The sequence below is a fragment of the Luteibacter sp. SG786 genome (assembly GCF_011759605.1).
In the GTDB taxonomy this organism is placed as follows: domain Bacteria; phylum Pseudomonadota; class Gammaproteobacteria; order Xanthomonadales; family Rhodanobacteraceae; genus Luteibacter.
Map to the genome: position 1 here is coordinate 2138036 of NZ_JAAOYX010000001.1, position 115343 is coordinate 2253378.

Below are 115343 nucleotides of genomic sequence, written 5' to 3' on the forward strand. Positions count from 1 at the left end.
CACGACCTCTTCAATGCGTTCGTGTGGCTGCGTTACGGCGCGATCAAGCAGACCCTGAATGCGCGGCAGATGGCGGAGATCGCCATCATGGGCCCGCGCGAGCGCTCGCGCCCGCAGTACGCGCTCACCCACTTCGACGAAGCCGGCGTCATCGTGACGCTGACGGACAGCCGCATGCTCGACGCGTGGGGCGCACACGACTGGCATCGCCTGTTCTGGACCTTCCGCGACGCGTGGCTCGGTGGCGAGGCGCGCGTGGATGTGTTCGGCCACGCGCTGCTGGAGCATGCGCTGACGCCCGGCAAATTGCTGGTCGGCAAGGCGCTGGTCGTCACGGGCGGAAATGACGCCGCCCGTCGTTGCGCGGAAGCGATCGCTTCCGGTGCGGTGCTGGTCGATCCGCTGGAATTACGGCCACTGCCGGTATCCGGCGTGCCGGGGTGGCATGCGGATACGAACGCCGAATCGTTTTACACGGATGCCCCGTGTTTCCAGCCTCTGCGCGCCGGCCGCGTTTATCCTGCGCCGCTGTCGTAGGAGCGTGCTTACACCAGCCCGTGATCGCGAACGTAGTCGAGAAGCAGGCCATCGTGGTGCACACCCAGCTTGCGCATTGCGTCGCGCTTCTGCCGGCTGATGGTCTTTACCGATTTGCCTTCGCGGTCCGCGATCTGCTGCAGCGACATGCCGGCGACGAAGGCCTTGATCACCTCCGTTTCGCGTGGCGACAGTGGCGCGCCGGGCATGGCATCGGATACTTCGTCCGTCTCGTTCAGGATCTCCAGGAGCGTTTCGCTGAGATAGGTTTCGCCACTTGCCACCGCCCGCGCGGCGACCGGCAATTCGTCCATGGGCGCGCGCTTGTCGACGATGCCCAGCACGCCGCGGTTGAGCATGGACATCAGCGCCGCGGGTCGATTGATCATGGTGAGAACCACCACCGCAACCTGCGGATGCTCCTTCACGATCCTTTCGATCAGGGGGAAACCGTCGTCCTGCCGGTCGCTCGGCATGAGAAAATCCGTAATCACGACGTCACATGCGCGGTCGCCGAGCATGGACAGTAGCTCGTCCGCGGACTGAGCTTCACCCACCACGTCGATATGCGCGGTCCTCAGCGCCAAGGCGCCACCAGCGAGAACCAGGGGGTGGTCGTCTGCCAGAATGACCTTGAGTGACATGCCTCGTGTTCTCCTTACTGCATTGCGGTACTGCCGACTTCGGACCGATTATGCCCACGAACGCCCCCGCAACGAACCCCGCCAAGTGATTCGACGCCTGCTCCTGTTAATCCTGGTCGTGCTTGCCCTGACGGCGAACGCATCTGCCGATGCGCCATCGTCGCGCCAGGACGCGGAATGGCTGCGGCACCACCCGGTGCTTACGGTGGGCGCCTACCAGGAGGGTTATCCGCCATTCGAGGAATTGCGGGACGGCGAATTGGAGGGCCTGGGGCCCGACTACCTTCGCCAGATTGCGAAGGAACTGGGCGTCACGCTGCAGACGCGGATCTTTTCCAGCTGGCCGGAATTGCTCGGTGCGCTGGCACGGGGGGAAATCGATGTCGCCACCTCGGTCACCCCGGTGGAAAAAGGCATGCCGGGCATTCGCATCGGTGCCACCTATTTCGAATCGCTGCCCGCGCTGGTCGAGCGCGCGGACGCCCCCGTCGTCCATCGCCCGGGCGACCTGCGTGGGAAGCGGCTCGCCGTGCACACGGGCTATTTCGACCTGGCGGCGCTGCGCCGCGAACTTCCCGAAACCACGCTCGTGGAAACCAAGTCCACGGCCGAGGCGCTGGCGCTCGTGCGCTCCGGCGAGGTAACCGCCTATCTCGACAATCCCTATTCCGCACGGGAATTCGTCTCCCGCCTGGGGCTGGAGTCGCAACTCCGTGTGGGCGCGCCGCTGGCGCTGCCGATCAGTGCGCTCGCCTTCGCGGTACCGGCCGACCGCGCGCCCCTGGGCCGGGCCATCGACGACGCGTTGGCCGAGCTCACGGCCGCCGACCATGGACGCCTGCGCGCCCGGTGGATCGGCAGGGACATCGCGCCCCGGCCGCAGCAGGCCGGCATTCCGCTCAGCGCGAAGGAGAAGGCGTGGCTGAAGGCCCTGCCGGCGCTTCGCCTGGGGGTGGACCCGAGCTATGCGCCTTTCAGCCTTCTCTCGGGAAGAGGCGAGGCAGAAGGGCTCGCGCTGGACTATGTGCGCGAGGTCGCCGCGGAGCTGGGCATCCGGCTCACCCAGGTGCCTAGCGAGAACTGGGCGGATACCGTACAGAAGGTGCGCAACGGCGAAGTGGACCTGGTCGCGGCGATCAATCCGCAGAGCGCCACGTTCCCGCACCTGGAACCCAGCGTGCCGTACCTGGATTTTCCCATCATGATCGTCACGCGCGAGGGCTCGCCTACGATTGCCGGGGTGGAAGACCTCGCAGGAAAACGGGTGCTGGGCAACGTCACGCGCGATCCCATCCGCCGTCTGCTCAAAGGCATTCCCAACGTGCAGGCGATGCCGGTGGACACCGAGCGGGAAGGCATGCGCCGCCTCGCCGCAGGGGAGGGCGATGCCTTCGTCGGCAACCTCGCTTCCGTCGATTACCACATCCGCGATGCGTTCCTCGGGCAGTTGAAGGTCGCCGCGCCCACCGGCGACAGCGAGGCCATCGCGATCGGCGTCAGTCGCGACCTTGCACCGCTGCTGCCGCTGGTCAACCGCGCGCTCGTGAACCTGCCCGTGCATCGACAGCAGGAGATCCGCAACACGTGGTTCGCCTCGCATTACATCGTCGGCCCCACGTGGCACGAGATCGCCAGCCGCGTGTTGCCGTTCGTCGCGGTCCTGCTGGTTTCACTGGTCGCGATCAGCTACGCGTACCTCAACCTGCGCCGCGAAACACGGCGGCGCGAGCGCACGGAGCGCCGTCTCGCCGAAGTGACAGCGCACGTGCCGGCGGTGGTTTACGAAGCCGTGCGCGGTACGGACGGAACCTACGCCATGACCTATGTCGGCGGCGATCCGCAGAGCATCCTCGGCATGGAACCCGCCGAACTGCTCGCCGGCGAGGCGACGATGCTCGCCGGCATCCCGGACGAGGACCGCGAGAAGCTGCGCGCGGCGTTCGAGCGTTCCGCGCGCGAGCTCCAGCCGTTGCACGTCACCGTACGGGCGCAGGTGGACGGGCGCATGCGTTATCTGAGTTCCGATGCCGTGCCGTTGGCGGCGGCCGACGGCACCGTGCGCTGGAACGGCTATTGGGTGGACGTGACCGCGCAGGAACTGGCGGCCAAGGGCGTGGCGCGCGCACGCGACGAGGCGGAGGCCGCCACGCGTGCCAAGAGCGACTTCCTCGCCACCATCAGTCACGAAATCCGCACGCCCATGAACGGGGTCATCGGTCTGCTCGACGTGCTGGAGCGGACGCGCCTCGACGCATCCCAGCGCAGCATGGTCTCCACCATCGAGCACTCGGCCGAAGCGTTGCTGCACATCCTCGACGACGTGCTCGACTTCTCCAAGATCGAGGCAGGGCACCTCGACCTCGATCCACGGCCGGCAGACGTGCGGGCCATCGTCGAGGGCGCCATCGCCATCCTCGCCGCGCAGGCGGAGGCCAAGGGGCTCCTGCTGCGTTCCACCATCGACGATACGCTGGCGCCGTATCTCGTGGTGGACGACGGCCGGCTTCGCCAGGTGCTGCTCAACCTCCTCGGCAACGCCATCAAGTTCACGGAACGCGGCGAAGTGCGCGTGGAAGTACGTGCGGACGGCCAGCAAGGTGCGCGGCAGGGGGTGCGTATCGTCGTGACGGACACGGGCATCGGCATCCACGCGGCGAAACTGCGCCATGTCTTCGCACCTTTCAGTCAGGCCGACTCGTCCACCAACCGTCGTTTCGGCGGCACGGGCCTGGGATTGAGCATCTCGCGACGGCTGATCGAACGCATGGGCGGGCATATCGCCATCGAGAGCGAGCCTGCGCGCGGCACCACGGTTACCGTGACCCTGGCATTGCCGGTGGCGAAGGCGCCCCCGCCGCCGGCCGACGCATCCACCGTCCCGGCGCCCGCGATGGCTTCCGCGCGGCGCGAAGCGCGCATCCTGCTGGCCGAGGACCATCCCGTGAACCAGGAACTGGTTCGCGTGCAACTCGCGATGCGTGGCCATGTCTGCGATGTGGTGGAAGACGGCGTCGCGGCGCTGGCCGCACTGGATGCCGCGCCGTACGACCTGTTGCTGGTGGACTGCCACATGCCGCGCATGGACGGCTACGAGCTGGCGCGGGAAGTCCGCCGGCGCGAGGAAGGCTCCGGACGACACCTGCCCATTGTCGCGATGACGGCCGACGCGCGTTCCGACCAGCGCGAGCGTTGTCTCGCCGCGGGCATGGACGACCTGCTGCGCAAACCCATCAGGCTCGATACCTTCCATGCCGCCATCGAGCGATGGCTTGCGCCGCCTGCCGAGACATCGCCCGAACTCGACATGGCGCGCATGCGGCGTGTGTTCGGCACCGACGACAAGGTGGCGACGGTGCTCCGTGCCGGTGTCGCCACCACCCGCGATGCCCTTCGCCGTTTGCCGTCCTTGCTGGAGCGTGGCGATACGGAGGAGGTGGCGGGCTGGCTGCACCACGTGCTGGGCGGCGTGAACGTCTTCGGGAATTTCGCAGTGGGCGATCGGGGCGAGCAGATGGAGCTCGCCCTGCGCGAAGGCGGCGAGGTCGACCCGGTGGCCCTCGATGCCTTCGCGGCCGACGTGGCGCGCTTCGCCGACGGATTGGAGCGGTGCGCCGAATCCCTGTCCGCGAACGGCGGTCAGTCGTAGGCGACGGAGAGCACGGCGAAACGCGTGCGGCCGCCGGGTAGCTCGGCGTCGAATTCGTCGTCGATGCGCTTCTTCAGCACGGCGCGCGCCAGCGGCGAATCCACGCTGATCCAACCCTTGCGCGCGTCGGTCTCGTCGGGCCCCACGATGCGATAGCGCACCGTTTCCCCGGTTTCCACGTTTTCCAGTTCCATCGTGGCGCCGAAGAACACCGCGTCGCGTTGCGTGGGCGATGCCTCCACGACCTTCAGCACGGGTATGCGCTTGCTGAGGTAACGGGCACGCCGATCGATCTCGCCGAGCTGCTTCTTGCGATAGGTGTATTCCGCGTTCTCAGAGCGATCGCCTTCGGCCGCGGCAGCGGCGAGCGCCTTCACCACCTCGGGGCGCACGGTGTGCCATAGATGGTCGAGTTCGGCTTTCAACCGCTCGAAGCCATCGCGCGTGATGATCGCCGTGGACGAGGGGGAGGGTGGACGCCAGCGGCTCATGTGTGCGCCTTTCGCGTCAGGGCAAGGGATGCCAGCAACGCTTCGATATCGGCGGCCAACGGGTGCTCCGGATGTTCCGCGAGAAGGCGACGGCCCAACGCCGCCGCTTCCGCCACCTGTCCCAACCGTTCGTGCATGCGCAGGGCGAGCAGCCCGTAATGGGGCGCCCCCATGTCCGCGGGCCACGTGCGCAGGTAGCTGAGCGAGAGATGCAGCGCGAGCCGGGTCATGCCGCCATGTGCCGCGGTGTCGGCGAGCGGGCCGCAGGTGAGCGTGTCGTCCGGCAGGAACGAGGGGTCCACGTCGAGGCAGTCCTGTACCACGCCAAGCGCGCGCCGCTGTTCCCTGCCTGCCACGAGGGCCGCGATCCATATCTGGCCGTGCACCAGCAGTTCCGGCAGGCGACCCTGCGCACGCAACAGTTCCCGATAGCGCCCGTGCAGCGCCGCGGGGGCCAGCCCTTCGCGCAGCCGTTCGGTGAGGATGTCCGTGGCGGCGGGCACGTCCTCGCGTGCGATGAGGTTCACATGCGCAAGCAGCGCCATGTCGTCGTCAGGCTCGATGGCTTCGGCGATCGTCTCCGATTCCGGCCGATAGCCCAGCGCCTCGTGCCGATGGTGGATGAGGGCGCCCATGAGATGGAAGTTGTACACAGTGAGGTAGTTCGCGACGAGGTAGTAACCCATGGTGCCGAAGAACGTGGGGCCGTGATCCTTCATGGCGTATTGCGCGGCCGCTTGCAGCAGGCTGCTGGCGAGCATTACGGCGAACAGCACCAGATAGGCGCCGCCGAAACGAGCGATCGCGGCCACCCATGTCGCCGGGTTCAGCGCTGCGCCCACGCCGTCGAAGGTCAGGGACATCGTCATCACGGGCAATACGAAAGCGAATGCCAGCGAGACGAGCAGGCCCGGCACGCCCAGGAAGATCGGCGCCAGCACGCCGATGGCGTTGCCGGTGAGCTGGATGAGGATGAGCGCAACGCTCGTCTTGTCCTCGGCATGGACCGCTATCTCCGGCGGATCGGCATAGCCGTCGGCACTTCGGCGCAGGCACTCGAAGGCATACGTGTAGATGGCGATCCACCCCAGCACCACCACCAGCAGCCGGAACCCCGTGATGGGGAGGAAGGCCAGCGATTCGAACAGCGTGACGGCGCCGATCGTGATCGGCGCGGCGCCCCGCATGGGATAGCGCCACCCGGTGCGGGCACGCTCGGCGAAGGGGGTGCTCGCGTCGGCCAGCTCATGACGCTGCATGGTCAGCGGCGCCCGCCGAAGATGCTGCCGAGGATGCCGCGCACGATCTGCTGCCCGGCACGCGAACCGGCGGTGCGCACCATCGACTTCGCCATGGTCTCGATCATTCCCTGGCGGCGTTTCGTGCCGAACACGGCGTCGCGAACCGCATCGCCCCAGGTGGAATCGCCGTCGTCTTCCTTCTGTGTTTTCACCGGCGGCGCGTCGGCGGCGTTCTTCTCGCCGGCGCGGGCGGCGAGACGTTCCTGCGCGGATTCGCGGTTCACCGGCGTGTCGTACTTGGCGCCTACCGGCGACCGCGAACGCACCGCTGCCCGTTCTTCCGGGGTGATGGCGCCGATGCGGCATTCCGGCGTGGAGACCAGCACCTTCTGCACGGGCGAGGGCACACCGCCGTCGCCCAGCATGGAGGCGAGTGCTTCGCCCGTGCCGAGCGTGCCGATCGTTTCCACGACGTCGAGCTTCGGATTGCGCGCAAAGGTTTCCGCAGCCGCTTTCACGGCTTTCTGGTCGCGCGGCGTGAACGCGCGCAGCGCATGCTGCACGCGGTTGCCCAACTGCCCGAGTATCTCGCCAGGCACGTCGTCCGGGTTCTGCGAACAGAAATACACGCCCACGCCCTTGGAACGGATGAGGCGAACCACTTGCTCCACGCGCTGGCGCAGCGCGGCGGGCGCGTCATCGAACAGCAGATGCGCCTCGTCGAAGAAGAACACGAGCTTCGGCTGGTCCAGGTCGCCCACTTCCGGCAACTGTTCGAACAGTTCCGACAGCAGCCAGAGCAGGAACGTGGAATAGAGCCGGGGCTTCAGGATCAGTGTGTCGGCGGCGAGCACGCTGATGACGCCGCGGCCGCTCATGTCCTGGCGCATCAGGTCGGACAGCTCCAGCGCGGGCTCGCCGAAGAACGCATCCGCGCCATCCTGTTCGAGCTTCAGCAGGGCGCGCTGGATGGCGGCCACGCTCTGCGCGCTTATCAATCCGTAGCGGGCCGAGATGTCCTTCGCGTTTTCGGCCGCGAAGCCGAGCATCGCCCGCAGGTCGGCGAGATCGAGCAAGAGCAGGCCTTCGTCGTCGGCGACCCGGAAGATCACCTCCATCACGCCTTCCTGGGTGTCGTTGAGTTCCAGGATGCGCGAAAGCAGGGTGGGGCCCATTTCCGACACCGTGGCTCGCACGGGATGCCCGGATTTGCCGTAGATGTCCCAAAACACCACGGGATTGGCCTGCGGCTTCCAGTCCGCAACGCTGAGTTTCTGCAGCCTCGCGGTCAGCTTCTCTGTGGGCGCCCCGGCGGCTTGCGCCAATCCGGCCAGGTCGCCCTTGGCATCGGCGAGGAAGCAGGGCACGCCCATGCGCGAAAAGCCCTCCGCCAGGAGCATCAGGCTCACCGATTTGCCGGTGCCCGTGGCCCCCGCGATCATGCCGTGGCGATTGCCGTAGCGGGAATCGAGGGACACCGAGCCCTCGTCGCCGCGGCCAATGAGGATCGTCGTCATGGTTCGTCCTTCTTAAGCGTGACCTGAGCAAGTTTACGCAACGGCGCGTGTTTACGGCGATTTTTCGGCCCTTGGTGCTTGAGTCTCGCGGCCCCCGGGGGTAACGTTGCCGGCAATGCCTTACCCCCGAGCCTGTGCATGTCCGTCCGTATCCCGCGACCTTTCCTCATCCTGCCGCTTGCGATCCTTGCCGGCTGCGCATCGAGCGGCGCCCCACGTTCCTCCGGCAAGGCCACTCCCGAGGTCAATGCCTTGTACGACCGGATGAACCAGGCGAGCAAGGGGTATGAGGCGTCGATCGACCAGGCCCGCCGCGGCGACACCCCGGAAGCCGCCCGCACGCGCAAGCAGTCGCTCGACCAGCTGAAGGACGCCTCGGCGCGTTGTGCCCTCACGGCCGGCTGCGACCAGCAACGTTTCGCCGCCGTGTTCGACCGGCTGCTGCGGCTCAAGGACGGCAGCTTCATCGAGGGCGAGGACGCCGACGACACCGAGCAGGAAGCCGAAGTGGGCGCCCAGCCGGGCGATGCCTCGAAGTCGCTCGTGGTCGGCGCGCTGCCGCAGGCGCAGCGCAGCGTTACGATGCTCAAGGGCCAGCAGTTTTCCGACCTCATGGTGATGAACGGGCCGGTAAAGGCGGCGCTGGAAATGTGGCTGACCCAGCTGCGTCCGAACCTGATGGACGCCTACGTCAACTACCAGATGCTCCGCTACAAGATGTGGCCGGCATACAAGAAAGCCGACCTTCCCGAGGCGCTGCTCTTCGGCATCATGGCCAAGGAATCCGGAGGCAAGGTGCACGCCGTGTCGCGCTCCGGGGCATCGGGGCCGCTCCAGTTCATGTATGCCACCGGCCTGCGCTTTGGCCTTTCCAACACCGACGGCTTCGACCAGCGCTTCGATCCCACCATGGCGGCGCAGGCCAATGCCGAATACATCGACGAGCAGTTGGGTGTATTCAACAACAACCTCGAACTGACGCTTGCGGCGTACAACGCCGGCGAGGGGCGCATGCGCCGCCTTGCCGCGGCGAATCCGGGCGCGGGCTTCTACGATCCGCAGATCTATGGGCAGATGTCGGCCGAGACGCGCGATTACGTTCCGATGGTGCTGGCCGCCGCCTGGCTGTTCCTGCACCCCGACAGCTACCACCTGAACTGGCCGAAGATCGACGGCGAGCCGGGGCAACTCGTCTTGAAGCGCCCGGCGTCGCTAGCCGAACTCACCGTCTGCCTCGGCTCCGCGCAGGGCATGTCGGAGGGCTGGTTCCGCACGTTGCGAAACCTCAATCCGCGTCTCGATCCGCAGATGAGCCAACCGGTCGGGACACGGCTCGAAGTGCCCAAGCAACTCGAGAAAGCGTATGCCGCCACCTGCACCGACGGTCCCTGGCCGATCCTCGCCAGCGACCTGCACAACGCGGTGAAGATCGTGGCACCTCCGCCGCCGGCGGCCACGTCGGCCGCGCTGGCGAACGGCCCGTCGCCGTCCGCCGCGAAGTCGCCGTCCCGCGGGTCAAGGCAATACACCGTGCGCCGTGGCGACACGCTCGTGGGCATCGCGCGCAAGAGCAGCTGCGCCGATGTGGAAGACATAGCGCGCTTGAACGGGCTGAAGGGGCACCACTTGACGGTGGGGCAGGCGATTCGCGTGCCGGTTTGCCGCTGAGATTTACGCCACCGCTTGCGGGCCGCTCATCCAGCTCGCGGTGGGCTCACGTCGTTCCGACGCGGACAACTCCTTGATCTGGCGCATCAGGCGCAGGATCTGCCGATGGAGTTCTTCCATGCCCGGGCGGCGCGAATCGAGGGTCTCGTGGTAGACGGCGGCAATCCACAGGGCGACGCCACGCGTGGCGATCAACGGATTTTCCGAGCGCGCCTTGCCAAGGCCGATATCCGGTCCATGGCCGTAAGTGCTGTAGCGTTCTTCCGGCGGCGTGCCGTACAGGTGGGGGAAATCGCAAGCCGCGGCCTGTTCCATCTCGCGCCTTACCAGTTGCTGGAGGTCGGCATGCGCGCGCACCGGCAGGGCGAGTACCACGCGTTCGATATCGGCGAGCTGCCGGCGAAGACGAATTTCGCGATTGACAGCGATGAGATGGGTGACCAGACGCATGGACGACTTCCCCTAGTACGGATGCTTCTTGCGGTCCCGTGCCTCTCCCCCGATGGAGGCAGCGGTCCGGGGAGAATACCCCGGCCATGCGTCAAATGTAAGACGTTTTCGTCACATTGTGACGCGGTTCGTCATGCGTTCCCGGTGGCGGCTCCGGACCAGCGCCCCAGCCGCTGTCCGACGATAACCTGTTGTTGCGGCTTGAGATCGTCGAGCACATAGCCCTCGGGCAACAGCAGGATGACCGTGGAGCCCATATTGAAGCGGGCCATTTCGGCGAAGCGCTCCAGCTTCACATGCCGGTCGCGGCAATCGTGGTGACGGATATCGGACGCATACGGCGGAATGGCCAGGCCGTCCCATACGGTGGCAACGCTGGACACGAGGATCGCCCCGACCATCACCGACACGAAGGGGCCGTGCACGCCCTGGAAATGACACACCAGCCGCTCGTTACGGGCGAAGACGCGGGGAATGGCTTCCACCGCGAACGGCGCCACGCTGAAGATGCGGCCAGGCACGTGCGTGGTACCCGTGAGTTCGCCTTCCAGCGGCATGTGCACCCGGTGGTAGTCCCGCGGCGAGAGGTAGATCGTCACGAAGCTTCCGTTACGGAACGGCGCTGCCGCGGTTTCGTCGCCCAGCAGTTCGACGGCCGTGTATTCCTGCCCCTTGGCCTGGAAGATGCGGCCGTCGCGGATGCGCCCGGACTGGCTGATGCGACCGTCCGCGGGGGACACGATCGTGCCTGGATCGGGGTCGGCCCGGCGTGCATCGGCCTTCAGCTTGCGGGTGAAGAACGCATTGAAGTGCTGGTACGCGAACGGATCGGGCTGCGCCGCCTGGCTCATGTCCACGTCGTAGCGCTTCACGATCTCCCGGATCAGGAAGTTCTTCCACGGGGTCCACTCCCACCGGGTTGCCCAGTAGACGATGCGCGAGAGGAAGCGGTGCGGGAGGATGTACTGCAGCAGGACGTTGGGCTTCATGCGCGGGAGTATAGGGGACGGGACGGAAAGCACCCACCCGCCCGGGTGACCCCCGGCGCGGGCCTTCACGGCGTCGCAGCCACGCGGGCAGTAAGGAAATCGATGAAGGCACGCACGCGCGGCGGCACGAAACGGCTGTGCGGATAGAGAAGGTTGTAGGGGCGGGACCGGCCGCCGAAGTCGGCGAGCACTTCGACCAGCGAGCCGCTTTCCAGATACTCCTGCACCACGAACCGGTACGCCTGGAACAGGCCGGCGCCGGCCCGCGCGAGCGTGACGCCGCCGAGCACGTCTTCCGAGACCGTGTAGCTGCTCTCGGCCTCGAACTCCACGTCCGCGCCGTCCTGACGGAAGAGCCAGGGAATGCGCCGGCCACTGCTGGGTAGATCGAACTGAATGCATTCGTGCCGGGCGAGGTCGGCGAGCGTGCGAGGGACGCCGTGCGCAGCGAGGTACGTGGGCGCGGCAACCACGACAAGTGCGCTGTCCTCTAGGTGACGCACGATCAGGGACGAATCGACGGGTGCGCGAACGCGAATCGCGAGGTCGAAGGCTTCGTCGGCGAAGCCGATGTTGCGATTGCTGATGTGCAGGTCCAGATGGATGCCGGGGTGTTCGCGATGGAACGCGGGCAGGGCGGGCAGCAGACGGTAGTGCGCGTACGTGGTGGGTGCGCTGATCCTCAGGCGTCCCGACAGTTGCGCCTCCTGTCCGCTGGCCATGCGCTCCGCATCGGCGAATTGCGCCAACGCCTGGCGGCACTGCTCCATGTAGACGCGCCCCGCGTCGGTAAGGCGGATCTGGCGTGTGCTGCGTACGAACAGCCGTACACCCAGCCGGGCCTCGAGTCTCGCCACCGACCGGCTGACCGCCGCCGGAGTCACGCCGGCGGCGCTGGCCGCCGCAGTGAAGCCGCCCAGCTCGCCGGCCAGGCAGAACAGCTCGATGCTGCCGAGCATCAGGTCGTCGAACTGGCGATGCATGAGTTACACCATGTAATAGGTTATTTGCTTCGGATCATATTTATTGCCACCCGGCGCATCAATAGATTGTGCGTCAGGCCCGGCCACGCGCCGGCATCCATCCCTATCCGGAGCAACCCATGAGCACCCGCAACACCGTTATCGTCACCGGCGCCTCCAGCGGCCTCGGCTTTGCCGTCGCGAAGGCATTCCTCGACCTCGGCTACAACGTCGTGGGCAACGGTCGCAGCCAGGCTCGCCTGGACGAGGCGGCCAAGGTCCTCGGCAACAGCGACCGCTTCCTCACCGTCGCAGGCGACATCGCGCTGCCCGAAACGGCCGAGCGTCTGTTCGACCACGCCATCGAGGCGTTCGGTTCGGTGGACGTGCTGGTCAACAATGCCGGCATCTTCATTGCCAAGCCGTTCGCCGATTACACCGTGCAGGACATCGACGCGATGATCGACACCAACCTGCGCGGCGTCGTCTACCCGTCCCAGGTCGCCGCGCGGCACATGGCGGCGCGCAAGTCGGGCCATATCGTCAACATCACCGCGAACCTGGGCCTCCAGCCGGATCGCAACGTCACCGCGGCCATGGCCGTGCTGATCAAGGGCGGTCTGAACGATGTCACCCGTGCGCTGGCGCTCGAGCTGTCGCCGCATAACGTGCGCGTGAGCGCGGTCGCCCCGGGTATCATCGACACGCCGATGCACTCGCCGGAGACCCATGCATTCCTCAGCGGTCTGAATCCGATGAATCGGCTGGGCCGTCCGGAAGACATCGCGGAGGCGGTGGTCTATCTGGTGCGCAGTTCCTTCACCAACGGTGTGGTGTTGCCGGTCGACGGCGGCGCGAGCACCGGTCGCTGGTAACGCCGTCATGCCCTTCGTCAATGTTCGTATCACGCGTGAAGGCAACACACCTGCGCAGAAGGCGCAGGTGATCGCCGAAATTACCGAAACGCTGGAGCGGGTGCTCGGGAAGTCGCCTGAGCTGACACACGTGGTGATCGAGGAGGTCGCCATGGAGGACTGGGGTTACCGCGGTGTTCCGACATCGCAACTGCGAGGGCCGGATCCCGGGCCAAGCGGCGGCGTGAAGCGTTGAGGCAGGCCGTTTCGGCAAGGTCGCGCATTCTGTACGGTTTCTTCACGTGCATGAGCCGATGTCTGTCGCCATGCGCACGCACCTTGCCGGAATGTTCCTCTTCTTCTGTGTTCTTGCTTCGGCGAGAGCACAGGAGGTCATGTCGCCCGGCGCCGCACAGGCGATCGGTTTCGATAGCCTTCCCAGCGGAGGCATCGCCACGCCGTTCCAGGATCCCGGGGGCCTGTTCAGCATTGCCGCTTCGAAACGCGGCCCGTTTCTTTATGGCGAGCGAGCGGAGGCAGGCATGCGTCCGCTCGCCGGCCGCTATCTCGCGATACGCCCGGGCGTGGGCAAGAGCGCGAACCTGACCAGCATCGTGCTGGCACCTGGACTTCGCGGCAGCGACGCGTCCTTCGATTACTGGATCCAGACGCCGGGCGAACAGGCCGTGCAGCTTGGCTGCGTCTTCAGCAGCGGCCCGGAAACCGCGTCGTGGTCCGGCGCCACCGTTCACGCCGGCAACTACAGTTGTCATGCGCCGCCCGGCGCGACGATCCGCGAGATACACCTGAACACGACCTTTGAAGGCGGCATCCTGCGCATCGACAACCTCGTGATCCACATGGGCAGCGCGTTGGCGAAGGATTGAGCGAGCAGGCACCCGGCCATCCGGAAGCGGCCGACCACCCGGCCGGCCGGTTTCGATTACCGCACTTGCAGGCTCACCCGTCGCACGCCGCCGATGCCGTTCGGAATCACCATGTATTCGAAGTTGCCGCCGTCGCGGCCGCTGGCGTCCCATGTGCGGCGGTAGCCGACGACGGTGCCGCGGCCATTGCAGGGAAGGGCGCGGCCCCGGACGTTGCATAGAGGGACCGTCCGGATCTCACGCAAGGAGAAGCCAAGCAAACGTGCTTGCGGATTGTTGCCGTACCCGATTTCCTCTGTGGTGATGTGCATCCTGGCGCCGCCGTGATCCCGCGAGGTGGAAGAGTTCCCTGACGACACACGCTCTGTGCCGCCCTGAGACGATTCGACTGAATAGACGGCTACGCGAGTAAGGTTATTGGCTTGCGCTGTACCGGCGATCAGGCATGCAGCGAGCGCAATTGTTAAGGTGGTGGCGTATTTCATGATGATTCCTCCACGGTCGACATGACCGTGGAACATCTTTAGTGAGCACAGGCCCTGTTTCGGTAGGGATTTGACGATATTAATGGGCGGCCACATGCCCGATCCAGGGTGCGATCAATCGTCTCGCTCCTTCTGCGTAGGGGAAGCCGCGAAGTCAAGGAGGAATACGTCGCTTTGGATGTGGTCCTTGTTCTTCCACAAAGCAAAGTTTGCTCTTGTAGATAACCTTCATCAGGAGCACGAAGAATGCATATCACGCCCGCTCGCCTGAGTCATATTGGGACTGCAAGTGCGCAAGTTGCACTATCGCAGCCTCCCAGAAAAAACGAGGCGCTGCAAATCGAACGTCCGCCTTCCGTGGCTCGGGTAGATTTCTCTCGAATCACCCCGCGCCAGCTTCAAGCCTATTGCGACGAACTGATCTTTACTGGTGGTGATGCTGAATTCGAAGACGCGAGCGCTCTCTTTACTTCACTTCCGTCAGGGATATTTGAGAGCGACCCGGACAAGCCTATCGACCTTGCGGGCCACATCGAAGGCATGATCGAGTTCGACCGGAACAACGGCTTCGACGCCCTGGCTGTCTTCTATGCCGGGCTGCTGGAGCGAATGAAACTCATGGAAGCGAAGTCCGTTCACCTTTCGGTAGTCGCCTAGGTGCGTTGGCTGTAGGAGCCGCCATGGCGGCTCCTACAGGCGTGGCGTCATTTCGTTATGGGGAGTTCCAGGTAGGTACCGTTCTGACCGTCGCGCAGCACGCGTTGCGTTGCCTTGCGGTAGTCGCCGGCCTTCGCGTTGAAGATGTTCGGCACGAAGGTCTGCGGGTTGCGGTCGTACAGCGGGAACCAGCTGGACTGGATCTGCACCATCACGCGGTGGCCGGGCTGGAAGACGTGGTTTACCGTGGGCAAAGGGAAACGGTATTCGAGCGGCTTGTCAGGCACGAGCGCCTTGGGTGTGTCGTAGCCTTCGCGGTAGCGGCCACGGAATATTTCCATGGCGATGGGCAACTGGTAGCCGCCCATCGAGGGTTGCTCTTCCACCTCGTCGGGGTACACATCGATCAGCTTCACCACCCAGTCGCTATCCGTGCCGCTGGTGGAAGCCAGCAGGTGCACCAGCGGTTCGCCGGCCACGTTCATGGGTTGATCGAGCACGGGCGAGACGTAGGTGAGCACGTCGGTGCGCGTGGCGAACTGGCGCTGGTCGTCCACCAGCCATTCCGGCCAGCTGTCGACCTGATCGGGCACGCCATGCGACCACGGCTGGATCGGACGGACACGATATGGCACCGGCTTGGCCGGGTCCGACACATATTCGTCGGCGCCGCTTGCCGGCACGGCCTCGCCGAAGCCACCGTCGGCTTCCACGTACCAGCGCCGCATCGTGGGGGTGCATCCTTCCCGGCAGGCGGACGGCCAGTTGTCTAGTTTGCGCCAGACGTTCTCGCCGGTGACGAACGCATTCACCGGTGCGATGTCCGCCTGCGGTGCGCCATCCTTCAGGTACTGCGCCAGGAAGGGGCGGAGGATCTGCTGCCGGAACGTGGTGCCGGTGTCGCTTTCGAGTTTGATCGGACCGATGCTTTCGCCTCGCTCCCAGGTCTTCGCATGACGCCAGGGGCCGAGGACGAGCCACAGCTTCCTGTGTTCAGGGTCGCGCGGGGCGAGGGCGCGGTACACGGCCATGTCGCCGTAGTTGTCTTCCTGGTCCCACAGGCTGTGCACCAGCATCGTAGGTACCGTCATGGGTTCCTTCGCGGCGATGCGGTCCAGGGCCTGTTCCGACCAGAAGTTGTCGTAGGCGGGATGGGCCAGGAGCTTTTGCCAGAAGCCGAGCGCTTCCATGCCGTAGGCGCGGCCGACGTCGCCAGCGGAACCGTAGTGAAGGTAAAGGTCGTAGTCGTCGCGGTAGCCGCTGGTCCAGCCGATGTCGCTGCGGCGGGAATTCACCATGCCGTAGATGTAAGGAATCATCTGCTGGCGGAAGGCGCCGCGATGGAACCAGTCGTCGCCCATCCATCCGTCGATCATGGGATTGATGGGCACGGCCACCTTGAGGGCAGGGTGCGGGCGGATGGTGGCGACCATCGCCTCGAAGCCATCGTAGGAAATACCGATGATCCCGACCTTCCCGTTGGACTCCGGCACGTGCTTCACCAGCCAGTCGACGGTGTCGTAGATGTCGGACGATTCGTCCACGGCGGTGGGATTGCCATGGCCGATCGGCGGGCGGTTCATGACGAAGTCGCCTTCGGAACCGTGCTTCCCGCGGATGTCCTGGATCACCCGGATGTAGCCGTCCTGCACGACGATGTCGGCCGGATTGTCGTAGCCACGCAAGGTTGGCCCGAGGTGCGGGCTGTCCCCACGGTGGCCCATGCCGTCGGCACCATAAGGCGTGCGGGTAAGCAGAATGCCCGCGTGCGTCGCGCCTTTGGGAACGAGGATCACGGTGTGCAGTTTCACCCCGTCGCGCATCGGGATGTCGACGGTGCGCCGTTCGAAATCGAAGCCGGCCTCCGTCCGTGCGAAATGCGCGGGAATCTCGCTAGGAAGCTCTTTATAGGTGCGTTCGCCACCTGCCGCCGGAGTAGCGAGGACTCCGGCGGCGAGTGCGACGAAACCCAGTCGCAGCAGTGTGTGCATGACGTCTCCGTCAGAAGTCGTAGGTGACGCCGAGGCGTGCGTAACGAGGTGTCGTGTAGCTGTTGACCTGGCCGTAACCGTCGTTCACGGATCCGCTGCTGCCTGACACGGGGTTGGTCGATTCCGCCCGCTGCTGGTTCAGCAGGTTGAACACCGATACGTTGAAGGCCAGCTTGCGATCGGCCCACAACGGACGGTATTCGACGTTCACGTCGAGCAGTTCTTCCCACGGCTGGCGACCCTTCGCGCCGTATGCCGAGGGCTGGCCGAAGCAGAAGTGGTAGTAGCTGCCGTAACCGGACGGGTCGCTTTCGTCCGCGCCGTAGCGGCCCAGGCAGGACTTCGGCAAGCCCGATTGCACCGTGAGGTTGGCCGACACCATCCACTCGGCCGCGATCTGATAAGAGCCATAGAGCTTCAGCTGGTGCTTGCGGTCATTGGCGAGGTAGCCGTTGGCGTAGTCCATCAGCGTGGCGTAATCCCAGTCGCGCGAGGCCGCGACCGAACCCTGGTTCACGTCGGAACGCACCTGGCCCTCGGTGTTGCCGTAGCTGCGCGAGAACAGGTAGTCCACCTTGCCCGACCACTTGCCGTCGAACGGGTGCGAGAGGTAGAGATCCAGGCCGTAGTAGTTGCGCTTCAGATGGCTGAAGCCGAAGTCGTCGTTGGTGACGGTGACATTGTAGTAGCCGCCGCCGTCCTTCTTCAGCTGGTAGACATTGGCGCGGCCCGGGTTGGACAGGTAGCAGCTGCCGATGGTGAGCGTGTCGATGTCGGCGCCCTGCGCCGCGGCCGCGCGGCTGATGGCGCCGTTGTCGCACACGTCGTCCAGCGCGTTGCGCAGCTTGCGCACCGTGGCCTTGGCGCCCCACACCCAGTCTGCGTTCAACTGCTGGTCCATGCCGAGGATGAACTCGTCCTGGTATTCCGACTTGATGTTCTTCGAGCTGACGGTGCGGGGATCGGGTGCCTGGCCGTACTCGCCGTTCGGCGACACGCCGCCGCCGGTCTGGGAGGCGATGTAGGTGATACCGGTGGGCAGGCCGTGCGAGTCGATGCCGGTATAGGTGAAATACTGGTTTACCGCGAGCGAACCGGCGGAGGTGCGCAAGGCCACGGAAGCCGGCATGGCGAGGAAGTAGCGGCCCGCGTTGCCGTAGATCTTCATCGTCGAATCGCCGTTCACATCCCAGCTGAAGCCGAGACGCGGCGCCCATTGCGGCTTGGTGAGCTTGAGGTACGGCTTGCCTTCGGGGTTGTAGTTCGTGAACTGGTCGTTGCGCAGGCCGAGGGAAAGCAGCAGGCGATCGGTGACCTGCCAGTCGTCCATCACGTATTGGGCGCGCTGCTTCACGCGAACGGAGGCCAGCGTGTTGTAGTGGCGGTAGTAGGCGTAGTAGCCGTTCTCGCCACCGGGGTAGTCGCCCGGCTTGCCCACGAACGGGTTGTCGCTGATGTTGAGGTTGGGGTCCTGCTTGCCGTACCAGAGTTCGTAACCGTCGCCGCCGATGGTGGTGCCGTCGTCGATGTCGTGGGAATCCTGGTTGTCGATGCCGGCGGTGATCGAGTGGTTGCCGATCTTGTAGTTCAGGTCGACGCGAAGGTTGCGGTTGGTGGACTCGTGGTCGGGGTTGTCCACGGTGTCCAGCGTCTGCCCGTTGGTGATCGGCGAACCGCCGTTCAGGGCCGGGTTCTGCTGGTTCACGCCGCCGATGAAGGGGCCGGTGACGCCGGTACCCGGCGGCTCGTTGTAATACGTGAGCTTCGACTTGCCGTAGAGGGCCGTCAGGGTGAGGTCGTCGGTGATGTAGCTGGTGTACTTGGCGACATACATCATCGCCTTGGTCTTGTATGTGTAATCGGTGCCGGCATAGTCGCCGATGGTGTTGTCGTCGTAGTCGTAGGCGTACTTGTTGCCGTTGCTACGATGCGTCTGGTTGACGCCGGTCAGTTCGAGGATGTTGCTGTCGTTGATGTTCCAGTCGAGCTTGCCGTACCACTTCGGGTCCTTGTACGTGTAGCGCGTGTCGTACGCGTGGTTCACGTCGCCGATGGTGTTGCCCTCGCTGCGCTCCATCTCCACGGCGGCGAAGGCATAGAGCTTGTCCTTGATCAGCGGGCCACCTGCGTAAGCGCTGATGGTGCTGCTGTGCTCGTGATTGTCGTCGTTGCGGAGGAAGACGGAACCCGGCGGATTGGGATTGTTGTGCCCGTACTTGATGTTCCGCGCGCTGGCACGTGCGAAGTCGGGTTCCCACAGCACCTGCGCGCCGAAGTGCCATTCGTTGCTGCCGCGCTTGCCCACCTGGCTGATCACGCCGCCGTCGGAGCGGCCGTACATGGCGGAATAGCCGCCGCTCAACACTTCCTGCTGGTCCACCGCGCCATAGGGCAGCGTGATGCCACCGAAGCCGCTGAGCGGATCGGTGGTGTTCATGCCGTTGATGTAATACGCGTTCTCGGTGACCGACGAGCCGGCGAAGCTCACCAGCCGGTTGCCGAAGGCACCCTTGAAGCCGCGCGCACCCGGCGAGGCGCCCGGTGCGAGCAGGGCCACGGCTTCGGCGGTGCGTGCCAGCGGAAGGCGAGCCATGTCCTGCGCGGTGATCACGGTGCTCGAAGCGACCGTGGCCACGTCGATCTTGGGCAGGCTGGTGGCCGACACCGTCACGCCTTCGAGCTGCTGGGCGTCGGTCGCGCCGCCGGCGGTATCGAACGAGACGTCGGTGGCGGCGCCGACCCGAAGCGTAACGTTGTCGCGGGTGTCCACGACCTGACCGTTCGCCTTGAGCGACACCTTGTACGTGGCCAGGGGCAGGGCCTCGACCGAGTAGCGACCGCGAGCGTCCACGGGCACTTCGCGCACGAGGCCATTGCTGCCCTCCACGAGCACGGTTTCACCGGCCGTTGCCGGAGCCTGGCCGGCGATGCGGCCGGTGGTGGCCTGGCCAAACGCCACGCCGGACAGGGAGGCCGCGACGGCGGCGCACAAGAGGGTACGTCGAAGGTTGGGGCGGGAATGCATGTGAGTGCTCCGGGAAGACATGTGGTGTGTGGCTGGAATGTTTTCTATCGATTGAAACGGCGGTGGCAGTGGCCTTCCTGGCGCGGGTTGTTTCAGGCGTAGGCAACCTCGCCCACGGCCTTACGAAGGGCGTCGATCGCACGCGAGCGCTCCGCACGACGGTCGGTTACGAGGACGTCGATGCGGTCGGCGGGACACCAGGCGACGCGGCTGCGCACGCCGATCTTGGAATGGTCGGCCGCGATCACGATGCGCCGTGCGTTCGCACACATCGCCCTTGCGACTTCGGCCTCTTCCATTTCGAAACTGCTGGCACCGGATTTCGCATCGATCCCCACGGGGGACACGATGGCGAGGTGCGGCTGGTAGCGGGCGATCTCCGCCACGGTAGCCGCGCCCTGCGTGCATCCGATCTGCGCGTTGAAGCGGCCGCCCAGGAGGTGCACCTCGTTGCCGGGGCGCGCGGCAAAGCGCGAGGCCACGTCCACCGCATTGGTCACGATGGTCAGCCCGCTGCGCGCGGCAAGCGCCTCGGCGACGAGGTTCATGGTGCTGCCCGCGTCCATGAAGATGGTCTGTCCGCTTTCCACGAGTGCGGCCACCTTCTTCGCGATGGCGCGCTTTTCGCGCACGCGGGTGGCATGGCGCACGTCGATCGGGGGTTCGTCGCCGGTGAGCACGGCACCGCCGTGCACGCGGCGAATCTCGCCACGCTCGGCCAGCTCCACAAGATCGCGGCGGATCGTCTCGCGGGACACGCCCAGTTCCGTGACGATGCGTTCCACCGACACCTGGCCGCTGGCGCGGAGCAGATCGCGAATACGGGAATGTCGTTCTTCATGCCACATGGCGTCGTTCCTTGAGGACGTGGAGGATGAGGCGCATCGCGCCGAGCGCCAGCGCGCCGGCCAGCACAACGCACATCGCGTAGGCGGCCGCTTGCGCCAGGAAACCGTTCTCGTCCAGGCGCATCACCGTGACCGAGGCGAGGCCGAGATCGGGGGTGACCAGGAAGATCACGCCCGACAGCGTCACCATGGAGCGCATGAACAGGTAGAAGAAGGTGGAAATCGCCGCGGGCGCGACGAAAGGCATGACGGCATCGCGCAGCACATGTCCGGTACCGCCGCCGCATACGGCGACGGCGTCGTCGAGGGCGTCGGGCACCTGGCGCATGCCGGTCTGCATCGCGAGGAAGGCCTGAGCGTGGTAGTGGTAGAGGCTGCAGAACGCCACGATGGCGATCCCCCCATAGAACCACCCGGACAGCACGCCACGGTCGAAGGCCAGCACGTAGCCCAGCCCCAGCACCATGCCCGGCACGGCGGCCGGCAGCGAAGCGAGGAACTGCATGGGCCGCGCGACGCCGCGCGGAGCGCGGCGCAGGCCGGCGGCGAGCGCGAACACAAGGACCGAACCGGCGCATGCGGCCAGGAAGGACATGCCGAGCGACGTCGCTACGGGTCCGTACCCGTCCGGCATGCCGCTCGTATAGTTCGCGAGAGTCAGGGTGCGGTCGTACGGCCAGAGCTTGACGACGCTGACGTAGGCCACCGTGGCCACCACCGCGACCATCGGAAGCAAGGCCACGAGGCTCAATGCGCCAAGGGCCGCATCGCGCCACGCATGCTTTGCCGGCAGCAGCATGCGCCCGGGCATCGCGTCACCGCTGTCCTGGCGTCGACGCGCGATGCGTGCGAGCCATACCGAAAGCAGGGCGGGCGCGAGCAGCACCACGCCCAGTGTCGCGCCCATGCCGAAATCGAGCTGGCCCACCACTTCGCTGTAGATCTCCATGGCCAGCACGCGATAGTTCCCACCCACGACCACGGCGCTGCCGAAATCGGTGAGCGTTTCGGTGAAAACGAGGAAGGCGGCGGCGAGCAGGGCAAAGCGCAGGCGCGGCAGGGTGACGTCTAGGAACTGCCGCCACGGCGTGGCCCCCATGGACGCGGCAGCGTCGTAATGCCGTGCGGGTGTGCGGGCCAATGCGGCTGACACGATGATGACAACCTGTGGCAGCCCGTACAGCGTGTTGGCGATCAGCAGGCCCCAGAAACCGTAGATGTCCGTCGTTGCGCCGGTGAGGCGATGGACGAGGCCATTGCGCCCCAGAAGGCACACGAGACCGAGGCCGAGCACGAGCGAAGGCGCCAGCATCGGCAGAAGCAGGGCGCCACGGATGAACGCCTTGCCCGGAAGACGCGAGCGGTGCAGCGCCATGGCCAACGCCAGGCCGAGGGGCACGCAGCATGCGGTCGTGGCGATACCGATGGCGAGGCTGCGCAGCGCGGCGCGCGGCAGTCCCGGATCGTCGAATAGTCGGAGGTAATTGCCCGCGGTAAAGGCACCCTGGGCATCGGTCACGCTGCGCCAGAGCACCGTCGCCAGCGGGTGCAGGAAAAACAGGGCCAAGCCCAGCGCGGGCAATACCAGCAGCCAGAGCGCGGGTGCGCGGGCGCTCGTCATGCGCATACCCATGCGCCGCGCAATGCGTCCACCGATACCGCTTCGCCGCGGGCCAGGGTGCTGTTTCCCCGCAGTTCGGCCAGCAGCCGCCGGCCACGCCAAGCTACCGTCACACGCGCCAGATTGCCGAGGAAGACGAAATCCTCGACCACCGCTTCGCCGTGTGCGTCGCTTTGGACCAGCACATCTTCCGGACGAAGGCAGAACTCGTAGGTAGCCTCGCCGCCGGGTGGGCGGCGTTCGAGAAAGCCAGGCATGGTGTCGCGCACGAACGCCGTCGACAGCAGGTTCGCGCGCCCCACGAACTCGGCGACGAAGCGCGAGCGCGGGCGCTCGTACAGATCGCGCGGCGTGCCGATCTGCTCGATGCGGCCATGGTTCATGCACACGATGGTGTCGGCCATCGCCAGCGCTTCTTCCTGGTCGTGCGTCACCATGATGGTGGGAATGCCCAGGGTGCGCTGAAGCAGGCGGATCTCGCTGCGCAACTGCCCGCGAATGGCGGGATCGAGCGCGCTCAGTGGCTCGTCGAGCAGCAGCATCGCGGGTTCGGTGGCGAGCGCCCGGGCCAGCGCCACACGTTGCTGCTGCCCGCCGGACAATTCGTCCGGAAAGCGGGAGCCGAGCCCACCCAGGCCGACCCGTTCGAGCAGTTCGCTGCAACGGGCCGCGATCTTCGCCGGTGGTTCGCGTCGCAGGCGCATCGGATAACCGATATTGGCGGCGGCCGTCATGTCGGGAAAGAGCGAGTACGCCTGGAACACGAGGCCCATGCGCCGCTCGCGGGCGGGAAGGGTAGTGATGTCACGGCCGGCCAGCGTGATGCGGCCGGCGTCGGGCGCGGTCAGTCCGGCAACGATGCGCAGGAGCGTGGTCTTGCCGCAGCCGCTTGGGCCGAGCAGGCACACGAATTCGTTTTCGCGCGCGGCGAAGGACACGGCGTCGAGCACCGTGTGCCCGTCCCATGACTTCGCGATGTCGTCGATCCGCAGATGCATCCCCTTCAGTTCCCCCGTCGGTCGCGCTAGCGCGTCAACCGCTTGTATCTGGCGATAAGCGCCGCGCGTTCCCGTGCGGCCATGTCGAAGTCGCGCACGGGCAGCGTGGCGACAAGGTCGGCGGGCAGTCCTTCCCGTTGCTGTTCCGCGCTCGGCACGCTGCCGGGCGCGGCGACGATCTCCTTGTAGCCGCGGTACAGCGCTGCGGCTTCCGGCGACGCGGTCCAGTCGAGGAAGCGTCGGGCGTCTTCGTTGCGTGCCGCCTGCTTCATGAGTGCGGACGCCTCCAACTCGTACCCTTTCACGCCTTCCGGGATCACCATCGTTACCGGATAGCCCTGGCGGATTGCCTGCATGGCCGAGAACGCGAAGGAAATGCCGATGGGGAATTCCCCGATACGCGCGAGCTTGCACGGCGCCGAGCCGGACAATGTCACCTGGCCCACATTGCGTGCGATGCCGAGCGTAAGTGCCATGCCAGCCGGGTCGCGCCCGGCGTCGGATAGCGAAGAGATGAGCATGTAACCCGTGCCGGACGACGACGGATCGGGCATGGCGATCTGCCCCCGGTAGGCGGGCGAGGCCAGGTCGTTCCAGCTGCGTGGCATCGGCAGGCCCTGGTCCGCCAGCGCTTCGCGGTTCACGCACAAGGCGGCAAGGAACCCGGTCGGGGCGAACCACCGTGCGTCGCGGTCGCGAAACGCGGCCGGCATGCTGTCGATATGCGTGCCGTGCACCGGGGCGAGCAGGGCGGCGATGCGGGGGTCCAGCATGTCGGTGACCGCCATGCCCCAGATGACGTCGTTGCGTGGGCGCTGCGATTCGGCCAGCAGGCGCGCGGCCAGATCGCCGCTGGACAGGCGCAGCACGTGGATATCGATGTCGGGCAGCGCTTTCTTCGCTGCATCCAGATAGGTGGCGATCTCGTCGCTTTCCAGGGCGGAATAGACGGTGACGCTGCCCGCGTGCGCCACGCCGACGGCCAGCATCAGGATCACGCTTGCGATGTGGCGGTGTGGACGCACGGTTGTCTCCGAAGCCACATCTTGTGTGGCGTTTTGGGTATATTTGCAAATATGTGGCGCACCCGTCCACCGGAATATTTTCGTTTTTGTCATCACCCCGAAACGTGCCGTGGCTAGCCGCCGCGCATGTTTGCGAACCAGGAGCGCCTTGATGGAATCGTTGTCCGCCGCAGAGCGGAAGCAGTTCGAAGCCTTCGCCACGAGCATTGCCGACAACGCGCGCGCGTTGTCGTTGCCGCGATTCCGGCGGCCCGTCGATGTCACGCTCAAGGGCGACATGAGCCCGGTCACGGCCGTGGATCGCGGTGTGGAGTCGATGCTGCGCGAGCGGATCGAACTGGCCTGGCCGGAGCACGGACTGCTGGGCGAGGAATACGGCGCCACGCGTGTGGACGCGGAATTCGTCTGGTCCATCGACCCGATCGACGGCACGCGCAGCTTCATCTCCGGCTGGCCCTTGTGGGGCACCCTTATCGCCCTGCTGCATCGCGGCCGCCCCGTGCTTGGGGTGCTCGACATGCCGGCGCTCGACGAACGCTGGATCGGCCACGTGGCGGCCGGCACGACGATGAACGGCCGGCCGTGCCGCACGAGCGCCTGCGAGCGCCTGGCCTCGGCGACCATCTACACCACCACGCCCGACATGTTCACGCCGGATGAATGGCGGCGCTTCGATCGAACCAGCCGCGAGGCCTATACGCGCCGGTTCGGTGGCGACTGCTATGGTTACGGCATGCTGGCTTCCGGCCACATCGACGCCGTGATCGAGGCCAACCTCATGCCTTACGACTATCTGGCCATCGCCCCCGTGGTTCAGGCCGCCGGCGGCGTGGTGACCGATTGGGAAGGCCGGCCGCTGGGTCTGAACAGCGGCGCGCGCGTCGTGGCCGCCGCCACCCCGGCGCTGCATGCGGCGCTGATCGAATCGCTCGCGAAGGACTGATCGGCATGTTTTCCCGCGATCGCCGCCGATTCCTCCACGCCGCCGGGGCCACCGTGGCGGCCTCGCTGGTCGCACAAGGGTTCCCCGCCGCGATCGCAAAGGCATTGGCGACGCCGCCCGATCGCCGCACCGGCACCATCGCCGACGTGGAGCACGTGGTGGTGCTCATGCAGGAGAACCGTTCCTTCGACCATTACTTCGGAAGCCTGCGCGGCGTGCGCGGTTTCGGCGACCCGCGCGTGCTGGAACTCGGCAACGGCGACCCGGTGTGGCGGCAGCCGCTTGGCGACGCCCGCACGAAGTTCTGGAAGTCGCGTGGCGTCGGCGACGATGTGGCATGGGTGTATCCCTTCCACCTGGACACGCACGCCTCGGGAGATCACCACGAAGGCACCGACCACGGCTGGAGCAGTGGGCACGGCGCCTGGAACCTCGGCCGCAACAACCGCTGGATCGAGCAGAAGCAGGACGTGCTCACCATGGCATTCCTGCGGCGTGACGATGCCGCGTTCCACTACGCGCTGGCCGATGCCTTCACCATCTGCGACGCCTATCACGCGTCCGCGCTGGCCGATACCGCGATTAACCGCATCTACCTGTGGAGCGGCACGTCCGACCCCTCCGGGCGCCTCGGGAGCAAGGACAACGGGCCCGGTACCGAAGAGCGTCCGGAGACCAATGGCTACACGTGGACGACCTACCCGGAACGGCTGGAGAAGGCAGGTATCAGCTGGCGCGTCTACCAGGGCGGCACCGGCGAGCCCGGTTCCCCGACCGACAACTACACCGACAACTCGCTGGAATTCTTCGCGCGGTACCAGGTGAAGGAAGGCGCCGATCCGGCCGGCCCGCTCGTACGCAACGGCGTTTCCACGCATACCCTGCGCGACCTGCGCAACGACGTGCTGCACGACCGCCTGCCCCAGGTCACATGGATCGTCGCGCCGTACAAGTACAGCGAACATCCCAACGCGTCGCCGGTTGACGGCGCCCATTACATTCGCAAGGTGATCGAAGCCCTCACGGCCAATGCGAAGGTCTGGAGCCGCACTGTCCTCTTCCTGAACTACGACGAGAACGACGGCTTCTTCGACCACGTGGTGCCGCCTGCGCCGCCATTGTCGAGTGGGGAAGACGGCGAGGGCATGGTGTCGAGGGAACTCGTTGCCAGCCTGCGCGACGAAATCATGGACCTCGACCGCCATCCGCGGATCGCGGCACCCGTCGTACCCGGCAGCGATCCCGGCGGCCTGCAACCCGTCGGGCTCGGAAACCGGGTGCCCATGATCGTCGTATCGCCCTGGACGCGCGGCGGCTGGGTCTGTTCGGAAACCTTCGACCATACCTCCGTGCTGCGCTTCCTCGAAAAGCGCTTCGGTGTCGAGGAGCCGAACATCAGCGGCTGGCGCCGCGCCGTCTGCGGCGACCTCACCAGCGCGTTCGATTTCGCCGGCACGAGCGACAGCGCCATGCCGAAGCTGGGCGTTCCTGCCGGCTCGAACGCGAAGGCGCCGATCCTGGTTCCGGCCCGACAGGCGATGCCGACGCAGGAACCCGGCTCGCGTCCGGCGCGACCGCTCGCCTATGCGTGGTCCCTTCGTCACCGCCTGGACGGCGGCGCCAGTCACATCGCCTTCGACAACCACGGCCGGCTCGGCGCGGCCTTTCTCGTGTACGACGGCCTCCGTCGCGACGCTCCGCCCCGCCGCTACACCGTCGCGGCAGGCGATCGCATCGAGGACCGCTGGCAGCTCGCGAAGGCCGGCGATGCGTACGATCGCCGCATCCACGGCCCGAACGGCTATTTCTGCGCGCTGCGCGGCTTCGCCGACGATCCCGTCGAAGCGGAGGTTCGCGGCGTGCCACGCGAACGACGTATCGAGGTCGTGCTCTCCAATCGCGGTTCGCAACCGGCCGCCTGTCGTGTCGCGAACGCCTATGACGGTGTACCGGCGCAAACGGTGGAGGTGCCCGCGGGCGGGAGCAAGACACTGGCATTCGATCTCAGCGCAAGCGCGGGCTGGTACGACGTGGCCGTCGCGGTGCCGGCCACGCCGCGATATCTGAGACGTTACGCAGGGCACCACGAGGACGGTCGTGCCGCCACGAGCGACCCGGGGCCGAAGCGCTGAAGGCCACCCGGACGGCTATACTCACGGACCAGCCCCATCGAAATCCCCCCACGTGACCAGCGAACTGTCCTCCATCATCGATTTCATCCGCTATGGCGCCAGCCGCTTCTCGGCCGCCGGGCTCACCTTCGGGCACAGTCACGACAATCCGATCGACGAGGCCACCCACCTCGTCCTGTCCGCGCTGCACCTGCCGCCGGACCTGCCGCCCGCCTATGGCGCAGGCAAGCTCGTGGCCGCCGAGCGCGAGGCCGTGCTGGCCCTCATCGAGCGGCGCATCGTCGAGCGGGTGCCCGTGGCCTACCTCGTGGGCGAAACCTGGTTCGCCGGGCTCAAATTCAAGAGCGACCGCCGCGCCCTCGTGCCGCGGTCGCCCATTGCCGAACTCATCGAAAGCCGCTTCACGCCCTGGCTGGACGATCGCCACGTCGAGCGCGCGCTCGACCTCTGCACCGGGTCCGGCTGCATCGGCATCGCCATGGCCGAGTACAACCCCGACTGGCAGGTGGACCTCGTCGATGTCAGCGACGATGCCTTGTCCCTCGCCAACGAGAACATCGTGTACCAGCACGTGGAAGGCCGCGTGCGCGCGATCAAGTCCGACCTCTTCGCCGGCCTGCAAGGCGAGGTGTACGACCTCATCGTGTCCAACCCGCCCTACGTCACCAACGACGAATACGCCGCCATGCCGGCCGAATACAGCCATGAACCGGTCCTTGGCCTGACATCCGGGGATGATGGACTGGACATCACGTTGCGCATCCTCGACGAGGCCGCTCACCACCTCAGCGAGGACGGGCTGCTCATCGTGGAAGTGGGCGACAGCGAGCACGCGCTCGTCGAGCTGCTTCCGCGCGTGCCCTTCGTCTGGCTGGAGTTCAAGGTCGGGCCGATGGGCATCTTCGCGCTGGAACGGCGCGACCTCGTCGAGCACGCCGCGGACATCGCCGCGGTGCGCGCCGCAAGACACTGACCTTCGGAAACCCCGTGTCCTCCAATACGTTCGGCAAGCTCCTTTCCGTCACCACGTTCGGCGAAAGCCACGGCCCGGCGATCGGCTGCGTGGTGGATGGTTGCCCGCCGGGCCTCGCGCTCGACGCCGCGGAATTCCGCGCCGACCTCGAGCGCCGTGCCACCGGCAAGTCGCGGCATACCTCGCAACGCCGCGAGGCCGATGACGTGGAAATCCTCTCCGGCGTCTACGAGGGAGTGACCACGGGCACGCCGATCGCTTTGCTCATCCGCAATACCGACGCCCGCTCCAAGGATTACGGCAACATCCTCGATACCTTCCGCCCCGGCCACGCCGACTACACCTACTGGCAGAAGTACGGCGTGCGCGATCCGCGCGGCGGTGGCCGCTCTTCGGCGCGCGAGACCACCATGCGGGTCGCCGCCGGCGTCATCGCCAAGAAGTGGCTGGCCGAGCGCCACGGCGTCACCGTGCACGGGTACGTGGCACAGATCGGAGAGATCGTTCCGCGCGGGTTCGATGCCACGGTCGTGGAAACGAATCCCTTCTTCTGGCCGCACGCGGACCAGGTGCCGGAACTGGAGTCCTACATGGACGCCCTGCGCAAGTCCGGCGATTCGGTGGGCGCGAAAGTCACCGTCGTGGCCGACGGCGTGCCGGCGGGGTGGGGCGAGCCCATCTACGGCAAGCTGGACGGCGAACTGGCGGCGGCGATGATGTCGATCAACGCGGTGAAAGGCGTGGAGATCGGCGACGGGTTCGCTGCCGTTGCCCAGCGCGGCACGCAGCACCGCGACGAAATGACCGGGGCGGGTTTCCTCTCCAATCACGCCGGCGGCATCCTCGGCGGCATCGCCTCGGGGCAGCCCGTGGTGGTATCGATGGCGTTCAAGCCCACCTCCAGCATTCTCGTTCCTGGCCGCAGCATCGACCGGGCCGGTGAGCCCACCGAAGTGGTGACCAAGGGACGGCACGACCCTTGCGTCGGCATCCGCGCCGTTCCCATCGCCGAGGCGATGATGGCGCTCGTGCTCATGGACCAGGCACTGCGTCACCGCGCTCAGTGCGGCGACGTGGGCGTGGTGCCGCCGCGAATTCCAGGAACCTTCGAAGGCTGAAGCCATGAACAAGCCGAAGGTCTGGGTGTCCCGTCCGATATTTCCGGACATCGTCGACCGCCTGCGTCCTCACTTCGAGGTGCGGGCCGAAAGCGAGGAGCACGCGTTCACGCCGGCCGACCGGGCGGCCCGCCTGGCGGACGCCGATGCCGCGATCGTCGGCCTTACGGAGCGGATCGACGCGCAGACGATTGCGGCCGCACCGCGCCTGCGGTTTGTCGCCAACCTGGGCGTGGGGCACAACAACCTCGACCTGGACGCCCTGACCGCGGCGGGCATCGGCGCCTCGAACACGCCCGACGTGCTCACCGAAACCGTGGCGGACTACGCCTGGGCCCTCCTGCTCGCGGCGGCCCGCCGGGTGGGCGAGGCCGAGCGCTGGCTGCGCCAGGGTCATTGGCAGGGCTTCCGCTTCGATCGCTGGCTGGGCGCCGACGTTCATGGCAAGACCTTGGGCATCCTGGGCATGGGCCGCATTGGCCAAGCCATCGCGCGCCGCGCTGCCGGTTTTCGCAGCCGGGTGATCTACCACAATCGTTCGCGGCTGGATCCCGGGCTGGAGCAGGACTGTGGCGCCACGTACGTCGACAAGGCCACCTTGCTCGCGGAGTCCGACCACCTCGTTCTGGTGCTGCCGCTCACACCACAGACCCGGCACGCCATCGGTGCGGCGGAGCTGGCGGCGATGAAGACGACGGCCACGCTGGTGAACATCGCGCGGGGCGGCATCGTCGACGACGCGGCCCTGGCAAGGGCACTGGCCGACGGCACCATCGCCTCGGCGGCCCTGGACGTGTTCGAGGGCGAGCCGTCGGTGCATCCCGGCCTGCTGCAACTCGAAAATATCGTGCTGAGTCCGCACATCGCCAGCGCAAGCCGCGACACACGTCGCGATATGGCGGCGCTGGCTGTGGACAATGTGCTGGCGGCGTTCGGGCATGGTCCTCACGCCGGCCGGCCACCCTCGATCCTCAACCCGGGTGTGCTGGCCGACGCCAGCCGACCCCTTATCCCCAACGCCTGACGAAGCGAAGCATGAGCAAGAAGACGAGTTACAAGGTGGCCATGGTGGGTGCGACCGGCGCGGTCGGCGAAACCCTGCTGTCGATCCTCGCCGAACGGGATTTCCCGGTCAGCGAACTGGTGCCCCTGGCGAGCGAGCGCTCGGCGGGTGGTACGGTCGACTTCAACGGGAAACCTTACGTCGTCCAGGACCTCGCCAAATACGACTTCGACGGCGTCGACATCGCCTTCTTCTCCGCGGGCGGATCGGTGAGCCGGGAGCACGCCCCCCGGGCGGCCGCCGCCGGCGCGGTGGTGATCGACAACACCTCCGAGTTCCGCTACCAGGACGACATTCCGCTGGTGGTCTCCGAGGTGAATCCACACGCCATCGCCGATTACACCGTGCGCGGCATCATCGCCAACCCGAACTGCTCCACGATGCAGATGCTCGTGGCCCTCGCGCCCATCCATCGCGAGGCCGGGATCGAGCGCATCAACGTCGCCACCTACCAGTCGGTGTCGGGCGCCGGCCGCAGCGGCATGGAGGAACTGGGCAAGCAGACCGCCCAGATGCTGAACTTCCAGGAAGTCGAAACCGCGAAGTTTCCGAAGCAGATCGCGTTCAACGTGATCCCGCACATCGACGAATTCCAGGCGAACGGCTACACCAAGGAAGAAATGAAGATGGTCTGGGAGACCCGGAAGATCCTCGAGGATCCTTCCATCCAGGTGAACCCGACCGCGGTTCGCGTGCCCGTGTTCTACGGCCACGCCGAGGCGGTGCACATCGAAACCCGCGACAAGATCACCGCCGAGCGCGCCAGGGAACTTCTCGAGGAGGCGCCGGGCGTCGTGGTGCAGGACGAGCGCAAGGCGGGGGGATACCCCACGCCCGTGGGCGACGCGGCCGGCAAGGACCCGGTGTTCGTGGGCCGCATTCGCGAGGACATCTCGCACGAGCGCGGCCTCGACCTGTGGATCGTCGCCGACAACATCCGCAAGGGCGCGGCGCTCAACGCGGTGCAGATCGCCGAGATTCTGGTCGAGGACTACCTCTGATGCGTTGCCGCGTCGCCGCCTGGGTGCTGTTCGCCTGCGCGCCGCTCGCGGCGGCGGGCGAACGGCCACAGGCGACCCCGTCGCCCGCGGCCGAGCAGGCGAAGCTGGACAAGCTTCGTGCTCATGAGAAGAACGAAGGCACCCGGGTGGAGCAGCTCCGGAAGCAGGTGGACTCGCTCGAATCCAATTCGCAGGCCACCAGCCGCGAAATCGAGGAGCGCGACCGGAAGATCGCGGAACTGCGCCGTCAGCTGGAGGCCAGCCAGGGGAAGTAGGGCGCTGCATGGGAAGCGTGTACGAGTCTCGCGAACGCCTCAACGTTGTCGCGTAACTAGCCGTACCCGCTATTGTTAGTTGTTGCTGGGGTGCACTACAGTGGCGCCTTCGCGGCCGAACGCCCGAAAGAGGCGCGCCGTCGGCATGGGTTTTGTTCGGGGGAAAGTGATGAACCGTACGTTGAAGCTTTCGATCATGCTGGCGCTGGTCTCCTGGGGTAGCCAGGCGCTGGCCCAGAACCTGGGGCCGGTCCAACTCCATTCCACGATGGACCAGCCGCTCGTGGCGGAGATCCCGCTGAGCGGGGTGTCGGGCAATCTCGACAACGTCCACGTGGCCCTCGCGTCCGAGGAGGCGTTCTCGCGCGCCGGACTCAACCGCGCCGGTCTGCCCGTGTCCTTGAGCTTCGCCGTAGCGAAGAATGCCGCGGGCGTCCCCGTGATACGCGTCACCAGCGCCGCTCCGGTTCGCGACACGTATCTCGATTTCCTCGTCGAGGTGTCGTCGGGCGGCAACAAGGCCATTCGCGAAGTCACCATGCTGCTCGACCCGCCGGGCACGCCGCTGAACGGCGCGGCCGCTTCGTCCGCGCCGTCGCAGGCGCCCGCCGCGGCTCCGTCCAGGACCAGCGACGTCCCGGCGCGTGTGCCCGCCCAGTCCGCTGCCCGGCCTGCGCGCACCCAGCCCGCCGCACGGCCCGCCGCGGCATCCGCCGGCGGCACGTATGGCCCGGTGCAGCGCGGGCAGACGCTTTCCTCGATCGCCCGCGACCATGCCGGCGGCGCGGACATGAACCAGATGCTCGTGGCGCTGCAGAAGGCCAACCCCGACGCCTTCTACCGCGACAACATGAATGCCCTGAAGACGGGCGCGATCCTTCGCATCCCTTCGGCCGACGAGGTGCAGGCGCAGTCCAGCAACGAAGCACTGGCCGAAGTTCGGCGCCAGAATGAAAGCTGGCGCGCCGGTACCGCCCGCGCGCCCTCGGTCGTCGCCGACGCGGCATCCACCAGCGCCGGGCAAGGCGAAGCCAAGCCGAGGCAGTCCGCCAGCGATCGTCTGGCCATCGTGCCCTCGAAGGAGGGTGGCGATGCCGCCTCCACTCGTGCCGGCAGCAAGGGCGGCACGGGCGACGCGCAGGTCGCGGGATTGCGCCAGGAGCTGGCCACCTCGCAGGAAAACGTGGCCTCGCTGAAGCAGCAGGGTGCCGAACTCAAGTCGCGTATCGGCGAACTAGAGGACATCAACTCGAAGAACCAGCGCCTGCTGAGCCTCAAGGATTCCGAAATCGCCGAACTCCAGCGGAAGCTGGCCGAAGCGCAGAAGAGTGGCGGCACGGCCGCGGCGAACACGCCGGCGGTCGCGCCGGGCGCCCCGGCGGCGGCCCCTGTCGCACCGGCGGCCAGCGCACCCGCAAAGGCGGGCACGGCGGCTTCCGCGCCGTCGACCCCCGTGGCTGCGACGCCCGCACCGGTCGCGGGTTCGACGGTGACCACCGCGCCGTTGAAGGAGCCCGCCGCCGCAGCCGCGGCCGTTCCGCCGCCCGCGTCGAAGCCGGCCGCGAAACCGGCCGCCAAGCCGGCGGTCGTGGTGCCGAAGCCGGTCGAGGAAGATCCCTGGTACATGCAGCCATGGGCCTGGGGCGGCGGTGCGATCGTCATCCTCCTGCTGCTCGTGGCCGCCGTGTTCGGGCGCAAGAAACCGAAGGCGGCGGCACCTGTCGCCGCAGGCTCGCTCGCCGACCGCTTCGGCGAGGAACCGGCGTTCGATTTCGGCCAGCCGGGCGAGGCGATGGACCAGGACCAGCGCGAGATCCTCGACGCGCTGGCCGAGCATCCCGACGACATCGGCCTGCACCTCGAACTGGTGAGCCTGTATTACGGCCGTCGCGACGTCGATCATTTCGAAGCCGCCGCCGAAGCCATGTTTGCCCACGTGGCCGACCCGGACCAGCCGGAGTGGCGCGAGGTGGTGATGATGGGCGAAGACCTCGCGCCGACCCATCCGCTCTTCGGCGGCACGCCGATGGACGAGATCGACGAGCCGTACGAACACGATGGCTCGCTCGCCGGGTCGCATGCCGACACGGCCGCGGCCCTGGAGGAATTCGATCTCGGCAACTACGTCACCGGGCCCGAGGAAGAGGCGCACAGCCAGACTCCGACGCCGCAGAAGCACAGCGAATACCATTTCAATTTCGATCTGACGCCGGTGCAGCGCGCCGAGGCGGACCGCCGCCCGAACGCACCCGATGTGTTTGACGTGGATGCCCCCGAATCGCCCTACCTCGAAACGCCGACCGAAACGTCGCATGCGAGCTTCGGCGACATCCTCGATGGGGAAAAGCACGAAGCGACCGAAGAGCGCTCCACCTGGGCCTTCGAGGAAGAACACGATGTGGCCGCCACGTCGTCGACCGGCCTGCCGCGCTTCGACGAGCCGACATTCCCGGACGAGGAGCCCATCGCGGACCACAATCCGGAGAGCTTCAGCGACGACCCGGTCGACACCAAGCTCGACCTCGCCCGGGCCTACCTCGACATGGGGGACGCCGAGGGCGCTCGCCTGATGCTCGACGAGGTGCTGGCCGAGGGCTCGCAGATGCAGAAAGACACGGCAAGGCGGATCCTCGACGACATCGCCTGATTCCGTAACGCTTCCCAACGCGCAAGGAGTGTGAGATGTCTCAGCGATTGTTTGCGGAGTTCTTCGGCACTTTCTGGCTTGTTCTCGGTGGTTGCGGTAGTGCGGTGCTGGCTGCGGCCTTTCCGGGCCTCGGCATCGGTTTCGTCGGCGTTTCGCTGGCTTTTGGCCTCACCGTGCTGACGATGGCCTATGCCGTGGGCAACATCTCCGGAGCGCATTTCAATCCGGCGGTAACCATCGGCTGCTACACGGGCGGACGCATGCCGGGCAGGGAAGTGCTGCCCTACATCGTCAGCCAGGTGGTCGGCGCGATCGTGGCCGGTGGCGTGCTTTACCTCATCGCCAGTGGAAGGCCTGGCTTCGACGTCACGGCGGGATTCGCCACCAACGGTTACGGCGAGCACTCGCCCGGTGGCTATTCGTTCCTCGCCGCGGTGGTGGCCGAGTTCGTGCTGACCATGTTCTTCCTGCTGGTGATCCTCGGGGTGACGCACAAGCGTGCGCCAGTCGGTTTCGCGCCGCTCGCGATTGGCCTGGCCCTGACGTTGATCCACCTCATCAGCATCCCGGTCACCAACACCTCGGTAAACCCCGCGCGCAGCACGGGCGTGGCCGTGTTCCAGGGCGGCTGGGCATTGGCCCAGCTGTGGGTGTTCTGGGTGGTGCCGCTGCTCGGCGGTGCCGTCGGCGGTTGGGTCCACCGGGCGCTGCTCGAGAACGACCCGCCCGCCCACGGCGTACCGTAACGACGAACGGCCGTTGCCCGGGCCGACCCGGGCAACGGCCGGGCGGTGGTAACCTTGACGGTTTCCACCGCCCCACGACCCGCCCATGCGCATCGCCCTTGGCGTCGAATACGACGGCACCGACTTCCTCGGCTGGCAGAGGCTCAGCCATGCGAAGACCGTACAGGGTGCGCTCGAGGAGGCACTGAGCTACGTCGCGCACACGCCGATCGAGGTGACCGCCGCCGGCCGCACCGATGCCGGTGTGCACGGCCGGTGCCAGGTGGTGCATTTCGACACCGAGGTCGTGCGCGACATGCGCGGCTGGATCCTCGGTGCCTGCTCGAACCTGCCGCACAGCGTGGCGGTCACATGGGCCCAGCCGGTTGCCGACGACTTCCATGCCCGTTTCTCCGCACGGGCACGGCGCTATCGCTACCGCATCCTGCCGCGTTTCGTTCGCCCCGCGCTGGACGCGCGCTTTGTCGCCTGGGAGCGCCGTCAGCTCGATGCCGACGCGATGCACGAAGCCGCGCAGGCGATCGTCGGCGAGCACGATTTCTCGGCATTCCGCGCCATTTCCTGCCAGGCGGCGCACGCGCGGCGCAACGTGCGCTCCATTCGCGTGTTCCGCGACGATATCCACGTGGTGGTGGAGATCGAGGCGAATGCCTTCCTTCATCACATGGTTCGCAACATCGTGGGCTCGCTGCTGCCGATCGGCCGTGGCGAACGCCCCGTGTCCTGGATGGCCGAGCTGCTCGAGGGTCGGGATCGCGAGGTGGCCGGCGCCACCGCGCCCGCGGAGGGCCTTACCTTCCTCGGGCCCTTGTACGAGGCACATTGGAACTTGCCACAGGAGGTGACGCTATGACCCGGATCAAGTGCTGCGGGCTTACCCGCATCGACGACGTGCGGCGGGCCGCGCAACTGGGCGCCGACGCGATCGGTTTCGTGATGACCCGCAAAAGCAAGCGGTTCGTCGAGCCAGCGCAGGCCGCCCGCCTGCGCGATGCGGTGCCGCCCTTCGTAACGACGGTGGCGCTGGTGATGGATGACGAGCCCGCTTTCATCGAGGAAGTGCTGCGTGTGCTGCGTCCGGACATGCTGCAGTTCCACGGCGCCGAGAGCGACGACGAATGCTCGGCCTACGGTGTGCGCTATCTCAAGGCCATCGCCATGGGCGAGGGCGCGCCCGCCCTGGCCCGCCTGCGCGACTATCCGCGCGCCGCCGGGCTGCTGCTCGACGGTCACGGACTGGGCGAACAGGGCGGCAGCGGGCAACGCTTCGACTGGTCGCTGATGCCGAAAGATCTTGCCCAACCCCTGCTGCTCGCCGGTGGACTCACCGCGGAGAACGTGGCCGAAGCCATCCGGATCGCCCGTCCCTGGGCGGTGGACGTCTCCAGCGGCATCGAGTCGTCGCCGGGCATCAAGGATAGCGATAAGATGGAACGCTTCATTTCCGCCGTGCGCGCCGTCCCCAGCGCGTGACACGGCCTGGTGTCCCAAAGACGAGATGGCAATGACCGAGATCGCTGATTTCCACGCCTGGCCCGACGCGCAGGGGCGCTTCGGCGAGTACGGCGGCATCTATGTGGCCGAAACGCTGATGGAGCCGCTGGCGGAACTCACCGCCGCATACGAGAAGCTGCGCAACGATCCGGCGTTCATCGCGGAACTCGACCGCGACCTGAAGTACTACGTGGGCCGCCCCAGCCCCGTGTACCACGCCGAGCGCCTGTCGAAGCACGTGGGCGGCGCGCGCATCGTGTTAAAGCGGGAAGACCTGAACCACACGGGCGCGCACAAGATCAACAACACGGTGGGCCAGGCGCTGGTTGCCCGGCACATGGGCAAGACCCGCATCATCGCGGAAACCGGCGCGGGCCAGCATGGCGTGGCCAGTGCCACGGTCGCCGCCCGGCTCGGCCTGAAGTGCGTGGTCTACATGGGTGCCGTGGACATCGAGCGGCAGAAGATCAACGTGTACCGCATGCGCCTGCTCGGCGCGGAAGTGGTGCCGGTCACCTCGGGCTCGAAAACCCTGAAAGACGCGCTCAACGAAGCGATGCGCGACTGGGTCACCAACGTCACCGACACCTTCTACATCATCGGTACGGTCGCGGGTCCGCACCCGTATCCGCAGATGGTGCGCGACTTCAACGCCATTGTCGGCCGCGAGGCGCGCGAGCAGGTGCTGGAGCAGTTCGGGCGCCTGCCCGACGTGATCACGGCCTGCGTCGGCGGCGGGTCGAACGCCATCGGCCTGTTCCACGCCTTCCTCAACGATCGCGACGTGCGCATCGTGGGTGCCGAGGCCGCGGGCGAGGGCATCGCCACGGGCCACCACGCGGCGTCGCTTGCCGCCGGCAAGCCGGGCGTGCTCCACGGCAACCGCACCTATGTGCTGTCGGACGCGAACGGCCAGATCGTCGAGACGCATTCGGTGTCCGCCGGCCTCGATTACCCGGGCGTGGGCCCGGAACATGCCTTCCTGAAGGACGCCGGCCGCGCCGAATACGTCGGCATCACCGACGACGAGGCCCTCGAAGCCTTCCACCTCCTTGCGCGCACCGAGGGCATCCTCGCCGCGCTGGAATCGAGCCATGCCATCGCCCAGGCGATCAAGCTGGCCCGCGAACTGCCGAAGGACGGACTGGTCCTCGCCAACCTCTCCGGGCGTGGCGACAAGGACGTGCACACGATCGCCGCGCGCGAAGGAATCGAACTCTGATGAGCCGCATCGAACGCCGCTTCGCGGCGCTGAAGTCCGCTGGGCGTACCGGCCTCGTTCCGTTCGTCACCGCCGGCGATCCCTCGCCCGATGGCATGGTGGCATTGCTCCATGGTCTCGTGGCCGCGGGGGCCGACCTCATCGAACTGGGTGTGCCGTTCTCCGATCCCATGGCGGACGGTCCCGTCATCCAGCACGCCAGCGAACGCGCCATCGCGAAGGGCGTCGGCCTTGCCAACGTGTTGGCCTGGGTCGCCGCGTTCCGTGAGACCGACGCGGAAACGCCCATCGTGCTCATGGGTTACCTCAACCCCGTCGAGATGTACGGTTACGCGGCGTTCGCCGAAGATGCCGTCGAAGCCGGTGTCGATGGCGTCCTGATGGTGGACTGCCCGCTGGAGGAATCGCACGTGCTCGAACCGCTCCGGCAGGCGGGGCTGGCGCAGATCCTCCTGGCATCGCCGACCACCGCCGAGGGGCGCCTGGCGCGCCTGTGCGAGGCGGCAGCGGGCTTCCTGTACTATGTGTCGTTCGCCGGCATCACCGGCGCGGCTCAGCTGAGCACCGGCGACATCGCCGAGCGCGTCGCCGGGATCCGCGCGCGGTCGAAGGCACCGGTGGCTGTCGGCTTCGGTGTCCGCGACGCCGCCAGCGCCCGGGCCATCGGCGAATTCGCCGACGCCGTGGTCATCGGCAGCGCCCTGGTCGATCGCCTCTCCGGCGCGGCCTCGGCCGAGGATGCCGTCGGCAGGGCACGCGATTTCCTGGCACCGATCCGCGCCGCGCTCGACGCGCGCTAAAGAGATATTCGGAGAAACACGATGAACTGGCTGCAGAAGATCATGACGCCGAAGACCCGCGCCCCCGGCGCGGCCGGCGGCAAGGGCAAGGTGCCCGAGGGCGTGTGGGAGAAGTGCGCCGGCTGCGGCACCGTGCTCTACAAGCCCGAGCTCGAAAAGTCGCTGATGGTGTGCCCGAAGTGCGGACACCACCATGCCATTTCCGCTCGCGCGCGCCTGGCCGCTTTCTTCGACGAAGGCAGCACCACCGAATTGTGGCCGAAGATGGAAGCGGTCGACGCGCTGAAGTTCAAGGACCAGAAGAAGTACAAGGACCGCGTTGCGGCCGCGCAGAAGAACACGGGCGAGAAGGACGCGCTGATCGCGATGTCCGGCCGCCTGCTCGATCGTCCACTGGTTTCCGTGGCTTTCGAGTTCTCCTTCATGGGTGGATCGATGGGTTCGGTGGTGGGCGAGAAATTCGCGCGCGCCGCGGAGAAAGCCCTGGCCGAGAAGAGCGCCCTGGTGTGCTTCTCCGCCACGGGCGGCGCACGCATGCAGGAAGGCCTGTTCTCGCTGATGCAGATGGCGAAGACCTCGGCGGCGCTCGCGCGCATGCGCGATGCCGGCGTGCCCTACATCTCGGTGCTCACGCATCCGACCACCGGCGGCGTGTCCGCCAGCCTGGGCATGCTGGGCGACGTCAACGTGGCGGAACCGAAGGCCCTGATCGGCTTCGCCGGTCCCCGCGTCATCGAGCAGACCGTGCGCGAAACGCTGCCGGAAGGCTTCCAGCGTTCGGAGTTCCTCGTCGACCACGGTGCGGTGGACGTCATCGTCGACCGTCGCGAAATGCGCGACAAGCTCGGTGCCATGCTCGGTATCCTGCAGAAGGCACCGCGCGCCGCGGCCTGACGGCGGGGAAGGGCTTTGTGAGAGCCGGCGTAGCCGGCTGTGGGAGCCGGCTATGCCGGCGATCCCGCGGCAGCGGGCAACCTTGCCGCAAGCAACCGTCGCCGCTGAAGCGGCTCCCACACGGTCGTTTCCTCAGAGCAGCACGCGCTCCGCCCACAACGACAGCGTGCCAAGTCCGCCGCCAATAGCTGCGGCGGCCAACACGTCGCTGGGATAGTGCAACCCCAGCACGACGCGCGACGCGCCGACGAGCGCTGCGAAGCCGATCAGGAACGGCGCCAGCACCGGGTAATGCGCCACGGCCACCACCGTGAACGACACGGCCTGGAGCGTATGGCCGGACGGGAAGCTGAATTCGTCCAGCGGCGGTACGTGCGCGATCACGCCGGGGCAGGTACGGAACGGGCGCGGGCGGCGCGTCCACCGTTTCAGCACGCGGTAGAGCATGAGTGCGGTCAGGCCGGTGACGGCCATCTGCAGTGCGACGGCCACGCCGCGCCAGCCGCCCACGACTGCGATCACGGTCATCAGCGAATACCAGAACACGCCATCGCCCAGGCGGCTGATGGCGCCAAAGAAGATGCCTATGGCGCGCCGGGCGCCCCAGCGATTGGCGGCGACGCACATGCGCCGATCGAGGTTCGCCCTACGCGGCGACGGCAGTGCTGCGTTCATGGACGTGTTCCTCGGCGAGGGATTGCATGATCGATTCGAAGTCCGCGACGACCGATTCGGACGACAGCCCCGCGACCGACGCGCGTGCCGCGGTTCCCATCGCCATGCGCGCATGGATGTCTGCGCCGAGCACGGCGGCGCGCTCCACCAGTCCGCCCTCGTTGCCCGGCGCCACGCGAATGCCGTTCTGGCCGTTGCGGATGAACTCGCGCGCCGCCGCCTCGGCGTATGCGACCACCGGGACACCCGAAGCCATGGCCTCGAGCACGACGTTGCCGAAGGTCTCGGTGAGGCTGGGAAAGACGAAGATGTCCGCGCTGGCATAGTGCGCGGCCAGGTCGTCGCCGCTTCGCGTGCCCGCGAAGATGACATCCGGATGCGCGGCTTCGAGCGCCGGGCGGCCGGGGCCGTCGCCGACGATTACACAGCGGGCCTGCGGCACCCGCCGGGCGAGGGCGCGATACGCGTCGATCGCCACATCCAGGTTCTTTTCCGGCGCCACGCGCCCGACGCAGAGCACTACGGGCGTGTCGCTGTCGGCTCCCCACGACGCGCGCAGGTTGTCGTCGCGGCGGTCGGGATGGAAGCGTTGCGTGTCCACGCCGCGGCGAAGCACCCGCACGTCGTGTACACCGAGGTCGTTCAATTCGCCGGCAAGCTGACCGGTCGGCACCAGCGTCGCCTGCGCGCGCTTGTGGAACCGGGTGAGGTAGTGCCGAACGAGCGGTGTGAGCGCGCCGAACCCGTAATGGCCGACGTAGAAGTCGAAGCGCGTATGGAATCCGGTGGCGACCGGGATGCCGAGCCGGCGGGCAGCGCTTACGGCACTCCAGCCCAGGGGGCCTTCCGTGGCCACATAGACGGCATCCGGCCGGTCGGCGCGCCAGCGGCGCTCGATGCGGAAGCGGGAGGGAAGGCCGAAGCGGAGCCCTGCGTAGCGGGGCACCGCGGCGCCTTCGACGGCCAGGACGTCCATGCCCGCGTCCGCCAGGGGCGGCGTGGACGGGTGGACCGGCCGGATCAGGTCGACGGCGTGGCCGCGGCGAACCATGCCGCGGGCAAGCGACTGGATAGTGAGGGCGACGCCGTTCACGTCCGGTGCGTAGGTCTCGGTGACGATGCCGATTCGCATGACGATGCCCTGTGGCCTGGCTTGCCGCATGGTCCCTTGGGGGCATGTCGTGGCGGTTATGGGCGTATGACCATTGTGTGACCGGGCGCCTGTGGAGCCGGCCGCGCCGGTCTGTGGGAGCCGGCTATGCCGGCGATCCCGCGGCAGCGGGCAAGGTTGCCGCGAGCGCCGAATCGCCGCTGAAGCGGCTCCCACATAAAAGCCGGTAAAATGATTCGCTTGTCCGCCCAATGAATACCACGATGACCGTTCGCACCCGCTTCGCCCCCAGCCCCACCGGTTACCTGCACATCGGCGGCGCGCGCACCGCGCTGTACTGCTGGCTCGAAGCTCGCAGGCGTGGCGGTGCGTTCATCCTGCGCATCGAGGACACCGATCGCGAGCGTTCCACGCAGGAAGCCGTGCAGGCCATCCTCGACGGCATGGCGTGGCTCGGCCTGGTGCACGACGAAGGCCCGTACTACCAGACCCTGCGCATGGACCGGTACCGCGAAGTGGCCGACCAGTTGCTGCGTGAAGGCAAGGCGTACTACGCCTACGAAACGAAGGAAGAGATCGAGGCCATGCGCAACGCGGCCATGGCCGCGGGCGTGAAGCCGCGCTACAACGGCTATTACCGTGACCGCAACGAGCCGTATCGCGACGACCCCAACCGCGTCATCCGCTTCAAGAACCCGACCACGGGTTCGGTCGTGTTCGACGACAAGGTGAAGGGCCGCATCGAGTGGTCCAACGAAGAGCTCGACGATCTCGTCATCTTCCGTTCCGACGGTTTTCCCACGTACAACTTCGCCGTGGTGGTCGACGACATCGACATGGGCATCACTGAGGTCATCCGCGGCGACGACCACGTGAACAATACCCCGCGCCAGATCAACATCTACAAGGCGCTGGGCGCGCCGGTGCCGGAATTCGCGCACCTGCCGATGATCCTCGGTCCGGACGGGCAGAAGCTTTCCAAACGCCATGGCGCGGTAAGCGTCATGCAGTACCGCGACGACGGCTTCCTGCCGCACGCGCTGCTCAATTACCTCGTGCGTCTGGGCTGGTCGCACGGCGATCAGGAAATCTTCTCGCTGGAGGAGATGACGGCACTGTTCGACATCGGCGACGTCAACAAGGCGGCCTCGCGTTTCGACCTCACCAAGCTGTCCTGGCTGAACCAGCATTACCTGAAGACGGACGAACCGGCGACGCTCGGCCCCGAACTCGCGTGGCATCTCGAAAAGATCGGCATCGATCCCGCAAAGGGCCCGAATCCCGCCGACGTGGTCGTGGCGCTGCGCGATCGGGTCCAGACCTTCAAGGAAATGGCCGAGCGCGCGAAGATCTGGTACGGCCCCATCGTGGAATGGGACGACAAGGCGATCGAGAAGCACCTGCGCAACGACACCGCGCCGAAAGCGCTCCAGACCGCCAAGGCCGAACTCGCCGCGCTGCCGGAGTGGACACCGGAAGCCGTGCATGGCGCGGTGGAACGTGTTGCCGCCACGCTGGAGCTGGGCATGGGCAAGGTGGCCGCGCCTCTGCGTGTCGCCATGACCGGCACGCAGGTGTCGCCTTCGATCGAACACACCATCTACCTGGCGGGGCGCGAAGGCGCGCTGGCACGCATCGACGACGCGCTGGCCCGTGCGGCGGCCTGACGCACGTCGCTAAATCGTGGATGAGCTGCTTGCGAAAGCCATGCGGGGGGTCGATCCGACCCAATCCGGCGCGTTCGTCCACATCTTCACGAATCTCATGGCTTTGGTGCCATGGGGCGAGCTGGTCCTGTGGCAGATTCTCTTCATTGTGGTCGGAGCGCTGCTGGGCTGGTGGCGCGGCAGGTTCAAGGCCGCGGTGATCGCCTCGCTCGTCCTCGGCCCGTTCGGCTGGGTCGTGCCGTTTTTGCCCCGGCGCACGCCGCCACCCCTGCCTGCTGCCCGGCCGCTCGCCGGCCGCGAAGGTCCGCCGCCGCTTCCCGGGTCGAAAAAGCGCTGAGCGGCCCGCATGTTAGGATGACGAGCACGAGGATATCGATGTGAACACCGCCGCCCACCGACACAACCACCACCACGACGATGCGGATAGCTTCGTGGCCGCCGTGGCACAGGCGTCGTCCGAGCGCGGACTGCGCCTTACGCCGTTACGCCGTGAGGTGCTGGAACTGGTGGCCGGTGCCGGCAAGCCGGTGAAGGCGTACGACCTCCTGGACCGCCTGCGCGAGAAGCACGGCAACGCGGCGCCTCCCACGGTCTATCGCGCGCTCGATTTCCTGCTAGAGAACGGCTTCATCCACAAGCTGGAATCGATCAACGCCTATGTGTCCTGCCACCACCCGGAACAGGCGCACCAGGTGCCGTTCCTCATCTGCGACACCTGCCATGGTGCGCAGGAGGTCTGCGACGAACGCGTGGCGGAACTGATCGAGGCGCAGGCGAAGGCGCTCGGCTTCCGCCCGCAGGCGCAGACGCTCGAAGTGCACGGCACCTGCAAGAACTGCCGAGAATCCTGATACTCGCAAAAAAACATGGGGCGCCCCGAGGGGCGCCCCACTTCGTTCCGGCCACCCCGGGGAGGGAGGAGGGGCAAGGTGGCCGGGAACTCAGAAGTAGGCGCGCAGGCCTACCGAAATGTTGCGGCCCGGAAGCGGCGCCACATCCTTGAACAGTGACGTGGCCGGTCGGGCCGTCTGGTTCGTGAGGTTGTTGCCGTCCACGAAGGCTTCCCACTGGCTGCGGTCGTCATTGACGAACGTCCAGGCGAAGTGCGCGTTGACGAGCGTATAGCCGGCCGTGTCGGTTTCGTACGCGGCCACCTTGTCCTGCTTCATGTAGCGCACCGCGCCGACGCTGGCGCGCAGGCTGTCGGCGTTCCAACTGAGCGTCGAACCGATGCGTCCCGCCGGGATGCGCGGAACGTTGCCGCCGCCGTCGGACAGTGTGGCGCGCACGGTGTCGCCGAACACGCGAAGATCCCAGTTGCCCGACGTGCCCTTCGCGAGGTGGAAGGTCGCCTCGGCCTCGGCACCGCGGAACGTGGCATCGTTCTGCGACCAGACACGCACGGGGAGATCGTCTTCGACTTCACCGGTATCGGCGAGGTAGATGAAGTTCCTGTACTTGTTGTAATACACGGCCACCTTGCCCTCGACCGCATCGCCGTGGAAGTGCAGGCCGAGTTCCGCCTGGTTGGACTTTTCCTTTTCCAGGTCGCTGCCGATCTCGAAGGTGTTCGACGCCGCGTGCGGACCGTTCGCGAACAGTTCTTCCTCCGATGGCGCCCGTTCGGCGTGGTCGAGGTTGAGCGACAGGTGCCACTGCTCCGCGAACCGCCATGCGGCACCGGCAGAGAAGCTGTTCGGCGCGAAATCGCGCTTCAGGCCATTGTCGGGATCCACGCTCTGCTTGTCGTGGCGCGCGCCCAGTTCCAGTTTCACCGGACCGAACTCGCGTTGCTCGGTGACGAACACGCCCACGCCGTTCGTCACGGTGGCCGGCACGAAGGTTTCCTCGCCCACCGCGGAGAACTGCCGATGCTGGGTCTGCACGCCGAAAGCGCCGTCCCAGCCGACAAGCGGTTCATGGGTGATCACCAGGCGCCCCTGGTTGCTGTCGGTGGAGAACGTGGTGCCCGGCGTGTCGCCTTCGAACTCCACGTGCTGGTAGGCGCCGTGCCCAAGGCTGAAGTCGATCTTGTCGATGCCGTCGAACGGCTTCACCAGGCCACCCTTCAGCGTGTAGTTGGTCTGCGCCATCTTGATGTGCACCGGGTCTTCGCCCTCGGCGGGGTCGCCCGGTTCCGCGGGGCTGCCGTAGAGGTCGAGGAAGCGGGACACCGAAAGGCCGAGGTAGCCCCACGTGCCGAGGAGCGAGGCACCCACCGAGCCGGAACTGGTCTTCACGGCGCTGTTGGCCAGCGTGCCACCCGGGATGTCGTAATCGTCGTTGTCGCGGTGCATGCCGTCGACATGGATGGCGAAGCGGTCGTTGCCGGCGTCGAGGCGGAGGAGGCCGGTCCTGCCGTCGGACACGGAGTCATGGCGAACTTCCGCGCGACCGGCGAAACCGTTCTCGGGCGCCTTCTCGGGCACGCGGCCATCCACCACGTTCACGACGCCGCCGATGGCGCCGGAACCGTAGAGCAGGGTGGCCGGGCCCTTCAGCACCTCGATCTGGTCGGCGAGGAAGGGCTCGAGGGTGACCGCGTGATCCTGGCTCACATTGGACACGTCCTGCGACGAAAGTCCGTTCTCCAGCACGGCCACGCGAGGGCCGTCGAGGCCGCGGATCACGGGACGGCCGACGGCGGTACCGAGTGCCGAGGTCTGCACGCCGGGAATCGAGGACACCGTTTCGCCGAGCGACACGCCCTTGGCGTCGTCGAGGGCCGAGCCGGCGAGCACCGCCACCGGCGCCACGATCTGGTCGGCGCTCTGGCCCAGCGGCACCGCATTGACCACGATCGCGTCGAGTTTTTCCGCCTGCTTGCGGCCCTTGCCCTGGGAGGCCTTCGTGTCCCTTCCCGGGCTGCCGTCCTGGGGAAGATCGTCGGCTGCCGCCGGCAGGGTGGCACCGAAGCTGGTGGCGAGGGCCAGGGCGATAAGGGTTCTGCGCATCGGGGTGAAACTCCGTCTTGGGTTTTGCAATGTTATAAAGTATCATTACTTGCCTCGACCTGTGCAACAAGTCACGCTATGTCATCCATGACCGATCCGTCCGCAGAGCAGGAAACGCCTCGCCGTTGGTGGCATGCCGCCGACCGCCTGGGTGCCACCGCCTCGTTCCTTTGCGCCATCCATTGCGCCGCGTTGCCGTTCGTCATCGCGCTGTTGCCCCTGCTCGGCCTGTCGTTCCTGGCCGATCACCGCTTCGAGGCAGGCTTCGTCGCTTTTGCGTCGGTGCTTGCCAGCTTTGCGTTGATTTCCGGATACCGGCGACATCGCCGGCGCCTGCCCTTGCTGTTCGCCATTCCCGGCCTGCTTCTGCTGATGCTGGGCGTCACGTTCCTGCATGCGCATTCGCTGGTGGTGCACAGCGTGTTGGTCACCTGCGGCGGCCTGCTCGTCGCCACGGCCCACTTCGTGAACCTGCGCGTCGACCGCAGCGAGCACGCCGGCCATATCCATGGTCCGTCCTGCGCGCATCCGTGATTGTGTAACCGCGCCGCTATTTCCTAGCCTTCGCCCATGGCACACGACCACACCCATCCGCACGCGAACGTGCACGCCCACGCCCATGTGCACGATCACGGTCACGATCATGCCCATGCCGCGGGAAGGAGCGAAGGCAAGCTGCTGTTCGCGTTCGTCCTGACCCTGCTGATGCTGCTGCTGGAAGCGGCGGGCGGCATCGTGTCCGGTTCGCTGGCGCTTCTCGCGGACGCCGGTCACATGCTGGTCGACGCACTGGCGCTGCTGCTGGCGTTCCTTGGGGCGCGATTCGCGGCACGGCCCGCCGATGCCCGGCGCACCTATGGCTACGGGCGCATCGAGGTACTGGCGGGCTTCGTGAACGCCCTCACGCAGTTCGCCCTGGTCGCCTTCATCGTGTATGAGGCGGTGCAACGCCTTTTCTCGCCGCAGCCCATCCTCTCGGGGGTGATGCTGGTGGTCGCGGCGCTTGGACTGGTCGCCAACGTGGTGGTGTTGCGCGTCCTGCACGGCCACGACCCCGACGACGTGAACGTGGCGGGCGCCAGCCTGCACGTGCTGGGCGACTTGCTCGGCTCGGTGGCCGCCGTGCTCGCGGCGCTGGCCGTGCGCTGGATGGGCTGGAACTGGGCCGATCCGGTTCTGTCCATCCTGGTGTCGCTCCTGATCCTGCGCAGCGCCTGGTCATTGGTGCGCCGATCCGGCCACATCCTGCTGGAAGGCACGCCGGAGGGCGTCGACCTGGCCGTGGTCCGGCAGGAGCTGCACGGCGCGGACGCCGGCATCGTGAGCATCCACCACGTGCACGTGTGGCAGGTCACGGCGGGCTCGCGCATGGCTACCCTGCATGCGGAGCTGGCGCCCGGGGCGCAACGCGCCGATCAGGCCCGCGTGCTGACGGCCATCAAGCGCATGCTCAGCGAGCGTTGGCGGGTGGACCATGCCACCGTCCAGTTCGATCCCGGCCCCTGCCCGGACGAGCAACTGGGCTGCGGCAAGGGTCAGCGCCACGTACATTGAACGGCTCCACTTGCGCTTTGCGTGGCCGCTGATACGATGGCCGGCCGTTCCTCTCCATCATTACGAATCAAGGAGTTTCCCATGGGCAAGGGCGACCGCCGCACCCGTCGCGGCAAGATCTACCGTTCCAGCTACGGCAATGCCCGTCCGCACATCGACGTCGTCACCGGCGCCGCCGTTGCGAAGCCGGCCACGGCCAAGCCTGCCGCCAAGAAGGCCGCGCCGCGCAAGAAGGCGTAAGTCTTCCTACTGCGTGAGACGAAAAGCCCCGCTTCGAGCGGGGCTTTTTGTTGGTGCCAGGGCGTCAGTTGTCGTGCTTCTTGTGATCGTCGTGGTGCTGCGGCGGCGCCGGGTGCGCTTGCTCGTGGTGTTCTTGTGGCTGCGGACGTTGTGGTTGCGGGCGAGGTGCCTCGGGGCGCGGTTGGGGCATGTTGTGCGCCATCTCGCGGGGCGGCTCGAAGCGCTGCGGCTGCGGCCGCGGCGCTGCAAACTGCCTCTCGGGCTGGACCTGGGGCTGCGGACGGGGTGGCTGGAAATGCTGTTCCCGTGGCGGCTGCGGCCGTTCCGCTTCCTGATGGGGTCGTGCTTGCTGCTCGAACCTTGGAACGTCATTGCGCGGCATCGGCGGCGCATGCTGTACGAACTGCGGCTGCGCGCGGGGTGGAGGCATCTGCCCGCGCGGCTCCTGCGGCGCGTGAGCGACCGGACGCGGCTGGCCTAGTGCTGCCGGAGTGGCCGCAGCCTGTTGCGCCTGCGGCGGCAGATGGCCGCCACCACGTTCGCGATCGGCGAAGCGGCCCGGCTGGACCGGCTGCTGGCCGGGCTGCCCCGGTGCGCCCGGGAACGGTCGACCGCCCTGAGCGACATTCGGTGCGTTCGGTCGGGGTGGCGGCAGGGCCGGGTGCGCGTTGGGGGCGGTGGCATGCAACGCGCTGGGCGCGAAGCTCGGGCGTTGCATGTGCGCGTAGTCTGGCTGGACCGGCCGCGACGGGCCACCGGCACCCTGCGGGCCGAACGCGGGGCGCGGTCCCGGGACCGGACCCTGCCCAGGAGCCGGCAGACCGGGGCGGTTATAGGTGTTGCCGAAGTCATGCCGGTTGTCGATGTGCACCGAGCGATCGACGTAGCGGTTGTTCACCACGGTGCGGTTCACGACATAGGGATGATTGTCGTACACCACGGTCGGCCGGCCGCCATCGCGGTAGCCGCCCCATGACGTGTGCCAGCTATCCCAGCCCCACGTCCTGTCCCGGTGTTCGTGGTGGGCAAAGAGCTCGCCGACCAGAATGCCAGTGCCGAAACCGATGACGCCTGCGACGACGGCGTCGTGGTAATCGGGGCCGCGTTCGACATAGCGAGTCTCGTACACGCGGGAGTACACCGGCTCGCCATAAACCACATCGGGATCGTAGTCGGGCACGTACACCACGTCTGGGTCCGCAGGTTCGATCTCGATGGTCTGCGTGGGCGGACCGACGATCTCGTCCGTTTCGAACACCTGGGTCTGCGAGACGGGCGCCTCGCGCTCCACCACCCGCACCTTCTGTTGCGCCGTGCTCTTCAGATTGCCTTTCGCCTGTGCGCGCGAGCGCATCACCTGGATCGCATTCATCACGTCGGACGGCTCGTTGGCGTAAGCCTGGCCGAGGGCATCGGTCCAGTCGCCATTGTTCGCCATCTGGTCGAGCACAGCGGGGAAGGCCACGAGCGACTTCACGCTGGGATCCCACGGTTGGCCATCGGCGGCATCGATCAGCGCTGCACCGGTGAGATCGCGATGATCCTGGATGAATTGCCGTGCATCGCCGACCTGATCCGGATGCGTCGAAGCGGCGAGCGTCTGCGCCACGAGGTTATCGGGGAAGAGGGCGATGGGCGCGACGAGGGCGTAGAGCTGATCGGCCGTCGGGCGCTGGTACGGCGTGGCCTGCACCGGCGCGGCCGTGCTTTCGGTGGGTGGCGGCACATCGGCGGCTTGCGTGGGCGGCTCACGGTTGCAGGCGGCCAGTGTTGTGATGGTGGCGGCCAGCAGAGTCTTCAGGGAAACATCGAGGAATGCTCGCGACATCGGGGATGCCTTTCCTTGGTGGTGTAGGCCCAGCTTCTCGCGCCTTGGCTTACTACGGCCTGTCTGCGCCAAGGGTCGGCCAGAGTGCGTTTACCTGCGCGTTGGACTTCGCAAAAGCCTGCGATGCGCTGGCGCCTAGAGTTCCAACCGCTCGGCGAATTCGAACCGGCTGTCGGCCGGGGCGGCGATGACATTCTGCTGGACCATGCCGGGGAAGATGTTCGTTTCCACGCCGGCGTGGTTGTCGTTGTTGAACAGGTAGGGCACGTGCGACCACGCGCGGTAGCCGAGCGCCTTGATGGCATCCACTTCGGCCTGGGCCGTGTCGAGGCCGGAGAGGCGGGCGTAGATCAGAGGACGGTGCGTGCGAAGTGTTTCGGTTGCACCGGCGAGCATGTCTGCCAGTGCATGCGGCTGGTTCACCTTGAGCAGGTGGAGCGCGTCGAGTCGAAGGCTGTCGACCGTGACGATACGAATCTTTTCGTCGGCGCCCGCGCCGTCGGTCCGTGTCATCGTGTTCAGGGCGGCGCTGCTTTTGCCGCGTCCGAGCCATACCGGGTGAGTGAACACGTTGTCGAGTCCGTTGATGGCCACGTTTGCGCAGGCCTGCTGAAAGCGGATGCGGCGCGGTTCGGCGATATGCACCTCGCCGTTCGGACCGACGACGTGGGACATCCACAAAGCGTGCGCGGCGAAGTCGCCGCCGAACTCGAGTACGGTGTGGCCTTCCTCGATGAGTCCACTGAGCAGGATGGTTTCGTGTTCGGCCCATTCGCCGTAGAGCTGCAGGGAGCGGGTCACGGGATCGTCGGCCGCCACGGCGGCGGCGATGCCATAGCGCGTGGGCCAGAAAGGCGAGGTGGTGCTGGTAAGAGGGGACATGGCTGCGCTCGGTGGGATTACAGGGTGGATCGGGCGATGGCGAGCAGGCGGAGGGAGCGCGCAAGCGCGGCCCGGTCGTGGCCTTCGATGCCGCTCCAGCGGTGGCAGGCGTCGCGCCAGAGGTTCAGCAGCCGCGGTTGGGCGCCGCCGTCGTTCCAGATCGATTCGCACAAGCCTGCGGCTTTCGCAGGGTCGCCTTCGCGCAGGCAGGCTTCGGCGAGTGCCAGTCGCGCGGTCGGTGCGAGCGGGCCCGCCGCTTCCAGGTCGCGTCCGAGGGACGCGGTTACACCGGCGTGACCGTGATCGTCCACGGCGAGCGCGGCATAAACCAACTGGATGTCGAGCCGGCAGGCCAGGGCTTCGGCGCGGCAGCCGGTTTCCTGTTCGGCGAGGAAGGCATGGATGAGTGCATGCGCGCATGCGTCCGCTGCATCCGCCGGCGATAGCGAGCGAGCCCGGTGCAACGCGGTTCGCGCTACGAGCAGCGCCGTTTCCGCATCCGGCAACAGCGCATGTGCCTTGTCGAAGCAGGCCTGTGCTCGCTCCATATCGGCGAGCGCTTGCCGCCCCCGTACGAGTTCGGCTCGCTGCAGGAATATCTGGCCCTCTCGTCGTAACGCGAGCGCGGTGCATCGAGCATCGTCGCCGCGCAGCATGGCGCACAGGCGCTCCGCTTCGGCGAGCCGCGAAGCGGCGGCATCTCCCCGCACCCAGGATGCCCACGCCAGTTGCGCCTCGATGCGCGCATCGATCGCGACGGGATCGGCCGCGGCCGGATCGCCTTCGATGGCTGCGACGAGTTCGCGCATCGCGAACAGGCGCGTGGCGCCGGAAAACCGTTCGATACGAGCGAGGCGAACCCGTGTCCACTGTGCAAGCAGCGCGGGACGCGCGCGGTCGTCTGCGTCGTCCAATGTCGCGCGCACTTCGTTTTCCGCGTGCGCAAGGCGCGCATCGGCGTCCTGCCGCGGAAGCGCACGCGCCTGGCGCACGCATGTGTCCCAGTGGTCGGTCCTCGCGAGTGGCGCCATCGCCACGGGTGCCACGAGCAGGTTCACCGGATCGTCCGCGACCTGGATGGGCGGCGTGTCAAACGACGAACCGCGGTAGACCCATGCCGGCGGAAGCGTCACCTGGTCGCGATGCGTCACGGAGGCGGAGGTGGGCAGAGGATCGGTCGCAGCGGGCCGATCGGAAGGCGCGTTAGGGCGCGAGATGGAGAGGCGCTTGCGCCGGCGCCATGCGAGGGTGGCTAACGCCGGCACGACCAGCCCCCCTGCGACGGCAATCGCAAGTATGGCGAGCAACGGCATCGAGGGATCGTCGTTCGCCGCGATCGCGGTTTCGGGGTGGGGCGGAAGGAGCGGCGCGGCCGTCGACACGGGAGGTGTTGCCGCCGGCGTCGTGTCCGCTTCCATGGCATCGAGCATGCGCGACACGTCGCGCATCTGCCGTGCGCGTCGGGCACGTTCGGCCTCTTGTTGCTCGCGCCCGCCGCACGCTGCCAGTACGCAGACCAACCATGCGCAGGCGGCGAGACGTACGACGACGCGCGCCCCGGCGAGGGACGACCATGAACCCTTCAACGACATTCCTCAGCGTTTGCAACGGGCAAAGCGCCGACGATGTTACGGACTCGATACCTAGGGATCGATGGAACTTTTCGGAAAGTTTCCGCGGATTGCGCCTACAGCAACACGCGCTCCCCACCGACCCAGCTTTCCCTGAGCAGGTTGCCGCCGATCCAATAGCAGAGCTCGGGAAGGTGTCGGACGTTCCACACGGCCAGATCGGCGCGCTGGCCTGCCGCGAGCGTGCCGCGATCGGCGAGGCCCAGGGCGCGCGCGGCATTCACCGTCGCGCCTCGCAGTGCTTCTTCGGGTGTAAGCCGGAACAGCGTGCACGCCATGCCCATGGCAAGGCGTAGCGAGAGCAGCGGCGAGGTGCCGGGATTCAGATCCGTGGCGACCGCCATGGCGACGTCGTGCCGGCGAAAGGCGTCGACCGGCGGCGGCCGCGTATCGCGAAGTGCGTAGTACGCCCCGGGCAGCAACACGGCGACCGTGCCCGCCTCGGCCATCGCCCTCACGCCGTCGTCGCCCGTCCACTCCAGGTGATCGGCGGAAAGGCCGCCATAGCGCGCCACGAGCGCCGCGCCGCCGAGGTCGGAAAGTTGCTCCGCGTGCAGCTTCACCGGAAGGCCCAGCGCGGCGGCTTTTTTGAAGAGCCGTTCCGTTTCTTCCGCGGTGAAGCCGATGCCTTCGCAGAACGCATCCACGGCATCGACCAGTTCTTCCTCTGCGAGCGACGGCAGCATGATGTCGCAGACAAGCGACACATAGTCGTCGCGGCGCCCTGCGTACTCCGGCGGAAGCGCATGCAGACCGAGGAAACTGGTGCGCACGTCGATGCCCAGTTCCTCGCCGATGCGCCTCGCCGCGCGCAGCATGCGGCGCTCGGCATCCGGCTCCAGGCCGTAGCCCGATTTGATTTCCAGTGTGGTGACACCGTCCGCGAGCAGCGCCTTCGCACGCGGCAGCGACTGGCGCAGCAGTTCGTCCTCGCTTGCGGCACGTGTGGCACGCACACTGGACACGATGCCGCCGCCCGCCCGGGCGATCTCTTCGTACGAGGCGCCCTCGAGTCGTTGCTCGAATTCCTGTGCGCGATCGCTCGCGAAGACGAGGTGGGTATGGCAGTCGACGAGTCCGGGCGTGACCCAGGTACCGGGTAGCGACTCGACATGACGGGCGAGGTCGTGCGGTTCGCCCGCCAGTTCGGCGACAGGGCCGGCGAAGGCGATCCTTCCGTCGCGCCAGCCGATGGCGCCGTGTTCCACAGCGCCATAGGGCACGCCGTTGTCCAGCAGCGTGGCCAGACCGACGTCGAGCAGCAGGTGGTCCCAGCGAGGATCGACAGTCATGCGGCTCCCTCGGTGGCGGGTGTTTCGCGTCGCGCGCGTTCTTCCTCGTATTGCGTCACGAGCTGCTCGGCAAGGGCCTTGTACACCGGCACGCGACAGACCAGCGCCGACACGGCGCGGGCAAGCAGGCAGGCGGCCATGATCGGTAGCGCCATCTGCCGGTTGGCCGTGAGTTCGAGGGAAATGACCGCGGCGGTAAGCGGCGATTGCGTCACGCCGGAAAGGTACGCGGCCATGCCGAGCAGCACGATGGCCGCATGATCGGCGCCCGGCATCAGGCTGGCGATGTTTCCGCCGAGGCCGGCACCCACGGCGAGGGCAGGCGAGAAGATGCCACCCGGAATGCCGGCCCACGACGAGGCGATGTTGCCGAGGAACTTCAGTACGCCGAAGAACGGGCCGGTATCGCCATGGCCCTGCAGGATGTCGCGCGCCTGGCCGTAGCCCGTGCCGTAGAGCCCATGCGTGCTCAGGAAGCTCAGCAGCACGAGCGCGAGCCCGCAGGCACCGGCGAACACGACCGGGTTGTACCCGCGCAGCCGCCCGACAAGGCCGCGGAATCCCCTGGCCGAGGGCAGGATCAGGCGGGCGAACAGCCCGCCCGCGAGGCCGCCCACCAGGCCGGTGAGCAGCACCGCGATCCAGGCTCGGCCCAGCGGGAGCCCGGCGGCGATCTCGCCGAAATAGGCGTAGTTGCCCACCACGCCGAGGGACACCACGCCGGCGACGATCACGGCCGTGAGCAGGGTGCCGCTCATGCGGTGCTCGAACGTGCCGGACATTTCCTCGATGGCGAACACGACGCCCGCCAGCGGCGTGTTGAAGGCTGCGGCGAGGCCGGCGGCCGAACCGGCGAGGATGAAGCGCCCCGCCGCAGCGGGTTCGTCGAAACCGAAGCGGCGTCCGAGCGAATAGAGCAGACCGGCGCCGACGTGCACCGTGGGCCCTTCGCGCCCGACCGAGGCGCCACCCAGAAGCGCCCCCAGCGTGAGCGCCATCTTGCCCACGGCGATCTTCAGCGAGAGCAGGCGGGTGCGGAAGGTTTCGTCCTCGACGTCCAGCGCCGCGATGGCCTGCGGGATGCCGGAACCGCGGGTGGCCTTCATGGCCCCCTGGGTGAGCCAGCAGAGCAGGGCGAACGTGGGCGGCGTGATGACCAGCGGCACCCACCAGCCATGGGACGAGACACCGCGAAACAGTTCGAACGCGAAGTCGGCGGCCTTGGCAAAGAAGACCGCGGACAACCCGACCATGACCGCGCCGGTCCAGAAAAGCAGGCGGCGCCGCCATTGCGCCGGCGAAAGCCAGGCATGGCCGCGGAGTCGTTCGAGGGGCGAGGCAGCCGGCACCGGCTCCGTTTCCGGCGTGTCGCTCATTTCGCCTCCGTGCTGCGCGCCCAGCGCACTTCGTAGAGGTCGTAGCGGCGGTCCTTGAGGTTCTGCACCGCGCCCGAATTGCGCGCGCGGGCGAGGTTCTCCAGGCGGAGATCGGCGAAAAGCACGGTTTCGATGTTCGGGGTGGAATCGGCAGCGACGCCGTCGCGTGCGAAGGGAAAGTCGCTGGGCGTGAGGATGCAGCTCTGCCCGTACTGGATATCGAAATTGTTCACGCCCGGAAGATTCCCCACGTTACCGGAAAGGACGACATAGCATTGGTTCTCGATGGCGCGTGCCTGGGAGCAGTAGCGCACGCGGAGGTAACCCTCGCGTACGTCCGTGCAGAACGGAACGAACAGGATCAACGCGCCCTGGTCGGTGAGGTGGCGCGCCACTTCGGGAAACTCGGAGTCGTAGCAGATCATCACGCCGATGGGGCCGCAGTCGGTCTGGATGGTGGCCGCGGCGTCGCCGCCGGTGATGTTCCAGACGTTGCGCTCGCTCGGCGTGGGATGCAGTTTCTCGCGCTCGTGGATGGAGCCGTCGCGCAGGCACACATAGCAGACGTTGTGGATGTCGCCGTTCGGTTGCCGGGTGGGATGCGACCCGCCCACGATGTTGATGTTGTAGTGCACCGCCAGCCGGTGGAACAGCGCCTTGACCTCGTCGGTGTATTCCGAGAGGCGGCGGATCGAATCCACCGGCGACAGTTCCGCGTTCTCGATCGACAGCAATTGCAGCGTGAGCAGTTCGGGAAAGGCGACGAAGTCGGCGTCGTACTCCGCGGCGATGTCCACGAAGTACTCCACCTGGGTGGCGAACTCGGCGAACGAGGAGATCCGGCGCTGCTGGTATTGCACGGAGGCGACCCGCACGTTGTCGGGCAGCCGGTGGCTTTGCGACACGCGCGGCATGTCGGGTTGGTCGAGACGGTGCGGGTTGCGCCAGACCAGTTGCGCCGCATAACCGAGCGATTCGTGGTCGGACGGAACGTAGCCGCGGAGCAGGCCGATCACCTCGAAGCCGTTGCGCAGCTGGAAGCTGAGCGTCGGATCGCGGCGGCTGCCCTCGACCACCGCCTGGACATAGGCCTCGGCGCTGCCGTAGCGGCCGATGGCGCGGGCGAGCCCCGGTATGCGGCCGCCGAAGACGATGCCGCGCAGCTTGAGGTCGGTACACAGGCGCTTGCGCGCCATGTAGAGGCGTTGTCCGATGCGCATGCCCCGGTAGTCGGGATGGACCACCACCTCCATACCGTAGAGCCAGTCGCCCTCCGGGTCGTGGCGCGAAGCGAACCCGCCGCCGGTGATCTGCATCCAGGTGTGCGGCGCGAGGGCCACCGCCTCGGCGATGCGGAACGTGGCGCAGAAACCCACGATGCGGCCTTCGTATTCGACGACGAACTGGCCTTCGGGGAAGTGCGTCTGCTGGCCATGCAGCATTTCGGCGGAGTGGCCCCATTCGGCCGTGTACACGCGGGCGGTAAGCGCCACGAGTTCCGGAACGTCGGCGGGGCGGGCCAGGCGAAGCAGCAATTTGGGCGGCTGTGAAGCCTTGCTCTCGTTCATCGTCTTATTATGCGTCAGCGATTCCATCGCTGCCTTCCCTGAAAGTTTCGGCCGCTGCGCAACGGTGGCACGGAGTACCATGCCGCATCCCCGGTCGCAGGAATGTCGTCATGTCGAATACCGCCATAAGCGCAGACTTTCTCTGGCAAGGGGGCGCGTGGCGTGCCGGGGACGATGTCGCGCTCGACGTCGTATCGGGGCGATTCGGCCCGCCGGCAGGGGATGCCACGCGCGTCGGCCGGTTCGTGCTGCCGGGCATGCCCAACCTGCATTCGCATGCGTTCCAGCGCGCGATGGCGGGGCTGGCCGAGCGCCGCGGACCGGGCGAGGACAGCTTCTGGACCTGGCGCGAGACCATGTACGCCTTCGCGGAGGCGATCGATCCGGACGACCTGAAGGCCATCGCCACGCAGTTGTACGTAGAGATGGTGAAGGCGGGCTACACCCAGGTCTGCGAGTTCCACTATCTGCACCACGGGCCGCGCGGCGTTCCTTATGCCGATCCGGCAGCCATGTCGCTGGCGCTCATGGAGGCCGCGAGGGAGGCCGGTATCGGCCTCACGTTGCTGCCGGTGCTCTACATGACGGGCGGCTTCGACGGCCGGCCGCTCTCGGAACGGCAACGGCGTTTCCGCCACGATGTGGGCAGCTTCGTGAGCTTGCTGGAACGGCTGGCACCGATGCAGGACGACATGTTCACGCTGGGCATGGCGCTTCATTCGCTGCGCGCCGTGCCTGAAGACGCCATGCGCGCACTGCTCGCGACAGGTATCGCCCGGGGGCTTCCGGTGCACATCCACATCGCTGAGCAGATCGGCGAAGTGCAGGATTGTCTCGCCGTGCGCCACGCGCGGCCGGTGGAATGGTTGCTGGACCACGCCGACGTGGATGCCCGTTGGACACTCATCCATGCCACGCACCTCACGGCGCAGGAAACCGATCGCATCGCGAAGAGCGGCGCCGTGGCCGGCCTCTGTCCCACGACCGAGGCGAACCTCGGCGACGGCCTTTTCCCTCTTGCCGCTTTCATCGATGCAGGCGGCACGTTCGGCATCGGCTCGGATTCGCATATTTCCGTCTCGCCCGTGGAGGAACTTCGCTGGCTGGAATACGGACAGCGCCTGGTGACGCGACACCGCAACGTCGCCGCGCGGCTGCCCGAGGAAAGCGTGGGCACGGCACTCTGGCAGCGTGCCCTCGTCGGCGGCGCCCAGGCGTCCGGCAGCGACATCGCCAGGCTGGCGGCCGGCGCGCGGGCCGATCTGCTTGTGCTCGACGATCGTTCGCCGCTGCTGGCCGCCAGGGACGAGGCGGACGTGATGGACAGCTTCCTGTTCGCCGGCAACACGCCGCTGGTGCGCGACGTGATGGTGGGAGGGCAATGGCGCGTACGCGATTTCGCGCACGTGGCCGAGGCGTCTTCCGCAAACGCCTATCGCCGCGTGGTGGAACGCCTGGCCGCCGCCTGACCGGTGCTTGCGTCGCCGTCCGTAACGTGCTTTAGTCGGCCCATGCTTCGCATCGCCGCCAATAACGCCAACACCAATAACCGTGCCCGGAACCTCGGGAGGGTCGGCGTGTAGGCGGTTTCAGGCGAAACCATCCGAATCACGAAAGGCCCGCCCCCAAGGCGGGCCTTTTTCTTTGCGTGCTTTCTTACATGGAGTGCAAGACCTATGTGTTCGATTCTGGGAATGTTCGGCCTCTCGTCCGGCGACGATCTCGTCGCGCTCCGCGCGCGGGCCATGGAACTGTCGCAGCGGCAACGTCATCGCGGGCCGGACTGGAGCGGCGTGTACGTCGACGACGGAGCGATCCTCGTGCACGAGCGCCTGGCCATCGTCGATCCGGCCAGCGGCGCGCAGCCGCTGCGCTCGCCTGAGGGCGACCTGGCGCTGGCGGTGAACGGCGAGATCTACAACCACCGCGAGATTCGCGCGGCCAGCGACTATGCGTTCACCACCGGCTCCGACTGCGAGGTCATCAATGCCCTCTACCGTGAGCATGGCGCCGACTTCGTACACAGGCTCAACGGCATCTTCGCGTTCGCCCTGTGGGACGCCCGGCGCCGTCGGGTCCTCATCGCACGCGATCCCCTGGGGGTCTGTCCGCTGTATTGGGGGCACGACAGGGAAGGGCGCCTGCATGTCGCATCGGAAATGAAGGCGCTGGTCGGCGTGTGTGCCGATGTGGCGCCTTTCCCGCCGGGGCACGTCTACGACAGCCTGCGCGGCGAAGCCGTGCCCTACTGGACGCCCGCCTGGCGCGATTACGCCGCGACGGAAGGGCGGACAATCGATCCCCCCGTCCTGCGTGCCGCGTTCGAGGCGGCGGTACACCGGCAGATGATGACCGACGTGCCGTATGGCGTGCTGCTGTCCGGCGGCCTCGATTCCTCGCTGGTGGCGGCGGTGGCCGCCAGCTTCGCGCGCCGGCGGATCGAGGACGACGACGTTGCGGAGGCCTGGTGGCCGCGACTGCATTCCTTTGCGATCGGCCTCGAAGGCTCGCCGGACCTCAAGGCCGCGGAAATCGCGGCGGCCGCTCTCGGCACCGTGCACCATGGCTTCCGCTACACGCTGGAGGAAGGTCTGGATGCCTTGCCCGAGGTGGTGCGGCACATCGAGACCTACGATGTGACCACCATCCGCGCCTCCACGCCCATGTTCCTGCTCGCCCGCCGGATCAAGGCGATGGGCGTGAAGATGGTGCTCTCCGGCGAAGGCTCGGACGAGATCTTCGGTGGCTACCTCTACTTTCACAAAGCGCCGTCCGCCCGCGAATTCCATGCCGAAACCGTGCGCAAGCTCGATGCATTGCAGTATTACGACTGCCTTCGCGCGAACAAGGCGATGTCGGCCTGGGGCGTGGAGGCTCGCGTGCCGTTCCTCGATCTCGATTTCCTGCACACCGCCATGGGCTTCGATGCCGAGGCCAAGATGGTGGCCCGCAAGGGGATCGAGAAGGGCGTGTTGCGCGAGGCGTTCGACGGCGCCCTTCCGGCGGAGATCCTCTGGCGGCAGAAGGAGCAGTTCAGCGACGGCGTCGGATACGGGTGGATCGACGGGCTGAAGGACCACGCGGAGAAACAGGTGTCCGATCGCGAGTTCGCGGCGGCGGCGGCCCGCTTTCCGTTCAACACGCCGGCCACGAAGGAAGCCTATTTCTACCGCTGCCTTTTCGAGAAGCATTTCCCGGGCGAGGCGTGCGCGGCGACGGTGCCGGGCGGCAAATCCATCGCGTGCTCGTCGCCGGCGGCTCTGGCCTGGGACCCCGCATTCGCTGCCTCGGCCGACCCCTCGGGCCGGTCGGTTCGGGGCGTGCATCGGGAGGCGTTGCCAACCTGACCTCCTAGGGGGCGGGCTCTGTATGGGAGCCGCTTCAGCGGCGAATGGGTGCTCGCGGCAGGCGTGCCCGCCGCCGCGGGATCGCCGCTGAAAGCGGCTCCCACACAGGCCAGCCGGTGCGGCGCCGCAGCGCTTTTGCTAACATTCAACGTTTAGCCGGCGCGTTCCAGCGCCCGCACCATCAGGCCAGCCGACCATGATCGAAACCAATCCGATCCTCGCGCAGATCGCGGACCTCAAGGGCCGCGTCGAGTCGCTTAGGGGGTATCTTTGACTACGCCGTCAAGAAAGAACGGCTAGAGGAAGTCAACCGCGAACTCGAGAGTCCCAACGTGTGGGACGACCCGAAGCGCGCCCAGGAGCTGGGCCGCGAGCGCTCCCAGCTCGACACCATCGTCACCGGCATCGACGAGATGACGGCCTCGCTCGACGACGCGAAGGAACTGCTCGACATGGCTGCCGCCGATGGCGACGAGGCCACCGTGCAGTCCATCGTGGACGACCTGAACAAGGTCGACGCCCGCGTGAGCAAGCTCGAATTTCAGCGCATGTTCTCCGGCAAGCTTGATGCCGCCCCGGCGTTCGTCGACATCCAGGCTGGCGCCGGCGGCACCGAGGCGCAGGACTGGGCGGAAATGCTCCTTCGCATGTACCTGCGCTGGGCCGAATCGCGCGGCTGGAAGGCCGAGCTCATGGAAGTCTCCGGTGGCGAAGTCGCGGGCATCAAGTCCGCCACGTTCCGCGTGGAAGGCGACTACGCCTACGGCTGGCTGAAAACCGAGATCGGCGTGCACCGCCTGGTGCGCAAGAGCCCGTTCGACTCCGACAACCGCCGGCATACCAGTTTCACGTCGGTGTTCGTGTCGCCGGAAGTGGACGACGACATCGAGATCGACATCAATCCGGCCGACCTCAAGACCGACGTCTATCGTTCGTCGGGCGCCGGCGGCCAGCACGTGAACAAGACCGAGTCGGCGGTGCGCATCACGCATATCCCGACCAACACGGTCGTGGCTTGCCAGACCGAGCGCAGCCAGCACGCCAACCGCGATCGCGCCATGAAGATGCTGAAGGCGAAGCTGTACGAACTGGAAGTGCAGAAACGCAACGCCGAGAAAGACGCACTGGAAGCCACCAAGTCCGACATCGGCTGGGGCAGCCAGATCCGCAACTACGTGCTCGACCAGTCCCGCATCAAGGACCTCCGCACCGGCATCGAACGCTCCGACACCCAGAAAGTGCTCGACGGCGACCTCGACGAATTCGTCGAGGCAAGCCTGAAGGCCGGTCTCGAAGCCGGCTCCAAGCGCGTCGACGCCTGATCCGCCGCGGGCCTCCGCGCCCGCTCCCACCAAGAAGCCAACGCCACGCCATGACCGAAAACGCCAACGCCACAGCCTCCGCCGCAGCCGCCGACGAGAACCGCCTCATCGCCGAGCGTCGCGAGAAACTGAAAGCGCTGCGCGCGCAGGGCATCGCTTACCCGAACGACTTCAAGGTGGACAGCTTCGCGGGCGATCTCCAAAACGAGTTCGCCGACAAGGACACCTGGACCGCCGAGGCCATCGAGGCCACGCCGCGCCGCGTGGCCGTTGCCGGGCGCATCATCCTCATGCGCGGGCAGGGCAAGGTCAGCTTCGTGCAGATGCAGGACGGCACCGGCCGCATCCAGCTGTTCGTGCACCAGGGCACCGTGGGCGAGGAAGGCTACGAGGCGTTCAAGCGCTGGGATCTCGGCGACATCGTCGGAGCCACCGGCGTGCTCATGCGCACCAAGACAGGCGAACTGTCGGTCAAGGTCGAGGCCATCCGCCTGCTCACGAAGTCGCTGCGCGGCCTGCCGGACAAGCACCACGGCCTGGCCGATGTCGAGCAGCGCTATCGCCAGCGCTACGTCGACCTCATCGTCACCGAGGAATCGCGCCGCACGTTCGCTCTTCGTTCGAAGATCATCAGCCACGTGCGCCGCTGGCTCGAAGCCGAGCCGCGCCGCTTCATGGAAGTGGAAACGCCGATGATGCACGTGATCCCCGGCGGCGCCACCGCGCGGCCTTTCACCACGCATCACAACGCGCTCGACATTCCGCTTTTTCTGCGCGTTGCGCCGGAGCTTTACCTGAAGCGCCTGGTGGTCGGTGGCTTCGACCGCGTGTATGAGATCAACCGCAACTTCCGTAACGAAGGCGTGTCCACGCGGCACAACCCCGAGTTCACGATGCTGGAGTTGTACCAGGCCTATGCCACGTACCACGAGGTGATGGACCTCACCGAGGGCATGATCCGTTCGGCCGCGGCCGACGTGGTAGGAAGCACAGTCATCGAATGGGACGGCGCCACCGTCGACCTCGGCCCGGCTTTCCGCCGCTGGCGTATGGAAGACGCGGTGCTCGAACTCAACCCGGACATCAAGCCGGGCGAACTGCGCGACCGCGAGGCCATGGCCGCACATGCTGCCCGTCTGGGCATCCACGTGAAGCCTTCGTACGGGTGGGGCAAGCTTCTGCTCGAAATCTTCGAGGCCACCGTCGAGCACACCCTGGTCCAGCCGACCTTCATCACCGATCACCCGGTGGAAGTCTCGCCGCTGGCGCGCGAGAGCGACACCGACAAGGGCATCACCGATCGCTTCGAACTCTTCATCAACGGCAAGGAAATCGCCAACGGCTTCTCGGAACTCAACGATTCCGAAGACCAGGCGGCACGCTTCCAGGCCCAGGTGGATGCGAAGGACGCCGGCGACGACGAGGCGATGCACTACGACGCCGACTACATTCGCGCGCTCGAAGTCGGCCTGCCGCCCACCGGTGGCCTCGGTGTCGGCATCGACCGCCTCGTGATGCTGCTCACCGGCTCGTCGTCCATTCGCGACGTGCTGCTGTTCCCGACCATGCGTCCCGAGGCCTGAGCCCGCCGGACGCGGTCAAGCCGGTGCACGATGCGCCGTTGTCGTTTGCTTCGTTACAGGGGGTTACGAATGCAGGTTCGCTCTTTCTTGTTTACGCTGATCGCCGGCGCGTCCGTTCTGCTGGCCGGCTGTGGCGAGGCTGTCAAAAGGGCCCCGGTGCCACTGGAACAGTCGCTGCTGCCCGCGACCATCTATGTTCCGTCCTGCCCGCCGTACGACGGATTCGAGGGCTTGCCCCAGCGCGACTGGTTGGCCGGCGACCTCAGCTGCCGGGCGATGCATGAACGGCTGGCCCTCGCGCTGCAGCCTGTGGCAGGCAAGGTACGGATCGTCGATTACGCGTGGTCGAAGGACGCGGAAAGGTTCGCCGTCGATCCGGACAAGGCCGTGGAGTCGTCGATCGGCAGCCGGTATCGTGTGGTGCTGCGGCCGGTGTACGCCTCGCGCTTTCGCACGCCCGGCCTGAGCCCCGCGCGCCCGCCGGGTGCCATCGGCGGGTTCCAGAAAGAGCTCTCCGTGTGGGAAGACCTCGCGGTCTTTTCCGCGACCACCGATGAGGAGATCGGCGAGGCATCGCTCGTCTCGATGCAGGGCGGAGGGGGCGCCGACGAGATGGCGCCGCTCATCGCCGGCGGCATCGTGGGGGCGCGCTGCCAGGCCTTGAACAAGTTTTCGCTGAAGGCGTTCGGTCATGTCATGGATGGGTGCAAGACCTTCGCTCTGTATCCGGTCGACTGACGGACAGGCGGCAGCGTTACAATCAGCGATTTCCCGCAGGAACCCAGCCCATGTGGTATGCCATCGTCGCCCTCGACCATCCGAATTCGCTTGAGAAGCGCATGGCCGCGCGCCCGGCGCACGTCGCCCGCCTCAAGGCGCTGCTCGAGGAAGGGCGCCTGAAGCTGGCCGGCCCGTTTCCGGCCATCGATTCGGAAGATCCGGGCGAGGCGGGCTTCGACGGCAGCATGATCGTGGCCCAGTTCCCGGACCTGCCGGCCGCCAAGGCCTGGGCCGAAGCCGACCCGTACGTCGAGGCAGGCGTCTATCGCGAAGTGGCGGTCCGTCCGTTCCGGGTGGTCCTTCCGTGACCGTCGAGAAGGTCGAGCGTATCCGGCACCTGCTCACGCAGGCGCTGGCGCCGGTCGAACTGGACGTGATCGACGAAGGCCACAAGCACGTGGGGCATTCGGGGCAGGGCAAGGGTCACTTCTTCGCCCGGATCGTCAGCCCGGCCTTCGCCGGCAAGAATCCCATCCAGCGCCATCGCATGGTGTACGAGGCCCTCGGCGACATGATGCCGGACGGCATCCACGCGTTGTCGATCGAAGCAAAGGCGCCCGGCGAGTAGGAGCGCGCGTTGCGCGTTCTTTGGTGCTTGTTGGTTTTCGCTTCGTAGGTTGGGCTCGCCTTCGGCCTCGCATCGGCGCCTGTGCCGTTTTCTGGAAGCCGGCAGCCGTCGCCCTCGCCGCGAAGACTTACGTCGTTCCTTGCGAAAGGAGAGCCGCTACGCGGCTCAATGTCTTATGGCTTCGCCGCGGCGGACCCGGGCGTCCGGGCGGGGGTCTTCGACTCGACTTCCTGCCTCGGCGAAGACGGCGGGCCGTCCTGGCCCGCCCCCTGACGGGCCTTTTCCGCCCGCACGCCCTCGACTCCAGACATCGCGGCGAGGGCGACGGCTGCCGGCATCGGACGGTGCGGTGGTGTGTTGTGTAGTGCGTGGCGCGGCGTCGTTTGTTCGGTCTGTGGCGACCTTCCACGCTTGAGTCGCTGGGTGCCTGCCTTCGCAGGCACGACGGTGGTTGGGAGTCTCTCGCGTGTTGTGTAGGAGCGCGTTGCTCTCTGTGGGAGCCGGCTATGCCGGCGATCCCGCGGCAGCGGGCAAGCTTGTCCCGAGCACCCATCGCCGCTGAAGCGGCTCCCACACAAAGCGAAGCGGCTCACACACAAAGCGAAGCGGCCCCCACCAGAGCGCGATGCGACAGTCTCGCAGCGCCCCACCTACCGTCGTGCCTGCGCAGGCAGGCACCCAGCGCCCCGGTCGGCAAGAGACGAAAGCAAACCATCGACTCGCGCTTCGCTCTCCCAACAGGAACCGGCACCGTCCGTCGCCAGTACCCGTTCCCCTCGCCGCGATGTCTGGAGTCGAGGGTGGCCGGGCGGAAGAGGCCCGAAGGGGGTGGGCCTGGACGGCCCGCCGTCTTCGCCGAGGCACGGAGGCCGAGTCGAAGACCCCCGCCCGGTCGCCCGGGTCCGCCGCGGCGAAGCCATCAGACACGAGCCGCGCAGCGGCTCTCCTTTCGCAAGGAACGACGTAAGCCTTCGCGGCGAGGGGAGCGGGTACTGGCTTCCCGACCACGTACGAGCGCCGAGCGCGAGGCCAAACAGGCGAGCCCACCCTACGAAGCGAGACACTCCGCAAAAACGGCGTCAGATCGCCTCCGAGAAATAGCGAAGCAGGTTCTTCTGAGGCCATAAGCAAAGGTCCCCCGCCGCCTGTCTGCCAGAAGAACGCACCGGAAACGCGGCCTCGCTCCAACATTTCAATAGGTTACAGCCGCTTTCTCGTGTAACCTCGCGTATTGCGCGCCTCGCCCCCGTTTGGCAAAGTGGTCGATCAGCCGGGGGGAGGCCCCCGAGCGGGGCCCACCGCCGCGTCCCAACGGAAACCATAATGCGTCTGACCACGATCAAGCTGGCGGGATTCAAGTCCTTCGTCGATCCCACCACGCTGCACCTGCCCACCAACATGACCGGCGTCGTCGGCCCGAATGGCTGCGGCAAGTCGAACATCATCGACGCGATCCGCTGGGTCATGGGCGAGTCGGCGGCCAGCCGCCTTCGTGGCGACTCCCTCACCGACGTCATCTTCTCCGGGTCCAGCGCGCGCAAGCCCGTGGGTCAGGCGGCGGTCGAGCTCATCTTCGACAACGGCGACGGCACCATCCAGGGCGAATACGCCAGCTTCGCCGAGATCTCGGTGAAGCGCGTGGTGAGCCGTGACGGCCAGTCGGCCTACTTCCTCAATGGCGCGCGCTGCCGCCGCCGCGACATCACCGATCTTTTCCTCGGCACCGGCCTGGGCCCGCGTTCCTACTCGATCATCGAGCAGGGCATGATCAGCCAGATCATCGAGGCGGCACCCGAGGAACTGCGCATGCACCTGGAGGAAGCCGCGGGCATCTCCAAGTACAAGGAGCGCCGCAAGGAAACCGAGAGCCGCATCAAGTCCACCCGCGAGAACCTCGACCGCGTGCGCGACGTGCGCGACGAGGTGGAAAAACAGCTGGAACACCTGAATCGCCAGGCCCGCGCCGCCGAACGCTGGAAGGCCTTCAAGGAAGAACACACGCGACGCGAAGCGGAACTGCGTGCGCTCGAATACAGAAGCCTGCACCGCCAGCACGAGGGCGAGGGTTCCGGCCTGCGCGAAGCCGAACTGGAAATCGAAAAGCATCTCGCGTCGCAGCGGCAGGTCGAGGCGCAGCTGGAAAGCGTGCGCGAGCGCCACCACGGCGCCAGTGAACATTTGAATCAGGTGCAGGCCGAGGTCTACAAGGTAGGCGCCGAGATTGCCCGCGTGGAACAGCAGGTGCGGCACAACCGCGACCTGAGCGAACGCCTGACCCGTTCCCGCGCCGATGCCGAGCGCGAGCACGAGGAACTGCAAGGCCACATCGCGGCCGACCGCGAACAGGTCGAGACCTTGCGCATGGCACTTGCCGAAGGCGAGCCCAAGCTGGAGGCCCTGCAGCAGATCCAGGAGGAAACCGGCGAGGCGCAGCGCGCCACCGAAGCCCGCCTGGCCGACTGGCAGCAGCGTTGGGACGCGCATACCCGCGGCGCCTCCGAGTCCAGCCGCGCCGCCGAGGTGGAGCGCACGAAGCTCGCCTACCTCGATCGCCAGTCCGTGGACCTCTCCCGCCGCCGCGAGGCACTGGAAGCCGAACAGCGCGCTACCGATGTCGCCGCGCTCGACGCCGCGGCCGAACAACTCGACACCGAACACGAAACCCAGCGCGAGCGCGTCGAACACCTTGGCGGCGTGCTCGATCAGCACAAGGCGGCCTACGAGGGTGCCCTCGAGGAAGAGCGCCAGGTGCAGTCGGCACTGAACGACGCCCGCCAGCAGTTGCAGACCGCCCGTGGCCGTCAGGCTTCCCTCGAAGCGCTGCAAACGGCAGCGCTCGGCCAGGAAGAGTCCGCGGCGACCGGCTGGCTCGCGCGGCTGGGGCTGGACCGTTCCCGCCGCCTCGGCGAATCGCTGCAGGTCGACGCCGGTTACGAATCGGCCGTGGAAACGGTGCTCGCAGGCGTGCTCGACGGCGTGCTGGTCGAGGCCCCGGACGCCCTCGCCGGCGAGTTCGCCTCGCTGGGCGAGGCCGATGTGGCCCTGTTCGCCGGTGCGACGGGCGGTCCCGGCAGCCCGGGTACGCTGGCCGCCTACGTGCGTGGTCCGCTTGCGGCCGTGAATCTGCTGGGCAACATCTTCGTGGTGGATTCGGTGGAAGAAGGCGCGGCCCGCGTGGGCTCGCTGGCCGCCCATCAATCCGTGATCACCCGCGACGGCGCCTGGATGGGCCCGGGTTGGGTCCGCATTCGTCGCGCCTCCGGCAACCAGGTGGGTGTGCTGGCCCGCGAACGCGACCTGCGCCAGCTCAACGAGCAGATCGAAACGCTCGAAGCCGCCATCGAGGAACGCACGGAGCAACTGGAAGGTCTGCGCACGCGCAAGTTCGAAACGGAACGCCAGCGCGACGATGCGCAGCGCGACCTCTATGCGGCGCATCGCCGCCTGTCGGAACTCGCGGGACAGCTGCAGAGCCACCGCGGCAAGATGGAAACGGCACGCGCGCGCGCCGAAAAGGTCGGTGGCGAAATCTCCACGATCGTCGACCAGCTCGACGAACTGGAAGGCCAGACGCGCGAAGCCCGCGCGCGCCTCGACGAGGCCGTGGGGCATATGGGCGATCGCGAAGACGAGCGCCGCGGGCTGGAGAACGAACGCCGCGAACTGCTCGAGGCGCGCGAGGAAGCCCGCATCAACGCGCGCGAGGCCGCCGATCAGGCGCACCAGCTTGCGCTGGGCATGGAATCCAAGCGTGCCGCGCTTGCCTCGCTGGAACAGGCGCTGGCGCGCCTGGACACGCAGCTGCGGCAGGTGGTGGCGCGCCGCGACGAGATCGATCAGCAGCTCGCGGCGGGTTCCGACCCCATCGCCGAACTGGAAGCCGAACGGCAGACCTACCTCGACCAGCGACTGCTGGTCGACCGGCAACTCGTGGAGGCGCGCCGCGCGCTCGAGGATTGCGACGCGGAGTTCCGCAAGCTGGAGCAGGACCGCCAGCGCATCGAGCACGTGCTCAACCAGGTGCGCGAGAGCGTTTCGGAGAAGCGCCTCGCGGCCCAGGCCCTGCAATTGCGCGCGGAACAGCTGGCGCAGGCCATCGTCGCGTCGGGCCTGGAACTCGAAGCCCTGCTGTCCGAACTGCCCGAAGACGCCGAGCCGGAACGCTGGCAGCAGCAGCTTGTCGACCTCTCGCAGAAGATCGCCCGGTTGGAGCCCGTGAACCTCGCCGCCATTCAGGAGCACGCCGAGCAGTCGCAGCGCAAGGAATACCTCGACGCGCAGCTCACCGATCTCGCCGGCGCGCTGGAAACCCTGGAAGGCGCGATCAAGAAGATCGATCGCGAGACCCGGCAGCGTTTCAAGGAAACGTTCGACCGCGTGAACGCAGGCGTGCAGGAACTGTTCCCGCGCCTGTTCGGTGGCGGCCATGCCTACCTGGAACTCACCGGCGAAGACCTGCTCGATACCGGCGTGGCGATCATGGCCCGTCCGCCGGGCAAGCGCGTGTCCAACATCACCTTGCTGTCGGGCGGCGAGAAAGCGCTCACCGCCGTATCGCTGGTGTTCGCCATCTTCGGTCTCAACCCGGCGCCGTTCTGCCTGCTGGACGAAGTGGACGCACCGCTCGACGAGGCCAACGTGGGCCGCTTCTCCGCCATGGTGCGCGAGATGAGCGAGAAGGTGCAGTTCATCTTCGTGAGCCACAACAAGGCCACGATGGAAGCCGCGCACCAGCTCTGCGGCGTTACCATGCGCGAACCGGGCGTCTCGCGTCTCGTCCAGGTCGATCTGGCCGAGGCCTCGAAACTCGCCGGCGTCGCCTGAGCATTACCTAAGGAATCGTACCCATGAATCCCGCCATCGGCCTCGCCTGGAATCCCGCGGTAGGCATCCCGATGCTGTTCGTCGGCATCGTCGTGCTCGTGCTGCTCTGGCTGTTCGGGCAGCCGCGCAAGGAGCAGGGGCGGCGCAAGCCCATGCCGGAGCAGACGGAGCGCGCCCGCGAGCGGCGCGAACCGGTGTTCGGCGACGAGGCGGAAAGCGATGCCGACGAGGAAGGGCTGACGTCGTTCCGCGCGCGCGAAGACGACGACGCCAACGATCCGCTTTTCAATCCCCGGCCTGCCCAGGGGGAACTCGACGTCGACCTGCGCGCGGAACTCGAACGCCTGGGCGCCTCGCTCGCCGGCGAGCGCACCGCTTCGGCCGCGCCCGTTCTGCCGGACGAACCCGAGGCGCGCACGGGCCGTGTCGACCCCCGTCTGGACCTTCCCTTCGAGGTGGACGAACCAGTGGCCGCCGCACAGGCTCCTGCGCCCGCACCCGCACCCGCACCCGCGCCTGCTCCGCCGCCGCCGCCAAGGACGCCGCCCCGTTCCGACCTTGGCCGCCGACCGGCCAATGCCCCGGTCGAACGCATCGTCAGCCTCTACGTCGTCGCCCGCGAGGGCAGCAAGTTCAACGGCAGCGACCTGGTGGTGGCGGCCGAGAAGGCCGGTCTCGAATTCGGCGACATGGGCATCTACCACCGCCTGGTGGACGGCCACCCGGAGCAGGGGCCGATCTTCAGCGTGGCCAACCTCGTGAAGCCGGGCAATTTCGACATGGCCCGCATCGCCACGTTGCAGACCCCCGGTCTTTCCTTCTTCATGGCGCTGCCGGGGCCGGTTCCCGCGCTGGACGCCTGGGACGCCATGCTGCCCACCGCACAGCGCCTGGCCGAACTGCTTGATGGCCTCGTTCTGGACGAGGAGCGCAACGCGCTCGGTCGCCAGCGCATCGCGCACATTCGCGACGAGCTTCGCGGCTGGGACCGCGGGCACGAAGGCGAAGAGATCAAATTCGGGCAGTAAGGCGATGTATACGCCGAGGGATTTCGTCGAGTCGCGCCTGCCGGTCCTGCACGACGCCATCCGGGCGAACGCGTTCGGCACGCTGGTGACGGCGGGCGAGGGCGGCATCGAGGCCACGCACGTTCCGTTCGTGCTGGCCCGCGACGAAGGCCCCATGGGCACCCTCTACGCTCACGTGGCGCGCGGCAACGACCACATCGCGCGGCATCCGGGCGAGATCCTTTCGATTTTCACCGGGCCTCACGCGTACATCTCGCCGAATGGCTATCCCGGCAAGGCCACGCACCATCGCGAAGTGCCCACCTGGAACTACATCGCCGTGCACGCGTACGGTACGGCTGAGACGTTCACCGACCCGGACCGCCTCCTGGACCTGCTGTCGCGCCTGACCGACCAGTCCGAGCACGACACCGGTCAGGCGCAGCCATGGAAGCTGAGCGACGCCCCGGCGGACTATGTGGCGCCGATGCTGCGGGGCATCGTCGGCATCCGCATTCCCATTGCCCGTATCGAAGGCAAATGGAAGCTCGGGCAAAACCGCCCCGCCGAAGATCGCGAGGGCGCGGCACGCCTATTGAGTCAGCACCCCGGAGACAACGAGCAGGCCATCGCCGAGGCAATGCGTTCGGTCTGAGGTTTGCCCCTCCGTCATTCCTGCCCCTCCGTCATTCCTGCGAAAGCAGGAATCCAGCGCCTCACCGCTTGACCGGAGACCAAGGCCCTGGGTCCCTGCTTTCGCAGGGACGACGATACCGTCCCGCATTCACACTCCCGCAACGCCCGGATGCGTCACTGTCATGGCCTTCGCGTGCCCGGGTCATTGGCACGATGCATACATCCGGCCCGGCATGCTTGTGTCCATTCCCGAGGAACGCGAGTCACATGCAGGCCAGCCACAGCGCGCCCTTTCGTATCTATTACCTGCATCCCCTTCTCGCGGGGCCGCTGACCGCCTGGAACGCATGGATCGAACATGCGGCCGGCCTCGGGTTCCGCCAGCTACTTGTCGCGCCACCCTTTGAAGCGTCGCCTTGCGGGGACGTGTTCGTCACGCGGGATTTCGACCGCATGAACCCCGCGCTTGGCGACGGCGATGCGACGACGCGCCTTGCCCAGGTTGCGAAAGCATGCAGGGCGCACGACCTGGAACTGTGGCTGGATCTTCCGCTCGACGAACTCTCGTCCGACGCCCCGTTGCGTGCGGAGCACCCGGAATGGTTCCGCGCGGTGGCGGCGCAGCATGGCACGCCGGACCCGCGCTGGACCCCCAGCGAGAGCGACAGCGTGCGTTGGCGCCTGAACGATCCGGACGTGGCCGAGGCCGCCGGCACATGGTGGGCCGAGCGCCTGCGCCAGTGGATCACGGCGGGGGTGTCGGGTTTTCGCGTGGTTCACCCGCAGCGGCTGCGCGCCACCGCATGGAAAACGCTGATCGACGCCGTTCGCACGAGCGCGCCGCGTGCGTCCTTCCTGGCGTGGACGCCGGGTCTTACCCCCGACGAATTGACGGCCCTCGAGGGCGCCGGATTCGACGCCGTCGTGTCGTCCGCCAACTGGTGGGATTTCCGCGCCCCCTGGTTTGCCCAGGAAGCGGAGCGTCTGGCCGCGCTGGCCCCCGCGCTGGCGTGCGTGGAAGAACCGTTCGCGAAGCGGCTCGGGGATGAACTCGGTGAGGAAAACCAGTTGGAGCATGCCTACGGGCGCGCCGCCGCATTCAGCGCGACGTCTCCCGCAGGCTGGATGATGCCGATGGGCTTCGAGTACGCGGTGCACGATGCGCTCGATCCGCGCCGGGGCAGCGCACTCACGCCGTCCGCGCTGGCGAAGGACGGTGTCCTGGACCTATCCGCGACCGTGAGGGCGGCCAATGCGGCCGTCGGCGCGACAGTGGGCGCGCGCCCGCAGGTGGTCGTTCGCGGTGGCATCGCGACCTTCCTCACCCTGGACGCGGCGGACCCGCGCACGTCGCCGGGCGCGACGCTCACCCTGGTGAATGCCTCGCTGGACCGCGAGGTGGCGGTTGAGGCGGCGGATGCCTTGATCGGTGCCGCCACGCACTTCGCGCCCTGGACTACACCTGACGGCCGCAAGGTCTTCGACCAGGGAGAGGGCGTCACGCTGTCCCCCGGCGAGGTGCTGACCCTGCGCGGCACGCCGTCCATTCCCATCAAGCGCAAGCTGGCCGCCGGGGCGCAGAAAGAGTGGCTGCAGGAGGCGGTGCGCGCTCCACGCGTCATGATCGAGGCGGTGCAGCCGACCGTCGACGGCGGCCGCTTTCCCGCCAAACGCATCGTCGGCCAGGCGGTGACGGTCACGGCCGATGTGTTCATGGACGGCCACGACGTGCTCGCAGCCCGCCTGCGCTATCGGGCGGCGGACGAGAAAGCGTGGCGCGAGGCCCCCATGGTCCTCGTGAACAACGATATCCACACGGCGTCTTTCACGCCGACGCGCATCGGCCGTTACGAATTCCAGGTCGAGGCGTGGCGCGATCCTTTCGCCACCTACCGCCACGAGATCGAGGTAAAGCACGCCGCGAATGTACCCCTCGCACTGGAACTGGAAGAGGGCAGGTTGCTGGTCGAAAAGCGGGCAGCCGGTGCCACGGGTCCCAAGGCGAAGGCACTGCGCAATCTCGCCGCCGCGGTGGCGAAGAGCGAAGGCGACGAGCGGCTGGAACTGTTGCTGGCCGAAAGCACGCTCGCACTCATGACGGCAACCGACCCGCGCGAGCAATCCAGCACCACGCCTGTGTTTCCCCTCGAGGTGGATCGGCGCGAGGCTACCTTCGCCAGCTGGTACGAACTTTTCCCCCGTTCCATGACCGCATCGAAGGCGGAGCACGGCACCTTCCGGAACACGATTGCGCGCCTGCCGGCGATTCGCGACATGGGTTTCGACGTGCTGTACTTCCCGCCGATCCATCCGATCGGCAAGGCGTTCCGGAAGGGGCCGAACAACACCCTCACGCCGGGCCCGGACGACCCCGGCAGCCCCTACGCCATCGGTTCCCCCGATGGCGGGCACACCGCCATCCATCCGCAGCTCGGCACGCTGGACGACTTCCGAGCGCTGCGCGACGCCGCGCACGAACACGGACTGGAACTGGCCCTCGATTTCGCCATCCAGTGTTCCCCGGACCATCCGTGGTTGAAGGAGCACCCGGAATGGTTCGACTGGCGGCCGGACGGCAGCATCAAATATGCCGAGAATCCTCCGAAGAAGTACCAGGACATCGTCAATGTCGATTTCTACGCCGACGGCGCCGTGCCGTCGCTGTGGCAGGCATTGTGCGACGTGGTGCTGTTCTGGGCGGGCGAGGGCGTGCGCACGTTCCGCGTCGACAACCCGCACACCAAGCCGTTCCCATTCTGGGAGTGGATGATCGCCCGGGTGCGCGCCAAGTACCCGGATGCGCTGTTCCTGTCCGAGGCATTCACGCGGCCGAAACCGATGTATCGCCTGGCGAAAGTCGGATTCAGCCAGTCGTACACGTACTTCACCTGGCGAAACTCGAAACAGGAATTCATCGACTACCTGACCGAGCTGACCACCACGGCACCGAAGGAGTTCTTCCGTCCGAATTTCTTCGTCAATACGCCCGACATCAATCCGTATTTCCTGCAGACCTCGGGGCGGCCGGGGTTCCTCATTCGTGCGGCGCTGGCCACCACGCTTTCCGGCTTGTGGGGCATGTACTCGGGGTTCGAGATCTGCGAGTCCGCGCCCATGCCCGGAAAAGAGGAATATCTGGATTCCGAGAAATACGAGATCCGCGTGCGCGACTTCGACGCGCCCGGAAACATCGTGGCCGAGATCACGCGGCTGAACCACATCCGCAGAGCGCATCCCGCCCTGCAGTCGCACCTTGGCGTGCGCTTCCTGCCGGCGAACAACGACCAGGTCCTGTTCTTCGAAAAACGCGCGGGCGACGATCTCGTCCTCGTGGCGATCAGCATGGACCCGCATAACGCGCAGGCGGCCGACCTGTCCCTGCCGCTCGTCGACTGGGGACTTTCCGCAGACGCTACCCTCGACGTCCAGGACCTCCTGCACGACCAATCTTTAAGCTGGCGCGGCACGACACAGCACGTATGGCTTGGCCTCGGCCAGCCGTATGCGGTGTGGCACGTGCGGCTTCCCGGAGTCTGATCCATGGCAACCCGAAGCAAGGGAAAGAAGAAAGCGGTCGCCCCCGACTTCTCGAGCGATCCGCTCTGGTACAAGGACGCGATCATCTATCAGGTGCATCTGAAGTCGTACTTCGATTCGAACGACGATGGCGTGGGCGATTTTCAAGGACTGATCGACAAGCTCGATTACATCGCCGAACTCGGCGTGAACACGCTGTGGCTGCTGCCGTTCTATCCCAGCCCGCGCCGGGACGACGGCTACGACATCGCCGAGTACAAGGCGGTGCACCCCGATTACGGCAAGCTGGCGGACGCCCGGCGCTTCATCGCCGAGGCGCACGCTCGTGGCTTGCGTGTCATCACCGAGCTGGTGATCAACCACACCTCGGATCAGCACCCGTGGTTCCAGCGTGCGCGGCACGCCAAGAAAGGTTCCGCGGCCCGCAACTTCTATGTCTGGTCCGACACCGATCAGGCATACGACGGCACGCGCATCATCTTCCTCGACACGGAGAAGTCGAACTGGACGTGGGACCCGGTGGCCGGCCAGTACTTCTGGCATCGCTTCTTCTCGCACCAGCCCGATCTCAACTTCGACAATCCGGCGGTGCTGAAGGCGGTGCTGGACGTGATGCGCTTCTGGCTCGACATGGGGGTGGACGGCCTGCGCCTGGACGCGGTGCCGTACCTCATCGAGCGCGAGGGCACGAACAACGAGAACCTGCCGGAGACGCACGCGATCCTGAAGCTCATGCGCGCGGAGATCGACCAGCACTATCCGGACCGCATGCTCCTGGCCGAGGCCAACCAGTGGCCGGAAGACACGCAGGACTACTTCGGCAACGGCGACGAATGCCACATGGCCTTCCACTTCCCGCTGATGCCGCGCATGTACATGGCCATCGCGCGCGAGGACCGTTTCCCCATCACGGACATCATGCGGCAGACGCCGGCGATTCCGGACAACTGCCAGTGGGCGATCTTCCTGCGCAACCATGACGAGCTGACCCTCGAAATGGTCACCGACAACGAGCGCGACTACCTGTGGCAGACCTATGCCGCCGACCGACGCGCACGCATCAATCTCGGCATCCGGCGTCGCCTTGCGCCGCTGCTCGAGCGCGACCGCCGCCGCATCGAACTCATGAACGCCTTGTTGCTGTCGATGCCAGGCACGCCGGTGCTGTACTACGGCGACGAGATCGGCATGGGCGACAACATCCACCTGGGCGATCGCGACGGCGTGCGCACGCCAATGCAGTGGTCGGTGGACCGCAACGGCGGATTCTCCCGCGCCGATCCGGCCAGCCTCGTGCTGCCGCCGATCATGGATCCGCTCTACGGTTTCCAGGCGATCAACGTCGAGGCCCAGGCGCGCGATCCGCACTCGCTGCTCAACTGGACGCGCCGCATGCTCGCCGTGCGCAAGCGCTACAAGGCCTTCGGGCGCGGCACGTTGAAGTTCCTCTATCCGGGCAATCGCAAGGTGCTCGCTTACCTGCGCGAATACGAGGGCGAGCACGTGCTTTGCGTGGCGAACATGTCCCGTTCGTTGCAAGCGGTGGAGCTCGACCTCGGCGCATTCGACGGGCAGGTGCCCATCGAGATCATGGGTGGCTCCTCGTTCCCGCCCATTGGCCAGCTGCCGTACCTGTTGACGGTGCCGCCGTATGGTTTCTATGCGTTCCAGATCTGTCCGAACGCGCAGATGCCGTCCTGGCACGAGGTGCCCGCTGAGCCCATGCCGGACTACGAAACGCTGGTGCTCCGCGGTGCGCTGGTGGAGGGCCCGGTGATGGCGCACCACCGCGGCGTCATCGAGAAACAGGTGCTTCCCGGTTACCTCGCCGTGCGGCGGTGGTTCGCGGCGAAGGACCGCGGTATCGAATCGGTGCGCATCCTCTACGCGGTTCCCTGGCCGGATCGCGGCGACGACCTGATCCTCACCGAGGTGGAGGCGACGCTGGCCGACGGCGGAAAAGAGCGCTACAGCCTGCCCGTCGGCATCGTCTGGGAAGACGAGAACCCGAGCGCGCGCGCCCAGCAACTGGCTCTGGCCCGGGTTCGCCGAGGCCGACGCATCGGGCTCCTGACCGACGGCTTTGCCCTGGAGGCATTCGCCAGCGGTCTGCTGATCGGCCTTCGTCAGAACGCGGAACTGCCGATGCACGGCGGTGCGGTGCGTTTCGAAACCACCGCCGCCTTCACCGGCATCACGTTCGATCCAGATATCGAGAACCGCTGGCTCACCACGGAACAATCGAACAGTTCCTTGATTCTGCACGATGCGGGCGTGCTGAAGCTGTTCCGCCGCACATCGGCCGGCGTGAACCCGGAAGTCGAAATGGGCCGTTTCCTCACCGAGAACGGGTATGCGAACACCGCCCCGTTGCTCGGCGAAGTGGTGCGCGTGGGCGAGCACGGCGAGCGGACCACGCTGGCCGTGCTGCAGGGCTTCCTGCGCAACCAGGGCGACGCCTGGGGTTGGACCCTCGATTTCCTGCGCCGCAGTTACGACGAGTACAGCCACTCCGACGACGAGGAAAGGAAGACAGAGATCGAAGGCGGCTACGACGCGTTCGCCGCCGCCGTCGGCAGGCGGCTGGGCGAGTTGCACGCCTTGCTTGCCAGGCCGAGCGACTTGCCGGCCTTCTCCCCCGCGCCGGCGGACGGCGGTACGGCCGAGGCGTGGCGCGAGGCGGTTCGGGAGCAGGTGGGCAAGGCCCTCATGTGCCTGGATTCGACGGCCGACGTACCGGAAGCGCTTGCTGCCGAAGCGGAAAGTCTGCGCGGCCTGGCAGGCAAGCTGGACGAACGCATCGCCCGGTTGGCGGAGGCGGGACGTGGGGCGCTGACCACACGCACCCACGGCGACTTCCACCTGGGCCAGGTGCTCGTGGTGCAGGACGACGCGTACATCATCGACTTCGAAGGCGAACCGGCACGGTCGCTGGAGGAGCGGCGCAGCAAGACCTCGCCCCTGCGCGACGTGGCGGGTTTCCTGCGCTCGCTCGACTACGCGGCGGCCATGGCGCGCCGCGGCGAAGATGGCCTCGCTCCGATCGAAGACGAAGGCTTCGGCAACTTCCTTACCCGATTCCGGGCGCGTTCGTCGCGGGTGTTCCTCGACACTTACCGCTCCGTTCTCGCCGAGGCGCCGGTGCCCTGGATCGCCCCCGATGCGCTGGACGACGTATTGGAACTCTTCGTCATCGAAAAGGCGGCGTATGAGATCGGCTACGAGGCAGCCAATCGCCCCGGCTGGCTCGACGTGCCCGTGCACGGCCTGCTGCGGATCGCACGCGGCGAGCCGGCGGTGGAAGGGGAGGAGGCTTCGTGATCGATCCACGTACCTACGGGCTGCAAGACGACGCCGCGGTGGAAGCGCTGGTGGAAGGTCGCCACGGCGACCCGTTCGCGCTGCTGGGGCCGCATCGCGTCGAAGGCCGCCGCGTCGTACGCACCTTGCAGCCAGGCGCCAGGGGCGTCGAACTCATCGACGCGCAGGGACGCGTGATCGGCGAACTGCAATGCATCCACACCGGCGGGCTCTTCGCCGGTTTTCTCGACGGCGACGACGCGTACCGGCTGCGCGTGCACTGGCCCATGGCCACGCACGATACGCATGACCCGTACGCGTTCGGCACGTTGCTGGGCGAGGACGATCTGCGTCAACTCTCCGAAGGCACGCATATCGAACTGTTCCGTTGCCTTGGCGCGCATCCCGTCACGGTCGACGGGGTGCATGGCGTGCGCTTTGCCGTGTGGGCACCCAACGCCAAGCGGGTGAGCGTCGTCGGCGACTTCGACAGCTGGGACGGACGCCGTCACCCCATGCGCAAACGTGTGCCCGCCGGCGTGTGGGAACTGTTCGTTCCGGGTCTCCTGCCAGGGGCACGGTACAAATACGAGATATGGGGCGCCGACGGCTCGCTCACGCAGCGCGCCGATCCCGTCGCCCTGGCCGCGGAACTGCCGCCGGCGACGGCGTCCATCGTTGCGGATCCTTCCGCCTTCCACTGGACGGACGACGACTGGCTGCGGCGCCGTGGCGCGCTCCATCATGCCGGCTCGCCGATCTCCATCTACGAGCTGCACGCCGGTTCCTGGCTGCGCGGGAAGGACGGACGCGAACTGCATTGGGACGAGCTGGGCGAGCGCCTCATTCCCTATGTCGCGGGCATGGGTTTCAGCCACATCGAGCTGCTGCCGATCTCGGAACACCCGTTCGGAGGCTCGTGGGGTTACCAGCCCCTGGGCCAGTTCGCGCCGACGTCGCGATTCGGCACGCCGGATGCATTCGCCCGCTTCGTCGATCGCTGCCACGAGGCAGGCATCGGCGTGATCGTGGACTGGGTACCTGCGCATTTCCCCACCGACATCCACGGCCTCGCGCACTTCGACGGCACGCCGTTGTACGAGCACGCCGACCCGCGCGAGGGTTTTCATCAGGACTGGAATACGCTGATCTTCAACCTCGGTCGCAACGAGGTATCGGCTTACCTGATCGCCAGTGCACTGGCGTGGCTGGAGCGGTTCCACGTGGACGGCCTGCGCGTGGACGCGGTAGCGTCCATGCTGTATCGCGACTACTCGCGCAAGCACGGCGAATGGGTGCCGAACAAATACGGCGGGCGCGAAAACCTCGAGTCCATCGCGTTCCTCCGTCGCGTGAACCAGCTGGTGGCCGAGCGCCATCCGGACTGCATGACCATCGCCGAGGAATCCACCGCCTGGCCGGGCGTGACCCAGCCGGTGGAGCAGGGCGGACTGGGCTTCACCTTCAAGTGGAACATGGGCTGGATGCATGATTCGCTCGAGTACATGTCGCGCGATCCCATCCATCGCCGTTGGCACCACGGCGAGATGACCTTCAGCATGGTCTACGCGTACTCGGAGAAATTCGTGCTGCCGCTGTCGCACGACGAGGTGGTGCACGGCAAGCGCTCCCTGCTAGGGCGCATGCCCGGCGACGAATGGCAGCGTTTCGCGAACCTTCGGGCGTACTACGGTTTCATGTGGGGGCACCCCGGTAAGAAGCTGCTGTTCACGGGTGGCGAGATCGCCCAGCCGCACGAATGGAACCACGACGCGCAGATCGCCTGGGACCTGCTCGACCATCCGCTGCACCTGGGCGTGCAGAAGCTGGTGAGGGACCTCAACCGGGTGTATGCGGAAGCGCCCGCGCTCCATGCGTGGGATGCCGATCCGCGTGGCTTCCGCTGGGTTATCGGCGACGACGCCGAGCAAAGCGTGTTCGCCTGGCTTCGCTTCGCCGAGGGCCATCGGCCCGTGCTGGTCGTGAGCAACATGACGCCTGCCGTGCGCCATGGCTTCCGCGTGGGCGTGCCCGAGGGTGGCCGTTGGCGGGAGGCGATCAACTCCGATGCTTTCGAATACGGCGGTTCCGGCATCGGCAACGAGGGCGAGCGGCATGCGCAAGGCGTCCCCGCTCATGGTTTCGAGCACTCGCTGGTCCTCAGCCTGCCACCGCTCGCCACCGTCATCTTCGTCGCCGACTGACCAGGAGTACGCATGCCCGCCTTACCCGAACGCATGCAGCCGGGCTCGCCTCATCCGCTAGGCGCGACCTGCGACGGCATGGGCACCAACTTCGCCGTGTTCTCCGCCCATGCGGAGCGCATGGAGCTCTGCCTGTTCGATCCGTCCGGCAAGCGGGAGATCGCGCGCTACGACCTTCCCGAATGCACCGACGAGGTCTGGCACGGATACCTGCCGCGGGTGCGCGGCGGGGCGCTGTACGGATTCCGTGCGCACGGGCCGTACGCACCGGAGGAAGGGCACCGGTTCAATCCGAACAAGCTGCTGCTCGATCCCTACGCACGCCTCCTGCACGGCCAGGTTCGCTGGTCCGATGCCCTGCATGGTTATCGCGTTTCGTCGCCCCGCGCCGACCTTTCGTTCGACCGCCGCGACAGCGCGGCGGCCATGCCGAAGGCGGTGGTGGTGGACGAGCCCATGCACTGGACGCACGGTAACCGGCCGCACACGCCGTGGAGCGAGACGGTCATTTACGAGACGCACGTGAAGGGATTCACGCGCACTCTGAAGCGCATCCGCCAGCACGAACGCGGCACCTTCATCGCCCTGGCGGACCCGTACGTCATCGATCATCTCGTGAAGCTCGGCGTGACCGCGGTCGAGTTGCTGCCCGTGCACGCCTTCGTACAGGACCGCCGGCTTACCGAGATGAAGCTGCGCAATTACTGGGGCTACAACACGCTGGCGTTCTTCGCGCCGGAGCCGGCCTACCTCGCCGAGGGCGCGTTGAACGAGATCCGTGCCGCCGTGCAGGCCCTGCACGCCGCAGGCATCGAGGTGATCCTCGACGTGGTGTACAACCACACATGCGAAGGCAGCGAGCTCGGCACCACCATGTCGTTCCGCGGCCTGGACAACAAGAGCTACTACCGGCTGATGCCGGACAACCCCCGGTACTGCATCAACGATACCGGCACGGGCAACACGGTGAACACGGCGCATCCACGCGTGCTGCAACTGGTCATGGATTCGTTGCGCTACTGGGTGCAGACCTTCCACGTGGACGGTTTTCGCTTCGACCTCGGTGTGAGCCTGGGCCGCGAGGAGCACGGGTTCGATCCGAATTGCGGCCTGTTCGACGCGATGCGCCAGGACCCCGTGCTCGCCAATGTGAAGCTGATTTCGGAACCGTGGGACATCGGGCCCGGGGGTTATCAGTTGGGCAACCATCCCCCCGGCTTCGGCGAGTGGAACGGCAAGTTCCGTGACGACGTACGGAAGTTCTGGAAGGGTGAGGCGGGCATGCGCGGGACGCTTGCCGGCCGCCTCCAGGCATCCGGCGAACTGTTCGACCACCATCGCCGCAGGCCGTGGGCCTCGGTGAACTTCGTCACAGCGCATGACGGGTTCACGCTCGAAGACCTCGTCAGCTACAACGACAAGCACAACGAGGCCAACGGCGAAGACAACCGCGACGGCGGCAACGACAACGAAAGCTACAACCACGGTGCCGAGGGTCCCACGGAAGACGAAAGCATCCGCACAGCGCGCGACCGGGCGAAGCGCGCGATGCTGGCCACGCTCTTCTTTTCGCACGGCACACCGATGCTGTTGGGTGGCGATGAGTTCGGGCGCACCCAGCAGGGCAACAACAACGCCTACTGCCAGGACAACGAGATTTCCTGGTACGACTGGAAGTTGGCCACGTCGGACCGCGGCAGGGAACTCACCGACTTCGTGGCGCACCTGGCGCAGCTTCGGGAGCAGCATCCGACGCTGCGCGCCGCGCACTTCCTCCGTGGCGACACCGAGGTGGTGCCCGGGATGCGCGAGGTGATGTGGTTCGACGAGAGCGGTGCGGAGATGACGCAGGAAACCTGGGACTTCACGGAGGGCCGCCTCCTGACGCTGCGGCGTGCCCAGGTCCAGGGCGAGAAGCGCGCCGACGTGACGCTCCTGATGATCAACGGCACCGCGGAAACGCATGTGTTCCATCTGCCGCAGCCGGGGGCCAACTGGCGCCTTCGCTGCAACAGTGCGGCGCCCGCCGCCCCGGAAGTGGCATGGAGCGAACCGACGATCGAAGTGGAAGGCCGCAGCGTGGTACTCCTTGCGGCAACGGTGAGGACCGAACCGCATGAGTGACGGGTATATCCACGCGATGCCCTATGGGTTCAAGGTGCTGGGGGACGGGCGCACGCGTTTCCGCCTGTGGGCCCCCGACCGCGAAGCCGTGTCCATCGAATGCGACGACGGCCACGTGGCGCCCATGCGGGCGCTCGACGACGGGTGGTTCGAATGCGTATGCCCGGCCGAGGTAGGCACCGGTTACCGGTTCCGACTCGACGAGGACCTGGTGGTTCCCGACCCGGCCTCCCGTCGACAGGATGGTGGCGACGTGCACGGCTACAGTGTGGTCACCGATCCGCTGGGCTACACATGGCGCCATCGGGACTGGAAGGGACGTCCGTGGCACGAGGCCGTGATCTACGAACTGCACGCGGGCGCGCTGGGTGGCTTTCACGGCGTGGAGATGGTTCTACCGCACCTGGCCTCGCTGGGCATCACGGCGGTCGAACTCATGCCGATCGCGGAATTCCCCGGCGAACGCAACTGGGGCTATGACGGAGTGCTCCCGTATGCGCCTGCCGCCGCCTACGGCTCGCCCGACGACCTCAAGTCGCTGGTGGACACCGCGCACGGGCTGGGCATGATGGTTTTCCTCGACGTGGTCTACAACCACTTCGGGCCGGACGGAAATTACCTGGGCGCCTACGCGTCGCCTTTCTTCGACGAGGCGGCGCATACGCCATGGGGCGCCGCCATCGGTGTCGCCACGCCGCAGGTGGGCGACTACTTCGTGCACAACGCCCTGTACTGGCTGGACGAGTTCCGCTTCGACGGCCTGCGCTTCGATGCCGTGCACGCGATCGGCAATCCTGGCTGGCTGGCGGCCCTGGCGGGGCGGGTTCGTGCCACCGTCGGGCCCGAGCGGCAGGTGCACCTCGTGCTCGAAAACGAGGCCAACCAGGCGCATCTGCTGGGGAGCATGCGTTTCGATGCGCAATGGAACGACGACTTCCACAACGCGCTGCACGTTCTGCTCACTGGAGAAGACGAAGGCTACTACGCGCATTACAGGCCCCCGATGGAGAAGCTCTTGCGCAGCCTCACCGAGGGCTTCGCGTTCCAGGGCGACGTCATGTGCGGGCGCCGCCGCGGGGAGCCGAGCGCCCACCTTCCACCGGCACGTTTCGTCAATTTCCTGCAGAACCACGATCAGGTGGGGAACCGGGCATTCGGCGACCGCTTGAGCACGCTGGTGCCGCCGGAGACGATGGAAGCCGCGCTGGCCCTGCTGTTGCTCGCGCCGTTCGTGCCCATGCTGTTCATGGGCGAGGAATGGGCAAGCCGCACGCCGTTCCTCTTCTTCACCGATTTTCCCGACGAAGGCCTGCGCAAGGCCGTGCGTGACGGCAGGCGCAAGGAGTTCGAGGCCTTCGCGGGTTTCGCCGGGGAGACGATTCCCGATCCCAACGAGTACGACACGTTCACCGCCTCCATTCCGGATCGCGACATTGCCCTGGGCGAGAAGCGCCGCGGGTTGGTGCGCGAGCTGATCGCGCTGCGGCGCAAGCATGTGGTGCCATACATCGAGGACGCACGAAGCCTCGGTGCGCGTGCGTTGGGCGCGAAGGCATTCGTCGCTTCGTGGGCACTGGGCGGCGCGTCGCTCACGCTGTTCGTGAATGTCGGCGACGACGATGTCGTCGTCGACCGACCGCCGTCGCCATCGGCGGCATGGCTTCACGGCGACGCCGCCGATGTCGCTTCCGTTTCGCGCGGCCTGCTTCCGGCACGCCGTACCCTTGCCTGCCTGGAGTCCTGACGCTGTGAACGCACCCCTCGACGATCGCCTCGCACTGCTGGCCGAACGTGCCGGCATCGATGTGCACTGGCGTGACGCGCTCGATCGGCCGCAGACGACGCCGGCGGACACCTTGCGCGCAGTGCTTCGCGCGCTGGGCCTGCCGGCCGATCACGCTGACGAGGTCGAGGACAGCCTGCGGAGGCTGGACGAAGAGGCGCGCGGGGCGCGGCTCCCCCGCATGGTTACCGCCGACGTGGGTAGTCGACTCGAGGTGGCGCCGGGCATCGGCGCGCGGCCCTGGAAAATCGTTGCCGACGACGATACCCCGGTGAGCGAAGGCACTCTGGCCGCGGGCGACGGCGGCATCGACGCGCCTTCGATTCCCGGCTACTACACGCTGCGGCTGGGCGACGAAGAAACCACGCTGGCGGTGGCGCCACGCCGCGGCTTCGGCGTAGGCGACGTCAAGGCCGCCTCCCGCCGCCCCTGGGGCATGGCCGTGCAGGTGTCGGGCCTGCGGCGGCCCGGCGACGGTGGCATCGGCGATTTCACGGCCCTGGAAATCTGCGCGAAGGCGGCGGCCGAGAAGGGCGCCGATGCGCTCGCGATCAGTCCGCTGCATGCGTTGTTCGCCGCCGCGCCCGAGCGCTACAGCCCCTATGCGCCCTCGAGCCGCCTGTTCCTCAACGGCCTGTATATCGATCCTTCGCGGACCAGCGGCGAGCAGACCGTGCGGGCCGTGATCGATTCGCACAACCTGCGCCAGGAACTGGCCGAGCTGGAATGGCTAGAGCTCATCGACTGGCCCCGCGCCGCGCGTGCGCGCATGACCATCCTGCGCTCGATCTTCGAAGGCGCCTCCGCCGACCTTGCGCACTCGGAGCGGTTCATGGCTTTTCGCCGCGAGCAGGGCGAGCCGCTGGAACGGCACGCCCGTTTCGAGGCGCTGCATGCCGACTTCACCGCACACGGTCGTCCCGGTGGCTGGCAGGGTTGGCCGGGCGAGTTCCACGATCCGGAAGGCAAGGCCGTGAAAGCCTTCGCGCACGAGCACTCGCGTGAGGTGGCCTTCCATGCGTGGCTGCAGTGGCTCGCCAGGCAGGGCCTGGAAGGGGCGCAGAAGGCGGCGCGCGATGCCGGCATGGCGATCGGCCTGATCGCCGACCTTGCCGTCGGTGGCGACTCGGGCGGCAGCCATGCCTGGGCGCACCAGGCCGACATGCTGACCGGACTATCGGTAGGCGCGCCTCCGGATGCGTTGAATCGTCTGGGGCAAGACTGGGGCCTCACCACGTTCTCGCCGCGCGGCCTTCTGGAAAGCGGTTTCCGCGGCTTCATCGGCATGCTGCGCGCGGCGCTTGCGCACGCCGGCGGCGTGCGCATCGACCACGTGCTTGGCTTGAAACGCCTGTGGATGGTGCCGCACGGGGCGGGTGCGACCGAGGGGGCCTATGTGCGTTACCCGCTGGCCGATCTGCTGCGTCTCATCGCGTTGGAATCGCACCTGCATCGCGCCATCGTCATCGGCGAAGATCTCGGCACCGTGCCGTCCGACTTTCGCGACACGATCGCCGACAAGGGCGTGCTCGGCATTCGCGTGCTGTGGTTCGAACGCGCGGCGGACGGCGGCTTCATCGCGCCGGATGCGTGGTCGGACAAGGCGATGGCGACAACGAGCACGCATGACGTGCCGACCGTGGCAGGCTGGTGGAGCGGACGCGACGTCGAATGGCGCAAGCGCACCGGATTGGACGACCCGGCGGTGGACGAGGCCGCGCAGCGGGAACGCGAGCGCGTGCAGCTGTGGCATGCGCTTTTCGCTTCGGGTTCCGCCTGGAACGAAGATTCCCCGCCCGCGTCCGACGACATCTCGCCGGTGGTGTGGGCCGCGGCCCACCATGTATCGCTGACCCCGGCGCCACTGGCGATCTTCCCCGTCGAGGATGTGCTCGGTCTTCACGAGCAGCCCAATCTTCCCGGACCGACCGACGCCGTGCATCCGAACTGGCGCCGGCGCATGCCGGATACGTCGTCGCGGCTGTTCGACGGGCCGATCGCCCATGCCGTCTGCGCCACGATCGACCAGACACGGAATCGCTCATGAGTCCGCCGCGCGCACTTGCACGCCTGCAGTTCCATGCGGGTTTCACACTCGACGACGCGGTGGGCGTGGTGGATTACTACGCGAACCTCGGCGTGAGTCATCTTTATGCGTCGCCCATCCTTCGCGCACGCAGGGGGTCCACGCACGGGTACGACGTGGTGGACTGCCATGAGGTCAATCCGGAACTGGGTGGCGAAGACGCACTGCGCCGGCTGGTGGCGGCACTCCGCGCGCACGGAATGGGCCTGGTGCTGGACATCGTGCCGAACCACATGGGCGTCGGCGTGGAAAACGCCTGGTGGATGGACGTGTTGCGCCATGGGCGCGAAAGCCGCTATGCCGGCTACTTCGACATCGACTGGCAGGCATCCGATCCACTGCTGCGGGGCCGGCTGCTGCTTCCCATCCTTGGCGCTGGTTACGACACCACGCTGCGCGAAGGGCACATCCGCCTTGCGCTGCGTCGCGACCAATGGATGCTGCGGGTCTACGACGATCACCTGCCTTTGTCGCCAGCATCGACGAAAACGTTGGCGAGCGACACCGAAGCCGCGCACGATCCCGCCACCGACGAGGGCAGGGCGGCGCTGCATGCACTGATCGAGCGCCAGCACTACCGTCTGGCGTTCTGGAAGCTGGCCAGCGACATGGTCAACTACCGGCGCTTCTTCGACATCAACGAACTCGCCGGATTGCGGATCGAACGCACCGCCGTGTTCGAGGATACGCACAAGACCATCTTTCGCCTTTACGCGGAAGGCCTGATCGACGGCGTGCGCTGCGATCACGTGGACGGCCTGGCCGATCCGCGGCGCTATTGCCGCCAGTTGCGGCATCGGCTTGAACGCCTGCGTCCGCAGCGCCCGCCGGAAGCACCGCGCGATGGCGCGTATCTCGTCGTGGAGAAGATCCTCGCGAACGACGAGTCGCTGCGGCTCGACTGGCGCACCGACGGCACCACGGGCTACGAATTCATGGACCAGGTGTCGGCCGTGCTGCACGACGAAGCGGGCGAGGCGCCGCTTACCGAACTGTGGCGAAAACTCACGGGGGACAGCGCGGACTTTGCCACGCAGGCGGTGCGCGCCCGGCGGCAGATCCTCGTGGACAGTTTCGAGGCGGAACTGGACCGGACCGCGCGTGCGCTGTTCGCGGCCGCGCGTGCCGACGTGGCCACGCGCGACGTTTCCCTCGCCGCCATCCGCCGTGTGCTGGTGGAATTGCTGGTGCATTTTCCCGTCTACCGCACCTATGCCGGTGGCGCGGGGCGCGATGCGTTCGACGAATCCGTGTTTGCACGAGCGGTGGAGGGCGCGTTGCGCACGATTCGCCTGCAAGACGTGGAACTCCTGCACCTTGTCGCACGGTGGCTTGGCGGTGAAGCGCCGCGCAGCCTGCCGCCAGGCCCCGTTCGGCGGGCCCGCGAGCGCGCGATCGCCGTCTTCCAGCAGGCTACCTCTCCGGTGGCGGCAAAGGCCGTGGAGGACACGGCCGGATATCGCTACGGGCGCCTGCTTTCGCGCAACGAGGTGGGTGTGGACGCCGCGCACCTGGCGCTCACCGTCGAGGAATTCCATCGCCGCTGCGCGGAGCGTGCCGACGTCCTGCCGCATAACCTCCTGGCCACCGCCACGCACGACCACAAGCGCGGGGAAGACTTGAGGGCGCGCCTCGCGGTGCTGTCGGAAGTGGCGGGCCGTTGGGTGGTGACCGTGGAACGCTGGCGCATGCGCCATGCCGATTTCCGGAAGCGCACCGAGGACGGCCGGATGGCGCCATCCGCCGCAGACGAACTCATGCTCTACCAGATGCTCGTGGGCGCATGGCCGCTGGGGCTGACGCCGGGCGACGACGAAGGGATGGAGCGGTTCGCGACGCGAATCGCGGCGTGGCAGCGCAAGGCGCTGCGCGAGGCCAAGCGCTGGACCCGCTGGACGTCGCCGAACGAGCCTTACGAAGACGCGTGCGAGGACTTCCTCCGCAGCCTGCTGTCCAGCGATTGCGCCGAGGAACTTGCTGCCTTCGCCAGCTACATCGCGGCGCCCGGCGCCGCGAACGGGCTGGCCCAGACGGTGCTGCGCCTCACCACCCCCGGCGTTCCCGATCTCTACCAGGGAACGGACTACTGGGATTTCAGCCTGGTCGACCCGGACAACCGGCGCCCTGTCGATTTCTCCGCCCGCGCGGCGTCGCTGGCGCGGGACGGGAGTCCGGCGGAGGCGCTGGCGACCTGGCGCGACGGCGCGATCAAGCAGGCGGTCATCGCGCGGCTGCTTCGGTTGCGCCGGGACCACCCGGACCTGTTCGCCCGCGGCACGTACCGGCCGCTGGCGGCCACCGGCCCGGCGGCTGACCACGTCCTGGCGTTTGTCCGGGAGCACCGCGGCCAGAAGCTCGTCGTGGCCGTGGCGCGGCACACGGCCGACTGGCTGGGGGGAGCCGATACCCCAGCCATCCCGGCGTCCCGCTGGGCCGGCACGGTACTCGCCTTGCCGGAGGGGAACTGGCGCGACGTCCTCGGCACCGGCGGCTCGCAGAGAGGCGACATCGGCATGGCGGACCTGATGGGCGAGCTCCCCGTAGCCGCCTGGGTCACCGGCAAGGTATAGGCGTGGGAGCCGCTTCAGCGGCGATCTCAGTCTCGGAGCGACCGCACCAGCGCGATGTAATCGTGCATGGCCGCCTCCGGCGACGTTCCCTTCAGGGCCGCCCAGGCCTCGTATTTGGCGGTGCCCACGAAATCGAAGAAGCCCGGCCTGGCTCCGTGGACGTCGCCTTCGGAGCCCTGCTTGTAGAGGGCATAGATGCGCAGAAGGGTGTCATTGTCCGGTCGGCGCCCCAGCCGCTTCAGGTCCACGTAAGCCTGCTCGAACTGGCTCCGGAGGTCGTCTGGCATGGGGCGCTTCAACCGTGGCGCGTGGAAGTTCGGGGGCTTGTAGCACGGCGTCCCGGGGCTGTCCATCGGCCGGCGGGGGCCCTCGACGCGATATCATGCGGGTTTCGCGAACGAGGTTGATCCCATGGCCCATCCGGCAGCCGTCCCCGTCCTGACCATCGACGGCCCCTCCGGCTCCGGCAAGGGAACCATCAGCCGCCTGGTGGCGGAGCGCCTGGGCTGGCGCCTGCTCGACTCCGGGGCCCTGTACCGTGCCGTGGGTTACGCGGCGGGCGAGGAGGGCATCGACCTGTCCGACGCCGAGGCGGTGACCCGCTGCGCCCGTACGGTGAAGATCCGCTTCCAGCCCAGCGCGGACGGCGGGGAAACCCGGGTGCTGGTCAACGGGCACGACGCCACGGACGAACTGCGCACGGAAACGGCCGGCGCGGCCGCCTCGGCCATCGCCGTGATTCCGTCGGTCCGGGAGGCCCTGGTGGACCTCCAGCACGCGTTCCGCAAGGCGCCGGGGCTGGTCGCCGACGGGCGCGACATGGGGACCGTGATATTCCCGGATGCCGCCCATAAGTTCTTCCTTACGGCCAGCGCCGCCGAGCGTGCGAAAAGGCGCTATAAGCAGTTGAAGGATAAGGGTCTAAGCGTTACACTTGCGACCCTTCAGCGAGAGATCGAGGCGCGCGACGAGCGGGACGCGTCGCGGCCGGTCGCCCCGTTGAAGCCCGCCGAAGGCGCCGTGGTCATCGATACCACCGGCATGCCCATCGACGAGGTGGTGGCGAAAGTTTTCGCCGTGGTGCGTCCGTAAGGCGCGTCGCGGCATCGGTGTCCGCGCGGTGTGCGCGGGCTCTTGGCAACGGTGCAGGGGATCCCATCCGGGTAACTCCGCGCACCCTCTACCGGCGGGTCCCCCGTTCGTCTGCGATCACGAAGGTACGCAGGCCCGGGTACGACCTTTCATAACCCTGGAATCAACATGACTGAAAGTTTTGCCGAACTGTTTGAACAGAGCCAGCAGGCCATTTCCAAGCTGAAGCCCGGCTCCATCGTCACCGGTATCGTTGTGGAAATCCGCAACGACGTGGTGGTGATCAACGCCGGCCTGAAGAGCGAAGGCATCGTCCCCATCGAGCAGTTCAAGGACGAGTCCGGCGCGCTGGAAGTGGAAGTGGGCGACGAGGTCAAGGTCGCGCTCGACGCGCTCGAAGACGGCTTCGGCGAGACCAAGCTCTCCCGTGAGAAGGCCAAGCGTTCGATGGTGTGGGACGACCTCGAGCAGGCGTTCGACAAGGAAGAGACCATCACCGGCAAGATCTCCGGCAAGGTCAAGGGCGGCTTCACGGTCGACATCAAGGACGTCCGCGCGTTCCTGCCGGGCTCCCTGGTCGACGTGCGTCCGGTCCGCGATCCGGTCTACCTCGAGGGCAAGGACCTCGAGTTCAAGATCATCAAGCTCGACCGCAAGCGCAACAACGTCGTCGTCAGCCGCCGCGCGGTCGTCGAGACGGAGTTCTCGGAAGAGCGCGAGAAGCTGCTCGAACGCCTGACCGAAGGCGCGGTCGTGAAGGGTGTGGTGAAAAACCTCACCGATTACGGCGCGTTCGTCGACCTCGGCGGCATCGACGGCCTGCTGCACATCACCGACATGGCGTGGAAGCGCGTGCGTCATCCGTCCGAAGTCGTCAACGTCGGCGACGAACTGGACGTCCGCGTGCTCAAGTACGACCGCGAGCGCAACCGCGTGTCGCTCGGCCTCAAGCAGCTCGGCGACGACCCGTGGGTCGCCATCGCCCGCCGCTACCCGGTCGGCAGCCGTCTGTTCGGCAAGGTCTCCAACGTCACCGATTACGGCTGCTTCGTCGAGATCGAGCCGGGCGTCGAAGGCCTGGTGCACGTCTCCGAAATGGACTGGACCAACAAGAACGTCAACCCGGCCAAGGTCGTGCAGGTCGGCGACGAGACCGAGGTCATGGTTCTCGACGTGGACGAAGAGCGTCGTCGTATCTCCCTCGGTATCAAGCAGACCCGCTCGAACCCGTGGGAAGCCTTCGCCGCCATGCACAAGAAGGGCGACAAGGTGTCGGGCCAGATCAAGTCGATCACCGACTTCGGCATCTTCATCGGCCTGGAAGGCGGCATCGACGGTCTCGTCCACCTGTCCGACATCTCGTGGCAGGCCTCGGGTGAAGACCTCGTCCGCAACTTCAAGAAGGGCGACGAAGTCGAGGCCGTGGTTCTTGCCGTCGATCCGGAACGCGAGCGCATCTCCCTCGGCATCAAGCAGATGGAGCAGGATCCGTTCGGCCAGTTCATGGCCACGAATCCGCGCGGCACGGTCCTGACCGGCACGGTTCGCGAAGTCGACGCCAAGGGTGCGACCATCGACCTCGGCGAAGGCGTCGAAGGCTACATCCGTGCCAACGACATCGCCAAGGAACGCGTCGACGACGCCACCCAGTACCTCAAGGTGGGTGATTCCGTCGAGGCGAAGTTCACCGGCATGGATCGCAAGGGCCGTCAGCTCCAGCTGTCGATCCGCGCGAAGGACGAGGAAGATCTGGCCGACACCATGGCCGACTACCAGTCCGCCGCCGGTGGTACCACCAAGCTCGGCGCGCTCCTCAAGGAGCAGATGAACAAGGCCGACTAACCGTCGGGCGAGGGGCGGCCAACCCGCCCCTCGCTGTGTTGGATAGATCCATAGCGTCAGCTTCGAGAACCACCAGGGGACCCATGACAAAGTCGGAATTGATCGAGGCGCTGGCGCGGCGCCAGACCCATCTTGCCTTCAGCGACGTGGAACTTGCCGTCAAGAGTGTGCTGGAACAGATGAGCCAAGCCCTGTCGACGGGCGAGCGAATCGAGATCCGCGGATTCGGCAGTTTCGCGCTGCACTTCCGTCCGCCGCGCATGGGCCGCAACCCCAAGACCGGCGAGGCAGTGGCCCTCCCGGGCAAGCACGTCCCACATTTCAAACCCGGTAAGGAATTACGCGAACGCGTAAACCTCATCGAAGGAACCGACGCCGCGCAGTAGCGCGGCGTTTTTTTTGGCAACCCCCGCGGTTTTTTTCGGCACCTACGCCCTGAACGTGCCGGCGAAGCTGTATGAAATGCGAACCGCGAACCACCACGTCATTCAGGATTCGGGTACAGTCGCCGGATGCGTCTGATTGCCATCATTTTCCTACTGCTGTTCATTGCCGCCGGCGTCGTTTTCGGCGCACTGAACGCCGACCTCGCGTCGTTCGATCTCGGCTTCGCGCAGCTGTCCCTCCCCAAGGGCGGGGCCATGCTCTCGGCGGTACTGCTGGGTTGGATCCTGGGCGGCATCACCGCCTGGCTTGGAACCTCACTGGGCCATCGCCGGCGCCGCCGGCGCGAGCGCAAGGTGGAGAGCACGACCACCGCATGAACCCGATCTGGTTGCTGGCGCTCGTTCCTCCCCTCGCTTTCGCCTGTGGCTGGTGGCTCGCCCGACGAAGCCATGTGAAGCGCTCGGGGGAGCGTGTCAACGAGTTGTCTTCCGATTACTTCCGGGGCCTCAACTACCTCCTCAACGAGGAGCAGGACAAGGCGCTGGAGGTGTTCCTTCGCCTGGCCGAATACAACCGCGACACCGTCGAGACCCATCTCGCCCTGGGCAACCTCTTCCGCAAGCGCGGGGAAGTGGACCGGGCCATCCGTCTGCACCAGCACCTGGTTTCGCGTCAGGGCCTTTCCGACGAGATGAAAACGGTGGCCTTGCTGGAACTCGGTGAGGACTACATGCGCGCTGGCCTGCTGGACCGCGCGGAAACCCTGTTCTCCGACCTCGTAGCCATGGACGCCCTGGCGCCTTCGGCGCTGCGGCACCTCATCGCCATCTATCAGCACGAACGCGAGTGGCACAAGGCGATCGACCACGCGCGCCGGCTGGAAGCGATGACCGGCGAAGACGAATCGGCCATGATCGCCCAGTTCTATTGCGAGCTTGCCGAGCAGTCGCGCCAGCACGGTGCGCGCACCGAGGCACGCGACTATGTTCGTGACGCGTTCGCCTGCCAGGAGAACTGCGTGCGCGCGCACATGATCGCCGGCCGGCTCTCGTCGGAAGACGGCGAACTGGAGCAGGCGATCGCGTCGTACGAAGCCGCCATCGCCGCGGATATCGCCTTCGTCCCCGAGATCCTCCCCCCACTGCTCAACTGCTATGCGCGCTCGGGCCAGATGGACCGCGCGGAAGCGTTCCTGCGGGAAATCATGGAGCGATACCACGGCATCTCGCCGGTGCTCGCGCTCACCCGGCTATATGAGGGCAGGGACGGCGAGCGTACGGCCATCGACTTCCTCACCGGGCAGTTGCGCAAGCGTCCCTCCGTGCGTGGCCTCATGGCGTTGATCGACGCCACGATGGACAAGGTGTCCGGCGAGGCTCGCGAGAACTACCTCATTCTCCGCGACCTCACCCGCAAGCTCCTCGAAGGCCAGGCCATGTATCGCTGCAGCCGTTGCGGCTTCGGCGCGAAGGCGCACCACTGGCAGTGCCCGAGCTGCAAGAGCTGGGGCACGGTACGCCCCATTCATGGCGTCGCGAACGAATGACGCCTCTCCATGCAAACGCCGCGTCGCTGCCGATCGGCTGTATCGTGGCGGCGTTCGTCGTTTCCTTCGCGAGCGTGCGCATGGCCATCGCCTATGCCCACCGGCGCGGCATGCTCGACACGCCCGGCCGCCGGCGTTCGCACACGATGCCCACGCCGCGCGGTGGCGGCATCGGCATCGTGCTCGGCGCCCTTGTCGGCATGCCGGCGTGCCTGTTGCTGCTACCCGAATCGCCGGGTGCGGCCACGGTGGGCGCCTTTACGGTCGCGACCATCGCCGTGGCGGCCATCGGTTGGCTGGACGACCACGGCTCGCTACCCATCCGGCCCCGCTTGCTCATTCAGTTGGCGGCAACGTTGGTGCTGTGCGTGGCCGTCGCTTCGGGTACCTCGAGCCTGTGGTGGGCCGTGCCGCTCCTGTTGGCCGGGGTCTGGTCCATCAACCTCCACAATTTCATGGACGGCATCGACGGTCTGGCCGCCCAACAGGCCCTGTTCTTTGGCGCAGCCGTCGGGGCGCTTGCCTGGGCTGCCGGGAACCCGGCGATCGCTTACGCAGGGCTTGCCATGGCCGCGGCCGCCCTCGGTTTCTGGTGGTTCAACCGCTCGCCCGCGCGGATATTCATGGGTGACGTAGGCAGCGGAACGCTGGGTCTGCTGGTTTTCGCGCTCTCGGCGATGTTGTGGGCATTTCGCACGAACTTGCTCTGGCCGGCGCTTGTTTTTTCCTCGGCTTTCGTCATCGACGCGACCTTGACGCTGCTCGTGCGAATGCTGCGCGGTGCGCGCTGGTACACTCCGCACCGCGAACACCTTTATCAGTGGCTCGTGAGACGGGGAGCGTCACATCGGAGGGTAGCCGCGGGCTACCTCGCCTGGAACGTTCTCGTCTGTGTTCCCGTCGCATGGATCGCGTTCCGCTCACCAGCGGTGGCGCCGGCCTGTTTCGCGGCGGTGTACGTGGTGGGGGCAGCGGTTTGGCGTACTGGCAAGCGTTACGGCTTGCGTCGAAGGGAGCGACATGTTTCTGCGTAAGTTCATCGGCATCATTCATCCGCGCACGGCGGTCGTCGCCCACGACCTGGCGATGTCTGCGCTCGCGTGGTGGATAGCCAAGGCGTTGCGCTACGCACTGATGCCGGACCTCGCGCCGGTCACCTACCTGCCGATGGAATTCCCCATCGTGCTGCTGGTCCAGGGTGCGGTCTTCAACTGGACCGGCCTGTACAAGGGGGTGTGGCGCTTCGCCAGCCTTCCGGACCTATGGAACATCATCCGCGCCACGGTGATCGGCGCGCTGATCATCGGCCTGGCCATGGTCATGTACGCGCGCCTCGACGGCGTGCCGCGCTCGGTGCTGCTGGTCTATCCGGTGGTGCTCGTGGTGCTGCTGGGCCTTCCGCGCCTCAGCTACCGCTTCTGGAAAGACAGCCGCATCGACCTGTTCCAGTCGGTGCCCACCAAGCGGGTGCTCATCGTCGGTGCCGATCGCGCCGGCGAGGCGCTGTCACGCGACCTGCGCCGCGACAGTCGTTACAGTGTCATAGGTTTCGTCGACGACAACCTGGCCCTGCGCGGTGCGCAGATCGGCGGCATCCCGGTGCTCGGCACCGTGGACCAGCTCGCCGAGCTGTCCAAGGCCGTGGCGGTGCAGATGCTGCTGATCGCCGTGCCGGGCGCGACCACCGCACAGATGCGCCGGATCGTGGCCTTCTGCGAAAGCACAGGCCTGCCGTTTCGCACCGTGCCCCGCCTGGAGGACGTCGTCGCGGGGCGCGCGCAGTTCAACGAGATCAAGGAAGTGGCCATCGAGGATCTGCTTGGCCGCGACGCGGTGGAGCTGGACTGGACGGCCATCCGCGAGAACATCAGCGGCCGCCGGGTGCTCGTCACCGGTGGCGGCGGCTCGATCGGTTCGGAACTCTGCCGTCAGGTGGCACGCCTCGGCGCCAGTTCGCTCACCGTGGTGGAGATTTCCGAGTACAACCTCTATCGCATCGGTCAGGAACTGACCTCCGCCTATCCCGAGCTCATCTTCAACGGCGTGCTTACCGACGCCCGCGATGCGATGGCGGTCAACCGGCTGTTCGAGGAAACCCAGCCGCAGATCGTCTTCCACGCCGCGGCATACAAGCATGTGCCCATGCTCCAGGGCCAGCTGCGCGAGGCCTTCCGCAACAACGTCATCGGGACCCGCGTCGTGGCCGACGCCGCGGTGCGTTGCGGTGCGGAGTCGTTCGTCCTCATCTCCACCGACAAGGCGGTGAACCCCACCTCGGTGATGGGGGCGTGCAAGCGCATGGCGGAAATCTGGTGCCAGAACCTCGCGGCGCATACTTCGACACGTTTCATTACGGTGCGATTCGGTAACGTGCTGGACTCCGCCGGTTCGGTGGTCCCGCTGTTCCGCCGGCAGATCCGGCAGGGTGGCCCGGTGACCATCACCCATCCGGAGATCTCGCGCTATTTCATGACCATTCCCGAGGCCTGCCAACTGATTCTCCAGGCGGCCAGCCTCGGCAAGGGCGGCGAGATCTTCGCGCTCGACATGGGCGATCCGGTGAAGATCCGCGACCTCGCCGAGCAGATGATCCGCCTGGCGGGCAAGCGGCCGGGCTCGGACATCCAGATCGTGTACACGGGGCTGCGCTCCGGCGAGAAGTTGTTCGAGGAACTGTTCCATCCGCTGGAGAACTACACGAGCACGACCCACGCGAAGATCTTCCAGGCACAGCATCGCCAGGTGTCCTGGGAACTTCTGCAGACGCAGCTGGCACGCGCCGAGGAGGCCGTGTCCGCCTTCGACGAAGAAACCCTGCGTCGGTGCGTGTCGCAACTGCTGCCGTCCTTCCGTTGGAGCGAGCCGCAGACCGACAACGTGCTGCCGCTACGCCGTAACGAAAGTGGAGACATTGCATGACCCAACCCCTGCGCAAGGTCGTATTTCCCGTAGCCGGCCTCGGTACGCGATTCCTTCCCGCGACGAAGGTGGTGGCGAAGGAAATGCTGCCGGTGCTGGACCGTCCGCTGATCCAGTATGCGGTGGACGAGGCCGTGGATGCGGGTGCCGACACGCTGGTGTTCGTCACCAATCGCTACAAGCACGCGATCGCCGACTATTTCGACAAGGCGTACGAGCTCGAAGAAAAGCTCGCCGAAAAGAACAAGGACGAACTGCTCGCCATCCTCCGCGGCATCCTTCCGCGCCACGTGCGGTGCGTGTTCGTCACGCAGCCCGAAGCCCTGGGCCTCGGCGACGCCGTGCTGCGCGCGGCACCGGTGGTGGGCAACGAGCGCTTCGGTGTCATGTTGCCCGACGACCTCATCTGGAACAAAGGCAAGGGCGCGTTGCGCCAGATGGCCGAGGTGGCGGACGCCAACCAGGCCGGCGTCATCGCCGTGGAGGAGGTGCCCGAGAAGGACACCGACAAATACGGCATCGTCGACGCGAAGGAACGGCTGAACGATCGCACCCATGTCATTACGCACATGGTCGAGAAACCCAAGCCCGCCGATGCTCCGTCGAACCTCGCGGTCGTCGGCCGCTATGTCCTTCCCAGCGAGATCTTCGACTACCTGAAGAACACGAAGGAAGGCGCCGGCGGCGAGATCCAGCTCACCGACGCCATCGAGAACCTGCTGAAGGACAAGGGCAGGGTGCTGGCCTATCGCTTCGAAGGCACGCGTTTCGACTGCGGCAACAAGGCCGGCCTGGTGCGCGCCACGATGGCCATGGCGCTGGAAGATCCGAAGCTCGCACCGATCGTGCGGGAGTTCGCGAACAAGAGCGCCGTTCCGGCCTGACCGGGTTCACCGTGCCTGGTAAGAGCCGGCGTAGCAGCCGGCTCTCTTGGGAGTAGCAGCCGGCTCTGTTGTGTGGGAGCCGGCTTCGCCGGCGATCCCGCGGCAGCGGGCAGGCTCGCCGCGTGCACCCATCGCCGCTGAAGCGGCTCCCACAAAAGATCGCTCCCTTTGCGATTTCCGGTTCAGCGAACCGGCAGCGTCGGCAGGTACTTCGGTCGGCGGAACGCCTTCGCTTCCGCTTCCACGGCCGATGCGATGGAGATGAGCGTCGGCTCGCTCCACTTTGTGCCGAAGATGAGCACGCCTTCAGGCAGTTCGCCCTCGAAATGCGTTGGAAGCGTCATCACCGGGTAACCCGCCAGGGCCGCGATTTCCACGACGGGCATCGGGCCGATGAGGGCATCGAGCTTATGGGCAGCAAGTGTTGCGTCGATGCCCTCCGGACCCGTGGTGCGCAGCGCATTCTCACGCCTCAGCCTGTGTTGCGGATCGTCCGGCGTGCCCATTTGGCTCGCCCACAAGAACATCTCCTGACCAAAGTACTGCATTTCGTGTTCGGCCTCGCGTTCATTGAATGCGATGAGGTCATCGAGGCTTCGCAATGAGGGCTCGTCGCGAGTGGCGAGGTAGGCTGCGATGTCTTGTTTGAACTCCGTCAGCAGCATCGGCAGATGATCGTTTCGCGCCGTGTCGGTGGGAGGGAGCGTCACGGCATCGACGATGACCGCGCCGCTGTTCTCCAGAATCCGCATGGCTTTCTCGGTGCCTGGATCGAGCGTGCCATCCTGATGGCGCACTAGGCCTATCCGCATGCCTTTCACCCTTCCAGCATCGACATACTGCGTGTAGTCGCTCGCGTGACTATCGGCGTCCGCAGTGACGGGGTCGGCGAGATCGGTGCCTGCGATCACGGTCAGTACTGCGGCGGCATCGGCCACGCTTCGCGCCATCGGTCCGACCGTGTCCTGCGTACGCGACACCGGCACGGTGCCAGCGCGGCTTACGAGCCCTACGGTGGGCTTGATGCCTACCAGCCCCATGGCCAGGGCGGGACTGACGATTGAACCTGCCGTTTCGAGCCCAATGGATGCGGTGGCGAGTCCTGCAGCCACCGCCGCACCCGAACCGGTACTCGAGCCAATCGGGTCGCGGTCGAGTACGTAAGGATGGAGCGTGAAGCCGCCTCGCGCCGACCAGCCGTTAATGGAGGGCCATCCGCGGAAGTTGGACCATTCGCTCAGGTTGGCTTTCCCAAGGATGATGGCGCCGGCGTTGCGCAGCTTTGTCACGATGGTCGCGTCCCGGTTCGCAGGACGTTCGAGTGCCAACGATCCGGCCGTCGTCCGCATGCGGTCGCCGGTATCTATGCTGTCCTTCAGCAGGATAGGGATGCCGGTGAGCGCCGTTGACCTTCCGCCCCGGTAAGCGGCTTCCGCCGCGGTGGCGGCAGCGATGGCGTCCGGATTGATCTCCAGCACCGAGTTGAGTGTCGGCCCCGAGCGATCGATGCTTTCGATCCGCTGCTGGAACAACCGGGTCATGTCCGTCGGCGTGAGTTCCCCCATTGCGTAGGCGCGTTGCAAATCTTCTATGGACAGGTAAGCGTCGTCCACCGTGGGCGTGCGGTAACCAGGGTTTGCAAATGACGAGGGCGGCGTCAGGGCGGCTGCTAGCGCCATCGCGGCGATAGCATGACTGGCGATACTGCCCTTCTTGCGGAACTTCATGATGACCTCTCCTTGGCTCCGGCTCATATGCCGGCGAAGGCAACAATGACGCAGGGCCAAGGAGGCGTGGGAGCAGGGAATGCTCCCACATTGCGTAATCGAAAGCCGGGTCACGCCTAGGATTCAGCCTACTTTCGGATTCGCTTTGCGCTCGCGTTACCTGCCGGCGGTGTCCGTATGATTCGGCGCGGCGAAATGCGGGGGAACGGTCTATTGAACCGGCAATGTGGGCAGGTATTTGGGCCGGCGGAACGCGTTCGCCTTCCGCTCCACCCCATAGGCGATCGCGATCAGCGTCGGCTCGCTCCATTTCGCGCCGAAGAACACGACGCCGACGGGCAGTTCGTGCGCGAATTCGACGGGCAGGGTGATCGACGGATAGCCCGCTATGGCAGCGGGTGCCGAGACGCCGCCGACGGTGGGGTCGCCGCTGACCACGTGGTCGCCCAATACCAGGTCGTTCACGAAGGCTGGCCCCCAGCTTGGCGCAAGCAGCGCGTCCAGCTTGTCCTTCTTCAGTGCGGCGTCGATGCCTTCCGGCCCCGCCAGGCGCTTGTTCTTATCGCGCATCGCGACGTACTTCGGGTCGTCGAGCCCGCCCTTCGCCTGCGCGGCGAGGAACAGTTCCTGGCCGAACCATGGCATTTCTTTCGCCGCCTCGCGCTCGTTGAAGGCGATGAGGTCGGCCAGTGTCTTCATCGGCTGGTCGGGGCGGGTGGCGAGATAGGCGGCGATGTCGTGCTTGAACTCGTAAAGCAGCACGTCGATCTCGTGCTCGCTCAGTTCCTTGAGGTGAGGTATCTCCACGTTGTCCACCACGGTCGCGCCCTGCGCCTTGAGCAGGGCGATGGTGTGTTCGAGCGCCCGGTCGGCATTCGGTTCGATGCCGGCCAGCTGTCGCACCACACCGATGCGCTTGCCGCGCAGTGCGTTGGGGTCGAGGAATTTCGTGTAATCGGTGGCGTGCTTTCCCGCTTCCGCCGTGGCGGGATCGCGGGCATCGGGTCCGGCGATGGCGCTGAGCACCGCGGCCGCGTCGGCCACGCTGCGGGCCATCGGGCCGGCGGTGTCCTGGCTATGAGAAATGGGCACGATGCCGCTGCGGCTCACGAGCCCCACGGTAGGCTTGATGCCGACGAGGCCGGTCATGGACGCCGGGCAGATGATCGAGCCGTCGGTTTCGCTGCCGATGGCCGCTGTAGCAAGACCCGCGGCCACCGCGGCGCCGGAGCCCGCGCTCGAACCGCACGCATTGCGATCGAGCACGTACGGATTGACGGTGAGCCCGCCGCGCGCCGTCCAGCCGCTGGTGGCGTGGTTGGAGCGCATGTTCGCCCACTCGCTGAGGTTGGTCTTGCCCAGGATGATGGCGCCCGCTTTCCGCAGGCGCGCCGCCACTTCGGAATCGTGCGGCGCGGGTTTTACCGTGAGGGCCAGCGAGCCTGCGCTGGTCATCATGCGGTCGCCCGTGTCGATGTTGTCTTTCAGCAGGATGGGAATACCGGCCAGGGGGCCTTTGCCCCTGGCGGTACGCGCGATCTGCAACGCGTCGGGGTTCGTCTCCAGCACGGCGTTCACGCGTGGGCCGGCCTTGTCGATGGTCGCGATCCGGTCGAGGAACAGGCGTGTAAGCCCTTCCGGCGTCAGCGCGCCCGACGCGTAGGCGGCCTGCACGGTGGCGATGGAGGCGAAAGCGTCGTCCTCTCCGGCCTCACGCGCTTGGGCCGTCGAAGCCAGGTGGAACGACAACCCCGTGGCGACAAGCACCAAGGGTCTGGTCCAGCGATGCTGCATCGTTTTCCCCTTCGATCGGACGAAGCGTCGCACCCATCTTAACCGGGTGCCCCCGGGCATATACTGGCTCAAAGCCATGCTCGCGCGAGAGCCGTGCGCGGGCCCGCCAACGTTACACCAGGGAGTGCCACATGCGTCGTCTCCTTCGCCGGCTGCTCGTCGCAGCCGTCGTGTTCTGCGCCGTTCCGGCGCCGGCCGCCGATTCGCAGGCCGTACCCGACACCCTGGCCCAGCGCATCGCTGCCTGCACGAGCTGTCACGGCGAACGCGGCGAGGGTGGTGACAACGGCTTCAATCCCCGCCTTGCCGGAAAGCCAGCCGGTTACCTGCACCGGCAGATGCAGGACTTCCAGCGAGGGCTCCGCCACTACGAGATCATGGAATACATGGTGGCGCCGCTGACCGACGCATACATGCGGGAAATCGCGGAGTACTTTGCCGGACAGGAGGTACCTTACGCGCGGCATCCGGTGCCGGCGACCACCGCCGCCGCCATGGCGCGCGGGGAAGAACTCGCCACCCGCGGCGACCCCGCGCGAGGCGTGCCTGCCTGCATGGCCTGCCATGGCCCCAATCTTACGGGGGGCCAGCCCGACATTCCGGGTCTTGTCGGTTTGCCTTACGACTACATCAGCGCGCAGATCGGCGCATGGCGCACGGACACGCGCAGCACGGTGGCGCCGGACTGCATGGCCACGATCGCGAACCGCCTGAGCGACGCCGACATCAGCGCCGTGGCTGCATGGCTGGCCCAGCGTCCGGTACCGGACGACGCACATCCGGAGCCGGCGGGAAGCGTCAAGCCGCCGCTCCACTGCGGCGTGCTGGGAGGCTGACCCATGAAGACATCCAGCCTCCTGTTCGCCTGTTTCGTCCTGCTGCTGTCCGCCACCGCCGCACAAGCCTCCGCCGATGTGCAACGTGGCCAGTACCTTGCCACGCTGGGCGACTGCGCCGCCTGCCACACGTCGCGCCATGGCCAGCCGTTCGCAGGCGGCAATGTCGTGCCCACGCCGTTCGGAGCGATTCCCGCGCCCAACCTCACGCCCGACCGCGAAACGGGCCTCGGCGACTGGAGCGCCGACGATTTCTATCGCGCCATGCATTCCGGCGTCGCGCACGACGGCACGTCGCTTTATCCCGCCTTTCCATTCACCTCGTATACCAAGGTCACGCGTGCCGACACGGATGCCATCTTCGCCTACCTGCGCAGCCTTCCGGCGGTAAGAAGCGCAGGTACACCCAACACACTGCGTTGGCCGTACAGCATGCGCTCGCTCATGAGTGCGTGGCGCACCCTTTATTTCGACGAGGGCGAATACGCCACGGATCCGAAACGATCCGCCGCATGGAACCGGGGCGCATATCTCGTGCAGGGACTCGGCCATTGCAATGAATGCCATACCCGCCGCAACAGCTTCGGCGCGATGGTGCAGGAGCCATTCCTCGCCGGCGGCATCGTGCCGGTGCAGAACTGGTACGCCCCCGATCTCTCGATGGGTGCGCACGGCGGACTCGCCGGGTGGACCGAAGCCGACGTGGTTGCCCTGCTGAAAACCGGCCGTTCCGCCAAGGGCACAGCATTGGGGCCGATGGCCGAAGTCGTCATGCGCAGCACCCAGCACCTTGACGACGACGATCTGAAGGCCATGGCCACGTATCTGAAATCCCTGCCGGATCGCGAGCCGCAACGCCAGCGCGAATCGGCGGTGGGTGCGCGCGACCTGGCCTTGCGGGGCCAGAAGGTTTACGCGCAGCAATGCGCCGAATGCCACGCGGACGACGGACGCGGAAAGGGCGACGCGTATCCGCCGCTGGACGGCAACGTATCGGTCACCGATCCCACGGGCATCAACGCCATTCGCGTCGTCCTGTCGGGCGGTTTCGCTCCTGTCACGAAAGACAATCCGCGGCCCTACTCGATGCCGCCGTTCGCCCAGAAGCTCACCGACGACGATGCGGCGGCGGTGGTCACGTATATCCGGCAGGCATGGTCGAACAAGGCAACCGCGGTGTCGCCCGCTGACGTGCGCGCTTATCGCTCCACGCCGGGCGGTTGAGTTGGAAGGGTTGCCCTATCCGCTGGAATTCAGTCCTGAACGCCTGAGGTCCGAGCCGTTATGACATCCGCCATCGCCTGCCAGGTGCGAAGGTCCCACGACCGCCGCGCCTGGCCCGAAGGCGAGGGCAAAACGAAGGTGGGAACGTTGGCGAAACGTTCTTCCTGCAAGCCGTAGCCGGTGCCTTTGCCCAGCGCGGCCGTGCCGCCGTGCTTGCTGGTGAAGGCGATGGCGCCGGGAGCGAAGCGTTCGATCTTCTGGCGCAGTGCCGCGACGTCGAAGGCATCGACGGGAAGCTCGGCATCGTTGCCGTAGTGGTACTTCGAAAGATCGGTGAGCCCGATGCCGAACGCCGGGAGCAACGGGTATTCCGCAGGTGCGAGCAGTCGCGGCGTCAGCCCGACCGCGAACAATGTGCGCCAGAACATATTGCCGGGATGCGCGTAATACGCGCCCTCCCGCGCGGAGCGCGTGCCGGCGGCCGTGCCGCAGAAAACCACCCGCAGGCCGTGTTGCAGCACATCGGGAAGGACGAAGCGGTCGCTGGCGACGTGTGTTGTCATGCGCGAATTTTACGCGAGCATGCCGACAAAACGTGGACATCCCTGCCGCTAAGCTAGGATGCCATGAACTTTCCCGACTGGATGCTTGATTTCGCGCATCCGTGGACGCGTTTCGCGCTGATTGTCGCGATTGCGCTGGCCGCCACGGGTATTTTCCGCAGGCTCGTGCAGGTGCTGTTGCGGCGTTTCGCCATACACCATCCGATGGGAGCTTCCATCGTCGCACGGGCGAATGCGCCGCTGGAGGCGATCCTCCCGCTGGCGACGTTGCTCCTTGCGTTCCGCGCGGCGCCAGACGAGCCCGCGCGCCTGGTCGACGGCCTCGAGCATATGCTCGCCGTCACCCTGATTGCTGCGTGTACCTGGTTCGTCGTGCGCTGCATCGGTGCTTTCGAAGCGGCCCTGTCCCGTTTCAATCCCATCGACCTTGCAGACAACCTGCGCGCACGGCGTTTGCAGACGCAGGTGCGCGTGCTGAGCCGCACGGCCATGGTCGTGACGGTGGTGCTCGGGATCGGTGTGGGATTGATGACATTCCCCGCCGTGCGCCAGTTCGGAGCTAGCCTGCTCGCGTCCGCCGGACTGGCCGGCCTCGCCGTCGGCCTGGCGGCGAAACCGGTACTCGGCAACCTGATCGCCGGCATACAGATCGCGCTCACCCAGCCTATCCGCATCGACGACGTGGTGATCGTCGAAGGCGAGTGGGGCAGGGTGGAGGAAATCAGCAGTACCTATGTGGTCGTACGCATCTGGGACGAGCGGCGATTGATCGTGCCGTTGCAGTACTTCATTGAAAACCCTTTCCAGAACTGGACACGGACCAGTTCACAGATCCTCGGCTCGGTGATGCTGTGGTTCGACTACGGACTGCCGCTCGATCCGCTTCGGGCGGAATTGAAGCGGCTCTGCGAGCAGGCGCCGGAGTGGGACGAACGCGTGTGCGTGTTGCAGGTGGTGGACAGCAACGAAAGGGCGATGCAGTTGCGCGCACTGGTGAGTTCCGCCGATTCCGGCAGATCGTGGGATCTGCGCTGCAAGGTGCGGGAAGGACTGATCGCCTTCGTTCGCCGCGAGTATCCCCAATACCTCCCGCGGCTGCGGGGCGAGTTGGAGAGCGAGGTACGCGCGGCCGACGCGGCCGCACCGCCGTTCGCAAGCAGGACGGTTTCGGCCCGCCGCTGACTTTCGCAGGTTCATGGCAGGGGCATGAAAGCTAGCGGTACGTGGGTCGTGGTAGCGTGCGCGGCAATCCCCTCGTCCCTGGAGAATCCGCCGTGGCAGTCAACGGGCAAAACACAGAGCAAGCGGCGCACCGGTGGTTCGCCAAGGGCCTCGGCGAGCTGGGCCACGCCGAACGGCGGCTGCTGGAGAAGCTGGCCCAACGCAAGATCGTGTCGGAAGACGTGAATGCCGAGTTCCGGTCGGACCTGACCTTCGGCCAGCGCCTTGCGGACAATGTGTCGCGCTTCGGTGGATCGTGGACCTTCATCATCATTTTCGGGTTGGGCCTGCTGCTATGGACGGGGCTCAACTCCTACGTGCTGCACAAGCCCTTCGATCCGTACCCATACATTTTCCTCAACCTCATGCTGTCCATGCTCGCCGCGGTGCAGGCGCCGGTGATCATGATGAGCCAGAACCGGCAGGCCGCGATGGACAGGCTCGACGCCGCCAACGACTACAAGGTGAACCTGAAGGCGGAGATCGAGATCATGGCCTTGCATGACAAGCTGGACCAGATGCGGACGGAACAGCTTGCGGCCCTGCTCGCGAAGCAACAGGAACAGATCGATCTGCTGATGAAGCTGGTGGGTTCGAGGGACTCGCAGGGTTGAGCTCCGTTGACGGCTGCATTCAGGCAGCGTCTCCAAGGTGGTGTTGCGTGTAGCGCGTGGCGTTCTTTTGTTGGCCTGTGGTGACCGTCCGCGCTTGAGTCGCTGGGTGCCTGCCTTCGCAGGCACGACGGTGGCTGTGAGGCTCTCGCGTTCCGACAACACCAGCAATTTCGCGGTGCTCTTTGTGGGAGCCGGCTACGCCGGCGATCCCGCGGCAGCGGGCACGCTTGTCCGGTTCTCCCAGACACCGGCACAGGTGCCGATGCGAGCCCGCCCTACGAAGCGAACACCGTGAAGAACCAAAAAAAGAGCCCGGCATAAGCCGGGCTCCTTTCGTAATCACTCCAGCCGGAATCAACCCTGGCCGCGCGATGCCTTCTTGCGGTCGTTTTCCGTCAGGTGCTTCTTGCGCAGGCGGATTTCCTTCGGCGTGACCTCGACCAGTTCGTCGTCGTCGATGAAGTCCAGCGCCTGTTCGAGCGAGAACTTGATCGGCGGGGTGAGCTGGATCGCATCGTCCTTGCCGGCGGCGCGCATGTTGGTCAGCGGCTTGGGCTTGATGGCGTTGACGGTGAGGTCGTTGTCCTTGGCGTGGATGCCGATGAGCTGGCCTTCGTACACCGAGTCGCCCTCGGCTGCGAACAGCTTGCCGCGCTCCTGCAGCGGGCCGAGCGAGTAGGCCGGGGTGGTGCCCGCGGCGTTGGCGATCATCACGCCGTTGAGGCGCTTGGCGATCTGGCCTTCTTCCTTCGGACCGTAATGGTCGAACACGTGGAACAGCAGGCCCGAACCCTGGGTGAGGGTCTTGAACTGGTTCTGGAAGCCGATGAGGCCACGCGCCGGGATCATGTATTCCAGGCGCACGCGGCCCTTGCCGTCGGGCTCCATGTTCTTCAGCTGGCCCTTGCGGATGCCGAGGCGCTCCATGACCGGGCCCTGGTGGGTCTCTTCCACGTCGACCACCAGCTGCTCGTACGGCTCCATGAGCTGGCCGTCGATTTCCTTGATGATGACTTCCGGACGCGACACGGCAAGCTCGTAGCCTTCACGGCGCATGTTCTCGATCAGCACCGACAGGTGCAGTTCGCCGCGGCCCGAAACGAGGAACTTGTCGGCGTCGGAGCCGTCTTCCACGCGCAGGGCCACGTTGTGCACCTTCTCGCGGTCCAGGCGCTCGCGGATCTGGCGGCTGGTGAGGAACTTGCCGCCGGAGAGGTCCTTGTTGCCCACGAACGGCGAGTTGTTCACCTGGAAGGTCATGCTGATCGTCGGCTCGTCGACGGTCAGGGCCGGCAGCGCTTCCGGGGTGTCCAGCGCGCAGACGGTGTCGGAAATGGTGAGTTCCTGGATGCCCGAGATGGCGACGATGTCGCCCGCTTCGGCGGTGTCCTGCTCGATGCGCTCGAGGCCGAGGAAGCCCAGCACCTGCAGCACCTTGCCCTGGCGCTTCTTGCCTTCGCGGTCGATGACGGCCACGGGCATGTTCTTCTTCAGCGTGCCGCGCTGGATGCGGCCGATGCCGATGACGCCGACGAAGTTGTTGTAGTCGAGCTGGCTGATGCGCATCTGGAACGGGCCGTCCGGATCGACGTCCGGCTTCGGCGCGTGGTCCATGATGGCCTGGTACAGCGGGGTCATGTCGCCTTCGCGGGCGTCCTGGTCGAGCGAGGCGTAGCCGTTCAGGGCCGACGCGTAGACGATCGGGAAGTCCATCTGCTCGGGCGTGGCGCCCAGGCGGTCGAAGAGGTCCCACACCTGTTCCACGACCCACTCGGGGCGCGCGCCGGGGCGGTCGATCTTGTTGACGACGACGATCGGCTTGAAGCCCATCGCGAACGCCTTCTGGGTGACGAAGCGCGTCTGCGGCATGGGGCCGTCCATCGCGTCGACGAGGATCAGCACGGTGTCGACCATCGACAGCACGCGCTCCACCTCGCCGCCGAAGTCCGCGTGTCCCGGGGTGTCGACGATGTTGATGCGGTTACCCTGCCAGGTAATGGCGGTGTTCTTGGCAAGGATGGTGATGCCGCGTTCCTTTTCCTGGTCGTTCGAATCCATCACGCGCTCGGCAAGCACGGTGCGCTCGTTGAGCGTGCCGGACTGCTTGAGGAGCTGGTCGACGAGGGTGGTCTTGCCGTGGTCGACGTGAGCCACGATGGCGATATTGCGCAGGTTTTCGATCGACATGCGTCATGCGCCGGCCTTCAGCCGGTGCACCTCTTTGGTATGGGAAGCCGCCGATTATAAAGGAAATTGGCGACGTTCGCATGACCGGGCGGGGCGATCGAAGCCCCGCCCCGTCCGGCCTACGGTTCCAGGGGTTGGTCGCGGCAGGTCACCGGCAGGTATTTCTGGTCGATGCCCTCGCCGGAGCAGCCCCAGGCGATCGAATGGCCCTGCACGCGCGGGGTCAGCACGAGGGTGCCGCCGTCGAGCCGGACATCGGCCTTGCGCGGAGGTTTGGCGTCGATGGTGACCACGATCTCGCCGCCCGCGCCCACCTGGACCGACCCGGCGACGTCGTTGCCCAGGCTTTCCGGTTCGCCGAGGCCGGCGGCCTTATTGCTGGCCGGAAACTTGCCGGTGCGCTGGCGCGCCTCCGTCACGGCCGCCTTGGCCGCGGAGGCCGCGTCAAGCGCGGAGGCCACCTGGCTGCGCAGCGTGTATTCCTGGTACTGCGGCACGGCGATGGCCGCCACGATGGCGGTCCCGGCGACCAGCCCCATGCCGCCCACCTCGCCGACGAGTTCCACCGGGCTCTGCTCGTAGGTGAAGGACACCGCGAGCGTATCCGGGTCCACCTCGAGCGCGGCGCCGATCACGCCGTCTTCCGGAAGATTCAACGTATGCGCGGAGGGCAGGGTGCTGATATCGATGTCCGCGCCGACGGCGCTGCCGAGGATCTGCAGGATCTGGATGTACGAGTAATAGGCCTCGCGCTGCGCGTCGCGGGTGGTGGCGGTGAAGCCGACAAGCGTTCGCGTGCCCGGGTAGGCGCGGGCCTTGAACCAGTCGACCAGCGACGTGCCCGGATTCCCGGCCGCACGGTCGGCCAGGGCCTGCGGCACTTTCGCCATCACGACCCAGTCGCCGTCTTCGACCCAGTACGAGCGGCCGCCGAGTCGAGAAAGGAAGGCGGCAAACGACTTGAACGATTCCGGTGCGTTGGGCGGAAGATCCGCAGTCCCCGGTCCCGGCATCGACAGCCAGTGGACCGACGTGCCGTCGACTTTGGTCACCCCGGTTTTCCAGCCTTTCGCCGCCATGCTTTCGATGCGTGCGTACCAGTCCTTGCGATCGGGCGTGTGCAGCGCGTAGAACAGGCCGGCGTCGTCGGAGAACACCACCATTTCGGGGCCGAACCAGCGCAACCAGTCGGCCGGACCGGCGCCGAAGCGGGCACGCATCTTCTCCACCCCCGCGCGGTAGTGCTGCGCCGCCTCGGCCCCGAAATCGAGATTCAGGTTGCCCTCGAAGGTCTGGTAGGTCTTCGCATCCGGAAGAGACAAGGTCATCGCCCACCGCGGTTCGCCTACCGTCTTCAAGGCCGGCGAGAACGCCGACGGGGCGAGATACTGCAGTGCGCGTGCGCCAGGGGCGTGGGCGATGATGCGGAACTGGGCGCGGCCATCGACCGTGCCGCCGCCGAACACAATGGCGTCGGCCTTGGAAGCGAAATCCGATGGCAGGCGTCCGAACGGGGTATCGCCGGCCTGCGCGGCGGCTATACCACCCATGCCGCGCACGCTGATCCAGCCGAATAGGCCTTCGCCGGAGGTGTCGATGCGCGGTTCCAGCGCGACCAGCGTCGCGGGAGCCGCTCCGGGGGCGGACTTGCCGAAAGAGGCGAGCACTTCGTCCAACGCGGCCCCGTCGCTCGGTGCCTGGGCCGACTGCGTGATCCACAGCCGGTGCTCCGCGGCAACGTAGCGAACGGCCCCGCCGCTGGCGAGCCGGCCGTTCCCCTGTGCATCGAGCGGCGCGGCGAGCAACGGCGTCGAGGCATCGAGACTCGCGACGCGGGCATTGAAGGCGTCGACGGACGGGTAGTCGAGCAGCGCCGTGAGCACGAGGCGCGACGTGGGCGCCGGGATGCCGAGCGGGTCGACCAGTGCGACTTCCAACGGCGAGCGCAGATCGTTCAGCAGCAGATTGACCAGGCCCGCGATTTTCAGATCGGCGAGCGCCTTATCGCTCGCCATGCCGGTGCGGATACGTGCGATGGCATCCAGATGGGCCTTCGAGGACAACGCGGCGTCCAGCGGTCGCCCGTTCGGCACGCCGCCGAGCATGGCCCATGGCGATGGGATGCGCATATAGGCGACGGTCTGCGCCGGCAGGTGCTGGCGCATCCATGCGGGGGCGGAAATGGCGGTCTGTGCGGCGGCGACAGCCCGTGGATCGGCTACTGCGGCTTCGTCTTTCTTGTGGCAGGCGACGAGGCCAAGAGCCGCGACGAGCGCGGCGGACATCACGACGGTGCGACGGGCAATCATTGCTCTCCCCTGTGGATTCATCCGGCTCCTGCCGGGTCGCGGGAGGATAGCAGCGGCACAGCGCCCGACTGCACGTGCCGCAGTACGGAGGGCCTTATAATTAGAAGCAGGAATAGGGGAACCCTCATGCATAACCTTCGTGCCGGCGCCTTCGCGTGCCTAGTCTCTTTTGCGTGCGCCACAGGCCTGGCGCAGGCCACCGACCTGCCGGGCGTAGACGCCTTTATCCAGGCCGCCGATGTGGTTTCCGCGGCCCAGGGCACGCCGGGGGTCGACCCACCCCTGCCGGAGAGCGATCCGCGGGTACGGAAGGTCCTGGCCCTGGCGACGGACCAGGCCGTTTTCGGCAAGGCCCGGCTAGGCGCCGAGGACATTCCGAAGCTGCTCGACGTGTGCAGCAAGGCCGTCAAGGTCTCTGTGGCGTATTCGATGGCAGGTCTCGTCTCCCTGAAGCCCCTTTTCGCACAAGGCCCGGCGGTCTATCAGCCGCGCTACGTCGAACTGGCCACCCGCAATGCGCAGACCTACCAAAACGTCATTGTCCCGTTGACGGCCTTCGGCGCCTATTGCAACGGGCGCAGCCTGCCGCTGCTGACCGACTTCGCACAGCATCTTCCCGCCAGCGAGCGTACGCCGGTTCGCATGGACGGCATGCGGCAGGCGCGGAAAGGCGCGGCGAACATGATCGTGGCGGCCGTCGTGATGACCGACGATCCCTCTGTCTCGGCCGCCAACCGCAGGTTGATGCTCGTGGCGGCCGCTGACAACGCCGCCGCGATAGCGACCTTCATGACGGTCGCCGGTCGCGCGCCGGTTCTCGAGGCGACCCGGCGTGCGCTGGAACATAGCGCGCCCGAAAACCGTCCGTTGCTGGAGACGATTGCGAAGTCGTTCGCGGATCCGTCCTGCACCGGGGGATGCGCGCTCGGCGAATAGCGCACAGCGGCTCCCATACGGAGCCGATGCACAGGTAACCCCGGCCTCCGCGACCTTGCGCCGGCCAACGGACTCAAGCATCGTCACAGCCTCGATCCCCGGGAAAGGTGCCATGCTTTCGATCGAGAGCGTCGAGGAAGTGCGTGTCAGCACGCACCGCGGCAACGACGACTTGCTCAGTGCGGGACTTGGCCTGCGTGGCCTTGTCGGTGCGCCGGCTGCCTTCGCCGTGCCGGTGGCACCGACGCCCGCCGAACTGCGCCGTCGCGCAATCCAGAGCAATTGGAAGGGCATCGCCGATCTCGGTCCGCTCGGCGGCTTCGGCACCGTGTATGGAAGCGTGCCGGATGTGCCGGGGCGCGAATTCATGGCGTTCGCGAGGCATGCCGGCGCGAAGGCATCGCACCGCGTTCTCGTGCAGGTACCCGATGCCTTCGATCGCGCGAAACGCTGCCTCGTCGTCACCGCTTCGCCGGGCACGCGGGGCATTTATGGCTCCATCGCAGTCGCCGGGGCGTGGGGGCTGCCGCGCGGCTGTGCCGTGGCGTATACCGACAAGGGCGCGGGAAGCGGCTATTTCGACAGTGCGGACGGCAGCGGGGTGGCGCTCGACGGCACCCGGGCGAAGGCGGGGGAGGTGCCGCTCGAGTTCGAGCCGGCCGGTATGACGGCCGAGGCCGGCATCGCCGTGAAACATGCCCATTCCGGGGACAACCCCGAAGCCGACTGGGGGCGGCATGTCCTGCAGGCGGCCCGTTTCGGCCTTGCCATGCTCGACGAGGCATTTCCCGAAGAGGCGCCGTTCACGCCCGCCAACACCCGGATCATCGCCACCGGCCTGTCGAATGGTGGCGGCGCCGTACTGCGCGCGGCAGGCGAGGATACCGAAGGCATGCTCGCGGCCGTGGTGGCCCTGGCACCGAACATCTACGTGGAAGGTTACGGCCGGCCGTTCTACGACTATGCCACCGAAGCCGCGATTTTCCTGCCGGCCGCGCTGGCCGCGCCGGCATTCGATGGGCTGCCGTTCGCCCGCGTGGCCGGCGCCCAGCCACCGGCATGGGCGTTGCGGAGCGCCGCGCTGCGCGCCCATGGGCGGCTCTCCGCGATATTACCGGCCGCCCAGGGCGAAGAAGCGCTTGCCCTGCTGCGGGCATCGGGTTGGCACGACGAGGCCCTGGCCGTGGGCGCATCGTCTGCCTCGTTGGATCTGTGGCGCGCGGTCACCGTGGCCTATGCCTCCGCCTACCTGCGGCGGCCATGCGGTGACATGCCCTGCGGTTACGCCTATCGGCCGCAGCACACGGGCGGCATGGCGGGGCCCGTGGACGCGATGATCCGCGCGGCGTGGTGGGCCGACGGCTCCGGAACGCCGCCCGGGGCCGGGATTGTGCTAGCCGGGGGCAGCGATTTCTCCATGGATCCCACCCTGCCGGGCAACCTCTGCCTGCGCGATCTGTGGACCGGGCAGGGTGTCGATGCGCAACGCCTGCGCGAGGCGGTAAGCACCACGGCCGCCGCATTGCCGCGCGAGGATCTGCCGGCTTTCGTCGTGCATGGTGCGCAGGACGGTTTGATCCCCGTCGCGTTCTCGTCCGACCCGTACGTGAAATGGCTGCGTGCCGCCGGGCGCTCCCCCGTCTACTGGAAAGTGCCTCACGCCCAGCACTTCGACGCCTTCCTGGCGTTTCCCGATTTCGGCGACCGCCACGTGCCTCTTCTTCCATTCGGCCACGCCGCCCTCGACCGAGCCTGGGCGCACGTGGCGGAGGGCAGGGCCCTGCCGGAGGACGCGGCGGTGCGCGACACCCGGCCGCGAGGCCCGGGCGCACTCTCCGCCGCGGCGCTGGCCTTGCCCGGCGCCTGAACGGTCGTCACGCTTTCACGCTTGAAGTCCTGTGACGAGGGCGCCATCTTCGGTAGCCTTGCATCCCCCCGGGTGGGACGCGACGACGTGTCTGCCCGCATTTCAACGAGTTACAGGAACCGCGATGACCATCAACGTCACCATGAAGACGAACAAGGGCGATATCCACCTGCGCCTGCACGACGATAAGACCCCGATGACGGTGGCCAGCTTCGTGAACCTGGCCAAGCGCGGCTACTACGACGGCCTGTCGTTCCATCGCGTGATTGCCGACTTCATGATTCAGGGCGGTTGCCCCGAAGGTTCGGGCCGCGGCGGCCCGGGCTACAAGTTCGGCGACGAGTTCAACAGCAGCCTGAAGCACGACAAGCCGGGCGTCCTGTCCATGGCCAACGCCGGTCCGGGCACGAACGGTTCGCAGTTCTTCATCACCCACGGCGCGACGCCGTGGCTGGACGGTAAGCACAGCGTGTTCGGCGAAGTGGTCGGTCCGGAAGACCAGAAGGTGGTCGATGCGATCCGCCAGGACGACACCATCGAGAAGGTGGAAGTCTCCGGCGACGTCGACGCGCTGCTGGCGGCCCAGGCCGACAACGTGGCGAAGTGGAACGCGGTGCTCGACGCACGTTGATCGCCTCACCGTGGGAGCAGCTATCCGGCTCCGACAGGCATGGGTGCTTTTTGTGGGAGCCGCTTCAGCGGCGATGGTGCTCGCGGCACGCTGGCCCGCTGCCGCGGGATCGCCGGCGTAGCCGGCTCCCACAAGTCGCATGAACTCGCAGCGGACGGTGGCGGGGCCGTGTTAAAATGACGGCCTTTGCCCCATCCCCAGTCGAGGAAACGATGCCGCAGCTCGCCAAGCGTATCGGTCGTGCCAAGCCCAGCGCGATCATGGTCATCGCCGAGAAGGCCAAGCGCCTGAAGGCCGAGGGTCGCGACATCGTCAGCTTCTCGATCGGCGTGCCGAACTTCCTCCCCGGCGACCACGTGTACGCCGCGGCGCGCGAGGCGCTGGCGAAGGATTCCGGCCAGTACGGCAGCAATCGCGGTCCCGACGCCCTCGTCGACGCCTTCCTGGCGCATATCGAAGCCCTGGGGCTCACCGGCTACACCCGCAAGAACGTTTCGACGGGTGTGGGCGCCAAGCAGGTGCTGTACAACCTGGCCGAGGCGCTGCTCGACGAAGGCGACGAAATCGCATTCCCTGCGCCGTACTGGACCAGCTACCTCGACATCGCCGAAATCGTCGGCGCGAAAATCAACATCCTGCCGTGCCCGCCGGAGCAGCACTACAAGCTGACGCCGGCGCAGCTCGATGCCGCGCTGGCCCGCAAACCGCGCGTGTTCCTGTTCAACAATCCGTCCAACCCCACCGGCATGGTCTACACGCGCGAGGAAATTTCCGCGCTGGCCGACGTGATCGCGAAGTACCCGGACACCTGGGTCATCACCGACGACATCTACAACACGATGGTGTTCGACGGCGTGGGTTACCACAACTTCGTGCATGTACGCCCGGAACTGAAGGACCGGGTGATCTTCGTCGATTCACTCTCGAAGACGTACGGCATGCCGGGTTGGCGCGTGGGCTTCATCGCCGCGCCGGAAGCGGTGGCGCTCGCCGTCACCACGCTCAATTCCAACCACATCACCAGTCTGCCCGAGGTCGTGACCGCCGCCGCCCTGGCCGCGCTGTCCGGCCCGCAGGACATCCCGGCGGCGAAGCGCGACGAGTTCGCCTTAAAGCGCGACCGCGTGTACAACGCCCTGGTTTCCATTCCCGGCGTGGTCTGCCCGCGTCCGCAGGGCGCCTTCTACGCGTTCCCCGACATCTCCGTGGCCTTCGGCAAGAAGCACAACGGCGTGGCGATCGACTCCGACGTCGACTTCTGCGCGGTGTTGCTCGAAGCCAAGGGTGTGGCCTGCGTGCCCGGTTCCGCGTTCGGCGAACCGCGCGCGCTGCGCATTTCCTATTCCTGCTCCGACGAGGCACTCGACAAGGGCATGGCCCGCATCGTCGAGTTCTTCGCCGAACTCACCTGATCAGTCCCCCGCGGTATTTCTAGGAGTCGAAAGATGAAAGCACCCGTTCGCGTTGCCGTCACCGGCGCAGCCGGCCAGATCGGTTATGCCCTCCTGTTCCGTATCGCCGCCGGCGACATGCTCGGTCCCGACCAGCCGGTGATCCTGCACCTGCTCGAGATCACCCCGGCGCTTCCCGCCCTCCAGGGCGTGGTGATGGAACTCAACGATTGCGCCTTCCCGACCCTTGCCGGCGTGGTAGCCACCGACGACGTGAACGTCGCTTTCAAGGACGTGGATTACGCGCTGCTCGTCGGCGCGCGTCCGCGCGGCCCGGGCATGGAGCGCAAGGACCTGCTCGAGGCCAACGGTGCCATCTTCGGACCGCAGGGCAAGGCGCTGAACGATCACGCCAAGCGCGACGTGCGCGTGCTCGTGGTGGGCAACCCGGCGAACACCAACGCCCTGATCGCGCAGCAGAACGCTCCGGACCTCGATCCGAAGTGCTTCACCGCCATGGTCCGCCTCGACCACAACCGCGCGCTGTCCCAGCTTGCCGAGAAGACGGGCGCGCACACCACCGAGATCAAGAAGGTCACCATCTGGGGCAACCACAGCTCCACCCAGTACCCCGACCTCCACGAGACCACGGTCAAGGGCAAGGCGGCGTTGGAGCAGGTCGACCAGGCCTGGTACGCGGACACCTTCATCCCCACGGTGCAGCAGCGCGGCGCGGCCATCATCAAGGCGCGCGGCGCCTCCTCGGCGGCCTCCGCCGCTTCGGCCGCCATCGACCACATGCGCGACTGGGCGCTCGGCACCGCCGAAGGCGATTGGACCTCCATGGCCATTCCGTCCGACGGCTCCTACGGCATCGAGCCGGGCGTGATCTTCGGTTACCCGGTGACGGTGAAGGACGGCAAGTACGCCATCGTGCAGGGCCTGAAGATCAACGAGTTCTCGCAGGCGCGCATCGACGCGACCAACAAGGAACTGCGCGAGGAACGCGCCGGCGTGGAGCACCTGTTCGCGAAGTAATCGCGGCGGGATCCTGCAAACGAAAAGGCCGCGCTGCAAGGC

90 protein-coding genes (1 of these 90 cut by a window edge) are annotated in these 115343 nt (G+C 66.8%); 61 read left to right on the forward strand and 29 right to left on the reverse strand.

Going from position 1 to position 115343, the window contains the following annotated elements; all coding sequences use genetic code 11:
* Positions 1-537, forward strand: the 3' portion of a protein-coding gene (locus tag FHS47_RS09860; protein ID WP_208381896.1) for a DUF3025 domain-containing protein. 246 nt of this gene lie to the left of the window's left edge; only the last 537 of its 783 coding nucleotides appear in the window; its start codon lies off the left edge, out of view; its stop codon occupies positions 535-537.
* A gap of 8 nt (positions 538-545) precedes the next feature.
* Here the strand turns inward: FHS47_RS09860 and FHS47_RS09865 are convergent, their stop codons facing one another.
* Positions 546-1181: a response regulator gene (locus FHS47_RS09865; RefSeq protein ID WP_167026324.1), complete on the reverse strand. Its 636-nt coding sequence runs from the start codon at positions 1179-1181 to the stop codon at positions 546-548.
* An 85-nt stretch (positions 1182-1266) separates the two neighbouring features.
* Here FHS47_RS09865 and FHS47_RS09870 point away from each other — a divergent pair, with 85 nt between their 5' ends.
* Entirely contained in the window at positions 1267-4827 is a 3561-nt protein-coding gene (locus FHS47_RS09870) for a transporter substrate-binding domain-containing protein (RefSeq protein ID WP_167026327.1), read from the forward strand.
* Here FHS47_RS09870 and greB read toward each other — a convergent pair.
* Genes greB through FHS47_RS09885 form a run of 3 tightly spaced genes read right to left on the reverse strand, consistent with a single transcriptional unit; the run spans position 4818 to position 8076 of the window.
* The gene (greB, locus tag FHS47_RS09875; RefSeq protein WP_167026330.1) at positions 4818-5318 is read right to left on the reverse strand and encodes a transcription elongation factor GreB; all 501 of its coding nucleotides are present in this window, start codon (positions 5316-5318) and stop codon (positions 4818-4820) included. The genes FHS47_RS09870 and greB overlap by 10 nt on opposite strands.
* The gene (locus FHS47_RS09880) at positions 5315-6577 is read right to left on the reverse strand and encodes a DUF4013 domain-containing protein (RefSeq protein WP_167026333.1); all 1263 of its coding nucleotides are present in this window, start codon (positions 6575-6577) and stop codon (positions 5315-5317) included. The genes greB and FHS47_RS09880 overlap by 4 nt, the downstream gene beginning before the upstream one ends.
* A gap of 2 nt (positions 6578-6579) precedes the next feature.
* Positions 6580-8076 carry a helicase HerA-like domain-containing protein gene (locus tag FHS47_RS09885; protein ID WP_167026336.1) on the reverse strand — a complete coding sequence of 499 codons (1497 nt, stop codon included), beginning with the start codon at positions 8074-8076 and terminating at the stop codon, positions 6580-6582.
* A gap of 138 nt (positions 8077-8214) precedes the next feature.
* On the opposite strand from FHS47_RS09885, the gene FHS47_RS09890 reads away from it, so the two are divergent.
* Positions 8215-9744, forward strand: a complete 1530-nt coding sequence (locus FHS47_RS09890) for a transglycosylase SLT domain-containing protein (protein ID WP_167026339.1) — start codon at positions 8215-8217, stop codon at positions 9742-9744.
* Positions 9745-9747: 3 nt separating this feature from the next.
* Here the strand turns inward: FHS47_RS09890 and FHS47_RS09895 are convergent, their stop codons facing one another.
* The 3 genes from FHS47_RS09895 to FHS47_RS09905 form a co-directional block, all read right to left on the reverse strand.
* A complete protein-coding gene (locus tag FHS47_RS09895; RefSeq protein WP_208381897.1) occupies positions 9748-10194 on the reverse strand; it encodes a hypothetical protein in 447 nt (148 codons plus the stop codon).
* Positions 10195-10325: 131 nt separating this feature from the next.
* Complete coding sequence (gene asd, locus FHS47_RS09900) at positions 10326-11183, reverse strand: archaetidylserine decarboxylase (protein WP_167026342.1); 858 nt, start codon at positions 11181-11183, stop codon at positions 10326-10328.
* A gap of 65 nt (positions 11184-11248) precedes the next feature.
* The gene (locus FHS47_RS09905; protein WP_167026345.1) at positions 11249-12166 is read right to left on the reverse strand and encodes a LysR family transcriptional regulator; all 918 of its coding nucleotides are present in this window, start codon (positions 12164-12166) and stop codon (positions 11249-11251) included.
* Positions 12167-12285: 119 nt separating this feature from the next.
* Between FHS47_RS09905 and FHS47_RS09910 the strand changes: the two genes are divergently transcribed.
* The 3 genes from FHS47_RS09910 (at position 12286) to FHS47_RS09920 (ending at position 13886) form a co-directional block, all read left to right on the forward strand.
* Entirely contained in the window at positions 12286-13020 is a 735-nt protein-coding gene (locus FHS47_RS09910; RefSeq protein ID WP_167026348.1) for an SDR family oxidoreductase, read from the forward strand.
* 7 nt (positions 13021-13027) lie between these two features.
* Positions 13028-13255, forward strand: coding sequence for a 4-oxalocrotonate tautomerase family protein (locus FHS47_RS09915; protein ID WP_167026351.1), 228 nt, complete (start codon positions 13028-13030; stop codon positions 13253-13255).
* 139 nt (positions 13256-13394) lie between these two features.
* Complete coding sequence (locus FHS47_RS09920) at positions 13395-13886, forward strand: hypothetical protein (RefSeq protein WP_167026353.1); 492 nt, start codon at positions 13395-13397, stop codon at positions 13884-13886.
* A gap of 56 nt (positions 13887-13942) precedes the next feature.
* Here FHS47_RS09920 and FHS47_RS09925 read toward each other — a convergent pair whose 3' ends face one another.
* Positions 13943-14371: a DUF4879 domain-containing protein gene (locus tag FHS47_RS09925; RefSeq protein ID WP_167026356.1), complete on the reverse strand. Its 429-nt coding sequence runs from the start codon at positions 14369-14371 to the stop codon at positions 13943-13945.
* 246 nt (positions 14372-14617) lie between these two features.
* Between FHS47_RS09925 and FHS47_RS09930 the strand changes: the two genes are divergently transcribed.
* Positions 14618-15028: a hypothetical protein gene (locus FHS47_RS09930; protein WP_167026359.1), complete on the forward strand. Its 411-nt coding sequence runs from the start codon at positions 14618-14620 to the stop codon at positions 15026-15028.
* 47 nt (positions 15029-15075) lie between these two features.
* Here the strand turns inward: FHS47_RS09930 and FHS47_RS09935 are convergent, their stop codons facing one another.
* The 6 genes from FHS47_RS09935 to FHS47_RS09960 form a co-directional block, all read right to left on the reverse strand.
* Positions 15076-17019 (reverse strand): CocE/NonD family hydrolase, encoded by a 1944-nt coding sequence (locus FHS47_RS09935; RefSeq protein ID WP_167026362.1) that lies wholly within the window; start codon positions 17017-17019, stop codon positions 15076-15078.
* Between the two features lie 10 nt (positions 17020-17029).
* The gene (locus FHS47_RS09940) at positions 17030-20044 is read right to left on the reverse strand and encodes a TonB-dependent receptor (RefSeq protein ID WP_167026365.1); all 3015 of its coding nucleotides are present in this window, start codon (positions 20042-20044) and stop codon (positions 17030-17032) included.
* 92 nt (positions 20045-20136) lie between these two features.
* A complete protein-coding gene (locus FHS47_RS09945) occupies positions 20137-20892 on the reverse strand; it encodes a DeoR/GlpR family DNA-binding transcription regulator (RefSeq protein ID WP_167026368.1) in 756 nt (251 codons plus the stop codon).
* Positions 20882-22513 carry an ABC transporter permease subunit gene (locus FHS47_RS09950; RefSeq protein ID WP_167026371.1) on the reverse strand — a complete coding sequence of 544 codons (1632 nt, stop codon included), beginning with the start codon at positions 22511-22513 and terminating at the stop codon, positions 20882-20884. The genes FHS47_RS09945 and FHS47_RS09950 overlap by 11 nt, the downstream gene beginning before the upstream one ends.
* A complete protein-coding gene (locus FHS47_RS09955; RefSeq protein WP_167026374.1) occupies positions 22510-23511 on the reverse strand; it encodes an ATP-binding cassette domain-containing protein in 1002 nt (333 codons plus the stop codon). The genes FHS47_RS09950 and FHS47_RS09955 overlap by 4 nt, the downstream gene beginning before the upstream one ends.
* Before the next feature lie 26 nt (positions 23512-23537).
* Positions 23538-24536: an extracellular solute-binding protein gene (locus tag FHS47_RS09960; RefSeq protein ID WP_208381898.1), complete on the reverse strand. Its 999-nt coding sequence runs from the start codon at positions 24534-24536 to the stop codon at positions 23538-23540.
* Between the two features lie 151 nt (positions 24537-24687).
* On the opposite strand from FHS47_RS09960, the gene hisN reads away from it, so the two are divergent.
* From hisN to accD, 14 genes are all read left to right on the forward strand, one after another.
* Positions 24688-25479, forward strand: a complete 792-nt coding sequence (gene hisN / locus FHS47_RS09965; RefSeq protein ID WP_167026380.1) for a histidinol-phosphatase — start codon at positions 24688-24690, stop codon at positions 25477-25479.
* A 5-nt stretch (positions 25480-25484) separates the two neighbouring features.
* Positions 25485-27611 (forward strand): phospholipase C, phosphocholine-specific, encoded by a 2127-nt coding sequence (locus FHS47_RS09970; protein ID WP_167026383.1) that lies wholly within the window; start codon positions 25485-25487, stop codon positions 27609-27611.
* Between the two features lie 52 nt (positions 27612-27663).
* Positions 27664-28584, forward strand: a complete 921-nt coding sequence (prmB, locus tag FHS47_RS09975; RefSeq protein ID WP_167026386.1) for a 50S ribosomal protein L3 N(5)-glutamine methyltransferase — start codon at positions 27664-27666, stop codon at positions 28582-28584.
* Positions 28585-28598: 14 nt separating this feature from the next.
* Positions 28599-29702 carry a chorismate synthase gene (gene aroC / locus FHS47_RS09980; RefSeq protein ID WP_167026389.1) on the forward strand — a complete coding sequence of 368 codons (1104 nt, stop codon included), beginning with the start codon at positions 28599-28601 and terminating at the stop codon, positions 29700-29702.
* Between the two features lie 4 nt (positions 29703-29706).
* Entirely contained in the window at positions 29707-30726 is a 1020-nt protein-coding gene (locus FHS47_RS09985) for a D-glycerate dehydrogenase (RefSeq protein WP_167026392.1), read from the forward strand.
* An 11-nt stretch (positions 30727-30737) separates the two neighbouring features.
* Positions 30738-31766: an aspartate-semialdehyde dehydrogenase gene (locus FHS47_RS09990; protein WP_167026395.1), complete on the forward strand. Its 1029-nt coding sequence runs from the start codon at positions 30738-30740 to the stop codon at positions 31764-31766.
* Positions 31766-32041 (forward strand): hypothetical protein, encoded by a 276-nt coding sequence (locus FHS47_RS09995; RefSeq protein WP_167026398.1) that lies wholly within the window; start codon positions 31766-31768, stop codon positions 32039-32041. The genes FHS47_RS09990 and FHS47_RS09995 overlap by 1 nt, the downstream gene beginning before the upstream one ends.
* 169 nt (positions 32042-32210) lie before the next feature.
* The gene (locus FHS47_RS10000; protein ID WP_167026401.1) at positions 32211-34688 is read left to right on the forward strand and encodes a FimV/HubP family polar landmark protein; all 2478 of its coding nucleotides are present in this window, start codon (positions 32211-32213) and stop codon (positions 34686-34688) included.
* A 35-nt stretch (positions 34689-34723) separates the two neighbouring features.
* Positions 34724-35434 (forward strand): aquaporin Z, encoded by a 711-nt coding sequence (gene aqpZ / locus FHS47_RS10005; RefSeq protein ID WP_167026404.1) that lies wholly within the window; start codon positions 34724-34726, stop codon positions 35432-35434.
* Between the two features lie 85 nt (positions 35435-35519).
* Positions 35520-36287, forward strand: coding sequence for a tRNA pseudouridine(38-40) synthase TruA (gene truA, locus FHS47_RS10010; protein WP_167026407.1), 768 nt, complete (start codon positions 35520-35522; stop codon positions 36285-36287).
* Positions 36284-36907: a phosphoribosylanthranilate isomerase gene (locus tag FHS47_RS10015; protein ID WP_167026410.1), complete on the forward strand. Its 624-nt coding sequence runs from the start codon at positions 36284-36286 to the stop codon at positions 36905-36907. Before truA ends, FHS47_RS10015 begins: the two co-directional genes overlap by 4 nt.
* A gap of 31 nt (positions 36908-36938) precedes the next feature.
* The gene (trpB, locus tag FHS47_RS10020) at positions 36939-38150 is read left to right on the forward strand and encodes a tryptophan synthase subunit beta (protein WP_167026413.1); all 1212 of its coding nucleotides are present in this window, start codon (positions 36939-36941) and stop codon (positions 38148-38150) included.
* Positions 38150-38950, forward strand: coding sequence for a tryptophan synthase subunit alpha (gene trpA, locus FHS47_RS10025; protein WP_167026416.1), 801 nt, complete (start codon positions 38150-38152; stop codon positions 38948-38950). The genes trpB and trpA overlap by 1 nt, the downstream gene beginning before the upstream one ends.
* 21 nt (positions 38951-38971) lie before the next feature.
* Entirely contained in the window at positions 38972-39844 is an 873-nt protein-coding gene (accD, locus tag FHS47_RS10030) for an acetyl-CoA carboxylase, carboxyltransferase subunit beta (protein WP_167026419.1), read from the forward strand.
* Positions 39845-39976: 132 nt separating this feature from the next.
* Here accD and FHS47_RS10035 read toward each other — a convergent pair whose 3' ends face one another.
* On the reverse strand, positions 39977-40519 hold the full coding sequence (locus tag FHS47_RS10035; RefSeq protein WP_167026422.1) for a phosphatase PAP2 family protein: 543 nt from the start codon (positions 40517-40519) through the stop codon (positions 39977-39979).
* Positions 40491-41651: a glycosyltransferase family 1 protein gene (locus FHS47_RS10040; protein WP_167026425.1), complete on the reverse strand. Its 1161-nt coding sequence runs from the start codon at positions 41649-41651 to the stop codon at positions 40491-40493. The genes FHS47_RS10035 and FHS47_RS10040 overlap by 29 nt, the downstream gene beginning before the upstream one ends.
* A gap of 242 nt (positions 41652-41893) precedes the next feature.
* Between FHS47_RS10040 and gltX the strand changes: the two genes are divergently transcribed.
* Genes gltX through FHS47_RS10055 form a run of 3 tightly spaced genes read left to right on the forward strand, consistent with a single transcriptional unit; the run spans position 41894 to position 44148 of the window.
* The gene (gene gltX / locus FHS47_RS10045) at positions 41894-43297 is read left to right on the forward strand and encodes a glutamate--tRNA ligase (protein ID WP_167026428.1); all 1404 of its coding nucleotides are present in this window, start codon (positions 41894-41896) and stop codon (positions 43295-43297) included.
* A 16-nt stretch (positions 43298-43313) separates the two neighbouring features.
* Positions 43314-43634: a hypothetical protein gene (locus FHS47_RS10050; protein ID WP_208381899.1), complete on the forward strand. Its 321-nt coding sequence runs from the start codon at positions 43314-43316 to the stop codon at positions 43632-43634.
* Positions 43635-43674: 40 nt separating this feature from the next.
* On the forward strand, positions 43675-44148 hold the full coding sequence (locus tag FHS47_RS10055) for a transcriptional repressor (protein WP_167026431.1): 474 nt from the start codon (positions 43675-43677) through the stop codon (positions 44146-44148).
* Between the two features lie 90 nt (positions 44149-44238).
* Here FHS47_RS10055 and FHS47_RS10060 read toward each other — a convergent pair whose 3' ends face one another.
* On the reverse strand, positions 44239-46251 hold the full coding sequence (locus FHS47_RS10060; protein ID WP_167026435.1) for a TonB-dependent receptor: 2013 nt from the start codon (positions 46249-46251) through the stop codon (positions 44239-44241).
* An 87-nt stretch (positions 46252-46338) separates the two neighbouring features.
* On the opposite strand from FHS47_RS10060, the gene FHS47_RS10065 reads away from it, so the two are divergent.
* The 3 genes from FHS47_RS10065 to FHS47_RS10075 all read left to right on the forward strand — a co-directional run bounded on the left by FHS47_RS10065 (position 46339) and on the right by FHS47_RS10075 (position 48045).
* Positions 46339-46785: a MerC domain-containing protein gene (locus FHS47_RS10065; RefSeq protein WP_167027890.1), complete on the forward strand. Its 447-nt coding sequence runs from the start codon at positions 46339-46341 to the stop codon at positions 46783-46785.
* A gap of 36 nt (positions 46786-46821) precedes the next feature.
* Entirely contained in the window at positions 46822-47805 is a 984-nt protein-coding gene (locus FHS47_RS10070) for a cation diffusion facilitator family transporter (RefSeq protein WP_167026437.1), read from the forward strand.
* Between the two features lie 81 nt (positions 47806-47886).
* Complete coding sequence (locus FHS47_RS10075; RefSeq protein ID WP_167026439.1) at positions 47887-48045, forward strand: 30S ribosomal protein THX; 159 nt, start codon at positions 47887-47889, stop codon at positions 48043-48045.
* A gap of 64 nt (positions 48046-48109) precedes the next feature.
* Here the strand turns inward: FHS47_RS10075 and FHS47_RS10080 are convergent, their stop codons facing one another.
* The 6 genes from FHS47_RS10080 to FHS47_RS10105 all read right to left on the reverse strand — a co-directional run bounded on the left by FHS47_RS10080 (position 48110) and on the right by FHS47_RS10105 (position 56649).
* Positions 48110-49873, reverse strand: a complete 1764-nt coding sequence (locus tag FHS47_RS10080) for a DUF3300 domain-containing protein (protein WP_167026442.1) — start codon at positions 49871-49873, stop codon at positions 48110-48112.
* A gap of 135 nt (positions 49874-50008) precedes the next feature.
* Positions 50009-50755, reverse strand: coding sequence for a hypothetical protein (locus tag FHS47_RS10085; protein WP_167026445.1), 747 nt, complete (start codon positions 50753-50755; stop codon positions 50009-50011).
* A 17-nt stretch (positions 50756-50772) separates the two neighbouring features.
* A complete protein-coding gene (locus FHS47_RS10090; RefSeq protein WP_167026448.1) occupies positions 50773-52341 on the reverse strand; it encodes a hypothetical protein in 1569 nt (522 codons plus the stop codon).
* A 101-nt stretch (positions 52342-52442) separates the two neighbouring features.
* The gene (gene hutI / locus FHS47_RS10095; protein WP_167026451.1) at positions 52443-53678 is read right to left on the reverse strand and encodes an imidazolonepropionase; all 1236 of its coding nucleotides are present in this window, start codon (positions 53676-53678) and stop codon (positions 52443-52445) included.
* Entirely contained in the window at positions 53675-55054 is a 1380-nt protein-coding gene (locus FHS47_RS10100) for a chloride channel protein (RefSeq protein WP_167026454.1), read from the reverse strand. Before FHS47_RS10100 ends, hutI begins: the two co-directional genes overlap by 4 nt.
* Entirely contained in the window at positions 55051-56649 is a 1599-nt protein-coding gene (locus FHS47_RS10105; RefSeq protein WP_208381901.1) for a bifunctional GNAT family N-acetyltransferase/carbon-nitrogen hydrolase family protein, read from the reverse strand. The genes FHS47_RS10100 and FHS47_RS10105 overlap by 4 nt, the downstream gene beginning before the upstream one ends.
* An 83-nt stretch (positions 56650-56732) precedes the next feature.
* Here FHS47_RS10105 and FHS47_RS10110 point away from each other — a divergent pair, with 83 nt between their 5' ends.
* The 17 genes from FHS47_RS10110 to treY all read left to right on the forward strand — a co-directional run bounded on the left by FHS47_RS10110 (position 56733) and on the right by treY (position 88293).
* A complete protein-coding gene (locus FHS47_RS10110; protein ID WP_167026457.1) occupies positions 56733-58091 on the forward strand; it encodes a formimidoylglutamate deiminase in 1359 nt (452 codons plus the stop codon).
* A gap of 207 nt (positions 58092-58298) precedes the next feature.
* Positions 58299-59969 carry an asparagine synthase B gene (gene asnB, locus FHS47_RS10115; protein ID WP_167026460.1) on the forward strand — a complete coding sequence of 557 codons (1671 nt, stop codon included), beginning with the start codon at positions 58299-58301 and terminating at the stop codon, positions 59967-59969.
* 196 nt (positions 59970-60165) lie between these two features.
* Positions 60166-61291 (forward strand): peptide chain release factor 2 gene (prfB, locus tag FHS47_RS10120; protein ID WP_167026463.1). Its coding sequence is split into 2 segments (ribosomal slippage): positions 60166-60240 and positions 60242-61291, totalling 1125 coding nucleotides; the frame shifts between segments, so codons are not numbered across the junction.
* Positions 61292-61341: 50 nt separating this feature from the next.
* Entirely contained in the window at positions 61342-62874 is a 1533-nt protein-coding gene (lysS, locus tag FHS47_RS10125) for a lysine--tRNA ligase (protein WP_167026467.1), read from the forward strand.
* 69 nt (positions 62875-62943) lie between these two features.
* Positions 62944-63612 (forward strand): hypothetical protein, encoded by a 669-nt coding sequence (locus FHS47_RS10130; protein ID WP_167026470.1) that lies wholly within the window; start codon positions 62944-62946, stop codon positions 63610-63612.
* Between the two features lie 50 nt (positions 63613-63662).
* Complete coding sequence (locus tag FHS47_RS10135) at positions 63663-63962, forward strand: YciI family protein (RefSeq protein WP_167026473.1); 300 nt, start codon at positions 63663-63665, stop codon at positions 63960-63962.
* Positions 63959-64222 (forward strand): BolA family protein, encoded by a 264-nt coding sequence (locus FHS47_RS10140; RefSeq protein WP_167026476.1) that lies wholly within the window; start codon positions 63959-63961, stop codon positions 64220-64222. Before FHS47_RS10135 ends, FHS47_RS10140 begins: the two co-directional genes overlap by 4 nt.
* A gap of 1323 nt (positions 64223-65545) precedes the next feature.
* Positions 65546-69046 (forward strand): chromosome segregation protein SMC, encoded by a 3501-nt coding sequence (gene smc / locus FHS47_RS10145; protein WP_167026479.1) that lies wholly within the window; start codon positions 65546-65548, stop codon positions 69044-69046.
* Positions 69047-69069: 23 nt separating this feature from the next.
* Complete coding sequence (zipA, locus tag FHS47_RS10150; protein ID WP_167026482.1) at positions 69070-70074, forward strand: cell division protein ZipA; 1005 nt, start codon at positions 69070-69072, stop codon at positions 70072-70074.
* 4 nt (positions 70075-70078) lie between these two features.
* A complete protein-coding gene (locus FHS47_RS10155; RefSeq protein WP_167026485.1) occupies positions 70079-70708 on the forward strand; it encodes an FMN-binding negative transcriptional regulator in 630 nt (209 codons plus the stop codon).
* A 248-nt stretch (positions 70709-70956) separates the two neighbouring features.
* Entirely contained in the window at positions 70957-74226 is a 3270-nt protein-coding gene (locus FHS47_RS10160) for a maltotransferase domain-containing protein (protein WP_167026488.1), read from the forward strand.
* A gap of 3 nt (positions 74227-74229) precedes the next feature.
* On the forward strand, positions 74230-77547 hold the full coding sequence (treS, locus tag FHS47_RS10165; RefSeq protein ID WP_167026491.1) for a maltose alpha-D-glucosyltransferase: 3318 nt from the start codon (positions 74230-74232) through the stop codon (positions 77545-77547).
* Positions 77547-79730, forward strand: coding sequence for a 1,4-alpha-glucan branching protein GlgB (gene glgB, locus FHS47_RS10170; protein ID WP_343203524.1), 2184 nt, complete (start codon positions 77547-77549; stop codon positions 79728-79730). Before treS ends, glgB begins: the two co-directional genes overlap by 1 nt.
* 12 nt (positions 79731-79742) lie before the next feature.
* A complete protein-coding gene (gene glgX, locus FHS47_RS10175) occupies positions 79743-81854 on the forward strand; it encodes a glycogen debranching protein GlgX (protein WP_167026494.1) in 2112 nt (703 codons plus the stop codon).
* Positions 81847-83598 (forward strand): malto-oligosyltrehalose trehalohydrolase, encoded by a 1752-nt coding sequence (gene treZ / locus FHS47_RS10180; RefSeq protein ID WP_167026497.1) that lies wholly within the window; start codon positions 81847-81849, stop codon positions 83596-83598. The genes glgX and treZ overlap by 8 nt, the downstream gene beginning before the upstream one ends.
* A gap of 4 nt (positions 83599-83602) precedes the next feature.
* Positions 83603-85684: a 4-alpha-glucanotransferase gene (gene malQ, locus FHS47_RS10185; RefSeq protein ID WP_208381902.1), complete on the forward strand. Its 2082-nt coding sequence runs from the start codon at positions 83603-83605 to the stop codon at positions 85682-85684.
* On the forward strand, positions 85681-88293 hold the full coding sequence (gene treY, locus FHS47_RS10190; protein ID WP_167026503.1) for a malto-oligosyltrehalose synthase: 2613 nt from the start codon (positions 85681-85683) through the stop codon (positions 88291-88293). The genes malQ and treY overlap by 4 nt, the downstream gene beginning before the upstream one ends.
* Before the next feature lie 26 nt (positions 88294-88319).
* Here the strand turns inward: treY and FHS47_RS10195 are convergent, their stop codons facing one another.
* The gene (locus tag FHS47_RS10195) at positions 88320-88580 is read right to left on the reverse strand and encodes an acyl-CoA-binding protein (protein WP_167026506.1); all 261 of its coding nucleotides are present in this window, start codon (positions 88578-88580) and stop codon (positions 88320-88322) included.
* Between the two features lie 124 nt (positions 88581-88704).
* Here FHS47_RS10195 and cmk point away from each other — a divergent pair, with 124 nt between their 5' ends.
* From cmk to galU, 8 genes are all read left to right on the forward strand, one after another.
* Positions 88705-89385, forward strand: a complete 681-nt coding sequence (gene cmk, locus FHS47_RS10200; protein WP_167026509.1) for a (d)CMP kinase — start codon at positions 88705-88707, stop codon at positions 89383-89385.
* A gap of 168 nt (positions 89386-89553) precedes the next feature.
* Positions 89554-91227 carry a 30S ribosomal protein S1 gene (rpsA, locus tag FHS47_RS10205; RefSeq protein ID WP_167026512.1) on the forward strand — a complete coding sequence of 558 codons (1674 nt, stop codon included), beginning with the start codon at positions 89554-89556 and terminating at the stop codon, positions 91225-91227.
* A gap of 83 nt (positions 91228-91310) precedes the next feature.
* On the forward strand, positions 91311-91613 hold the full coding sequence (locus FHS47_RS10210) for an integration host factor subunit beta (RefSeq protein WP_167026515.1): 303 nt from the start codon (positions 91311-91313) through the stop codon (positions 91611-91613).
* 126 nt (positions 91614-91739) lie between these two features.
* Positions 91740-91991 (forward strand): lipopolysaccharide assembly protein LapA domain-containing protein, encoded by a 252-nt coding sequence (locus FHS47_RS10215; protein ID WP_167026518.1) that lies wholly within the window; start codon positions 91740-91742, stop codon positions 91989-91991.
* Entirely contained in the window at positions 91988-93160 is a 1173-nt protein-coding gene (gene lapB / locus FHS47_RS10220) for a lipopolysaccharide assembly protein LapB (protein WP_167026521.1), read from the forward strand. Before FHS47_RS10215 ends, lapB begins: the two co-directional genes overlap by 4 nt.
* Positions 93157-94194: a glycosyltransferase family 4 protein gene (locus tag FHS47_RS10225; protein ID WP_167026525.1), complete on the forward strand. Its 1038-nt coding sequence runs from the start codon at positions 93157-93159 to the stop codon at positions 94192-94194. Before lapB ends, FHS47_RS10225 begins: the two co-directional genes overlap by 4 nt.
* The gene (locus FHS47_RS10230; protein WP_167026528.1) at positions 94181-96079 is read left to right on the forward strand and encodes a nucleoside-diphosphate sugar epimerase/dehydratase; all 1899 of its coding nucleotides are present in this window, start codon (positions 94181-94183) and stop codon (positions 96077-96079) included. Before FHS47_RS10225 ends, FHS47_RS10230 begins: the two co-directional genes overlap by 14 nt.
* Positions 96076-96963, forward strand: a complete 888-nt coding sequence (gene galU, locus FHS47_RS10235) for a UTP--glucose-1-phosphate uridylyltransferase GalU (protein ID WP_167026531.1) — start codon at positions 96076-96078, stop codon at positions 96961-96963. Before FHS47_RS10230 ends, galU begins: the two co-directional genes overlap by 4 nt.
* A gap of 182 nt (positions 96964-97145) precedes the next feature.
* On the opposite strand, the gene FHS47_RS10240 is transcribed toward galU, so the two are convergent.
* Together FHS47_RS10240 and FHS47_RS10245 are read right to left on the reverse strand one after the other, a co-directional pair.
* Entirely contained in the window at positions 97146-98690 is a 1545-nt protein-coding gene (locus FHS47_RS10240) for an amidase family protein (RefSeq protein WP_167026534.1), read from the reverse strand.
* 210 nt (positions 98691-98900) lie between these two features.
* The gene (locus FHS47_RS10245) at positions 98901-100484 is read right to left on the reverse strand and encodes an amidase (RefSeq protein WP_167026537.1); all 1584 of its coding nucleotides are present in this window, start codon (positions 100482-100484) and stop codon (positions 98901-98903) included.
* Between the two features lie 131 nt (positions 100485-100615).
* On the opposite strand from FHS47_RS10245, the gene FHS47_RS10250 reads away from it, so the two are divergent.
* Complete coding sequence (locus FHS47_RS10250; RefSeq protein WP_167026540.1) at positions 100616-101320, forward strand: c-type cytochrome; 705 nt, start codon at positions 100616-100618, stop codon at positions 101318-101320.
* Between the two features lie 3 nt (positions 101321-101323).
* Positions 101324-102544: a cytochrome c gene (locus tag FHS47_RS10255; RefSeq protein WP_167026543.1), complete on the forward strand. Its 1221-nt coding sequence runs from the start codon at positions 101324-101326 to the stop codon at positions 102542-102544.
* Between the two features lie 29 nt (positions 102545-102573).
* Here FHS47_RS10255 and FHS47_RS10260 read toward each other — a convergent pair whose 3' ends face one another.
* The gene (locus FHS47_RS10260; protein WP_167026546.1) at positions 102574-103107 is read right to left on the reverse strand and encodes a mismatch-specific DNA-glycosylase; all 534 of its coding nucleotides are present in this window, start codon (positions 103105-103107) and stop codon (positions 102574-102576) included.
* Between the two features lie 63 nt (positions 103108-103170).
* Between FHS47_RS10260 and FHS47_RS10265 the strand changes: the two genes are divergently transcribed.
* Together FHS47_RS10265 and FHS47_RS19780 are read left to right on the forward strand one after the other, a co-directional pair.
* On the forward strand, positions 103171-104289 hold the full coding sequence (locus tag FHS47_RS10265; protein ID WP_208381903.1) for a mechanosensitive ion channel domain-containing protein: 1119 nt from the start codon (positions 103171-103173) through the stop codon (positions 104287-104289).
* 92 nt (positions 104290-104381) lie between these two features.
* Positions 104382-104942, forward strand: a complete 561-nt coding sequence (locus FHS47_RS19780) for a DUF1003 domain-containing protein (protein ID WP_167026549.1) — start codon at positions 104382-104384, stop codon at positions 104940-104942.
* A gap of 354 nt (positions 104943-105296) precedes the next feature.
* On the opposite strand, the gene typA is transcribed toward FHS47_RS19780, so the two are convergent.
* Positions 105297-107129, reverse strand: coding sequence for a translational GTPase TypA (gene typA, locus FHS47_RS10275; RefSeq protein ID WP_167026552.1), 1833 nt, complete (start codon positions 107127-107129; stop codon positions 105297-105299).
* 119 nt (positions 107130-107248) lie between these two features.
* Positions 107249-109438, reverse strand: a complete 2190-nt coding sequence (locus FHS47_RS10280; protein ID WP_167026555.1) for a pilin — start codon at positions 109436-109438, stop codon at positions 107249-107251.
* Between the two features lie 126 nt (positions 109439-109564).
* On the opposite strand from FHS47_RS10280, the gene FHS47_RS10285 reads away from it, so the two are divergent.
* From FHS47_RS10285 to FHS47_RS10305, 5 genes are all read left to right on the forward strand, one after another.
* The gene (locus FHS47_RS10285) at positions 109565-110374 is read left to right on the forward strand and encodes a hypothetical protein (RefSeq protein ID WP_167026558.1); all 810 of its coding nucleotides are present in this window, start codon (positions 109565-109567) and stop codon (positions 110372-110374) included.
* Between the two features lie 112 nt (positions 110375-110486).
* Positions 110487-112241 (forward strand): 3-hydroxybutyrate oligomer hydrolase family protein, encoded by a 1755-nt coding sequence (locus FHS47_RS10290; RefSeq protein ID WP_208381904.1) that lies wholly within the window; start codon positions 110487-110489, stop codon positions 112239-112241.
* Between the two features lie 124 nt (positions 112242-112365).
* The gene (locus tag FHS47_RS10295; RefSeq protein ID WP_167026561.1) at positions 112366-112872 is read left to right on the forward strand and encodes a peptidylprolyl isomerase; all 507 of its coding nucleotides are present in this window, start codon (positions 112366-112368) and stop codon (positions 112870-112872) included.
* A gap of 212 nt (positions 112873-113084) precedes the next feature.
* Positions 113085-114284: an aminotransferase class I/II-fold pyridoxal phosphate-dependent enzyme gene (locus FHS47_RS10300; protein WP_167026564.1), complete on the forward strand. Its 1200-nt coding sequence runs from the start codon at positions 113085-113087 to the stop codon at positions 114282-114284.
* Positions 114285-114317: 33 nt separating this feature from the next.
* The gene (locus FHS47_RS10305) at positions 114318-115301 is read left to right on the forward strand and encodes a malate dehydrogenase (RefSeq protein WP_167026567.1); all 984 of its coding nucleotides are present in this window, start codon (positions 114318-114320) and stop codon (positions 115299-115301) included.
* Positions 115302-115343 lie beyond the last annotated feature (42 nt).

What these genes read in the sequence shown, in the direction of transcription:
- FHS47_RS10110 (WP_167026457.1), top strand. Translation starts at nt 56,733, where the DNA reads ATGTCGAATACCGCCATAAGCGCAGACTTTCTCTGGCAAGGGGGCGCG.
- FHS47_RS09865 (WP_167026324.1), bottom strand. Translation starts at nt 1,181, where the DNA reads ATGTCACTCAAGGTCATTCTGGCAGACGACCACCCCCTGGTTCTCGCT.
- cmk (WP_167026509.1), top strand. Translation starts at nt 88,705, where the DNA reads ATGGCCCATCCGGCAGCCGTCCCCGTCCTGACCATCGACGGCCCCTCC.
- FHS47_RS10285 (WP_167026558.1), top strand. Translation starts at nt 109,565, where the DNA reads ATGCATAACCTTCGTGCCGGCGCCTTCGCGTGCCTAGTCTCTTTTGCG.
- smc (WP_167026479.1), top strand. Translation starts at nt 65,546, where the DNA reads ATGCGTCTGACCACGATCAAGCTGGCGGGATTCAAGTCCTTCGTCGAT.
- aqpZ (WP_167026404.1), top strand. Translation starts at nt 34,724, where the DNA reads ATGTCTCAGCGATTGTTTGCGGAGTTCTTCGGCACTTTCTGGCTTGTT.
- FHS47_RS10070 (WP_167026437.1), top strand. Translation starts at nt 46,822, where the DNA reads ATGGCACACGACCACACCCATCCGCACGCGAACGTGCACGCCCACGCC.
- FHS47_RS09995 (WP_167026398.1), top strand. Translation starts at nt 31,766, where the DNA reads ATGCGTTGCCGCGTCGCCGCCTGGGTGCTGTTCGCCTGCGCGCCGCTC.
- FHS47_RS09955 (WP_167026374.1), bottom strand. Translation starts at nt 23,511, where the DNA reads ATGCATCTGCGGATCGACGACATCGCGAAGTCATGGGACGGGCACACG.
- FHS47_RS09990 (WP_167026395.1), top strand. Translation starts at nt 30,738, where the DNA reads ATGAGCAAGAAGACGAGTTACAAGGTGGCCATGGTGGGTGCGACCGGC.
- FHS47_RS09945 (WP_167026368.1), bottom strand. Translation starts at nt 20,892, where the DNA reads ATGTGGCATGAAGAACGACATTCCCGTATTCGCGATCTGCTCCGCGCC.
- FHS47_RS09885 (WP_167026336.1), bottom strand. Translation starts at nt 8,076, where the DNA reads ATGACGACGATCCTCATTGGCCGCGGCGACGAGGGCTCGGTGTCCCTC.
- FHS47_RS10000 (WP_167026401.1), top strand. Translation starts at nt 32,211, where the DNA reads ATGAACCGTACGTTGAAGCTTTCGATCATGCTGGCGCTGGTCTCCTGG.
- asd (WP_167026342.1), bottom strand. Translation starts at nt 11,183, where the DNA reads ATGAAGCCCAACGTCCTGCTGCAGTACATCCTCCCGCACCGCTTCCTC.
- FHS47_RS09890 (WP_167026339.1), top strand. Translation starts at nt 8,215, where the DNA reads ATGTCCGTCCGTATCCCGCGACCTTTCCTCATCCTGCCGCTTGCGATC.
- galU (WP_167026531.1), top strand. Translation starts at nt 96,076, where the DNA reads ATGACCCAACCCCTGCGCAAGGTCGTATTTCCCGTAGCCGGCCTCGGT.
- FHS47_RS10225 (WP_167026525.1), top strand. Translation starts at nt 93,157, where the DNA reads ATGACGCCTCTCCATGCAAACGCCGCGTCGCTGCCGATCGGCTGTATC.
- FHS47_RS10290 (WP_208381904.1), top strand. Translation starts at nt 110,487, where the DNA reads ATGCTTTCGATCGAGAGCGTCGAGGAAGTGCGTGTCAGCACGCACCGC.
- treS (WP_167026491.1), top strand. Translation starts at nt 74,230, where the DNA reads ATGGCAACCCGAAGCAAGGGAAAGAAGAAAGCGGTCGCCCCCGACTTC.
- FHS47_RS10130 (WP_167026470.1), top strand. Translation starts at nt 62,944, where the DNA reads ATGCAGGTTCGCTCTTTCTTGTTTACGCTGATCGCCGGCGCGTCCGTT.
- typA (WP_167026552.1), bottom strand. Translation starts at nt 107,129, where the DNA reads ATGTCGATCGAAAACCTGCGCAATATCGCCATCGTGGCTCACGTCGAC.
- FHS47_RS09935 (WP_167026362.1), bottom strand. Translation starts at nt 17,019, where the DNA reads ATGCACACACTGCTGCGACTGGGTTTCGTCGCACTCGCCGCCGGAGTC.
- FHS47_RS10015 (WP_167026410.1), top strand. Translation starts at nt 36,284, where the DNA reads ATGACCCGGATCAAGTGCTGCGGGCTTACCCGCATCGACGACGTGCGG.
- FHS47_RS10230 (WP_167026528.1), top strand. Translation starts at nt 94,181, where the DNA reads ATGTTTCTGCGTAAGTTCATCGGCATCATTCATCCGCGCACGGCGGTC.
- FHS47_RS10105 (WP_208381901.1), bottom strand. Translation starts at nt 56,649, where the DNA reads ATGGAATCGCTGACGCATAATAAGACGATGAACGAGAGCAAGGCTTCA.
- FHS47_RS10135 (WP_167026473.1), top strand. Translation starts at nt 63,663, where the DNA reads ATGTGGTATGCCATCGTCGCCCTCGACCATCCGAATTCGCTTGAGAAG.
- gltX (WP_167026428.1), top strand. Translation starts at nt 41,894, where the DNA reads ATGACCGTTCGCACCCGCTTCGCCCCCAGCCCCACCGGTTACCTGCAC.
- FHS47_RS09915 (WP_167026351.1), top strand. Translation starts at nt 13,028, where the DNA reads ATGCCCTTCGTCAATGTTCGTATCACGCGTGAAGGCAACACACCTGCG.
- FHS47_RS10040 (WP_167026425.1), bottom strand. Translation starts at nt 41,651, where the DNA reads ATGCGAATCGGCATCGTCACCGAGACCTACGCACCGGACGTGAACGGC.
- FHS47_RS09950 (WP_167026371.1), bottom strand. Translation starts at nt 22,513, where the DNA reads ATGACGAGCGCCCGCGCACCCGCGCTCTGGCTGCTGGTATTGCCCGCG.
- lysS (WP_167026467.1), top strand. Translation starts at nt 61,342, where the DNA reads ATGACCGAAAACGCCAACGCCACAGCCTCCGCCGCAGCCGCCGACGAG.
- asnB (WP_167026460.1), top strand. Translation starts at nt 58,299, where the DNA reads ATGTGTTCGATTCTGGGAATGTTCGGCCTCTCGTCCGGCGACGATCTC.
- trpA (WP_167026416.1), top strand. Translation starts at nt 38,150, where the DNA reads ATGAGCCGCATCGAACGCCGCTTCGCGGCGCTGAAGTCCGCTGGGCGT.
- FHS47_RS09930 (WP_167026359.1), top strand. Translation starts at nt 14,618, where the DNA reads ATGCATATCACGCCCGCTCGCCTGAGTCATATTGGGACTGCAAGTGCG.
- FHS47_RS10255 (WP_167026543.1), top strand. Translation starts at nt 101,324, where the DNA reads ATGAAGACATCCAGCCTCCTGTTCGCCTGTTTCGTCCTGCTGCTGTCC.
- FHS47_RS10210 (WP_167026515.1), top strand. Translation starts at nt 91,311, where the DNA reads ATGACAAAGTCGGAATTGATCGAGGCGCTGGCGCGGCGCCAGACCCAT.
- FHS47_RS09880 (WP_167026333.1), bottom strand. Translation starts at nt 6,577, where the DNA reads ATGCAGCGTCATGAGCTGGCCGACGCGAGCACCCCCTTCGCCGAGCGT.
- FHS47_RS10245 (WP_167026537.1), bottom strand. Translation starts at nt 100,484, where the DNA reads ATGCAGCATCGCTGGACCAGACCCTTGGTGCTTGTCGCCACGGGGTTG.
- FHS47_RS09910 (WP_167026348.1), top strand. Translation starts at nt 12,286, where the DNA reads ATGAGCACCCGCAACACCGTTATCGTCACCGGCGCCTCCAGCGGCCTC.
- FHS47_RS10075 (WP_167026439.1), top strand. Translation starts at nt 47,887, where the DNA reads ATGGGCAAGGGCGACCGCCGCACCCGTCGCGGCAAGATCTACCGTTCC.
- treY (WP_167026503.1), top strand. Translation starts at nt 85,681, where the DNA reads ATGAGTCCGCCGCGCGCACTTGCACGCCTGCAGTTCCATGCGGGTTTC.
- trpB (WP_167026413.1), top strand. Translation starts at nt 36,939, where the DNA reads ATGACCGAGATCGCTGATTTCCACGCCTGGCCCGACGCGCAGGGGCGC.
- zipA (WP_167026482.1), top strand. Translation starts at nt 69,070, where the DNA reads ATGAATCCCGCCATCGGCCTCGCCTGGAATCCCGCGGTAGGCATCCCG.
- greB (WP_167026330.1), bottom strand. Translation starts at nt 5,318, where the DNA reads ATGAGCCGCTGGCGTCCACCCTCCCCCTCGTCCACGGCGATCATCACG.
- FHS47_RS10295 (WP_167026561.1), top strand. Translation starts at nt 112,366, where the DNA reads ATGACCATCAACGTCACCATGAAGACGAACAAGGGCGATATCCACCTG.
- FHS47_RS10100 (WP_167026454.1), bottom strand. Translation starts at nt 55,054, where the DNA reads ATGAGCGACACGCCGGAAACGGAGCCGGTGCCGGCTGCCTCGCCCCTC.
- FHS47_RS09985 (WP_167026392.1), top strand. Translation starts at nt 29,707, where the DNA reads ATGAACAAGCCGAAGGTCTGGGTGTCCCGTCCGATATTTCCGGACATC.
- FHS47_RS10155 (WP_167026485.1), top strand. Translation starts at nt 70,079, where the DNA reads ATGTATACGCCGAGGGATTTCGTCGAGTCGCGCCTGCCGGTCCTGCAC.
- FHS47_RS10035 (WP_167026422.1), bottom strand. Translation starts at nt 40,519, where the DNA reads ATGAACGCAGCACTGCCGTCGCCGCGTAGGGCGAACCTCGATCGGCGC.
- FHS47_RS10280 (WP_167026555.1), bottom strand. Translation starts at nt 109,438, where the DNA reads ATGATTGCCCGTCGCACCGTCGTGATGTCCGCCGCGCTCGTCGCGGCT.
- FHS47_RS09940 (WP_167026365.1), bottom strand. Translation starts at nt 20,044, where the DNA reads ATGCATTCCCGCCCCAACCTTCGACGTACCCTCTTGTGCGCCGCCGTC.
- FHS47_RS10265 (WP_208381903.1), top strand. Translation starts at nt 103,171, where the DNA reads ATGAACTTTCCCGACTGGATGCTTGATTTCGCGCATCCGTGGACGCGT.
- FHS47_RS10160 (WP_167026488.1), top strand. Translation starts at nt 70,957, where the DNA reads ATGCAGGCCAGCCACAGCGCGCCCTTTCGTATCTATTACCTGCATCCC.
- FHS47_RS10060 (WP_167026435.1), bottom strand. Translation starts at nt 46,251, where the DNA reads ATGCGCAGAACCCTTATCGCCCTGGCCCTCGCCACCAGCTTCGGTGCC.
- FHS47_RS10085 (WP_167026445.1), bottom strand. Translation starts at nt 50,755, where the DNA reads ATGTCCCCTCTTACCAGCACCACCTCGCCTTTCTGGCCCACGCGCTAT.
- FHS47_RS10260 (WP_167026546.1), bottom strand. Translation starts at nt 103,107, where the DNA reads ATGACAACACACGTCGCCAGCGACCGCTTCGTCCTTCCCGATGTGCTG.
- FHS47_RS10250 (WP_167026540.1), top strand. Translation starts at nt 100,616, where the DNA reads ATGCGTCGTCTCCTTCGCCGGCTGCTCGTCGCAGCCGTCGTGTTCTGC.
- FHS47_RS09895 (WP_208381897.1), bottom strand. Translation starts at nt 10,194, where the DNA reads ATGCGTCTGGTCACCCATCTCATCGCTGTCAATCGCGAAATTCGTCTT.
- truA (WP_167026407.1), top strand. Translation starts at nt 35,520, where the DNA reads ATGCGCATCGCCCTTGGCGTCGAATACGACGGCACCGACTTCCTCGGC.
- lapB (WP_167026521.1), top strand. Translation starts at nt 91,988, where the DNA reads ATGAACCCGATCTGGTTGCTGGCGCTCGTTCCTCCCCTCGCTTTCGCC.
- hutI (WP_167026451.1), bottom strand. Translation starts at nt 53,678, where the DNA reads ATGACTGTCGATCCTCGCTGGGACCACCTGCTGCTCGACGTCGGTCTG.
- rpsA (WP_167026512.1), top strand. Translation starts at nt 89,554, where the DNA reads ATGACTGAAAGTTTTGCCGAACTGTTTGAACAGAGCCAGCAGGCCATT.
- hisN (WP_167026380.1), top strand. Translation starts at nt 24,688, where the DNA reads ATGGAATCGTTGTCCGCCGCAGAGCGGAAGCAGTTCGAAGCCTTCGCC.
- treZ (WP_167026497.1), top strand. Translation starts at nt 81,847, where the DNA reads ATGAGTGACGGGTATATCCACGCGATGCCCTATGGGTTCAAGGTGCTG.
- accD (WP_167026419.1), top strand. Translation starts at nt 38,972, where the DNA reads ATGAACTGGCTGCAGAAGATCATGACGCCGAAGACCCGCGCCCCCGGC.
- FHS47_RS09970 (WP_167026383.1), top strand. Translation starts at nt 25,485, where the DNA reads ATGTTTTCCCGCGATCGCCGCCGATTCCTCCACGCCGCCGGGGCCACC.
- FHS47_RS10195 (WP_167026506.1), bottom strand. Translation starts at nt 88,580, where the DNA reads ATGCCAGACGACCTCCGGAGCCAGTTCGAGCAGGCTTACGTGGACCTG.
- FHS47_RS10215 (WP_167026518.1), top strand. Translation starts at nt 91,740, where the DNA reads ATGCGTCTGATTGCCATCATTTTCCTACTGCTGTTCATTGCCGCCGGC.
- FHS47_RS10080 (WP_167026442.1), bottom strand. Translation starts at nt 49,873, where the DNA reads ATGTCGCGAGCATTCCTCGATGTTTCCCTGAAGACTCTGCTGGCCGCC.
- glgX (WP_167026494.1), top strand. Translation starts at nt 79,743, where the DNA reads ATGCCCGCCTTACCCGAACGCATGCAGCCGGGCTCGCCTCATCCGCTA.
- FHS47_RS09920 (WP_167026353.1), top strand. Translation starts at nt 13,395, where the DNA reads ATGTCGCCCGGCGCCGCACAGGCGATCGGTTTCGATAGCCTTCCCAGC.
- FHS47_RS10300 (WP_167026564.1), top strand. Translation starts at nt 113,085, where the DNA reads ATGCCGCAGCTCGCCAAGCGTATCGGTCGTGCCAAGCCCAGCGCGATC.
- FHS47_RS10305 (WP_167026567.1), top strand. Translation starts at nt 114,318, where the DNA reads ATGAAAGCACCCGTTCGCGTTGCCGTCACCGGCGCAGCCGGCCAGATC.
- FHS47_RS10065 (WP_167027890.1), top strand. Translation starts at nt 46,339, where the DNA reads ATGACCGATCCGTCCGCAGAGCAGGAAACGCCTCGCCGTTGGTGGCAT.
- FHS47_RS10240 (WP_167026534.1), bottom strand. Translation starts at nt 98,690, where the DNA reads ATGAAGTTCCGCAAGAAGGGCAGTATCGCCAGTCATGCTATCGCCGCG.
- FHS47_RS09905 (WP_167026345.1), bottom strand. Translation starts at nt 12,166, where the DNA reads ATGCATCGCCAGTTCGACGACCTGATGCTCGGCAGCATCGAGCTGTTC.
- FHS47_RS09925 (WP_167026356.1), bottom strand. Translation starts at nt 14,371, where the DNA reads ATGAAATACGCCACCACCTTAACAATTGCGCTCGCTGCATGCCTGATC.